We start from the raw sequence: 115,343 nt of genomic DNA, 5'->3' as shown, positions 1-115,343 counted from the left end.
TCCTCTTTATAGAGGTTCAACTGCTTTGTGATATGATGATAAATTGCTTTTGAGCTTCTAAAGCTGCGGATTGCAAAGGCATTTTCTTTACTGCCTGGAATTCCAAATGTTTCTACTTCAAAGCCTAATGCTGTCACTAAATAGTCGTATTCGATGGTATCCCCGCCTTCTAGGTGAACTAGCTGGTTATGGATATCGACAGAGGATACTGCACCTTTAATAAATCGGGTTTTGGTTGAGTCTATTAAATCTGGAATGGAAATGGCAAATTGTCTATCTGCTGCCGTACCAACTCCAATTTTGTGGAGCTGTGTGGTTATGTAATGATAATCGTGTTTATTAATCAGGGTTACGTCTGCTTCCCCGTCTTTTAACAACTTCTCAAGTCGTTTGCTTGTAATAATGCCCCCGTATCCGGCACCGAGAATTAGAATTTTTGGCTTCGTCATATGTCATCAGCTCCAAGTAAAATGTCTATATTGTGAAATATTTCACATATAACTTTTAAAAAATAAGGCAAAACTCATTTATTAATTTCTGTTCACATGTGAAAATATTCACAAACAATTTATGTATATAGATTACGATATTTTGTTAAAGAGTACAAGTTAATAATCACTAAAATTTTGTCAAATTGGTAAATTTTTTTTCGTTAATTGGGCATTATAAATTCGTGCCAAAATACATTTGTTGGTTTCGAAAAAATATAAAAGATTTTGAAAGGAGATTTTTATGAAAAGCAAAATAGCTTGTTTAATATTGGGACTGTTCTTGGCGGTACCTGGCTTTGGGAAGGCGAATATGGTGCCTGACACCACTGGGAAACAGCTTGAAAAGCCATGTGACTGCGAATCGGAAGAGACTAAGCATGAACATGGGATGCATCGTGACTGGCAGGCTAAAATGGCAGAACGGCAGAAGCAGCTTTTATCATGGGTAGAGAAGTATACTCCAGATAAGAAAAAAGAATGGGAGGCTGTGCTAAAGGAGAGAAATGCTCTTCGCACCAAATGGATGGGTCCGGAAAATGCCGGAAAACGGGAGCAATGGAAGAAAGAGAAAATGCAAAAAATGACTGAGCTTAAGAAACAATTTGATGAAGGGAAAATTACCAAAGAAGAATTTATCAAAAAGGCTCATGGTGAAAAAGATATGATGAAATGGAAAACATTTCATGACCTTAGGATTGCGGTAGAGAAGAACGATTCGAAAAAGGCAGCAGAAACCCTTAATCAACTATTATTACAATTTAAGGACCACAATGCGAAGCTAAAAGAAAAACTCGGTGAATAAAAAAATAATCTTAAAGAAAAAAGCCAATTTTTTTAGTTGGCTTTTTCTATTGAGTTTTTATACCAATATAAAAATTACATTATTAAAAGCTTGTCAAAGGGGAATTTTAAAAGGGAGACATGAAAGGGAGGTATGGGTATGGATCGAAAAAAATTAATGATGACAACCGTAGCATTAGGGGCTGCGTATTTAATGCGGAATGACAAGTCCCGTAAAAAACTCATGAATCAACTCCAGGGACTGGCAGAAAAATCAAGAAGATAATGACTAGAAAAAAGGGCTGACTCACCACGGGTCAAGCCCTTGTGTTTTGAGACAGCCTTGTTTTTTGGATTATTTTGTAATGTCGACTTTTTTCGCCTCTTTAATGTCTTCATGTATTTCTGCCTTAATATCATCAGCAATTCCGCTGGTGGCATTTTTAAATTCACGGATGGACTTACCAAAGGCACGGCCAATTTCCGGCAGTTTATTTGGACCAAAAATAACTAACGCAACAATTAAGATCAAAATTAATCCGGGTACTCCAATGTTGGAAAACATTCCTTCATCTCCTAGCGATGATTATTTGTTCAGGTATATTATACAGATTTATCCGCCATTATTCTAGCACTGTCTATTCCAAGGCTACTGAAGTATTTTCATGTCCATCATAGAAATCTTTAATAGCTTTATCAACATAAACCCAGCCTTTCCAGCCAATATGAATAGTATCCTTCATAAAGTAGGGGTCGTATTCATGATTGGAGAAATCGGCAACCCGAAAGTCGTTCGCCTCAATTTGCTTCTTAATACGATCGTAGTAGGCGGTTCGACCTTCTTGAGGGAAATCAGTATAGTCATACCATTTACCATTGACCGGAACAGATATAAATAATGGTTCTGCCCCTGAATCCTTTAAAAGATCAAGAACAAGTTCAAAATCATCGTATTCAGGTGATTTGCCATAAGAAGCACCTGTTTTTGAGTTTTTTAATGAAGGCAATAATTTTCGAATTTTATTATACTGATAGTTACTAATATAGAAGGCATTATTCGTTGCTCTTTTCTCACCATATCGGTCTGCCTGTTCCGCTAATTCAGTCCATGATTTATTTTTAACCGAAGGACTAATGTCCCGTTTGCTTGAAAACCCACCCGCTAACGTATAATAAAGGTCTTTCTTCTCCAATAATTCCCGATATGTGAACGCAATCGGACGCACCAGGTAACTTTCCCGTTTTATCCACGGATCTTTTGTCAATTCCGCCCGGTACATAGTAGAAAGAATCGGATCGTTTTGTACAGGAGAGAACTGTAAAAGACGTTTCATAGCCTTTTTCTTAAGCTCTGGATTGATATTTTTGTTAAAGGCTAAATCATATCCCTGTAAAGAGGAATAGTTTGGAACAAAATGAGTTTCGTCTGTACCTTCAGGCTGAAACCATTGTGGGGACAGAACAAAAACTAACTTCTTGCCTTTTAGCTGATGGGCATGCTCGGAAAAATTTAAAAAATGGATTAATGATTCCATTCCTCCCCGGCCAACAAGAAAAGGGGTAAAATCTGCACCGGTTTCTTGAAAATAATTATTCGGGTGGAAACGGTCAAGCCTTGCAAGCTCAGAAGACCCATAAATAGGTAAATAACGAGGATCTTCAAGCATCTTATCTTGAACATACTTACCTTGAAACATAAATGGGTTTAACTCTGTTGCAGATTGTGCGACCCTGTTTTTGGGAATCATACTGATAATCCAATTATTGGGTATCCCAATGATCATAACCAATCCAAGAAAGGCTATGAGGATGGGAGAAAATAAGGCTTTTTTCATTTTAAATCAGCCAGCTGAATGGCAATTTGATTCGGTGTATTCCATGTTTCACGATCAAATTCTGTAATCGGAACAGTAATACCGAAACGTTCCTCGGCTTGAACAAGCAGTTCGACTGTTCCAAATGAATCTAATAAACCGGCATCAAATAAATCAATATCCGGATTTTCCTTCACAATATCGTCCTGACAAATTTCTGCCAACAAAGAAATCACTTCATTTTTGAATTCCATCTTAATCAAGCTCCTTTATGAAATAATTGTCCAGAGAAAATATAAAAACCAAAGCAAATGAAATGGAAGGTAATCACAATTGAGATGACATTGGTCCATTTATTTTGCGGCCACCATTTATGCTTTTTATTCAACTGCTCAAAAGAATTATAGGCAACCATTAATACAGCGTGGTAAATTCCATAAATGATATATTGCATCTCAAGGCCGTGCCAGACTCCCATTAATAAAAACAGCAGAATGTAACCAAGGTTTGAGAGCAGGTTTCTGTTTTTTGTCCATTTCTTCTTAGTCATCCAAAAGACAAATCTCATATAGACATAGTCCCTAAACCAAAAAGAAAGGCTCATATGCCAGCGGTTCCAGAAATCTTTAATGTTCCTGCTGAGAAAAGGCTTATTAAAGTTTTCCGGTGATTTAATCCCCATAATATAGCTGACACCAACTGCAAACGCACTATAACCGGCAAAATCAAAAAATAGGTAAAGGCTGTAAGCATACATATAATAAAGATGATTCTCAAGATGACTGTGAGCAATAAATCTCAAATTGGCTATAAAATAGTGATTAATAGAGTATCCGATAATGTATTTATATAGGAAACCACGAAAAATTTTATTGATTCCTTCATAGAGCAACAATTTATATTGTTCACCCTGTATTTCAAGGTCCATATCTTTTTCAAAACGGCGATAGCGGTCAATCGGGCCTGATGAAATAGTCGGGAAAAACAAGATAAAATAGAGCAGACGAGAAAGGGGAGGGTTTTTCTTGATCAGTCCGTCCCTTGTTTCCATCACTAATTGTGTGCCCTTAAAAGTTAGATAAGAAATTCCTAGGAAACCGATGAAATTAACCTCCGAAAAATAGGGCAGCAGCTTGGAAAGAACAAGCGGTAAAATCGATAGAATCACGGCCCCATAAAAGACGCCATTACTATTGCTCTTTTTTCGGTAAGAAATATATGACTGTATTATTACTAACTGCCAAACGGTAAATAGACTTAAGGCCGCAGCCTGCTTAAGGGATGAAGCAAAGATTAAGCCTAGGGCAACAACCGTTATAACCATATTGTAGGTGTGAAATCTTTTTCCCATAAGTCCCATAACAGCAGTTGGCGTTAAAAGTACAGCAAGGATGATAAAGAATGTAAAAGAACCATATGGTGTCATTGCAATACCAATTCCTTAAATTTTTTGCGATCCATTTTTCCGTTAGCTGTCATCGGCAGTTCTTCAAAATAAGAGAACTTTCTCGGAATCATATAGACGGGCAATATCTCACTGAGCTCTTTTTTGATAGCATTGGTCAACTGAAATTCCTTTTCAAACTCATGAGAAGTAGGGATGATGGCTGCCAGTAAATACTCTATTTTGTCATTGTTGTATATAGGCACTACCGCTGCGGATTTAACATATTTGGAATTGGCAATATGATGTTCAATCTCCTCCAATTCCATCCGGTAGCCGTGCAGTTTGATTTGAAAATCCATTCTGCCTTTGTAGAAAATAAAACCTTTTTCGTCGATAAAGGCAGCGTCACCTGTTCGATAGGCCTGTTTATCATCGATTTGAAGAAATGCTTTTTCAGTCAGCTCTTTTTCTTCAAGATAGCCTTTACTTACACTTGGACCGATAATAATCATCTCACCTTTTTCTCCCGGTGAGACAAGGGTGCCGTTTTCATCGACAATGAAAATCTTGGTATCTGCTTTAGGTTTTCCGATTGGCAGATTAGGATTTGCTTCAAGCAATTCTGCAGTTACCTCAACTGAAGTGACCGCAACCGTTGCTTCCGTAGGCCCGTAGGTGTTATAAATCCTAGCTTTAGGGAATCGTTCCATTAACTGCTGACAAATCGTTGACGGCAAGATCTCACCGCAAAATAAGAATATCCGCAGTTCCGGTAAAAGCTCTAGGTTAAAGGATGGATCCATTAAGCACATTTGCACGAAAGATGGAGTTGAGGTCCAGACCTCTGTTTTTGATTTTGCTAATGCTTCGAATAGCAGCTTTGGCTTGGCAATCATCTCTTTTGTAATCGCGAAAATAGTCCCTCCGCTTGCAAGCGCTGGATATAGGTCCATTACGGAAAGATCAAAAGAGTAGGGAGCCTGATTTAAAAACCGCTGATTTCTTGTGATTGGAAAGTCATTCAAAATCCAATCGACAAAGCTTTGCAGGTTATTGGCGGAAATCTGCACACCTTTTGGATTGCCCGTACTGCCCGATGTATAAATAATGTAATAGTTTTCATCACCGTCAACCCAATTTTCAACATGAATAGGGGTAGTTGTTACCTGTTCGGCCATGATTTTTTCAAAATTTACAGTCGTGACAGGAAGATTGTCAAAATCAAGGTCCAACCCAGTTGTATTGATAACCAATTCCGCATGGGAACGGCTGATGATCGTCATGATTCTTTCGATTGGAATGGAGGTATCAACAGGGATATAGGCTAATCCCGCTTTTACGCAGCCCAAAAAAGAACTAATCATGGAAGCATCCATATGGCCGTAAACAATTACAGGAGTTTTTCTTTCATTCATTTCGTTAAGAAGATATGCTCCTACTTGTTCAGATTGTCTCCATAACTCACCATAAGTGATTTCTTCAGTGGGAGAGATATATGCCAATGTATTTGGATTTGAAATTGCAAAGCTCTGAATGGTTGATAACATTTTCATCTTGGATGCCTCCCGTTAAAAATCGTTATAAATATAAGCACCTGCGCTTGCGTCGTTGAAGCCATACATAAAGAATAATAAAAGGAGGATAAGCAAGTAATAAAAAAATCTGCCAAACCATTTTATCTTTTGATTGGCAAAGAAAACTTTTAACCTAGCAATCATTGGTGAATCCTCCAATATTGTTGTTTTGATGTAGTTAAAATGAACCATTTTTTTAATCTACTAACTAATCATAAATAGCTTTTAGTCCTGCCTCAATAAATAAAAACTTAATAAATTATTAAATTTTATTAAGAAACTCAAAAGGAATTGGGGGGGACAGGCTGTTGAAAAGTCTGTTGATTTGCGCTCCAGGCGCTTCGCTTTCCGCGGGCGTGCCGGAGAGCCTCCTCGGCGCTAAAGCGCCTGCGGGGTCTCCCCTGCCCCGTACTCCCGCAGGAGTCTTCGCGCCTTTCGCTCCAATCAACAGGTGTATTTAATAAAGACCTTCAACTCACAATGCATGACCCTAATAAAAGATAAAATCGAAGGAATCTAAGAAGGAAATGTCCTTCAAAGACAAATCGACCTTTGAAAATGGTTAAAATGTCTTTAATAAGGACTAAAGACAAAACAGTCCAAGAAAGAAGTGGAAATGTCTTTGGATTGTAAAAAATTGGGTTATTAATGACAAAACAATCTTTGAAAAGGGGTAAAATGTCTTTAGCAAGGTTGGAAAAAGTGTGTGGCGATAATTTAGATTGATTTGCACCCCTGTTGATTGGAGCGGAGGGCACTCGACTCCTGCGGGATAGAGAGGTCACTGGAGACCCCGCAGGCGCTTTAAGCGCCGAGGAGGCTCCAGGACCTCCCCGCGGAAAGCGAGTGCCCGGAGCGGAAATCAACAGGCCCTATAGCAGAGATAATCAATTAATAAAAATTCTGTTCAAAATAAAAAATTGCCGAGAAAAAAATTCTTTCTCGACAATCCGTCCAAATGGTCTTTTTAATTAAGAATGTTTTATAAAATTAGCTCAGATTGAACGTAATGATACAAGAGCTTGGCTGTATTTTCTAGTGACGATTTGTGGGTCCGTTCAAACGCGTGTGATGAATCAATTCCGGGGCCGATTAATCCATGGACAATATCGTGTCCGGAACGGATGGCAGCGGAGGCATCTGACCCATAGTGCGGATAAATATCAAGCTTATATCCAACATTGTTAGCTTCTGCAAGCTGCACCAAATGTTTACGTAAGCCGTAATGATATGGGCCGCTGGAATCCTTCACACATATGGATACCGTGTATTCATCGGTTAACTGTCCGTCTCCCATTGCTCCCATATCCACCGCTAAATATTCCACCGTTTCCGGTGTAATATTGGAATTGCCGCCATAGCCAATTTCCTCATTATTCGAAATTAGGAAATGCGTTGTGTAAGGTAGAAGGATGTTCTCCGTTTTAATTTGTTTAATTAATTGCAGGAGAACAGCCACGCTCGCTTTATCATCCAAGTGGCGAGACTTGATATATCCGCTCGGTGTCACCTCAACGCGCGGGTCAAAGGAAACAAAATCTCCTACTTCAATTCCAAGCGCGCGGACTTCTTCTGCTGTATGTACTTTCTCATCAATTCGAATTTCCATATTCTCCTGATTCCGTTCCGCTTTTCCGGCATCTTTGTAAACGTGGACGGATGTTTGATGCATCAGGATGGTCCCAGTGAATTTCTTGCCGCTCGATGTTTCAATTTGGCAGTATTCACCTTCGATCGAGTTGTACTTAAATCCGCCAATCAGGTCAATTTTCAGTCTGCCATTAGATTTTATTTCCTTTACCATGGCACCGAGTGTATCCACATGCGCGGTCAGCATCCTGTGCTGGCCTTTGTCTTTGCCTTCCAATGTTGCAATAAGGCCGCCTTTACGATTTCTCTTCGTTTCAACCTGCAGTTCAGCAAAGAATTTTTCAACAAAGGTAATCACTTCATTCGTGTTGCCGGATGGGCTTGGAATGGAGACTAACTCTGTTAAAAGCTCCATCGTATTTTCGGTGTTTGGATATGCCACAATTAAGTCCTCCTCTCTAAAATAGCGATCCTTTTTATTATACATCTAAATTTCCATGTTAATAAAAATGCTTCTGGTTTAGATGCAAAAAAAAATCTAATACTAACATCGAGCTAAATAGTATGTTTACTATTGTTAGGAGAGAGATAAATTGGAATTAATCTACCGTACATTTATTGTTTTTCTTGCAGGCTATTTGTATTTGAGGGTGACAGGGAAAAAAGCTGTATCTCAAATGCATACTTTTGATTTACTGTATATCTTTGTCCTAACCAATATTATCAGTACTCCCGTCGAGGTAAATGATTTAGGGAAAGCATTAATTTATGGAGCCATTTTAGTTATTTTATATAAAATTTTAATCCGTTTATCGCTAAATAATAAATTAAGATGGATCATCTATGAAAGTCCTACCGTGTTAATCCGCAATGGTGATATTGATCGGAAAGGGCTGAAGAAGGTTCGGATGCCGATGAATGAATTATTATCGCATTTAAGGGTGCAAGGGTATACGGATACGCAAAATATTGATCTTGCTGTAATGGAGGAAACAGGCAGCATCAGTGTGATACCCAAATCAGATTACCGGCCAATTCAGCCGAATGATTTAAATTTAAAGGTGAAGAAGGAGTATGTCCCAATACCACTAATCATGGACGGCCAAATTATTTATCATAATCTAAAATATCTCCAATTAGAACAAGGCTGGCTGATGAACGAGGTAGAAAAAACAGGTGAAAAAGTGGAGAACATCATATTAGCCACTTATTTAGAAAATGGGAAGTTATTTATTGATAATGATGTAATAAAGGAACATAAGGGGGATCCTTACTATTACAATCCGGGAGAAGATAATTAAATGATATCATATGGAGATTTAAAGAGGGTGTCCCAAAAGATTAAGGACACCCCTTTATTTACTTAAACCATCCTTTTTTCTTAAACCATAAGAACATCCAAAGCCCGACTAGGAACATCAGAAAAAGGACAGCAAAATAACCATATTTCCAATTAAGCTCTGGCATATAATGAAAGTTCATTCCATAGAGGCCGGCAATAAAAGTCAGCGGCATGAAAATGGTTGTGATGACAGTCAAGACCTTCATAACGTGATTTGTCTGGTGGGAGTTGATGGATATATAGCTGTCCCGGATATCCGTCGTTAATTCCCTGTTTGCTTCAATCATTTCCGTTAGTTTCAACAAATGGTCATGAATATCGGAAAAGTAAACCATTTTCCCTTGCATTTCCGTCATCCGCTGCGAATTTAACATTCGATAGATTAGGTCGCGCATCGGTGTAATCGTATGTCGTAACGATAGAAGCTGATGCCGAGTATCAAACAAATCCTCCAGCAAAACCTCCATCGATCTTCCTGTTGAATTCTCATCAATCTCACTTAAGCGGTCTTCAATCTTATAAACGGGCGGGAAATAATTGTCGACCATTTTATCGATAATATTGTAAAGCACATGGGAGGGGTCCCATTTTTGAATGTGTGGAGATTGAATTAGCCGGTTCCAGACCTCGTTTATTTCCATTGAGGGACTTTGATGAAACGTAACAACATAGTTCTCACTAAGAAAGAAATTCACCTCTTCTTTTGAAATAGTCTCCTGATTTAAGGATTGAGTAACAAAAAAGGTATAGTTTTCGTAATAATCGAGTTTCGGCCTTTGTAAATGATGAATACAATCTTCAATTGCTAGTGGATGGAAGGATAGGGGCTCCCTTAGGAATTCAATTTCCTCTTCAGTCGGCTGATTAAAATCAATCCAGTACCACTTATAATTCCCTTTCACCAAGTGAATGATATCCACGTCTTTAACGATTTCCTTATTGTTTTTAATAGCAACGGTTCTAATCATAATGACTCCTTAAAAAACGCACAAATGTTTAAAAAACTACTACGATCATACCACTAAAGATAACGAAAAACCATAAAGTATCCCACCATAAATACCCTCTCTTTTTAGAATAAAATACCAGTCAATGTGGGACAGTAACGTACAAAGCAGTTGTTAAAGAGGGAGACATATGCCGACTACTAAAGTGGAATCCATCAAAAAAAGCATAATGAACAAAATTCAAAAAGCGGAAGATGTAGTATTTAAAGAAAACTTCACGAAAGAAAAATATCTTGAAACCTATTATATAAAATCAATAAGTGATGAACAGGTTTTAGGCAAATATGTTCTTAAACCTTTTTTTGAAATTCAAGGCGCTGAGTTATTTCTGGATTATCTTCAATCTCATCCCAAAATATCAACGTTCAAAACCGAAGCACAAACGGTCGAAAGCCTGCTTAGGGGAGAGGCAGTCCTTTTTTATCAAGACTATATTTTTTTATTTGACTGCAAGGTTGACCGTAATAATGCCGTTCAAGATACCACGGTAGAAACGACGATTCAAGGACCGCAATCAGGGTTTAGCGAAAGCTTGCCGACAAATCTGGGACTGATCCGGCATCGTTATCCAGAAGCAACACTGAAAGTTGAATCCTCACAAGTGGGAGCCATTTCCAAAACCAAGGTGATGCTTCTTTATGACACTAGATTTGCTGATATGGACACATTAGGACGCATCAAAGAATTTTTGGCGAATGTCAAAATTAATATGTTTCAAACAGGAGAACAGCTGCTTGACAGCATCAAAAAAAGTAATCGTTCCCTGTTTCCGGTCATGCTTGTGACAGAAAGACCGGACCGGGTCGCCATAAACTTGTCAACAGGAAAAATAATTTTATTAATCCACGGTTCGCCATTTGCAGTTGTATTGCCGACTTCAATGAAGGATTTTATGGCTTCAATGGCTGATATTTATCAAACCTATTGGGTTGGGAGATTCCTGCAAACATTGCGTTATATCGGCCTGTTTGTCAGCATAGTTTTACCGGGGCTGTATGTGGCGACAACTAGTTATAACCCGGAGATATATCGGGTGCAATTGGCCTTATCGATTGCTGGGAGTCGAAATCTTGTTCCGTATCCTTCATTTGTCGAAGTATTGCTGATGCTGTTTATGATGGAAATGTTGACAGAGGCCAGCATACGGCTGCCAAAGGCAATTGGGCCGACAGCGACAACCGTAGGCGGTTTAATTTTGGGACAGGCAGCAACAGAGGCAGGGCTAGTGAGTAATATTATGATTATTATTGTATCGACTGTAGCCATTTCCAACTTTGTTGTCCCTATTAACGCCTTCAGTTTTTCAGTAAGAATTGTGAAATATATCGTTTTGGGACTCGCCACTGTGTTCGGGCTGGTCGGTGTGGGTATCGGGTTTTTGTTGTTTATTGCGTACATGGTTAAGCTTGACAGTTTTGGCCAGCCATTTCTTACATTAATTCAAACGAAGCCAAATAAAAAATAACTTAGTATAGGGGGGAGGGGATTGAACCGATATTTTTTCTATTTAATATTAACCAATATGTTAATTAACGTAATCATTTTTGTACCGAAAATCTTAATCGAATACCGGTATGAAGGGGCGGTAATGGGAATGTTGATTGCCATTCCGATTGGTTTTACCCTTGCCTGCCTATATAGTAAGGCAATCACGAAATTCCCAGGGCAAGGCCTCCCTGAAATCGCTGATAAATTTTTTAAGCACAGGTGGTTAACAATTCTCCATTTTGGCAGCATTCAGCTCGCCGTATTTTCTGCTGGGCTCATAACACTGGTTGGTTTTATTGATGTCTTAACCCGTTTTATCAACCCGGAAATGCCAAGATTATTACTGCTGTCGATTTATTTAATCGCTATTATATTTATTATTCAGCTTCCTACCGAAAGGGTTATGTATATTTTAGAAATTGTCCTGTTTATGAATACACCGTTAATCGGTTTCATCGTTTTTAAAGCCTTCACCAGTGATTATATTAGCTGGGATTCAATTCTTGAGGTTGGCACTCATCTGTTCGATCGGCCAAGCCTTAAAGCCATTGCTGCAGCTTCTTACGTTTTTAGCGGTTATGCCAATCTTGTTATTTTTAATCGAGTAATTAAAGAAAAACTTAAAGTTTGGAACTTTGTCATTATCTTCTTTATGGGTATTTTCAATTTGTTTACTACCTTTTTTATTCCAATTGGGTTTCATGGATCCGACGGTGCCCAGGAATATCTATACCCTTGGATTTCGACGTCAGATTCCCTGCGCCTCGTTTACAGTCCGATAGAGCGAGTCATTTTTATATTTTTATTGTTTTATATGAGTATCACACTTATGAGTATCTCGATACATTGGCATAGCGCATTTGAATTATTTAAGGGGACGTTCAGGAAAAAGGAAAACAAAAAGATGAAATGGATTGTCCTTTCAGCCTATTCTGGGTGCGCAGTAATTGCGGTCATGTTCCTTGAAACAATCCTTTTAAATCAGATTACGGTCTATTGGATGATTGCCCGATTAGGAGTTGAAGTAGTCATTGTGATTTCTTTTAGCTTATGGGCAAGGAGGCAGTTAGCATGAAAAGCGCTGTAAATTGGTCTGTTGCAGCTATCATTGTCATCGGTTCTTTACTTTTGACCGGGTGCGGTTTCAAGGATATCGATAAGCGCCTGTTTGTCGTCAGCATTGGGGTCGATCTTGCCAAGAACAGTTCAAAAAAATATGATGTCCACCTAAAACTTGCCGTACCTAGCGGGTCAAAACAACAGCCAAACGAATTCACGATTGTATCGGAACAAGCTGACTCGATGTCGGATGCTGTTCGCATTATTAAAACAAAAGTGGATAAGGAAATCGATTTTAGTCACGCCAAGATGATTTTGATTGGTGAGGAGTTGGCAAAACAAAAGGGTAACGCGGGGATATACTATTGGCTGGCAAGAAGAAGAGATATTCAATTGATTGCCTGGGTGGTTGTTGCTAAACCAACTGCGCTTGATGTGCTAAAGGTCAAACCGAAATCAGAACAAATTCCGTCCAATTCCTTATTTCTTGCCATGGGGAAAGACGGCTCGGAAACACCGTATATTCTGCCCGATTTCCTGTTTGATTTTAAAATGAGGCTGATTGAACGGGGGTTGGACCCGATGCTGCCGATTGTGGAAGCTAAAAAGGAATTATTTGAAATTAAAACCACCAGTCTCTTTAATAAAAATCATATGAAACTCACCCTTAATCCTGAGGAAACAAAAGCCCTTAACTTCCTATTGAATAAGGAGCAAAAATCGGCGATATGGGCAAGAAAGGGCAAAACCAGGTTTTTTATAGATACGCAGAAAATAAGGTCGAAGTATAAAATTTATACGCCAAAAGGGAAACCGCCATATATAAAATTTGATATAAAAATAAAAGGGATAGTGGAGGAGACCAGTAGAAAAATTCCCAATACCAGATTAGCCAAATATGAAAAGGAGGTAGAAAAGGAAACAAACAAATTTGTAAAAAACGTTTTAGTAAAAATCCAGAAGTCGGGCATTGACCCGATTGGCTTTGGACTGCGCTACCGATCCCGCCATTTTAATGAAAATGATTGGGAAGAATGGCAGAAGATTTATCCAAAGATAGTCTTTAAGGTAGATACGAAGGTTAAAATTACGGATACAGGATTAATAGAATGAAGAAAAGGCCTTTCCTTCTAAGGAAGGCCCTTTTAAAATTGCTTCAAACAACTGGTGCAGTTTCCTTATTTCGCATCGCTTGCGGGATATAAACACAGAATGGCTCACTTTCTAAATAATTTCCAGTAACGGCATATGTTCTTGAGCGGGAACCGCCGCAGATTTTATTGTATTCGCATATGCCACATTTTCCTTTATAATTGTCAGGCTGGCGCAGCTCTTTAAATACTTTTGCCTCACGATAAATCTTTGCCAATGGCTCTTCGCGAACATTCCCGCCGACAATCGGCAGCAGTCCGCTTGGCATCACATCGCCAATATGAGAAACGAATGCAAACCCATTACCGTCGTTGACGCCTTTTGGCGCCCGCTTCAGCCCGTCATGCATCGAGGCGAAATCGGTTGTAATCGAATCCTCGTAGCGAATTTCCCCTTTGTCAATCAAATGATCACGTGTTTTCTGCTGGAGGACAACGCGGCGATAATGCTGGGCAGCCGTTGTTTTGATATCATATGGCGCTGTTTTGCTCAATTCATAAAGCCAACGGAAAACCTTCTCATGCTCAACAGGTGAAATGCAGGCATCCAGTTGTCCTCTTCCTGTAGGAACAAGCAGGAAGATATACCACATGACAGCACCAAGTTCTCCGACAAGCTCGGCCATTCGCTCTAGATGGTCGTAATTATATCGTGAGATAACCGTGTTAATTTGCAGCGGCATATGTAATTCATTTAAGTATTTTATTTTCTCAATAGTTAATTCAAAGGAACCAGGAGTGCCCCTAAAATGGTCATGAATTTCCGGGGTCGGCCCATCAAGGCTGAAGCCCCAGCGCGAAAGGCCGACTTCTTTGGCGCGCTTCATTTTCTCGATGGTGACATTTGGTGTTGCACTCGGTGTCATCGAAACGCGCATGCCTTTTTTGATAGCATAGTCAGCCAGCTCAAACAAATCTTCTCTCATCATACAATCCCCACCGGTGAACACAAGCATCGGGTTGTCCATTTCATAGATTTGATCAATGAGATTGATTCCTTCTTCGTGAGTCAGCTCCCGCGGGTCTGGTGTTAGCTGTGCATCTGCCCGGCAATGTACACATTTTAGTTGGCAGGCCCTGGTAACCTCCCAAATGACGATAAATGGGTTTTGATCATAATCGATTGTTTTTCCTCCACCATGTGGGTGACCTTGCTCCATCCCTTGAAGATGTCCCTTACTAAATCCTTGCATTTTCATCACCATGTTTCATAGATATTTTTGTAACCTTGAAAATGTTCTATAGGTTCATTATAAAATTGTTGTCTTCTAGTGCATGGGTGTTTTGTTACAATATTTCTACATTACTAGTAATGTCTTTTAACTATTACAATTTTGTTACATTGATGTCACAAGTAATTATATGAGAATAGAAAAAATGTAATAAAATCAAGGATTGAATGTGATTTAGAGTATTTATTATTTGTTATATTAGGCCTGTTTATTTCCAATTGTGTAGAAGAATTCCATGTAAACCATATCTTTGGCATTTTATCCAACTTAACTATTCGATAACATGTAAATAAAATATCTTGAAGGAGTGCAACAGGAATGAAAAAACAGCTACTGACAGCCGTCTCGGCAGCCGGCATCTTCTTATCCTCTTATGCGGGAGCGGCAAGCGCCCACGAAATGACCTACACGGTTCAATCTGGTGATACTCTTTGGAGAATTTCGCACACCAATAATCTATCAGTTACGGATTTAAAAACATGGAATAACCTCACTAGCGATACCATCTACGCAAATCAAAAACTATCATTAATTGCTCCTCATTCTCATGAATACACAGTTCAAAAAGGAGACACTCTTTACCGTATTGGCGTCAACAACAATGTTTCAGTTGCCCAGCTTAAATCTATCAATAATTTAACTTCTGACACTATTTATGTAGGACAAGTCCTAAAGCTTTGGATTCCGGAATCAGCAGCAGCTCCGACACCTACACCAGCTCCGGCACCAGCACCTGCGCCAACAGTTTCAAAAGCACAATTGGTAGTCGATGAGGCGAAAAAATTGATTGGAGCTCCGTATTTATGGGGTGGAAATTCGCCTGCGGGATTTGATTGCAGTGGGTTTACGAAATACGTGTTTGATAAAGTAGGAATATCCATTCCGCGAACGGCTGCGACACAGTGGTCCGGATTAACTTCTATCACAAGTCCTAAACCCGGCGATTTAGTGTTTTATGAAACATATGCCCCAGGTCCAACACATGTAGGCATTTACATTGGGGACAATAAATTCATTAATGCAGGATCAAAAGGGGTCACCATCAGCGATATGAGCCTTACCTACTGGAAATCTCGCTACCTAGGTGCGCGAACAGCATTTTAATAAAGACAGAAAAGACCTTTTCGCAATCGGTAAAGGTCTTTTCTTTTTCCAAAAAATTAGAAAGTATTAGTTTATGAAACTATATTTTGCCATTATACTATACATAAAAAAATACCCGGCCAAGAAAGGCCGGGCAAAAACAAATATCTATTAAAAGGGGGCGGAGGTTGAATGGTTCAATATCGAACCTGTTACTATCATAATGGTTAAATATGAAAAAACTATGAATGAAAAATTAATAGATTAAGAAACCTTCTCAGGAGGAGAAAATTCGATGAAAGATTATCATTGCTGCGCAACCTGCCTGCATTTTAAAGCTGAGAAAAAAGCGGGAGGAATGCTTTATTATTGCAAACGCTTGGGATATGAGACAAAATCCAGCTATAAATTCAATTGCTGGAGTCCAAGGGATGAAATTAAAAAGCTGATGGAAAAGAAATAAAGGAACAAAGCCCAAAGAAGCCTTGTTCCTTTTCTTCACACTTGTTTAAAATTTCCGAATCGTAATGATTGCCTAGAAAACCATACACTCATTAAAAAGCTGATGGTTCCGAGAATAATCATAATACCGCCAACGATTTTCATTTTTTCAGGTGATGCTTCAGCGCCAAATATCATGCCAAGAATGATGGTGGAAAAAATCGAACCTAGATAACGGCAGGTTTGAAACAATCCGGAAGTAGTCCCGATAATCGCTTTTGGACTTTCCTTTAACATCGCCACTTGAAGCACAACATTGCCAATACCATAGCTTAGCCCCATAATCGATAACAGGATCCCAATCACAATAATGGAGGCGCCAACAAAAAAGAATGTAAAGGCGCAGGCCCCGATAATTGATAACAATGCTCCTGCCATAATCGGCTGATACACACCTGATTTATCTGCCCACTTCCCTGCAAACGTTGAAATGATAATGCTGACTCCCGACATAAACAGCATAATCATGCCGCTTTTCTCTACGCCAAGTCCCATTGCCTCCTGAAAATAGGCAGGCAGACCGAAAAATAAACAATAAAAAAAGATATTTAACAAAATGAACTGTACGTAAACCAAAGTTAGTTGAGGATTGGTTTTAAAAATACGAATATCTATAAATGGTTCTTTAACCTTTAATTCTCTCCAAGCAAATAAAGCAAAAAAGAGTAAGCCGCCAATCCCTGCTGAAAAATGGACACTTTTTTCAAAGGAAAGCAAGAACCACAAAAATAATACCATTCCTGCAGCAAAAAATCCCATTCCCCAAAAATCAAGGTGGGAAAATAACCTTTTAACCGTTTCCTTATCCTTTTTCACATCCTTAGGAAACATGTACCAGCCAAGCATGAAACTAAGGAAAACAAAAGGCAGGTTCACCCAAAAAATTGCCGGCCAACCTCCCCAGACAATTAAAAAGCCGCCGATCGTCGGCCCGAGCGCAACCATTGCCGAGGCGAAAATTGACAAAACAGCGAGGGCAGATGCTTGCCGCTCTTTAATATGCTCCCTGATTAACGCCATCCCTGAAGGATAAATCGCACTGCTGCCAATCGATTGAACTAATCTCATTACCACTAGTAATAGGAAGGTCGTAGAGAAAGGAGCGCCAATGGCGGAAAGGGCAACAAGGACTAAGCCAAACAAAAAGGTGTTTTTTCTCCCGAAGATATCTCCAATTTTTCCTGTTACCGGCTGTGCTACAGCACTCGATAAATAGAAGGCGGTAATTAACCAGGAAACGGTTGAAAAGGATAGTTGGAAGTCCTTCTGAATGCTATGTAACGCTAGCGCGATCATCGATGAATTTAGGGGATTCAGCATGGTTCCCGAGGCAACGCCTGTTATAAACAATGCACGTGTTTGTTTCAAGTCGAATCATTCCCATATTTTTGTTTTAGCATTTCCTTAACCCATTGTCTCTAGCCGTTAAATAATGAATTTTCATTCTAGGAATAGCCTACCCGGCCATATAAATAGAGTAGGACTTTACGTGTTGAAGCGGGGGAGAGTCATGGAGGATTTTTTTCAAACGATCAATGCACTTAACCATCCTGGAAAAAAAGCGATGGCAACTATTGTTGATGTAAAGGGATCTGCCTATAAAAGAGAAGGCTCTTCGATGATTTTTATCGACGACGGATCCCAGATCGGGATGGTAAGTGCCGGCTGTGTGGAAGCTGATTTAGCGGAGTGGGCAAAAAAAGTGCTTGAAAGCGAAGAGCCCCAGCTTGTCCGGTACGATTTGACTGCGGAGGATGACATCGGCTGGGGAAAGGGCTGCAACGGAACCATTGATATTTTACTTGAGCCGATTAACAGGAAGTTAGAAGAAGATATGAAATTGGTAAAAAAATTACTCGATAACAATATCAAGGTGGCAGGGTTTAAGAGCTTGGACCCTTTGGGGGAGTATGTTTTTGTACCTGAAAAAGGTGAAGTATTTGGCTGTTGGGGAGGTTCATTTCCAATTATTAATTTTGCCTCCAAGAGTGGGCTGCTGACAGATGGCATCATTTTTCAACACATCTATCAGCCAAAGCCAAGGTTAATCGTTTTTGGAGCGGGGCCGGATGCAAAACCGCTCGTTTCTTTGGCAGCAGAAACCGGTTTTTCAGTTATGGTGTGCGATTGGCGGGAAGCGCTTTGTCAGGAACAAAACTTTCCTGCAGCAAACGAGCTTTTAATAGGGTTCCCCGGGGAGCTTTTACGGAAAATCTCTTTTTCATTCTATGATTTTGTCGTGATTATGACGCATCATTTTCAAAGGGATCAGGAAATTCTCTGGCCGCTGCTAGATGAGAATATTAGATTCTTAGGGGTTCTTGGAACTAGAGAGAGAACTGCAAGACTCCTAAATGGAGAAAAGATTCCGGAATGGGTTCATTCACCGGTCGGATTGTCAATCGGGGCGAAGGGTTCCGCTGAAATTGCCATTAGTATCATTGCGGAAATGATTGAGGCATGGCGAAAACCGGTCAGTGAAAAAGGAGAGCACTTATGGACCATACCTGATTAGCCGGATTTACCGGACACGGAAAAAGAAAGATAGAGAGTTGGGGAGGGACCTGAGTTGGAGGTTGTTGGTAAAAGTGTCATTCGCAAGGAAGCATTCGATAAAGTGACGGGCCGGGCCAGATACACACATGACTATCAAACCAGCGGAATGCTGTCAGCAAAAATGGTCATCAGCCCATATGGCCATGCCAAAATTGTCAGCATTGATACCTCGAAGGCCAGGCAGGTCCCGGGCGTCAGGGCGATTATTGCAGGAAAACGCTATCCGTTAACAGGTGAAGCCATTCGCGACCGGCCGCCAATTGCCGTCGATAAGGTTAGGTATCACGGCGAACCAGTTGCCCTCGTTGTGGCAGATACTCCTGGGCAGGCGAAAACGGCTGCTGATTTGATTCATGTTCAATATGAACCATTGCCTGTCGTTAATTCGCCTACCCAAGCGTTTAGAAGGGATGCGCCCTTGGTCCATGAACGGTTAGGTGAATACAAAAAGGAAGAGGATTCCCATCCAGTGCCTGGGACCAATATTGCCACTCATATCAAAATTCGAAAGGGGAATATGGAGAAGGGGTGGTCGGAAAGCGAGGTTGTGGTGGAGGCGAGTTTCTCATTTGCCCCATCTGATCACGCGGCGATGGAAACGAGGTGTTCGACAGCAGAAATTTTGCCTGATGGACAAATTATTATTATGACCTCTTCACAGGCGCCCTTTATGGCAAAACGGTTAATTGCCGATTACTTTGGGGAGGACATGGGGAAAATTATTGTTCATACCCCGTTTGTTGGTGGTGCCTATGGCGGGAAGGCATCTGTACAGCTTGAGGTGCTTGCCTACATTGCCTCAAAGGAAGTAGGCGGAAAACCAGTTAAGCTTTTAAATACAAGAGAAGAAGATATACTTACATCCCCGTGCCATATCGGCCTAGATGCCACTGTAAAATTGGGCGCTGACCGCAACGGGAAACTTAAGGCTGCCGAGATTCAATACTTATGGGATGGGGGCGCATATTCCGATAAAGCGATTGATGTAACGAGGTCTGGGGCGGTAGATTGTACCGGGCCCTATAAGCTTGAAAATGTCTGGTGCGATTCCTATTGTATGTATACAAACCACCCCTATGCTGCACCATTCAGGGGCTTCAGCCATTCAGAGCTTTCCTTTGCAATCGAGCGGACCATGGATATCCTCGCCGGGAAATTAAACATGGATCCGCTGGAGCTCAGGCATATTAACGCCATACAGCCAGGGGATACAACGCCGACAAGGGTTCTTTTGAATCGAAGCAATATCGGGGACCTGAGAAAATGTATTGAGAAATTAAGAGAACTGTTCAATTGGAATGAAGGACCCGTAAAAGAAATAAATGAGCGGTATGTAAGAGTAAAAGGGATAAGCTGCAGCTGGAAAACATCAACGATAGACCCTGATGCACCTTCGGGGGTAATTTTGACGTTTAACCGCGACGGGAGCATCAATTTGATGTCGGGTGTGATTGAAATTGGCACTGGGACGAAAACAGTTCTCGCGCAGATTCTTGCTGAACGGTTGAAAATGGATGTTGACAAAATTCATGTGCGGATGGAGGTGGATACGCAGACAACACCTGAACATTGGAAAACGGTGGCCAGCCGTGGTACCTATATGGGCGGCCGGGCGGTACTCGAGGCGGCAGAAGATGTTATTCGTCAGTTAACAGAGATCGCAGCCTGCGTGTTAAGGGCGCCGATCCAAGATTTAGAGGTGGGCGGAAGCCGGGTATATTTACGCGATGATCCTGCGATCGGACTGCATTTCAAAGATATTGGCTACGGCTATCAGTATCCAAATGGGAACGCCATTGGCGGGCAAATTATTGGCAAGGGCAATATTGTATTAAGGCATCTTAGCCATTTAGATCCTGAGACCGGCGCCGGAAAACCAGGGCCGGAATGGACGCCTGCGGCTTATGGTGTTGAAATTGAATTTGACCGCCGGGATTATACCTACAGACTGGTTAAGGCCTGTACGGTTGTCGATATAGGGAAAGTAATGAATGAGAAAGCAGCCCTCGGCCAGGTAATGGGAGCGATGAGCATGGGACTCGCTTTTGCCGGCAGAGAAACCTTTTATTTTGATGAGCTTGGCAGAGTTCTAAATCCTCAGTTGCGTACGTATCGACCCCTTCGCTACGGCGAAAACCCTGAGTTTTTAGTTGGCTTTGTAGAAACTCCTGCCCTTGATTCCGCATACGGTGCCCGTGGTGTCGGGGAGCATGGGCTGATGGGGATGCCAGGAGCACTCGGAAATGCATTGTCACTGGCGGCAGGAGTATCCTTTCACCACTTGCCGCTCATTCCAGAATTAGTATGGAAGGCAAAGGAGGCAGCAAGAAATGCTTCCATTTGATTTTGATTATTACAGGCCGCAATCGCTCAGTGAAGCTGTTGAATTATACCAATACGTGGCACAGCAAGGAAAGAAGCCGATGTTTTTTTCCGGTGGAACTGAGCTGATTACACTTGGAAGAATTGATTTGGCTCATGCCGATGCTGTTATTGATATTAAGGGGATAGCAGAAGGTAGAGTTATGGAGATGGATGGGGAATACTTGGTTTTAGGAAGTACCCTGTCTTTAACAAATATCGAAGAGGCAAACCCTTTCCCGCTCTTAACAAAGACCTCAAGTGAAATTGCCGATCACACCGCCCGCGGAAAAATAACAGTGGGAGGCAATATATGCGGACAAATTTTTTATCGGGAGGCTGTACTGCCGTTTTTATTATCAGATAGCCAGGTAGTTCTTGTTGGTCCTAAAGGTGTGAAAACCGCCTTTATTCATGATGTTTTTAACCAGGAACTTCAGTTGGAAAAAGGAGAATTTCTCGTTCAATTAGCCACTGAAAGAAGGTTTGTTGAGGCACCTTCTATCAGCATAAAACGGCGTCAACAGTGGGACACAGGCTATCCGCTAATTACCATTGCGGCTCTCAAAATCGATAGGGAAATCCGCGTCGCCATTAGCGGACTCTGCCCGTTTCCATTCCGTTCGAGGGAAGTGGAGGAAGTATTAAACAGGCAGGGAGTGACGGGAGAAGCAAGAGTTGAAAGAGCACTTACTGTTTTGCCTCGGCCCATTTTAAATGATATTGAAGGGTCCACTGAATACCGCCTATTTGTATTAAAAAATTTGTTTATTGATGTCCTTCGATCTTTGGATGGAATGACAGTGTAAAAGGGGGAAGCATTTAATGAGCCTGCACACTTTTCCATTGAATGTTAATGGAGATAAGCGGATGGTGACCGCCAGATTTGCGGACACCCTTTTATTTGTACTGCGCGGAAGACTTGGACTGACAGGCGCTAAACCAGGCTGTTTAAATGGTGATTGTGGGGCATGTTCGGTAAATGTGGATGGCTGGCCGATGAAATCATGCTTGATGCTGGCTGTTGAGGCCATTGGAAAAGAGGTAACGACAATTGAAGGGTTAAAGGATACACCTATCCAAAAAGCCTTTGTCGAAAATTTTGCCTTTCAATGCGGATATTGTACACCAGGCTTTATCATGAACTGCCATGCGCTAATTAAACAGCATCCAGATGCGGGTGATGATACGATCAAGGAATGGCTTGAATCAAATATTTGTCGGTGCACCGGTTATGCTGAAATTGAGAAGGCAGTAAAAAGTGTATTGGAGAAAAAATAAGAGGGTGCTTAAGGGCACCCTCTACCCTTATCGGTTTTTCAATTGGAAGTAGGCATCCAAAACCCTTCGGCCAATTTTTAAATTAGCCTTGTTATCATCATCTCCTTGAAACGCCCATGGAACTACAACAGCCATCGCCACCTCAGGATTAGTACTTGGAGCGTAGCTGACAAGACTTAGATTCATAACTGATGGAGGAATCTCTCCAAAGCGGCTTCTTAATGGCCCATCATAAAAGGCTTCCGCAGTACCGGTTTTTCCGGCAGGTGCATAAGGAGCACCTTCGAAAAATTTAAAAGCCGTACCACCCGGTTCTTGCATGACTTTGCGAAAGCCCGTCTGTACTCGGTTCAACCACTCCTTTTTGGCATCAATTGTATTTAAAACGACAGGAGAAATTTCCTGTGCCACGGAACCCAGCACCTCCGTTCCCGAAGCAGGCCGGCGAATTTCCTTCACGACATGTGGTTGCATCCGATAGCCGCCATTTGCGATGGTCGAAACATATTGGGCAAGCTGCATAGCTGAGTAGGTATCATACTGCCCGATGACCAGATCGAGCAAATACCCTGGTAGCCTGCTCATTCCTTTAAATCCAGTTTGCTCATTTGGCAAATCAATACCCGTTCTTGTCCCAAGACCAAATGAAGCGAAGGAGTTTCTGATGGTTTCAAACGCTTGCAGATTTTTTAGATTTAATGGTTTATCGTATTCATAATGCGCGTTTCCAATTCTTAACGCTGTATGAAACATATAAACATTCGAGGACTTTTTTAACGCCTCAATTTCATTTAATCTGCCTAAATAGGCATAAGACTTTTTAAGCGGAGTGTCTTTAATTTTAATTCCGGCATCATCAAATACTGTTCCCGGTGAAATCGCTCCCGTTTTATATCCGGTTAAGACAGTTGCCCCTTTCACCGTGGATCCGACATTATATGTAGTTGTAAACGTGCCAAGGGCATCATCCTCCATAACTTTTCTCCCAGAAGAATCCTTGACGATTTTTTTTCCTGACATGGCCAATATTTCGCCTGTAAAGGGGTCCATTAAAACAACATAAGCCCTGTCAGTTAAGGCAGTACCCGGCATTTTTTTGGCAGCCCAGAGTTCTTCTTCGATAATCTGGTCAATCGCTTTTTGCAGGTCCATGTCAATGGTTAAGACAAGGTCTTTCCCTTTTTGGCCGTCTGAAACAGGCTGCGATTCAATGACCCTTCCGGCTTTATCGGTTACATTTTTTACTTTTGTTTTATATCCCCTTAGTACTTCCTCATACTGCAGTTCCAGTTGGCTTTTGCCAACCCGGTCATTGCGGCTGTATCCTCTTGCTAAAAAATAATCCAATTGATCGGCCGGGAGTCCTTCATCTGAATTGGTGACCTTGCCAAGGACAGACCTAAGAGTGTATTCGAAAGGGTAGGACCGCTCCCAATCGGTGGTCGTATCTACACCAGGAAGGGACTCAAGATTTTCGCTGACAACGGCGTATTCCTCATCACTGACATTTTCATTTTTAACAAGCTGTGAAGTGAATTTATACCCGCTCGTAAATTCTCGGAATATGGCGGCTGCCTCTAGTTCCTCTTCGGATAAATTCAAATCAGAGTCACTTGCGCGTTCCAGTTTTAATTTATATAAATCCTGATCCGTTAATTTTTTTGCTGCAAACAATTCCTTTTCTTTTCTGGTGATTTTTGCTTCTGCTTGCATTGGATTTTTTATAATCCAATAATCCTTTTTATTTTTGTCGGTTAGCTTATCTGTTTTTTTATCGATTAGTTTTCCTAATTTCTCAGCTGTTTCAAGCATTTCTGTTAGGGTAAATCCTTCGTTGCTGAAGGTAATGGCGCTTTTAGGGATATTATCCACGATAACTCGGTCATTGCGGTCAAACATTTTTCCTCTTGGGACAGGGTTACTGACTGTAATTCCTTCTTTCCGTTCCAAATCCCTCTTGAAATTTTCTCCATAGACAATCTGAACAAAGCCAAGCCTTAGGATAAGGATGGAAAATAATAAAAACACACTGAAAAAAAGGAAATTTAAACGAAAGGGAAAGTGGGATTTTTTCTTTTTTTCCTTCTCCAATTAGCTTTCACTTCCTTTTTTCTATGAATTGTTAATTAATAAGCTTCGGAAGTATTTAACAATGTTTGTATTTTCCACCCATTTGTAAAATTTATACAGACATAAAAACGAGGAGAAAAGAAATAAAATTCATTTTGAAAGTGCTTTCAAAATTTTTCCCTAATGACCAGTTATCCTTTATAATAAATAGGGATGAACTAGCAGCTTTTTCATCCATTGGAAAATAGATACAGGGAGGGGCTAATATGGAACAGAAGGTATTGGATCCGAAGTTACAAGAGTCATTGGAGAAATTTAAGGCATTAGATGAAAAAATAACGCATTACTCAAGTATTATCGGTTTGGCTGACTGGGACCAGAAGGTGATGGCGCCGAAAAAAGGGAGACACGTTTTTGCAAAGGCAGCCGGCACATTAAGGACAGAGGTCTTTAAATTATCGGTTTCTCCGGAAATGGGTGAACTGCTTACTACTTTAACACTTCCTGCGAATTCTGCAGTCTTAGATGAAGCAACAAAAGCGAAGGTAAGAGAATATAAGACTTTTTATGAAAAATCCAAAAGCATTCCCGCTGACATGTTCCAGGACTATTCCGTGCTGACAGGACAGGCAAATGATGCTTGGGAGGAGGCAAGAGCAAATAACGATTTTGAGCGTTTCCTACCGTATCTGGAAAAGATTGTGGAGTACAAGCGAAAGTTCGCTGAAATCTATGGCTATGAGGACCATCCATATGATGCTTTGCTAGATGAATTTGAACCTGGTTTAACCGTAAAAATACTGGATCCGCTGTTTGCAAAGCTAAGAGAATCCAGTGTACGGTTATTAAATCGGATTCAAAAAAATGGTAAAGGAACAAAGTCGGAAATTTTCAGCCAGGCTTTTGAAGTTGAAAAGCAGAAAAAATTTAATCGCTATATCCTGCCAATCATTGGTTTTGATATGGAGGCCGGAAGATTGGATGAGACTGTACATCCGTTTGCACAAACAGTGAATATCGGGGACGTACGTTTGACAACACGTTATTTGGAGCAAAATGTGCGCTCTGCTTTATTTGGCACGATCCACGAAGCGGGTCATGGCATTTACGAACAGCATATTAATCCGAAATATGAGGAATCTGTACTTCAAAGCGGTGCCTCGTTTGGGATTCATGAATCTCAATCAAGATTTTTAGAAAACATGGTCGGCCGTAGTAAAGAATTTTGGAATTATTTCTATCCAAAGCTTAAGGAAACATTCCCAGGGCAGCTTGCAAATGTGTCTGTTGATGAGTTTTATCGGGCGGTTAACACAGTTGAGCCATCGTTCATCCGTGTTGAGGCAGATGAACTGACCTATAATTTGCATATTATGGTCCGCTATGAAATCGAAAAGGCTCTAATCGCTGGTGAAATCGAAGCAAAGAATCTCCCAGTCATTTGGAATCAAAAGATGCAGGATTACCTGGGAGTAACTCCGAGGACCGATACAGTGGGAGTTCTCCAAGATGTGCACTGGTCTTTTGGGGGCATTGGTTATTTCCCATCTTATTCGTTAGGGAACCTTTATGCTGCGCAAATTCTCAAGAAGATTCAAAACGATTTGCCAGAATTTTATCAACTTATTGAAAATGGCCGGTTCGATTGTCTGCAAGACTGGTTAAAGGCAAATATTCATCAATATGGGAAGCTTTATACACCGAATGAATTAATTGTCAAGGTAACAGGAGAAGAATTAAATGCTGATTACCTGGTGGATTACCTTGAGAAAAAATACTCCGAAGTTTACGAACTGTAAAAACTTTACCAATCATAAAAACTAATGTTGACATCTTTTTAAAAGTTTAATAAAGTATAAGTAATAAAATATTTCCTTTTTAAAGGGGAGTAGCTGCTACAATAAAGTCGTCATTCCGAGAATTTATTCTCCGGCTTTATTGGCAACCTGGACGTTGTTAGCAAGACCTTTACTTTACTGTAAAGTCTTTTTATATGCTTTTTTAGGCCTTTACTGTATTCGGTAAAGGCCTTTTTATTTGGCAAAAGGGTATTTTGTGAACCAAAACCTTTTAAAGGAGGAATTGTATAGTGGATTTATCTCTATTGTTGGAGTACGGCTGGGTTTTAATTATTTTGGTGGCATTAGAAGGTTTACTAGCGGCGGATAATGCTTTGGTATTGGCGATTATGGTAAAACATCTCCCAGAGGAAGAACGAAAAAAGGCATTATTTTACGGGTTGGCTGGTGCATTTATCTTCCGTTTTGCTTCTCTTTTTGCCATTTCCTTCCTAGTGGATGTATGGCAGGTTCAAGCCATTGGTGCCCTTTATTTATTATTTATGGCCGGCAATCACATTTTCCGTAAAGTAGTAAAAAGAAAAGCTGAAGGAAAAGAGAAAAAGGAAATAGGTAAAAAAAGTGGGTTTTGGACCACCGTGTTTAAGGTGGAATTGGCGGATATTGCTTTTGCTGTTGATTCTATTCTTGCAGCTGTTGCCATGGCTGTCGTTCTTCCCAATACGCCGCTTCCGAATATTGGCGGACTAGATGGAGGAAAGTTCTTGGTCATCTTCGCCGGCGGAATTATCGGTCTAGTGATTATGCGTTTTGCAGCTAATATGTTTGTTAAGCTTCTCGAAAGACGCCCAGGCCTTGAAATTGCCGCATTTGCGATTGTTGGCTGGGTGGGTGTAAAACTGGCAGTCTATACACTTTCCCATCCTGAACTAGCAATATTAAATGAAGATTTTGCCCACTCAACCGAGTGGAAGGTAAGTTTTTACCTTGTTTTAGTTGGAATTGCAGGAGCCGGATGGCTCTTCTCAAAGGATAAAGTATTAAAAACGTCAGAAAAAGAAGTATCATAATGAAATCATAAAAAGGGGGGCTGTTTCAATACGGAACAGCCTCTTCTATGTTTTTGAAATTAATTTTGTTAAAATATGTTATGATATAATATTGACATAGTAACGTAACCTAACAGATATTATTAAGAGAGGAATGATTTTGAATAAAAGGGTATTAATTTAATCCTTTTTATTGTTTAAATTGGAGTGATACATATTATTAGAAACAGTATTCCAAATTTGTTTACGCTTTTTAATTTATTTTTTGGCTTTTTGTCGGTCATGTATTCGGCCCAGGGGGATTATAAGAATGCGGCCATTCTGATCTTAATCGGGATGATGCTCGATAGCATGGACGGACGGATTGCCAGAATACTGCGTGTGGAAAGTGAGCTGGGGAAGGAGCTTGATTCACTCGCTGACATCGTTACCTTTGGTGTTGCACCTGCGATGATGGCTTATTACTCCTACTTTTCTACATATGGCATCGTAGGCATGGCGATTTCAGGTTTGTTTCCATTATTCGGAGCTTATCGATTAGCCCGCTTCAACATAAATGCGGTGAAATCTTCATTAAAGTATTTTACGGGTGTACCCATCACGGCTGGGGGCGGGGTGTTAACGCTGTTAACGCTGTTTCACGGCAAAATGCCATCAATTGTTCTCCCTATCGCCTTTTTTGTGATTTGTTTCTTAATGGTAAGCACCGTTAAAATCCCAAGCCTGAAGGACGTTCCCCTGCCCAAATACGGAATTATTGTCACTGCTTTTTTAGGCTGCGCCATTTATTTATTTTTCAAAAAAGAACAATATCGTTTTCCGTACTTTCTCTATGTCGCCATCCCGCTTTACATCGCGTTTATTTGGTTCCAGCTGGTTAGAGAGAAAAGGAAACGAAATACTCGTTAATCATTTTAGAAAGAGGGTTTAGAAGAAATGAAGGTAAAAGTAAATCGTAGTGCCGCAAAGGAATTGAAAAAAATGCTTGGACAAGAGGAAGCGGAGGGTAAAGTGTTTCGTGTTTATGTTTCCAACATCCACGGCGATCATGCCCATTATGACCTGATGCTTGATACACCAACTGACAAGGACGAAGTGGTAAAATCCGATAAGGATATTGATTTTATTCTAGAAAAGGATAATGAATGGCTGGATGGTGTTTGGATTCAATTTTTCCAAGTACCTAATGAAGAGTGGGTAATTACCAACCCAACCAGAGGCGGCCATCACCATCATCATTAATCATCACGAGTAACTATTAGTTTCTTATTTTCATCTCCCTCCCCGCGGAATATCGCAGGGAGTTTTTTATGGTTACCATAAAAATATTATGTAAATTAAAAAGTCTCCTTCTTTGAAAAGACGTATTCAAAAATGGTAATCTAATGTAATGAGCAGAACAGAAGGGAGAGTAAGAGGAATTGAATAATCATATAGATATTAAATTAATTGCCCTTGATATGGATGGGACCTTATTAAATAATCAGCATGAAATTTCTGTGGCAAACCGTGAGGCGATCAAAGAAGCCCAGGATAAGGGCGTATTTGTTGTTCTAAGTACAGGACGTTCTTTTTTAAATAGTCATAATCATGCCGATTCTCTAAATCTTTCTTCCTTTTTGGTGACGGTAAATGGGAGTGAGATTTGGGATGAAAAACGCGAACTTGTGAGAAGATCGCTTGTAAAATCAGAACAAATTGAATGGATGCTGAAGCTTGCGAATGAGCACAAAGCGACATTTTGGGCAATTAGTACGGAACGAAACTGGCACAATGAAATGCCAGAGGATTTGCATTCGGTTGAGTGGATGAAATTTGGCTTCAATATTCATGATGATGCCGTCCGAGAAATTGTGATTAAAGAGCTGGAAGCTAGAGGTGAGTTTGAACTGTCAAATTCCGCTCCATTCAACATAGAGGTTAACGCTTCAGGTATTAACAAAGCGCAAGGATTAAAGCTTGTGTGCGAGCGGCTCGGAATTGAGATGAAAAATGTAATGGCCGTTGGAGATTCCCGTAATGATCTGGCCATGATTAAAGAAGCTGGCATGGGTGTAGCCATGGGAAATGCCCAGGAGATTGTAAAGGAAACGGCTGACTGGGTGACAGCTTCTAATGAAGAAGATGGCGTGGCGAAGGCTATTCACAAATGGGTTTTGGATAAATAAAATTTTTTTACTTGGAATTGGTATATGAGGAATGCATACGGGTAAAAATATATGTGCAAGCATTATTTTGCAAAATTTAGTTATGGGATTATGCTAGGAGGCACCGAAAGAAATGGAACATGGCAAGGTAAAATGGTTTAACAGTGAAAAAGGTTTTGGATTTATCGAAAGAGATGGCGGAGAAGACGTTTTCGTTCATTACTCTGCAATTCAAATCGAGGGTTTCAAAACCTTAGACGAAGGACAAGAAGTTACGTTTGAAATCGAAAACGGCCAGCGTGGGCCGCAAGCGGTAAATGTCCGTAAAGCTTAATAACTGTTAAAAATTAAACAGACTCTTTTATAGGGTCTGTTTTTTTCGTAAAAATAAATTTGGGCCGTTCGTGTATTGATGTCCGAACGGCCTTTTTTGGTTGGTTTTTTTTAAAAGGTAACTAACGGTTGGGAGTGGGCACGGAGTTTTGCTTAAAACTGGGCCAAAATTGCCGCGGAGGTAGCCTGTTCAAAAGCAAAATTACAATTTTTCAGAAAAAATCCCTTGTAGGAATAGGAGAATCATGGAAATACCGTTAATCCAGTAAAATATAGTTACCGTTTTTAAAGTAAGAAAAAGATATCAGCGAATTTTTATGATATATCAGCGGATTTTTGATTTTATCAGCGAATTCTAATGATATATCAGCGGATTTTTAAATATATCAGCGAATTTTCAAATTTATCAGCGAATCATCCAAGTCCTAATTTTTCCTTAAATTTGTTGGCTGAATAAAAGGAATTTCTACAGGAAAATAGACTCTCGCTTTGTTTACACCCACATATTTGAGATTTGCTGAATGAAGTAATCTACGTGCTAAATCTGGCGAAGATATTTGCGCGAACTCCCTAAACTGTTGATTGGTAATAGTCGGCCCATACAATAAAAAATAATCCTGTATAGTGTAAAGATGGGCATCGGGAACAAAGGTATCACAAGTAGGACAATACCAATTTTGGTTTTTCCGTTGTACTGGTAAATGCAAACAATTTGGACAATGGACCCCTGGTAACAAATCACCTTGGACTATATCAAATTTCTTTAGAACGGGCTTTGTTGGAATAGTATTAAGCTTCAACAAAAGCCTGTCTAACTTCCGTAATTCTTTTGGATTAAGTTTCTCTTGTTTATGGAAATTCTCAAATAACTCTATTTTATGAAGAATACTAGGGGATTTGCAGATGTGCTGCATAACCTTTAAGCCATTTCTTCCGACAAAGGAAAGAATGGCATTAGGATTACTGAAAACAACTAAATATTCAAGGGGTAACGTTGGTAAATTGTTTTCTGCAAGCACACTATTAAGGACTCTTTGATGCCTTTCAACTTGAAAGATTGGATAAGGATATGGTATCTCTTCTCCATCTACTTTTTGAATTAATTGTTCTGAATCCGTGTCTATCAAGTTCTTTCCTTTATTATTTTTTACATCTATGATAATTCCGCTTTTTGAGGTTAACAGGAAGGTATCAATTTGGCAGTTGTATTCTCCATCGGGAAGGTTCAAATCGTGGAAAATGTGGTATTCTTTTTCGGGAAGAGAGTGTAGGTAGAAATCAATTGATTGTTCACCCCGGTATCCGGCCCATCGTCCGGCTAATTCATCTGCAATCAGCTGCCATTTTGGATGGGTTTTTCGAAGACGCCTTAGTAGTGCCTCCAAAATGAGAATAATCAGTGGAATAAAGCGTGGTTTTATTATCAATTTCATCACTCCTTTTTAATTTCCCGTTAATTTTTCTAAAAAAGATGAAAATTTCCTGCTGGATTTTGCAGAGATTTGTCAAAATTTTGTTACACTTTTATTTAAGGAGGAGATTAACATGAACGAACCAATTGCCATTGTGACAGGATCCTCAAGCGGATTCGGCCTTTTAACCACTCTGGAACTTGCTCGGTCGGGTTTTCATGTTATAGCGACGATGAGGAATCCCGATAAAAGCGGCGGACTTCTTTCAGAAGCCAAGAAAGAAAACATTGAAGATAAAATATACATCCACCAACTAGACGTTACCTCACAAGATTCAATCAACCAACTCGCCAAACTAACGGAAACTCGAGGCCGTATCGATGTACTCGTCAACAACGCCGGCTACGCTGCTGCCGGGTTTGTCGAGGAGCTCCCGATGGAGGAATACCGCAAACAATTTGAAACAAACGTTTTTGGCGTGATGGCAGTTACAAAAGCCATCTTGCCATATATGCGACAGCAGCGCCATGGAAAAATCATTAACCTTAGCAGCATCAGTGGCGTTGTCGCCTTTCCAGGAATGTCACCATATGTGGCATCAAAGCACGCCCTCGAAGGCTGGAGTGAATGCCTTCGCCTGGAAATGAAGCCATTTGGCGTGGATGTAATCTTGGTAGAGCCTGGTTCGTACAGGACCAGTATTTGGTCTTCAGGAAAACAACTTACCCGCTCCCAACCCGACTCACCGTACTACCGGCTAATGGAAGGTATGGAAAATTACATTCTATCCGGAGAAGAAAAGTTTGGCGACCCACGGGAGGTAGCCCAAAAAATCGCAGTAATAGCCAAAATGCAAAAACCAGCACTACGTTTTCCTATTGGTAAGGGTGTGAAAACGGCTATCCTCATTAAAAATCTTATCCCCTGGAGCCGATGGGAGAGTATTCTATTAAACAAACTACCTAAGAGATAAATTTCAAGAAGTTCTTGTGGAATATTTTTGAAATTAATTCCAACATTTAGAAATAAAGTGTAGCCACCATTTTGGCTGCATTTTTGATTTTTTTAAAATAATAATTTTTGAAAAAGTCGAATTTTTTTGGCAGGAATTTAAGGATATTGTGAGAATATTAGAAATAAGATAGAAAAAAGGGGGGTTAACATGGATATTCAAGTAGTAGAAAAAAATGAAATGAGAGTAGTTGGAATTTCATGGAATGGAAGTTATTCGCAAACTAGCACTATACCCAAGCTATTTACAGAATTTGAACAACGCTTAGAGGAAATTTCCTTTAAGACAGAGGAACCGGTTCTAATTGCCCCGTTTCATAGCCGGGAAACGGAGTTTACCTATTACGTTACAGCACCCGTTGAAAAAATTACAGATATCCCGGAAGGAATGGTTGGCTTTACGATTCCAAGTAAAAATTATGTGGTGACAACCCATAAAGGAAAACCCGAAGAGGTAGAAAATACATATAACCTTTTGTTTACGTGGATGAAAGAATATGGCTATGAGCAAGATCATCAAGCACTAAGTTTAGAGATCTATAAGGAAGAGCACAAAGCGCTAAATGCCAGCGGTGATCTTCATTTTGAAATTTATTTGCCAGTTATGGTGTATAAATAAAGCTCATTTATTTTTTATGAAGCAGTACGGTTTCCTTTACAGATGCACTTCTGTATAATAATATTAAAATAATTTAACAGTAATTCCTTCGGGGCAAGGTGAAAGTCCTTACCGGCGGTGATGAAGCGAATGCTTCTTAGTCCGTGACCCGGTTAACAATTTTGTTAAGCGGTGGATCTGGTGAAATTCCGGAGCCGACAGTTAAAGTCTGGATGGGAGAAGGGAAATAGCAGGATTAAAATTGGAGAAATTTAGCCTTTTTTAAGCCTTAATTTTCTATTGTCTTTAAACAGGCCCTGTAGGTTGTTACCTCAGGGTCTTTTTGCTTTTTAGAAGAATATTTTATCCCTGGAAACCTAATGAAGGGAGAAAGAAGGATGTTTACCGGAATTATTGAAGAGATTGGTACAATTTCGGCTATACAGCGGACTGGTAATTCATTTGTGATGACGATTGAAGCGAAAAAAATCCTTGCCGATGTTCATCTTGGAGACAGTATTGCTGTCAATGGGGTTTGCTTAACTGTCACCTCCTTTACGGGAACCCGCTTTACGGTCGACGTCATGCCGGAAACGGTTAAAGCCTCTAGTTTAAATTCGTTAAAGCGCGGCTCAAAAGTAAATCTTGAGAGAGCAATGGCGGCCGGGGGAAGGTTTGGCGGTCATATTGTTTCGGGGCATATCGATGGCACCGGGGTTATTAAAAGCAAAAATGCGCTTGAAAATGCTGTGTATTATGAAATTGAGGCCGAGCCGGAAATATTGAAATACATCATTTATAAAGGCTCTATAACAGTGGATGGGACAAGCTTAACGGTATTTGGAGTGACCGAAAACTCGTTTACATTATCGTTGATTCCCCATACGATGTCGGAAACCGTGGTCGGTATCAAAGGACAGGGTGAGATTGTAAATTTAGAATGCGATATGATTGGCAAATATGTCGCTCATTTTATGAATAATTTTTCGAACAATCAGAAGCCTAAAGGCCAATCAGGTATTACGGCCCAATTTTTAGAAGCGAATGGATTTTTATAATATTGCATGAAAAAACTGAACAAAGGAGTGATACAGCATGTTTGACAGGATTGAAGAAGCAATCGAAGAATTGAAACAAGGGAAGGTTATCATTGTTTGCGACGATGAGGACAGGGAAAATGAAGGAGATTTCATAGCGCTTGCTGAAAAAACGACTCCTGAGGTTATCAATTTGATGGTAACGCATGGGAGAGGCCTTGTCTGTGTTCCGATTGAGGAAGAATTAGCAAAAAAACTGGATTTAATGCCGATGGTAGCTAACAATACCGACCCGCATGGGACTGCTTTTACAGTCAGCATTGATCATAAAAATGCTACAACGGGTATTTCGGCCTTTGAACGGTCCGCGACAATCATGAATTTAATTAACCCTCAGTCAAAAGCTGCCGATTTTAAACGACCTGGTCATGTTTTTCCGCTTATTGCTAAAAAAGGCGGCGTCCTTAGAAGAACAGGTCACACAGAAGCAGCAGTAGATCTTGCAAAACTATCTGGAGCCAAGCCAGCTGGCGTCATTTGTGAAATCATGAATGAAGACGGGACGATGGCCCGGGTACCGCAGCTTAGAAAAATCGCCGATAAGCTGGGCCTGAAAATGATTACGATCAAAGATCTGATTGAATATCGAAATCAGAAGGATAAATTGGTAAAGCGGGAAGTTGAAATCAAGCTGCCGACTGAATATGGCGATTTTAAAGCAATCGGGTATTCAAATATGGTAGACGACAAAGAGCATGTTGCTCTCATTAAAGGTGAAATTGACCCGGAAAAGCCAATTCTGGTCAGGGTTCATTCGGAATGCTTAACGGGTGATGTTTTTGGATCTTACCGCTGTGACTGCGGTCCGCAGCTCCACGCCGCCCTGATGCAGATTGAACAAGCCGGCAATGGTGTGCTGTTGTATATGCGCCAGGAAGGCAGAGGCATTGGCCTCCTTAACAAAATGAAGGCCTATCAGCTTCAGGAACAAGGCTACGATACGGTAGAAGCAAATGAAAAACTTGGCTTTAAGCCTGATTTAAGGGATTACGGAATTGGTGCACAAATTTTAAGAGATCTTGGCATCAGAAAAATGATGTTATTAACGAATAATCCGCGTAAAATTAAGGGCCTCAAGGGCTATGACCTGGAAGTCGTCGAGCGGGTACCGCTGCAAATGGAAATGAGACCCGAAAACGAAAGCTATTTAAAAACCAAACATGATAAATTAGGTCATCTGCTTCATTATTAAAAATACGGAGGAATAGAAATGGGACATATTTTTGAAGGAAACTTAGTTGGTACAGGACTGAAAGTCGGAATCGTAGTTGGACGTTTTAATGAATTTATTACAAGCAAATTATTGTCTGGCGCACAGGATGCTTTAAAGCGCCATGGAGTGAATGAGGCTGATGTGGATGTCGCGTGGGTTCCAGGCGCATTTGAGATTCCATTAATCGCTAAAAAAATGGCTGACAGCAAAAAATATGATGCAGTTATCACACTTGGTACAGTTATCCGCGGTTCCACACCACATTTTGATTTCGTGTGTAATGAAGTGGCAAAGGGAGTATCCCGCATCACGCTTGACACTGGCATTCCGGTTATTTTTGGGGTATTAACCACAGATTCAATCGAGCAGGCAATCGAGCGGGCTGGTACAAAAGCAGGCAACAAAGGCTGGGAAGCTGCTTCTGGCGCCATCGAAATGGCAAACCTAACAAGAAATTTTGAATAATAGCAAGCATAGGGGGCACCTTTTTTAGGGTTGCTCCCTGCTTGTTTAATTCAGTAAAAAAATGAAAGCAAAAACAAAAACATGTACAAATGAACCAGACTTTTACTATAATAATAACAGCATAAAAAAATAATCTTTAAAAAACAGGTGCTAAAGTCTTAACACAAGACTCTTAGCTTAATAGGGAAGTTGGTTAAAAGCCAACGCGGTCCCGCCACTGTAAATGGGAGCAACCTATACGATGTCACTGTCGCAAAAGATGGGAAGACATAGGAAGCAATGACCATGAGCCAGGAAACCTGCCTGCTTTTAAACACAATTGCCTACGTGGATAGGAGAGTGTTAAGCAGGAAACGTCACTCGTTTGTTACTTAGCATACATAACACCTCCTCCTAGTTGATAGGAGGATTTTTTTATGCCAATTTTGGGGTAAAGATAGAAAGGGAGAGAGAAATAATGAGAAAAGCAACAAAATTGATGGTTATTGCGGGAGCACTGGCGCTGGCGGTACCTTACAATGCTTATGCAGCTGAGGATGTCAGCACAGAGATTGCCTCTACTGCCGAACATGTTCAGGCTGGAGAGCTAAATTCAGATTGGCTGGCTATTTCTCTATCAAAAGCAGGGAAATTGACGGCAGCAAACAAGCAAGACTATCTAATGAAGCTGAAAAGCAGGGTAAATGGAACTGATTTAAAAGGAACGGAGCTTCATAAAACTATCCTGGCTGTTCGTGCTTTAGGGGCAGATCCGGCTAATTTTGAGGGGCAAGACTTAATAAAAAAGGCTTACAGTGATACATCCTTGAACGCATTTACTGCCTATGTATATGCATTAATTGCATTAGATAGTGCAGATTACACTATCCCAGCTGATGCTTTATGGACAAAAGATAAACTTATCGCCAAGATTACAACTATGGATTCAACTGCCGGTGGCTGGAACTGGGCTGGATCAACAAGTGAACAAGCTGATCCGGATACAACTGGAATGGTGCTGACTGCTTTAGGCAAGCATAAGTCAGATGGTGTTGTCAAAGCAGACATCAATAGTGCCGTCTCTTATTTAAAAGCGGTTGAAACGGCTAATGGCGGTTTTGATAATTGGGGAGAAAACTCATCTTCAACGGCCCAGGTGGTAATTGGACTTTCCTCTATTGGGGTAGACCCGACTTCCACTGAATTCACTAAGGATGGAAAAAATCCTGTTAATCATCTATTTACCTATGAAATAGGAAATGGCGGCTATAAATGGATGAAATCCGAAACGGCAGAGAATAGTTTTGCAACAGAGCAGGTTTTTCAAGCTTTAGTAGCTTACGATAAATTTAAATCTGGAGACCAACTTTTTAGTTTTCCATATCAAGTGAATGAGGAGCCTGTACCATCACAGCCGACTATACCTGCTCCAACACCAACGGTCGTAAACAACAATAATTACGTGACTGTCACACCTACTACAGACGTTTCTAAATTACCTGTCTCAGAGTCAACGAAAGAGGTAATTAGGGAAATCATTACGAACAATAATGCCGGCGCAGCAGGAACTACAGGAAATACATCTTCACAGCCGCAAGTGATTGTCGTCCAGCAGCCAGCAGCGATTCAAACAGCAGCAGGCGAACCCAAAGTTGAGGTGAAAGTTGAAAAAGAAAGTGGTACCTTCAATTCCAATAACCTCAAGGTAGGGGGCACTACTGCATTTATTGGGGCACTGGCTTTAGTTCTTAGAAGAAAGTTCTTGGGGGTGTAAGCATGAAAGGCTGGCAGAAAATCATCGGTGATATTGCATCATGGCTCTTGGTAATCGGTGGGATTGGCTATGCTATATATGGCTATACTCCGGGCAAAACGATTACAACAACAACAACCACCCCTCAGGTTAAACAAGTTCAGCAGGATCAGCAAACCGCTGCCGAAACAGTTGAGAATGTGGAAGGGATTGTTTCCAATGCAGAAGCAACGTCATCTGATACCGCTGGAAAAAATTCAACAGTAAAAGTAATAACTACTCAGCCAGTAAAACAAACCTCAACGGTAACGCAACAGGCAGCAAGCAGCACGGCACCAGCATCTGCACAGGTGGAAGAGAAAAAGCAAGACACAGTAACTGTTTCAGTAAAGACACCTGATGGCTATTTAATCGCACCAAGAAAAGTTGAAATAAATGACCAAACGAAAGCTGCCGATGTTTTGAAGCAGGTCTGTCAGGAGGCCGGCATAAAGCTGGATACCACTGGTACGGGTGCCACGCTCTATACAAAAGGCATTGGCGGCTGGCATGAGTTTGATAAAGGACCATACAGCGGATGGAGCTACAGAATAAATGGAGTTAAAGGAGACCGATCATCCGGCGTAAAGGATGTTAATCCGGGCGACACGATTGAGTGGAATTATGTCGTCGATTACAGGGAGGATAAGTGATGACGAGTATTCACTCCGTTTTTAAGCCCAAGATACGGCAACTTTTTACTTTAAGGAATATGACCTTAATGGCGTGTTTAGCAACCTTGAGTATTGTAGGCAGGATTTATATGGGGATGATTCCAAACGTCCAGCCATCAACGGTTATTATTATTTGCTCTGCCTTGATTTATGGGGTGCGGTTTGGGCTGATTATTGCTGTTCTTACTGTATTAGGTTCAAATCTTGTGTTAGGCTTCGGCCCCTTTGTTATCATGCAGCTGATTGCTTGGGGGACAGTTGCCGTTCTATCGGGCATGATCGGAAGATTTTATGAAAAAATCCCGCATCTACTTTTATCGGTATACGCCGGATTTACCGGGCTGTTTTTTGGATTTATGGTATCCTTAAACGTCTTCATCATTGGCGGCCCGGCTGCTTTTTGGGTCTACTACTTAAGAGGGATCCCGTTTGATTTATATCATGCGGCCGGCAACTTTTTGTTTTATTTAACCCTTGGTCCAGTCCTGCTAAAGCTTTTACAAAGGCATAAGGAAAAAACATTTCATCAAGACCCAATTGAGTTAACAGATAATAAATAGCACGCCAAACGGCGTGCTATTTTTGCATACTCTGCAGTTTTTGAATCAACGAATCGACTTTTTCGCCAACATTATAAAGAACTTCCTCAAAACCTTTTTTCCATTCAGGTGCTTGTTCTTTAATCGATTTCCCAATCTTCTTGGCATTTTCATTTAATTCTTTACCAATTTCTTCTGCTTGGTCTTGTATGTTTGATGCGGGGTTTGTTTCCCCGGCTAGCTTAGCATTTATGGACACAACCTCAAAATTTTCTTTAGGAAGAGAGGCTGTTGATGTTCTCATGATTTCTTTAAAAATAGGAACGACATTTGCCGAACTTGAGCTTGGCAGGTAGTGCTGGCGGTCGGTTTGGTCAAAACCAATCCAAATGGCACCTACCAGATTGGGCGTATAGCCGACCATCCACTGATCCTTCGTGCCGTTTATATCAGCAAACGGAAGCTGGGTTGAACCGGTTTTTCCGGCAATTTGTACTCCTGGGATGCGGGCTTTTTGACCTGTTCCAGATTCAACCACATTTAGAAGAATGGAGGTCATTTCATTTGCCACCTTTTTGGAGGTCACTTTGGTTGTTTTAGCTTCCCGTTCAGCAATAATATTGTCTGTTGGGCCGACAATTTTTGTAATCAAATGGCTGTCCTGACGCTTCCCGCCATTTGGAAAAACTGTGTAAGCATTGGCCATCTGCAGAGGGGAAACGCCTTTACTCATCCCACCAAGTGCGACCGCTAGATTTCTATCTTCTTTTTCTATAGGAATACCGAAACGTTTCAAGGAATCAAGTCCCTTGTTTAAACCTACCTGATTCAACAGCCAAACGGTCGGAACATTTAAGGAGTCTTCCAAAGCCTTATACAATGGAACCTTGCCCTGATATGTTTTTGTGAAATTTTCCGGTTTGTAATTGCCAATTGTAAGCGGCTCATCCACCAGTTCTGACGAATAAGTATAACCTTCCTCAAGAGCTGCTGTATAGACAGCCAACGGTTTGATTGAAGAACCTGGCTGCGCCTTTAATTGCGTCGCCCGGTTAAAGCCGCGAAACACTTGTTCACCGCGTCCGCCAACGAGGGCAAGAACACCGCCTGATGCTGGGTCCATCAAGACAGAGCCGCTTTGGACGGTTTCTCCCCCCATCCCTCTAGGAAAAAAGGATTTATTAGCATAAATCTTTTCTAGGCCCGCCTGTAAATTTTGATCCATTTCCGTATAAATTTGGTATCCTCTTGTTAAAATTTCATCCTGTGTCAGACCGTATCGGGAAATGGCTTCGTTTAAAACAGCATCAACATAATAAGGGTATTTCCGCTCTACGAAGCTGCCACCGCCGTCATGCAGGTGGATTTTTTCTTTTTTAGCCTGGCTGTATTGGGCTGTGGTTATCATCCCGAGTTCCTTCATTTTACCCAACACGACATCTCTTCGGTCCATTGCTCCCGTATAATTTCTATAAGGATCAAGATAATTCGGCGCATGCAGAAGACCGGCAATCATTGCAGCCTCACTAATGGTCATGTCCTTGGCATCCTTATTAAAATATTTCTTTGAGGCATTGCCAATTCCCCAGGCACCGCTGCCGAAATAAACTTGGTTTAGATACATTTGCAGAATTTCGTCTTTAGTATAAACTTTTTCAATTTTTACCGCTAAAAATAATTCCTCAGCCTTCCGTTTATAAGTTCGTTCTGGTGACAGCAGCGCGTTTTTGGTGAGCTGCTGCGTAAGGGTGCTTCCGCCCCCAGTAATCCTGCCGGCGAATAAGTTACCGAAGAAGGCACGGGCGATCCCCTGAATATCGAAACCGCCATGCTCATAAAATCGCTCGTCCTCTATAGCAACCACCGCATTCGGAACATATTTGGGCAGCTCTTCAATTTTCACACCTTTTGTTCGGTTTGTTGCCACATTTGAAGCAACATTGCCATTTTTATCATAAATAACCGTCGGCTGGCTTAGGCCTTCCTTTAATGACTGCACATTCGCTCGTGAGGCGAGCCAGCCAAAATATGAAATAGTTGAAAGCACGACTACTAGACAAATCAAAAATAGAATTTGAGTTAAATGTTTCTTTTTCCAGAAACGGACGACTAATTCCCAGATTGGGCGAATCTTGTCCATAATTATCTCCTAACCTTCGTATGATTTTTTGCTTCTTCCTATTATAAATATTCAAGTTAAAAAAGACCAACAAAGACCTTTGAATAGAAATCTTTTAATACCAAGACAATCGTGGACAACCAATTCCAAAGTAAGCATATGTTAGTAGAAAGATAAATCATTATTGTGGAAAGGGATGGTGTCATGATTAACTGGAAAGTCCGGTTCAAGAACCGAAACTGGGTAATTGCATTTATCTCGCAGCTATTTATTGTCGCGCAAATGATTCTAGGCGGATTAAATTCCTTGGGGATAACTAGTTTCCAGCTTTCGGATGCGCTTCAGGATTGGGTAATTACCTTGGCAAATGCTGTATTTGTATTGCTTTCGTTGCTAGGAATTGTTCAAGACCCGACGACAAAAGGGTATGGCGACAGTACCCGAGCCTTAAATTATAAGGATCCAAATTAACCATAAAAGAGGCTGTCAAGCGAGGCAGCCTCTTTTTCGATGTATTATGTAATGGTTTGCACAAATAAACCTTCCCCCTCGAGCCATTCAGCAATAAAAATATTCTTGTAGTCCGTGATGTTATGTGAATGTAGTTGAGTCGTCAGCCATGCTTCGTCATAGCCAAGGTCGTAGATTTCATCCCATAATACCTCGCCATCACGAATAACTGTTACGGGTATGTAAACAGGTTTTGGCGGCATATTAAAATCCTCTTGAGTGGTTTTTTGATACTTTGTCTTTTTTAAAATGCTAAGTGAGCCATTTGCCTCCAGATAGCAATAAGCGACTTCGCGGATCGAAAAGGTTTCACTTTGCCGGAGCAGGCTTTGCAGCTGATTGATATTCATACGGTTTTTCTTCAATTCATGCCGGTCCACCACACCGTTTCTAATTAGTGCCGAGGGCTTTCCTTCGACCATGCCGCGAAAGGTTAGAAACTTCTGTCCAAGATATTCGACAGTTATAAGAAGTACCCCCCATAGTACCATTGAATACATAATATAGTAAAAACTGATTTTATCATCATAGATGGCGTTACCAATTATTTCGCCTAGAACAATGGAGGAAATAAAGGTAAAGGGAGTTGCTCTTTTAATAATTTTTCTTCCAATGATTTTTATCCAAAGAACGAGAAGGATAAAGCCAACAATCAGGTCAGCTGTTATGTAAGCCAGTTTCATAATCCAATGCTCCAATCAAAAATCATACTACATTCTTTTATTGCCAAGTATTCGTATAATGAAACACATTCCAATATCTTCAAGAAAATTCTTTACATTTTTCTAATAAAATAGTTTACTAGTATGTATCTAAAAATTTGCGAGGACATATATATGACTAGAATAAAACAGTATATTGGACAGTTTCATCCTATCGTTTGGGTCTTGTTATTAGGAACCGTTTTAACCAGGGGCTCCGCTTTTATGACTCTGCCATTTTTGTCTATCTATTTATCAAGGAATTTGGAGCTTTCTCCAATTGTAATCGGGATTACAGTTGGGATGAGCCCGTTAATGGGAACGGTGGGGGGATTTATCGGGGGGCATTTGTCGGACCGTTTTGGCCGTAAGCCAATCATGCTGACCGCTTTATTTACGCTGACACTTGTTTACTTCGGCTTTACTATTGCTAACGAGCAAATTTGGTTCATTCTATTAAATGCTATTAATGGACTTTGCACATCCTTTTTTGAGCCAACCTCCCAAGCACTTATGGCGGATTTAACCGAGAAGACGAAGAGGATGAAGGTTTATTCACTGAGGTATACTGCCATTAATATTGGTGCATCTGTTGGCCCGCTCCTTGGAGCCTATTTTGCCAATACATCCGCAAAAGTTTCCTTTGCCATTACAGGCAGTACCTATCTATTGTATGCCATAGTTTTGTTATGGATAATGAATAAACTAGTGATCTCAAATGAAGCTGCTGCGAAGAAAGTAGTTTCTGCGGCAGATGCGTTTAAAATAATAAAGACGGATAAGGCATTAAGATATTTATTAGTTGGGATTATCTTAATTAACATGGGGTATTCCCAAATAGATTCGAACCTGCCTCAGTACCTGGAAAAGTCGGTGGAAGATGGAGTGGTGATTTTCTCTGTGCTTCTTACCATCAATGCTGTCATGGTGGTGTTTTTGCAAATGCCAATCAGCCATATCGCGGAGAAGATAAGCTTGATGCAGGGAATGGTTTTCGGTGCTATCTTTATGACAGCCGGATTAATCGGATTTAGCTTCATTAATGGTTGGGTAACAGCAATTATTGCCATGGTGCTCTTAACGGTTGGTGAAATATTGATTTTCCCGGCCAACAGCATGATGATGGACAAACTTGCCCCAGAACATTTACGCGGCACCTATTTCGGAGCCGGACAATTTCGAAAGATTGGTCATTTCTTCGGTCCAATCCTCGGCGGATACCTACTAAGCCACATCCAAGGACAGTTCATGTTTTTGATAATTTCGTTAGTAACCCTAGCCAGCATTATTTTCTTTACAGCAGGAAACAAAACGTTTATTCAGTCAATAACTGTGAAAGCTGAATCATTTTAACACCATTATGATTGTCGAAAAATCTGTAGTTTGGTAAAATTTGATAAATAATAGGAAAAGAAAAAGCTTTTTTTGAATAGGATTAAATAATCCTTTTAAAAAGGGGTCCTGTAAATGTTCTGGTTGGTGATAGTAATTTTGTCGATTTTCGTGATTGAGGAAACGACTTATTATTTTTGGAATCGATATGTTTATGGACCAAATGTTCCGAGAAAAGAAAAATGGAAGAATCGGTTGACCATTTTAGTCACACTAATTAGACGGAAGCATAAAAATACCGAAACTACAGAACCAAATAATCATGAAAAAAGCTCGCTTTAAGGCGGGCTTTTTTCATTTTCATTTCTTTTCTTAAAAAAAGATACAACGGATTTAATGAAAAAATAGAGGAGAAACAAGAAGATGATTATATTTTCCGCAGGTTCCATAACCCTAAAAGGATTTAGTTCTTTTGTGACAATTCCGGAAAATTTAGTGCCCATTATCATATCTATTGAAATAATTAGCATTGCCAAGGTTAGAGCTATAAAAACGGTTGCGAAGAATATTTTCAAATAAGTCACCTTCATAACATTATTATTTTATTATTATCAGTTAGTTATGCTTAACAAATTAATACTATGTAAATAATGGATAACCCAATTATTTTTGGGCATTCTACCCAATATATCCAATTTGTTCTGCAAAGGAGGCGGACATTGTGTCGATTTGGTCTACCATGTTGAAAAACAAACAAAAAAAACGGAAGAATGATAATGTAAGACAGCACAATGATCCGCAAAAACCTGAAGAACAACCTATTCAGCGGAATTATGAAGATAATGTTTCACGAATTAAAGGAGAATTAGGTAACAGTACGGACTTGCTGTTCCGTGAGTATCAAATTGGTGATCATAAAGGAACTATTGTATACGTAGATGGTCTGGCAAATGGGCAGCTTATCAATGATTTTTTTAATGAGACCCTTTTAAATTCAGGATTCAATGGGAATCAAGATCCGTTCCAGTTTTTAATTGAAAAAGCAGCAGGGTTAGGAAATTTTCAGTTTGCCACTGAATGGAATCAAGTTTTTGATTCTTTTCTTTCTGGAAATACACTCTTTTTTTTAGATGGCTACAATCAAGCAATCAATGTTGAAACAAAGGGATGGGATAAACGTTCCATATCCGAACCGAGTACTCAATTATCCATAGGGGGCCCAAAGGATTCCTTTACGGAAACGATACGAACTAATACCGCATTAATCCGGCGGCGGATAAAAAGCCCGAATTTATGGCTGGAATCGATGAAGCTGGGTACCGTTGCCCAAACCGATATCGCCATTATGTATATCAAGGGAATAGCGAATGAAAAAATTATCGGGGAAGTCAAAGAGCGGCTTAATCAAATTAATATTGATGCTGTGATGGCGGAGGGTTATATTGAGCAATTGTTTGAGGACCAAACTTGGACACCCTTTCCGACGACACATCATTCCGAAAGGCCGGATGTGATAGCGTCACATTTACTCGAGGGGAGAATTGCCATTTTAGTGGATGGAACACCCTTTGTTATTACAGTACCAGCTATTTTCGCTCAATTTTTTCAAGCGCCGGACGATTATTATGCCCGCTTTGATATTTCGACAAGTCTTCGCATACTACGAATTTTGGCTTTTTTAATCGCTCTGATGGGTCCAGCATTATATATTGCAGCGACAACCTTTCATCAGGAAATGATTCCTACCACTTTGGCCATTGCCATTGCTTCTCAAAGAGAGAATGTTCCTTTTCCGGCCTTTATAGAGGCTCTAATCATGGAAGTGACGTTTGAAATCTTACGGGAAGCAGGCTTGAGACTGCCAAGGGCAGTGGGTCAAGCGGTTTCCATTGTAGGTGCGTTAGTTATTGGGCAGGCAGCTGTTCAAGCGGGAATTGTATCGCCAATTATGGTTATTGTTGTATCAATTACAGCGATTGCCAATTTTTCAACGCCAACCTTTATGATGGCTATTGCAGCACGACTAATTCGGTTTGCTATGATGGCATTGGCTACCTTCCTTGGTTTATACGGAATTGTATTGGGACTTATGTTTATGTCCATTCATTTATGTGCACTGCGTTCTTTTGGGATTCCCTATATGATGCCGATTGCGCCTTTCAATGCTCAAAATCAGCAGGATATATTCATCCGATATCCTATTTGGGCTATGAAATACCGCCCTAAATTTATAAGTAAGGGAAATTTGGTAAGGGCTGGTGATAATCAGAAACCAATGCCTCCTAAACAAGAGGATAGTCAAGATTCGAAAGGTGAATCATGATGAGAAAAACCATGATGATTTTTTTACTAATCGGTTTGTTCATGCCGATTCTCAGCGCCTGCTGGAATCAAAAGGAGCTGACAGATTTAGCATTTGTAATGGCTATGGGTATTGATAAAGGAGAAAATCGGCGGTTTCAAGTTTCATTTCAAATTGTTATTCCGGGAAATGTAGCATCCGGACAAGGAGGCGGTGGCGGGGGTCATGGTCTTCCAATTGCGGTCTATACTAGTTCAGGGGATACAATTACTGAAGCTGCTAGAAGAGCGACCCAAAAAATTTCGCGCCGTCTTTATTACGCCCATACCAATTTAATTGCCGTAAGCGAGGAAGTGGCGAAGGATGGACTTCTTGATATTCTTGATGCCTTGGATCGTGATCCGGAATTTAGAACGACCACTGAGATAGTCGTAGCAAGAAAAACTAGTGCAGAAAAATTGGTCTCAGCACTGGCAAATCTTGATAAACTGCCTGTCAATAAGGTGACAAAAGAAATTGAATCGACCGAAGCGCTGTTAGGTGAAAATATGAGAGTAAATATTGATGAGTTCATAAACGGTCTTATAAGTCATGGGAGGGAGCCGATCACAAATGGTTATAAAATTTCCGGCAACCAAAATATGTCTGGAAAATCAGATGATTTAAAGAACACAAGATCAGAGGCCGTTCTTTCTTCTTCAGGATTAGCGATTTTTAGGAATGGCAAGCTTGAAGGATGGATTGATCGAGAAAAGGCACGCGGTGTTGTCTGGATAATGGATAAGGTGAAGAGCACATCCATTAATATCGATTGGAATGGGAAAAAAAATGCCATCACGATGGCTCCGATACGCTCTAAAACAAAAGTTGCCGTAAATATTAAACAGGGGAAGCCTGTTGTAAATGTAGCGATCGAATTTGAAGGGTGGATAAGTGAAGCAAATACCACAGTGGATTTAACGGACCCGAAGGTAATCGAAAAAATTGATAAGTCCGTAGCAAATGAAATCGAAAAACAAATTCAGTCGACTATAACCGAAGTTCAAAAGAAGAAAAGTGATATTTTTGGATTCGGGGAAAGAATTCACCGAAAAAATCCTAAGCTTTGGAAAAAAATAAAAGGGAACTGGAATGAACGATTTGCGGAACTTGAAGTGAATGTAAAGGTAGATTCCTTTACACGTCGTGAAGGAATCCGGACGAAGCCATTTTGGTATGATATCAATCAATAAACCCTTAGTGAGGGGATAAGGATGGAAAACGCAAAAATTAAAGCATCCCAGATGTTTGTCCTCGTAGTCCTATTTGAAATGGGAAGTTCAATACTCGTTGGGCTTGGAGGAAGTGCAAGGCAAGATGCTTGGATTAGTATTTTATTAGGGCTGGCGGGAGGAATTTTAGTCTTTTTTATTTATTACCGGCTTTTTAAATATTACCCGGAACTTCCTCTGACAAGCTATCTACAAAAAATAACAGGAAAATGGATTGGCAGAATACTTGCCTTGTTCTATGTTGTCTATTTTATGTATGTTGCCACAAGAGTATTACGGGACTTCGGTGAGCTATTAACAACGACTATTTACACAGCCACTCCTCTAGTTGTCATTAACTCTTTAATGATTTTGACCATCATTTATGGGATTCATAAAGGATTTGAGGTAATTGCCAGAATTGGTGAGTTGTACTTCGCAATAATTTATTTTATGGCGATTTCCGGAATGATTCTTGTTACCGGTTCAGGGCTTATCCACTTTGAAAATATCCGTCCAATGCTCGAGAATGGAATGAAACCTGTACTTCGTACTTTTCTAAAAGAAACCCTTGTCTTTCCATTTGGGGAAATGATCGTTTTTACCATGCTTCTGCCATATTTGAACAATCCAAAAAAGGTCAAAATCGCCTGTATTGGGGGAATGGGTTTAGCGGGCATAAACATTGCCATTACCGCAATAGTCAACGTGGCAGTGTTGGGACCAGATCTTTTTGTTCGTTCTAATTTTCCATTATTAACAACAATTGGAAAAATACAATTGGCAAATTTTATTGAACGGCTGGATGTATTTTTTATGCTTTATTTGGTGATTGGCGGCTTTTTTAAAATAACCATTTTTTATTATGCCGCAGTGATTGGAGCGGCCGATTTATTCAAATTAAAAAGCCACCAAAAGCTGAATTTTCCAATCGGTTTTGTAATATTATTAGCATCTCTTATGATTGCCTCGAATTTTGCAGAACATATCGAGGAGGGGCTGAACGTTGTTACAATCTATTTATCTTGGCCCTTTCAAATCATCATCCCATTATTTTTACTAGTGATCGCCTTTTTTAGAAATAGAAAGAAGCAACCGAAACAGCAATCAAACCAACAGCATAATCAACAATCCAGTCAATCATAATTGCTTGGATCCTATATAGCAAAAAACAGCCTTACTTAACTCAGTGAAGGCTGTTTTTTGCTATCCTGATGGGATTGGACATAGCTTGCCTGTTGTATAGGGAGGACAATATGAACAGATGTGCCTTGATTTTCCTTGCTCTCAAAATGAATGGTGCCATGATGTGATTGAACAATTTTAAAGCTAACTGTTAATCCTAAACCAGTGCCTTTTTCTTTGGATGAATAAAAAGGTTCGCCAATTTTGGCAAGCCTTTTCTCAGAAATACCACAGCCATTGTCTTCGATAACAATCGAAATCGTTTCAGGCTCCATTTGTTTAAAAGAAATGGTAACCATGCCGCCATTCCCTGATGCTTCAATCGCATTTTTTATGATATTTATAAACAACTGTTTTAATTGGTTCGGCTCACATTCAATCGTCATATGGTCATTTGCAAAACGAGATTCAATCTGGACATTATGGTAACTGGCTTCAGAACTTAGTAATGAAATGACATCTTTTAAGAGTTTTTTAACATCCGCCTTTGTGAATTTTACGGCTTGAGGCTTCGCCAGTAATAGAAGTTCACCGACAATGTGATTAATTCGGTCTAGCTCATCGAGCATGATTTGATAATAAAACTGGTGTCTTTCATCCTCGACTTTAAGAAGCTGTACAAAGCCTTTAAGGGAGGTAAGCGGATTACGTATTTCATGGGCTACGCTCGCTGACAGTTCACCTACAACTGACAGCTTTTCGGTCCTTCTCAGGCGTTCTTCCCTTTCTTCAAGTTTTTTTACCATGTCCCTTTTTTCTGTTATATCGCGACCTATAACAACTAGTCCTTGTCTAGAGCCATCAGGATTAAATAGAGGGACCTTTATCGTGTCAAAAAATTTTGTTGACCCATTTGGAAGGGGGAGGGCCTCTTCAACACGGGTAATTTTTTTATTTTTCCAAGTTTCTTCATCTGAAATCTCACAATTTCTAAGAGCATCGGCATAAAAATCTGTATGCTCGGCTAACTCGGAATCTTTTTTACCTCGGTAATCAACATTTTCAAGCTGGAACAATTGTAACCCAAAATCATTGGCCTCAATCCATCGGCCTTGCCCATCTTTAAAGTTGACAAAATCCACCATCGAATTAATCAGGGTAGAAAGGCGCTGCTGGTCTTCCTTGGACTCATTCAATTCATTTGCTTTATTCATAAAGAAATAAATGAATGCCCCTGTGACCATTAAATAAAAAATTTCTTTGATTCTTGCTAATATTTCCATATAAGAATCTGGCACAAAATGTGCAACCAAATAGTTGGAACCATAAATCCATATTAAACTAGTAAAAAAGTAGATGATAATCAGCTTTTTTTTCTGCATGAAAATCTCCAATTCCCTATATAGGGTAATATATTTTTCTTTTATTAATATTACTAGATAATGGGTGATTTAGGAACATCATATTCATGGAAAAAATCAGTTGAGCAAAAATCTAGTAAATTCTTTTGCCGAGAATCAGCAAGTCTCTTTCAATTCCGTCTAATTCGGCTACATTTGGAAGATGGGCCCATTTTTCAAAACCAAAGCTGTTAAAGAGTTTGACGCTTGGCTCATTATGGGCAAATATAAAACCTAGCAAGGTTTTAATGCGAATTTTCGGACAGACGTCAATCGCTTTTTGGATCAAATATTTACCTAACTTCTTTCCGCGAAAATCGGGATGAATGTAAATGCTGATTTCAGCAGTAGCATTGTAAGCGGGTCTCCCATAAAAGGATTGGAAGCTTACCCAAGCACAAATTCTTTCATCATGTTCTACTGCCCATAAAGGCCGAAATTCAGGTGAATGATCGTGAAACCATCGCGTCCGGTTTTCAACACTGATAGGCTCTATATCTGCAGTCACCATTCTGCCTGGAATGGTTGTATTATAAATGTGAACAATAGCTTCTAAATCGTTTATTTCTGCATCCCTGATTCTGAATTCTTCAAACATGACCTAACACCCCAATAAGTTGAATAAATAACTAAATTTTATGGTAAACCTTCTACCATTCAAAATCAATAACCGCAGGATTATTAAAAAGAAAAAACCCTTTCCCGGAATGGTTTCCCGGAAAAAGGTTTTCCCCTGATTCGTTTCATTGCCAAATCCCTACCAGCGGTGAGCCTTGGCATTACTCCTTAAGATGATGTTGTTTTGCGACATTTGCGTTTCGCCATTCACCTGAGATTTCTGACGCTTATGCCTTGTCGAATTTTTTACAAACATATCCGAGTGTGCATCAATACGCTCCCTGTAGCTCATCAAATCACCTCAAATTAGGATTTCGAAACGATGATATTCGAATGGAATATCATCTTTATCATTTGTAAACATAATGAAAAATAGTCTATCTGAAAAAATTTTAAATATAAATTTAAATTTAAACTTGTTTTTTCTGAAATTTCGAAATAAAATAATCTTAAACATACCAACCGGTAGGTATGTAATAAACTAAACCGGCATAATATTAATGGCAGTAAAAAATACTAGAATCCTAGATTGGAGTGAAGGTCATGCATTTACGTTTAACAGACGAACAAAAAATGGTTCAGCAGACGATTCGAAAGTTTGTTGAAAAAGAACTAATGCCTTTAGAAAATGAAGTTCTAAGAAGAGAGCGGGAAGGCAAGCCAAGCCTGCCGGAGGGCAAATTACAAGAATTGCGGTTAAAAGCTAAGGAAGCTGGTTTCTGGGGAATTAACACACCAGAAGAATATGGCGGTGCCGATCTTGGACAAATGATGATGGCGCTTGTTTACATGGAGGTTTCCAAAACATTCGTACCATTCACATTTGGTGGCTCTGCTGACAACATCCTTTACTATGGTAATGAGGAACAAAAGAAAAAATACCTACTTCCAACTATTAACGGTGAAAAGAAATCCTGTTTTGCCATGACAGAGCCAGGTGCTGGATCTGATACGACAAACATTAAAATGACCGCTGTTAAAGATGGCAATGAATGGGTCCTAAATGGCGAAAAAACATTCATTACTGGCGGAAATGAAGCAGATTTCGTTATGGCAATAGCAATTACTGATAAAGAATTGCATCAAAAAACAAGAGGCCGTGAAGGTGTAACTTGCTTCATCGTTGACCGTGATATGGGCTGGAAATCGGAATTTATACATACCATGGGGGAATGGGGTCCGGCCGGATTGGTATTTGATAATGTACGCGTTCCGGAAGAAAATATTCTTGGCGAACTTCATAAAGGTTACAATCTTGGACTTGAGTGGATTGGCTTTGCAAGATGGGTTGTTGGCGCTAGAGCTGTTGGTACAGCAGAACGCTTATTGCAAATGGCGATTGATTATGCAAAAGAACGCGAGACTTTCGGCAAACCGATTGCTGAAAGACAAGCAATTCAATGGATGATTGCCGATAGTGCAGTTGATATTGAAGCAGCAAGATGGCTTGTGTTAAACGCAGCATGGACACTTGACCAAGGCGAAGATAATCGTCATTATGCATCCATGGCAAAACTTTATGGTGCCAATATGGGCAACCGTGTAGTTGACAAAGTTATGCAGATTCATGGCGGTATGGGTTACACAAGAGAATTGCCAATTGAGCGCTGGTACCGTGAAGCAAGACTTTGGAGAATTTACGACGGAACTGATGAAATTCAGCGCCTGATTATTTCTCGTAACCTGCTTAAGGGCCATGTGAAACTTGGTATTTAATAAGCTTATTGTAAGCGTTGTCTAAAAAAATAAACATACAGATGCAAGGAGGAACAAAAATGGCAGGAAGATTTGAAGGAAGAGTTGCGTTTGTCACTGGCGGAAGCCGTGGAATCGGCAAAGGGATTGTCGAGTATTTTGCAGAAGAAGGAGCTCGTGTTGCTCTTATCGACTTAAATGAAGAGGCATTAAGCGAAACAGCAAGCGAACTAAAAGAAAAAGGCTATGAAGTCTACGCTAAGGTTGCGAATGTCGTTGACCCTGAGCAGGTTGAGACTGCAGTAAAAGAGGTTCATGATGCTTTTGGCCGCATTGATATTCTTGTCAACAATGCTGGAGTAATCCGCGATAACCTATTATTCAAAATGACAGATGCCGATTGGCAAACGGTCATGGATGTGCACTTAAAAGGTTCTTTTAATGCCGCACGTGCTGCCCAAAAATACATGGTTGAGCAAAAATATGGCCGGATTATCAATATCTCTTCAACTTCTGCACTAGGCAACCGCGGTCAGGCAAACTATGCAGCAGCAAAAGCAGGCCTTCAGGGCTTTACGAAAACTCTTGCACTTGAACTAGGGCGTTATGGAATCACAGCAAACTCGGTTGCTCCTGGATTTATCGAAACGGATATGACAAAAGCAACGGCTGAAAGAATTGGAATTTCCTTTGAACAGATGATTCAAGGAAGTGTAGCGAATATTCCTGTCGGCAGAAGCGGTAAACCAGCGGATATTGCAAACGCAGTAGCGTTCTTTGCAGATGAGAAATCAGGTTTTGTTAACGGCCAGGTTATTTATGTTGCCGGCGGACCAAAATGTTAATTTAGGGGTGAGCTAAATTGTTCAAAGATCAAATTGGCAAGCGATCTAATAAAGTGAAAAATGCCGTAGAAAGAGGGGCCGTTAAGAAATTTGCTGAAGCCATTGGCGATTTGCATCCTATCTATTTTGATGAGGATGCAGGCAGACTCTCACGTTATCAAAAGAACATTGCCCCGCCAACCTTCCCAAGGGTATTTGAATATGGGGTGATTGAAGGCTTACACCTGCCTAATATAGGCTTGATTCATGGAGAGCAGTCTTTCCATTATGAGCGCCCATTATTTGTAGGTGAGGAAATTTATTGTTATTCTCAGGTGAAAAATTACTTTGAGAAAAAAGGGAACTTTGGAGAAATGGGCTTCCTGGTAATGGAAAACTGTGGTGAGGATTCAGAAGGAAATGTAATTTTCACTTCTAGTTCCACTGTAGTCATATCTGAAGCTGTAAGGAAGGTGTTGGCGAAATGAGTTCACTTACTCAATTGCAAACCGGTGATTCCTTAAAGGAAATCCAGTTATCACCCGTTTCCAGGATAGCCTTGATTAAATATGCAGGTGCTTCTGGAGATTTTAATCCAATCCATACTATTGACGAAGAAGCAACAAAAGCAAGCCTGCCGGGAATCATTGCCCACGGCATGTGGACGATGGGAAATCTGGCCAAACTGTTTACAGAGTATTATGAAGAAGGCTTCGTCAAGGATTACTCAATCCGTTTTAAAGGCATGGTTTTCTTAAATGACGTGATTACATTAAAGGCTTCTTTAAAGGATAAGGAAGATAATCAGCTTCGCTTCGATGTCCAGGCTGTGAACCAGCAAGGGAAGGATGTAATAAAAGGCGAAGTAGTATACCAGCTTTACTAACATGAGAGACAGAATTGCAGATTGAAGGACTAGACCCGGCACGAAAGATGGACTCCCCTCTGAATGCTGGGTTTATTGTTATCGGTTGTTGGTTGGGGCTCCAATCAGCATCAAAGTTTAATTTAAAAAGGGATGATTAATATGACGGTCAAATTAAAATTAAGTTATAAGCCGCCGGTATTTTCCTCAGTCGAAGAGGAACGCCAGCACTTAAAACAGAAATTGGCTGCTGCCTTCCGCTTATTTTCAAAATTTGGATTTGACGAAGGTGTTGCAGGACATATTACCGCACGCGATCCTGAACTGAAGGATCACTTCTGGGTAAACCCGTTCGGCATGCATTTCAGCCAAATCAGCGCTTCTGACTTAATTCTCTGCAATCATAAAGGGGAAGTTGTCGAAGGAAATTATCCGGTAAACCGGGCCGCATTCGCTATTCATTCGCAGGTCCATGCTGCAAGGCCGGATATTATTGCAGCTGCCCATGCCCATTCAGTCTATGGGAAGTCATGGTCTTCGCTGGGACGCCTTCTTGATCCAATCACACAGGATGCATGTGCATTTTATCAGGATCATTCCTTGTTTGATGATTTCACTGGAGTTGTTCATGAAATTGAAGAAGGCAGACGGATTGGCCAAGCGCTTGGTGATAAGAAAGCCTGTATCCTAAGAAACCATGGTCTTTTAACGGTCGGAAGATCCGTTGACGAGGCTGCCTGGTGGTTTATTACGATGGAGCGCTCCTGTCAGGCACAGCTTCTTGCTGAGGCAGTTGGTAAACCAGTAATTATTGATAATGAAAGTGCTAGCAATACCTATAATACTGTCGGTACTTCCAGTGCGGGATGGTTCCAGTTCCAGCCATTATGGAATCGGATTGTCAAGGAACAACCGGATTTATTAGATTAATCATGTTCTCTGAAGGGGGAAGTAAATTCCTTTCAGAGCCATACATATGGAATATGCAGGGGGAAGCAGCATGAAAATTGGCGTGGCCGGTACAGGTGCGGTCGGTGGTTATTTTGGCGGCCTTTTAAAAAAGGCGGGTAATGAGGTCATTTTTTTAGCGCGGGGAAACAATCTCGAAAGAATGAGGGAAAATGGGCTGACCATTGAAAGCGATTCCGAATCCTTCACAGTGGATGCAACGTTTACCGATTGTTATGAGGACTTTATGGATGTAGACCTGCTGTTGTTTTGTGTTAAGTCAACAAGCACAATGGATATGGCTGAGAGGTTTACCCATGTATTAAAGGAATCATGCATGATTATGACTCTCCAAAATGGGGTAGATAATGAAGAATTTCTCGCTTCCATATTTGGCAGCGATCGGATCTTATCTGCTGCTGCTTATATTCAGGCAGGTGTGACGGAATCAGGAACCGTTAAACAAATCGGTGTCCCGCCAAAGCTGGTATTTGGAGCTTTAGAGGAAGATTTACAGGAAAGACTCAGTGTAATTCAAGAGCTATTTAACATTGCTAATATTGAAGCCTATCCAACTCGTGACATTTTAAAAATCAAGTGGAAAAAATTGCTTTGGAATGTCACCTTTAACCCATTGACAGCCTTAATAGAAGCGAAGGTTGGGGCTATTTATGAGGACAAGGGATTAAAAGAAACGGCGATAAAAATCTGTCAGGAAGCTATTGCTGTTGCAAGAGCAGCAGGGGTTGAAATCGAGGAAGACCAGTATGAAACAGTGATGATGCAAGGGCAGTTTGCCCAAGGTCACCAAACCTCGATGCTGCAGGATAAGCATAAAGGGAAACCGCTGGAACTGGACTCTATTGCCGGTTATATCGTGAAAAAAGGAAAAGAATTAGGGGTAGAAACCCCAGTCCTCAATACTATTTATCATCTTTTAAACTTTCAAACGAGGAACGATTGAGTAATAAATGTGCTAAGAGAGGTGTTCGGAATTGCAAATACAACACAAACGTCCTTGGCTTGGCCACTATCCTGAAACTGCGGTATCTTCCATTGAATTTCCGGAAATGAGCCTTTACACATTTTTGGATCATACAGCTGAGAAATACCCTGAGAATACGGCCATTATTTATGAAAATGAAAAGCTGACCTACCATGACTTGAAGGATAAGGTTGACCGGCTGGCAGGTGCTTGGAAAGAGCTTGGCGCAGCAAAAGGAGATCGGCTGGGGTTGATGGTCGGAAATCACCCTATATATGTTGTATCCTATTATGCAGCCCTGAAGCTTGGGATGATTGTCGTGCAAATCAATCCGCACTATACATCAAGGGAACTGCTTGAAATATTCAATGATTCTGAAACCGCTTATTTGGTAGCTGAGCCGGATGGTCTCGAGAAAATTGCGAAGATTTCCGAAATTTATTCATTTAAGCAGATATTTTCTACAGGTGATTCGCAAACCAATGACATTCCAACTATTTCGGAATTGATTGAAAAAGCCGTTCCTCTACAGGAAACATGTTCAATTTCAGCTAAGAAGGACATTGCAGTAATTCAATATACCGGAGGAACAACCGGTAAAAAGAAAGGCGCCATGCTGACGCATTTTAACTTGAGCGCGAATGTGTTGCAGAGCAAGGTTCTTTATGGAAGTACAATGGTATACGGACAGGAAATCATTTTGACCGCAACCCCGCTTTACCATGTTTACGGAATGACGAGCGGCATCAACCTGCCGATTTACCTTGGGGCAGCCATTCTATTAGTAAACCGTTTTGAGCTTGAGAAGGTTCTAAGGCTCATTCAAACTTACAGGCCTACTTTCTTCCCGGGTGTTCCAAAAATGTATAATGCTTTTGCCAATTACCCGGAAATTGATCAATATGATTTAACCTGCTTTAAGGTCTGTACAAGCGGGTCGGCTCCATTGCCGATTGAAATTATGAAAAAATTGAAAGACTTGACGGGAGTGCCGATTGGGGAAGGTTATGGACTATCAGAAACTTCTCCTACGACCCATCGGAATCCGCCTGATGGCGTTAGCAAAATAGGCAGCATCGGGATTCCATTGCCAGCAACGGACTGCCGGATTGTTGACGAAAATGGTGTGGATGTACCGGAAAAGACAATCGGCGAGCTCTTAATTAAGGGGCCGCAGGTCATGCTTGGATACTGGAATAAACCAGAAGAAACAGCACAAGCACTAAAGGATGGCTGGCTCTATACAGGTGACTTGGCAACGATGGATGATGAGGGATACTTTTATATCGTCGGACGAAAAAAAGAAATGGTGATTGTCGGGGGATTTAATGTATATCCCCAGGAGGTTGAAGGGGTTTTATATGAACATCCCGCTGTACTAGAAGCAGCTGTAGTCGGAATTCCGGATAAGGTAGCCGGCGAAATCGTCAAGGCCTATATTGTTCCAAAAGCCGGTAGAGAAATTGATATTCAAGAATTAAAGGAACATTGCTACCAAAACCTGACCCGCTACAAAGTACCGAAACAATTTGAAATAAGAGAATCCCTGCCTCGAAACACAGTAGGAAAGCTCTTAAAAAGAATCCTTGTAGAAGAAGAAACAAAAAAGGCTTAAAGCATAACGGAGGGATTTAGTCATGAACTTTGAACTGGATGAAGATATTCTTTTTTTAAAAAAGAATGTAAGAGAATTTATTCAAACCGAAGTCGAAGCGGTTGCGATGCAAATTGAAGAGGAGAACCAAATTCCGGAAAGAATTATCAATATGTCAAAAGAGATGGGGCTTTTCGGTTTAAGTATTCCTGAGGAATACGGCGGGCTTGGAATTGGCATGGTCGGCAAATGTGCCCTATACGAGGAAATCGGCCAGACGCACAATGGCTATACCACGTTAATTGGCGCCCATACAGGTATCGGTTCGGTCGGGATTGTTGAAATGGGAAATGAGCAGCAAAAGCGTAAGTACTTGCCGGAAATGGCAAGCGGTGAAAAAATTGGCGCATTTGCCTTAACCGAACCTGAAGCGGGGTCCAATGCTGCTAACTTGAAAACAACGGCTGTTCGTAAGGGCGATAAATATATTCTAAACGGCTTGAAGCATTATATTACCAATGCTACTGAGGCCAGCGTGTTCACTGTGATGGCTGTGACCGACCCATCTAAAGGGGCCAAGGGCATCACCTCGTTCATTGTTGAAAAGGATTCCCCCGGCTTCAGGGTGGGGGCCGTTGAGAAAAAAATGGGCTTAAGAGGGTCTCATTCAGCAGAATTGATTTTTGAAGATTGCGAGGTTCCAGTGGAAAATGTGCTTGGTGAAGAAGGGCAGGGCTATATGAATGCCTTGAAAATTCTTGCCAACGGACGTGCTGGTTTGGCTTCCCGGAATTTGGGCTCCTGCCAAAAGCTTCTCGATATGTCAACGCGATATGCGCTTGAGAGAATTCAATTTGGCAAACCAATCATCAGGAATCAGGCAGTCAGTCATATGCTTTCCGAGATGGCCGTAGATATCGAAGCATTGCGGTCGTTTACGTATCGCGTTGCCTGGATGGTTGATCAGGGAATGAAGGTCATCAAGGAAGCAGCGATGCTGAAGCTATACGGTTCCGAGGTATACAATCGTGTTGCTGATAAGGCCGTTCAGATCCATGGAGGAATTGGGTATATTGCAGACTATCCGATTGAACGCTTTTATCGTGATGCGCGGATCACAAGAATCTATGAAGGAACTTCAGAGATTCAGAAAAACATTATTGCTGCGCAGTTAGAGAAGGAATACAGCTAAACTATTAATCTAGGGAAAGGGTGATTTAGAATGCAAAATGATATTGTCATTTTAAGTGCAGTAAGAACACCAGTTGGGAGATATGGCGGCACATTAAAAAGCCTTAATTCCGGGCAGTTGGCAGCGGTTGCGATTAAAGAGGCTATTGATCGCGCCGGTATTAAGCCTGAGCAAGTAGATGAAGTGATTTTAGGAGAGGTTAGACAAACGACAGAATCCTCCAATGTAGCCAGAGTCGCTGCGCTTCGGGCTGGGGTTCCGGAAACAGCGCCGGCATTTACGATTAACCGTTTGTGTGCATCAGGAATGCAGGCAGTTGCTTCAGGGGCGCAGCAAATCGCATTTGGGCATGCAGACATTGTAGTTGCTGGGGGAACTGAAAGCCTCAGCAATGCTCCTATTTACCTAAGAAACTCCCGTTTTGGCGGTGACAATCCAAAGCTGGTTGATTCCAATGCCGAGGCCGGCCAACAGCCTCAGGAGACATACGGCAGCGGGCTTGGAATGGGGATAACGGCGGAAAATGTCGCTGAAAGATTTTCGATTTCCCGCGAGGACCAAGATGCCTTTGCGCTAGAAAGCCAGCGCAGGGCAGCTGCCGCCATCAGTGAGAAACGCTTTGCGGACGAGATTGTCCCTGTAGAAGTTAAAGGGAAAAAAGGATCCGTTTGGTTTACAGAGGACGAACATCCAAGACCTGATACAACCATCGAGGCATTAAGCCGCCTAAAGCCGGCGTTTAAACAAAATGGCACGGTTACGGCTGGTAATGCCTGCGGGCGGAATGACGGGGCAGCTGCGCTTGTATTAACATCATGCAGCCATGCCGAGAAATTAGGCTTAAAACCGATGGCGCGAATTGTCGATTGGACTGCTGTTGGAGTATCACCTGAAGTTATGGGTATCGGCCCGGTTCCTGCAGTGAAAAAACTCCTTGAACGTACAGGCTTAACGCTTGACGAGATAAGTTTAATCGAACTGAATGAAGCGTTCGCTTCGCAATCACTTGCTGTTATTCGTGAGTTAAACTTAGATCCGTCCCGAGTGAATGTCAATGGTGGTGCGATTGCTTTGGGCCATCCGCTTGGTGCCACGGGTGCGAAGATTATGACGACTCTGATTTATGAATTGAAACGCCGTGGTGAAAAATACGGAATTGCCACCCTTTGCGTTGGCGGTGGCCAAGGAATGGCAATCCTAGTTGAAGCAGTTAATCAATAGGAAAGGGCAGTAAATGTGAAATTACCAGTGACGAGATCGACATTTTTTGAATACTTGGGTTTTAACAGTACTAAAACCGACACGTTTCACCTTGATTTGCCGCTTCAGGCTATTTTGCTGCAGGATGACGGCACTGTCCATCCTGGCGTTTTTTCCACAATGCTGGATATTTCTATGGGGGCGACTGCCTCCCTGGAAACAAATTCGTTTGCAACGACAATTCACCTTAACGTGTCCTTTTTTGACCTTAGCCCGAAAGAAAACTATCATGCAAAAACAAATATAGTGAATATCGAGGGAAAAGTCATAACAGCTGAGGGAATCGTTTACGGGCAGGATGGTGCTGTTGCTGCCAAGGCAATAGGCATGTTTAAGGCAAGTCCAATTAAACAATGAAGAAATTGAAAGGTGGTGATAGGGTGCCCCGACTGGATTGGGAGATATATGAAATGATAGAAAGAAATCCATTTTTCAAGCATATCGGATTTGAACTCGTAAATTCCTCAGAGGAAGAGATTTTGCTGAAGCTTTCAATAAAAACCGACCTGCTAAATACGAATAAAACCCTGCATGGAGGAGTTCACGCCTCGATGCTTGATACGGTGCAATCAATCGCTCTCCGTTCCCTATATCAATGCCCGGTTACAGCTATGAATCTGGATGTTCACTATTTTGCTCCAGCAAATACCGGTCATCTTTTTGCAAGGGCTAAACTTCTCCAAAAGGGCTATAAAATGGCTGTGCTGGAAGCGGAAATTATTGACGAGAATACAACATTAATTGCCAAAGGAACCGGTACCTATAAGATAGTTAGAAATGCATAGAGAAGAAATTTCTAAATATTATTTTTTAAAAAAATTTCGACTAAAAATAGTAGATTAATATAGGAATTTCTTTCGTTGCATGTCCTTGCTAATCTAATAAAAGTCAATTAAATTACGGTAATTTATAGTAATCAGAAAGCGCAATGGAAAAAATACATCGAAAAATATGTTTCTACTATATTAATGAGAAAATTGTCGAAAATATCGAATTGAATATTCGAAAAATTTTTAATAATATTAGGTTATTCGACATACCAACTAGTTAGTATGTAGAAAAAAGAGGAGTGGTAAGGATGAATTTTAGTTATTCCGATAAGGTAGTAGAATTGCAAAAAAAGCTTACTGAATTTATGGAAGAGTATATTTATCCAAATGAACAGCTCTATCATGATCAAATTGATAAAAACGATCCATTTTCAAATATTCCGCCGATCATGGAAGAATTAAAAGAAAAGGCAAAGCAGGCTGGTTTATGGAACTTATTTTTACCAGAGAGTGAATATGGTGCCGGTTTAACGAACCTCGAATATGCACCGCTTTGCGAAATCATGGGACGTGTCCATTTTGCGCCAGAAGTGTTTAACTGTGCTGCGCCTGATACCGGAAATATGGAAGTATTGGTCCGTTACGGGACTGAAGAAGATAAAGAAAAATGGCTGAAGCCGTTATTAAATGGCGAAATTCGCTCCTGTTTCTCAATGACAGAGCCGGACGTTGCATCATCAGATGCTACCAATATTCAAGCAAGTATTGTCCGTGATGGCGATGAATACGTCATCAATGGAACAAAATGGTGGTCATCGGGTGCTGGAGACCCTCGCTGTAAGATTGCAATTGTAATGGGTAAAAATGATCCTACTGCACCAAAGCATGAGCAGCAATCGATGATTCTAGTACCGCTCGATTCTCCTGGAGTCACAATCAAACGAGTTACAACTGTATTTGGTTATGACCATGCACCGCATGGACATGCCGAAATTGAATACAACAATGTTCGTGTACCGGCTTCAAATATGCTTTGGGGCGAAGGTAAAGGCTTCGCAATCGCGCAGGGACGTCTTGGACCTGGAAGAATTCATCACTGCATGAGAACCATCGGTGCAGCTGAACGTGCACTTGAGCTTCTATGCAAACGCGTTCAGGAACGGACAGCATTCGGTAAAAAAATTGCCGAGCAAGGCGTAGTTCAAGAATGGATTGCCGAAGCGAGAATCGATATCGAGCAGGCCCGTTTACTTACATTGAAAGCTGCCTACATGATGGATACGGTTGGAAATAAAGAAGCAAAAGGCGAAATCGCCATGATTAAAGTGGTTGCCCCTAACATGGCATTAAAGGTAATTGACCGTGCCATTCAGGCATTTGGTGCTGCCGGTGTAAGCCAGGACACTCCTCTTGCTGCAAGCTGGGCCAATATCCGTACACTAAGATTAGCTGATGGTCCGGATGAAGTGCATAAGCGCGCGATTGCCCGCTACGAATTGAAAAAATACCGTTAATCGTATTAGGAGGAAAAAATAGATGCATGTTAAAGAGCTTTTTGATTTAACAGGTAAAGTTGCCATTGTAACAGGCGGCGGCCGAGGACTTGGCCAGCAAATTGCCGAAGGCTTTGCGGAGGCAGGCGCCAATGTAGTAGTCTGTTCCCGTAAACTTGAGGCCTGTGAGGAAGTAAGTGAAGGCTTAAAAAAGATTGGAGTCGAGAGTCTAGCACTAAAATGTGATGTCTCCAATCCTGAAGATGTTAGAAACGTTGTCGAACGAACAATGGAAAAATTCGGACGCATTGACATTCTCGTCAACAACAGCGGTGCATCTTGGGGAGCACCTGTCGAGGAAATGCCGCTTGAGGCTTGGAATAAGGTAATGAATACGAATGTTACCGGAACCTTCTTAATGTCCCAGGCAGTCGGAAGAGTGATGATTGAACAAAAGGGCGGCAAAATCATTAATATTGCTTCTGTCGCTGGGCTGCAGGGATCGAACCCAAAATACATGAATGCGATTGGCTATAATGCCAGCAAAGGGGCAGTTATTACCTTCACAAAGGATTTAGCTGTGAAATGGGGCCATCATGGTATTTATGTTAATGCAATTGCACCGGGATTCTTCCCAACAAAAATGTCAAAAGGGCTGCTTGATGCTGGCGGTGAGGCCATCTTAGAAGGCACTCCATTACGTAAGTTTGGGACTGACACAGATATGAAAGGTGTAGCATTGTTCCTGGCATCACGAGCTTCGGACTTTGTAACCGGGGAAATCGTTGTTGTAGACGGCGGCTCACATGTAATGTAAGAAATTAAAAGATCGTAATTATAAAAAAGCAGGAGGGGATTTGCTTAATGAAAAGAGATGCTGTCATTGTTTCGGCAGTTAGAACTGCCATTGGCAGACAGGGAGGGGCACTAGCGAGCGTTCCAGCACATGTTTTTGGAGCTGAAGTAATTAAAGAAGCAGTTAAAAGGGCAAATATCACGCCTGATATGATAGACGACGTTTTTTTGGGAAATGTTTTATCAGGCGGTGGAAATATTGCGAGATTAACTGCATTGCAGACGGGACTATCCATCGAAATTCCTGGCGTGACAGTCGATAGGCAGTGTGGATCTGGAATTAATGCTATTAATCTAGCGGCCCAGGCAATTAAAGCTGGGGATGGAGATATCTATATTGCCGGCGGGACAGAAAGCATGAGCCGTGCTCCTTACTTGATGGACCGGCCGGAAAAACCGTATGGTGCGAATCCTCCAAGTTTCCGGAAATCGCAGCTCTCTCCTAAAGAAATAGGCGATCCGCCAATGGGGATTACGGCCGAAAATCTCGTGAAAAAATACAATATTACGCGGGAAGAGCAGGACGCATTTGCACTCCAAAGCCAGCAGCGGATGAAAGTTGCCATGGAAGAAGGACGCTTTGATGAGCAAATCGTTCCTATCGCCATACCTGTTAAAAAAGGTGAGCCGATTGTTTTTATTAGTGATGAGCATCCAAGGCCGGAAACGACCATTGAGGGTTTGGCAAAGCTTCCGCCAGCATTCCTCCAGGATGGAACAGTCACAGCAGGCAGCAGCTCAGGCCTAAACGATGCTGCATCGGCCCTAGTTATCATGTCACGGGAAAAAGCAGAGGAATTAAATTTAACTCCACTAGCAGTTATCCGTCACTATGCAGTCGCTGGTGTTGACCCGAATATCATGGGAATCGGCCCAGTTCCGGCTGTTAGAAAGGTTCTCGAAAAATCAGGATTATCCATAGAAGACATGGACTTAATCGAAATCAATGAAGCTTTTGCCGCTCAAGTAATCGCTTGCAACCGCGAGCTTGAAATGAATATGGAAAAAGTCAATGTTAACGGAGGGGCCATCGCCCATGGTCACCCGCTGGGAGCAACAGGTGCCATCCTCGTCACCAAAGCCTGCTACGAACTAAAACGCACCGGCGGAAGATATGCCCTTATCACCGCCTGCATTGGCGGCGGCCAAGGAATCGCAACAATCATCGAGAGCGAATAAAAACAAGGTACTGACTGTCGTGGTACTCATCGGTGTCAGGCACCCAACTTGACCAAACACCTTATTTAAAGGGAAAAAGTCAATCTTGGTGTCAGACGCCACCTACCACTACAGCGGCACTTTAGTTTTAATGCTGAAAGGATAAACCGATGAAGCGAAAGATAATGGAGACGGGGATTTTACTATTCGATAAAAATGGGTTTAAGTCAACCTCAGTACAGGATATTGTCCAGGAACTGGGTGTAACGAAGGGTACGTTTTATTATTATTTCAGTAGTAAAGAGGAATTGTTAAAGGAAATTCACCTGTTGTATATTGAGTCAATAATCAAACAGCAGGAAGAAATCATGAATAATCCTTTCTATGATTTTGCCAAAAAGCTGCATGAGATTATCCTAATGCAGATTAGCACCATTAGAATCGAACTGAGAAGTGCTCGAATATTTACCAGAGAAATGCGGCATTTAAGCAGAGATAATTTCCTGGAAATCAAGGAAAAACGAAGCGCATTTCGTCATAATGTCCAAAAATTAATTGAAGAAGGTATTACACAAGGAATCCTCCAAAAGGGCCGTGCCGATATAATAACAATGGCTATCCTTGGCATGACCAACTGGAGCTATTATTGGTTCAGCCCGGAGGGAGAAGTCCCTGAAGAAAAGGTTGCGGATATCTTTCTTGACCTTATTTTAAACGGAATTAGCAATGATAGCGTTTACACACCTAACATCTAGCATTCTTGCAAAAAGGAGAGATCGAGATTGTTAACTCTTCATTATCAACATTGGCCAAATATCCCAAAATCATTGAATGTCCCTGCCACTTCACTCTATGACAATCTAAGAGTCAGTGCAAGCCGTTATCCTGACCAGGATGCTATCTTCTACTATGGGAATAAATTGACTTACCAGCAATTAGATGAAGAAGTAAATGCCCTGGCCGGATACTTAGAGCATGAGTTAGGCGTAAAAAAAGGGGACAAAGTCCTGCTCTTTATGCAAAATTCCCCGCAATTTGTGATTGGTTTCTACGCCATTCTAAGGGCCAATGCTGTTGTAGTTCCAATTAACCCAATGCTAGTTGCGGATGAATTGGAATTTTACATTCGCGACTGCGGAATTAAAACAGCAATTGCCGGACAAGAACTCTTAGACCGAGTGCAGCCTCTGTTAGGAAAAACCTCCTTGGAGCACCTGCTCCTTGCAGCCTATTCAGATTATATAGGTGAAGGATTTGAAAAAATGCTTCCAAAAGAGGTGGAGGCACAAAGATTAGTGGTGAACAATCCTAATCATTACAACTGGGTTGATGCGATTCAGGCAAATCTCACTCCATCGGAACATACGGCAAAAGGTGATGATTTGGCTGTTATGCCCTACACATCAGGGACAACAGGTCTTCCAAAAGGTTGTATGCATACTAACCGGTCAGTCAATGCGAATACTGTAGGCTGCTACCACTGGTCCTCTACAACACCAAATGCTATCCATCTAATGACCTTGCCGCTTTTCCATGTGACGGGTATGGTGCACAGCATGCACATGCCAATTTTCAGCGGCAGTATGATGGTTATTATGACGAGGTGGAATCGGGATGCGGCAGTGGAACTAATAAAGAGCCTGGGCTGCACACATTGGGTCACGATCGCCACTATGATTGTCGATTTTCTTGCTAATCCAAATCTGAAGGTGGAGGACATAGCTTCCTTAACCTATCTTGCTGGTGGAGGAGCAGCTCTTCCAGAAGCGGTCGGTGAAAAATTATTTAACCTGACGGGATTGCGATTTGTCGAAGGTTATGGACTATCAGAAACGATTGCTCAGACCCATTTCAATCCGCCGAATCGACCAAAAATGCAGTGTCTTGGAATCCCTTCCTATGATGTCGATGCTAGAATTATTGAGCCGTCAACTGGAAAGGAACTTGGTGTCGGTGAAGTCGGTGAAATTATTGTCAATGGACCGCAGGTAATGGTTGGCTACTATAACCGCGATGACGAAAACCGGGAAGCATATCTTGAGATTGAGGGGAAAAGGTTTTTCCGTACTGGGGATATTGGCCGTTTTGATGAAGATGGATACTTCTTTATGGTCGATCGTGTTAAACGCATGATTAATGCCTCCGGATTCAAGGTATGGCCAACTGAAGTCGAGTCATACCTTTACAAACACCCTGCTATTCAGCAAGCCTGTGTCGTGGGCGTACCTGACCCTAGAAGAGGGGAAACCGTTAAAGCTTTTGTCATCTTAAATGAAGGGTATGAAGGCAAAGTCAGCGAGGATGAAATTATCGAGTGGTCTAAGCATCATATGGCTGCCTATAAATATCCAAGATTGATTGAGTTCAGAGAGGTGTTTCCTATGACCTCCAGCGGCAAAATTCTCTGGCGCACCCTTCAGGAGGAAGAAAATGAAAAGGTTCAGAATCAGGTTATTTAAACGTTTATGATCAAGAGGGCCAACCATAGTGATGGCCCCTCTTGAAAAAATTATACTAACTAACACAAAGGAGGAGAGCAATGGATATTCTAATTCAGCAGTTGTTTAACGGTTTAACCATAGGGAGTGTTTACGCCCTGGTAGCGTTGGGCTTAACCCTAGTTTATGGAATTTTGCACATTCCAAACTTTGCTCATGGTGCACTATACATGATGGGCGGATACATAACGCTAACCATGATGACCAAATTTGGACTTCATTATTGGATTGCGATCTTTGTTTCAATTATTGTTGTAGGTTTTATTGGTGTCTTAATGGAAAGGCTTGTCTTTCACCCTCTTCGGGAATCGCCTCCAATCCAAGATAAAATTGCTGCCATTGGTATTCTCTTATTCCTGGAAGCATTCGCACAATATACCTGGGGAGCAGAATACCAGAGCATGCCTTCACCATATGGCCAAGTTGTAGAAGTATTTGGATTAACGCTGACAATGCAGAGAATTCTTATTGTAGTCGCTGCAGTTATCGTTATGATTCTATTAAATCTTTTCTTAAGAAAAACTTATACCGGTTCCACCATCATTGCGATGTCCCAGAATCGTGAAGGTGCAAACCTCGTGGGGATCAATACTACCCGGGTAGCCATGCTGACCTTTATGATTTCAGGCGGACTTGCAGCTATCGCTGCATCCATATCGGCACCAATTAACCTTGTGTTCCCAGGGATGGGGCAGCTAGTTATATTAAAAGCGTTTGTCATTATTATTCTTGGTGGAATGGGCAGTATCCCAGGGGCGATTGTCGGCGGCTATATTATCGGCTTCAGCGAAAGCTTGGGAGCGACCTACATTTCAAATGACTATAAGGACATTATTGCCTTTTTTATCCTCGTTATCATTCTTACGGTTAAACCAACCGGATTGTTTTCAAAGGGGGGACATTAATGTCAGCGGTATTGAACAAAAGAAATATAATTATTCTGTTTGTATTGGTTTCTCTTGTTTTTCCATTAATAACAACAAATACCTATTTGATTCACGTAATGACTCTGGCGTTTATTTGGATGATTGGGGTTTATGGACTTAACTTGCTCGCAGGCTATACTGGTTATCTTTCTTTGGCACACGCAGGATTCTTTGCGATTGGCGCTTACGGTTTGGGGATTTTAACAGTAAAAGCCCATATGAGTTTCTGGCTTGCCTTTGTCTTATCGCTGTTGATTACTGGTTTGCTAGGATTGATAGTAGGTTTGATTGCATTAAGATCGAAAGAACATTTTTTCGCTATCTACACATTGTGCTTAGGTTATATAATTTATCTCGTGATTGACAAATGGGAAAGTTTAACAGAAGGTGTTCGTGGTCTGATCGGGATTCCTGCACCTCAAGGCTTTGGCCCGATTAAATTTGAGACGGAAAAATCGCATTATTATCTTGTTTTATTTTTCCTTCTCCTTGTCATTTTGGTCATGTACCGAATTGTTCATTCGCTGTCTGGAAGATCGTTCATTGCGATTCGAAATAGCGAAGACTTAGCGCTGACGATTGGAATTTCAACGGCAAGAAATAAATTAACAGTCTTTGTATTATCTACTTTATTTGCTGGCCTTTCCGGCGCTTTGTATGCGTCCTTTGTACGCTTCATCGGCCCAGATATCGGAAACACTGCGGTTATCTTTGATATGTTAACTTACCTGATTGTTGGTGGTATTGGTACACTTACCGGTCCTCTGATCGGTACTCTGCTTGTCATTTGGCTTTCTCAGCTGCTTCAAGATTTTCAGCAGTACCGCATGCTCATTTTCGGACCACTTTTAACGCTTCTCGTTATTTTTTATCCGCGCGGAATCGTTGGCGGCGTCACAGACATCTACCGGAAGCGGATGGCCAAGAAGGAAAAACAGTTGGCTGGCAAGAAAGATTCGTATATTCAGAGTGACCTTGGTGCTAAAAATCAGGTTAAGGAGGGATAGGCATGATTTTTTTAGAGACAAAAAACCTGACAAAGAAATTTGGCGGCAACGTGGCAGTCAACAATGTCGATTTCACGGTTGAAAAAGGGAAAATCAATGCCATCATTGGTCCCAATGGGGCAGGGAAATCTACTTTTTTCAACTTAATTAGCGGCTTCCATAGTCCAAGCTCAGGTCAAGTTATTTTCAAAGGCCAGGATATTACTAAACTGCCTTCTAATAAAATTGCCGAGCTTGGGGTAGCACGGACGTTCCAAACAACCAACCTTTTTGATCAGGCGACCGTATTGGACAATGTTATTGTCGGGCATCGCCTGCGTACAAAATCCAATCTCTTTGATGCTATATTGAGAACTTCAAGGCTCAAGAGGGAAGAAGAACAATGTCGTGAAAAAGCGATGGAAGTCCTTGAATTCGTTGGTTTAGAGCATTTAGCAGGAAAACTGGCCGGGGGGTTAACACAGGAAGAGAAGAAACGAACAGCGTTCGCGTTAGCACTCGCCACTGACCCGGAAATTGTCTTTCTTGACGAACCGGCCGGCGGGGTGAATCCCAGCGAAACAGATGGCCTGGCTGAATTAATGCAGAAGATGGTCGATAAAGGGATTACGGTCTGTTTGATTGAACATAAAATGCAAATGATCATGAGAATAGCCCATAAAATCATGGTGCTTAACTACGGTGAAAAAATCGCAGAAGGAAGACCGGATGAAATTCGTAATAACGAGACGGTCATTAAGGCTTATTTGGGAGGGAGTGCCAGTGCTTAAACTTGATAATGTCTCTGTCAAATACGGAAGCTTTACTGCCGTTCACGACATTAATATTGAGGTAAATGCGGGTGAGATCGTCGTATTGTTGGGCTCAAATGGTGCTGGAAAGAGTACAACTTTCCGGGCCATCAGCGGCCTTAACAAACCATCAACAGGTGAGATTATTTTTGAAGGCAAGAATTTAAATAAGTCGTCTGCCGACCAAACAGTTGCATGGGGAATTGGCCAGTGCCCGGAAGGAAGAAAGCTGTTTCATGCCATGTCTGTGGAGGAAAATCTAAGAATGGGTGCATATGTCCATCGCCGGAAGAAAGATCAAATCAAGCACTCACTAGAGCACGTGTACGAATTATTCCCGATTTTAAAGGATAAGCGTCACGATCCAGCTGGTTCTTTAAGTGGAGGACAGCAGCAAATGGTGGCCATCGGCAGAGCACTCATGTCAAAGCCGAAGCTAATGTTATTGGACGAGCCTTCGATTGGACTAGCTCCATTAGTCGTTGAACAAATGTTTGAGGTTATCCAAAAAATTAACAAAGAGGGAACAACCATTCTATTAGCCGAACAAAATGCCAATGCAGCGTTAAAAATCGCGGATAAAGGCTACGTGTTTGAAAACGGAACAATTGTCCTTAAAGGTACGTCTGCAGAATTGTTTGCTAACGATGAGGTAAGAAAAGCCTACATCGGTGCGTAAGAACGCGGGTCAAGCGGTCTTGAACTGAAACGTTCAAACGCTCGACCCACTAGCAATAACAGCATTCCTTTTTGGAGGGGGTGGTTGTCGGCAATACGAAATATTTTCTTACCAAACATTTTAAAAAAATTTAGGGGGAAAACCAATGAAAAAAATGAAATCGGTATTTATGATTATTTTTACCTTAGTAATGGTATTCAGCCTTGCTGCTTGTAATAGCACAAGCGAGAAGACTGCTGGAAATAAGTCTGCTTCAGGCGGCGGAGACAGCAAATCCGGAGATGCTGGAACGGTTAACATTGGTTACTCTGGGCCATTAAGCGGACCTGCTGCATTCTACGGCGAGCGTACATTAAACGGAGTCAAAATGGCTGTAGAAGAAATTAATGGCGCTGGCGGGATCGAAGTTAGCGGCAAAAAGTACAAGTTTAATATTGTCTCTCTTGACGATAAATACCTGCCAAACGAAACTGGAGCAAACGCAAAAAGATTGCTTCAGGAAAACAAGACGCCAATCATCTTCACTCCACACAGCGGCGGCGTATTTGCAATGCAGGTGTTCAACCAGCAGGATAAATTCATCATTGGTGCTTACACAAGTGAACCGAAAGTATCTGATGTTGGCAATAAGCTGACTGTCCGTATTCCTCCACGTTACGATGGGTATTTAAAGCCGTTTACAGATTATGAAATGGACAAATTTGGTAAGAAAATCGCCTTCCTTCCAACTGCTTCTCAATACGGCAAGGATTGGTCTGAAAAGCTGAAGCCTTATTGGGAAAAACAAGGCGGCAAGGTTGTATACGAATCTGCGATTGACTTTGCAAAAGAAACAGACTTCTTTACAGTTGTAACGAATGCATTGAAAGAAAAGCCAGATGTCCTATTCGTCGGTGGTCCTTCTGAGCCAACAGCAAAAGTAATTAAGCAGGCTCGTGAACTTGGCTTTAAGGGTGGGTTCATCGTTATGGACCAAGCCAAAATGGACGAAATGAAGAAAGTAACAGGTTCATATGAAATGCTAAATGGGGCAATCGGCGTTATGCCATTAGCTGAGTCCAAAATCAGCCCGGTTATTCCTGATTTTGTTAAGAAATATCAAGACAAGTATAAGGAAGTCCCAGGTTCTGAAGCAGGACTTAACTATATTGGAATGTATATCTTTGCGGAAGCAATGAAGGCTGCCGGCTCTGTAGATGATGCAGAGAAAATCCAAGCAGCAATGCAAAAAGGTGTAGAGAATGTACCTGAAAATGCAAAAGTTTATATCTTTAACAAATTTGATGGCGGCGGCTTCGATGGTGATTTAGAAGTTGCAGCGGTTGAAAATGGTAAGATTGTACCTATTAAAGTTAAATAATAACAGTTAAAAAACTAGTTCTAAAAATAAATTCCCCCTTGAAGGAAGGTTTTCAAGGGGGAGTTTTCATTTATATTAGTGTTTTTACATTTGTCACCTTTAATCGGTTAATAGCATCTATATAGGCATTGGCACTGGCAACAATAATATCCACGTTAATCGCTCTTCCCGAAACCATTTTATCATTGTTCCGGACTTTAACAAAGACCTCTCCTATTGAGTCTTTTCCCTTTGATATAGAATTGATTTTATAGTCAATTAACTCAAGCTCAAGGCCAAGCGCTGAATCGATTCCTTTGTAGATAGCATCAATCGGCCCATTTCCATCTCCAATTCCTTCGATATCGGTATTTTCAGCTCCGATGATGTTGACAAAAGCACGATATTGGTTATGATTTAGGATCTGTAAGCTAAAGTCATTAAACGTAAAGGAAGAAGGAGCTGCATTTTTCGGCTGGGTTTCCAACAGGGCAATAATATCTTCATCAAAAATATCCTTTTTCCGATCTGCCAATTCCTTGTATTTTTTGAAAATCTCTTTTAGTTGAGCTTCGTTTACCGAATACCCGAGTTCTTCATATCTCTTTTTAAGCGCATTTCTTCCTGATAGCTTACCTAGAACTAATTTTGTTTCATTAAAACCAATACTTTCTGGCGTCATGATTTCGTAGGTTGCTTTATCTTTAATCACGCCATCCTGATGTATCCCGGAAGAATGGGAGAAAGCATTTCCGCCAATTACAGCTTTATTCGGAGGAATGGCAATCCCGGTCAGCCTGCTGATAAGCTTGCTCGTTTTAGCGATTTCTTTAAGCTTGATACCTGTCTGGATGTTGAAGTAGTCCTTCCGTGTTTCCAAAAGTGCTGCCACTTCTTCAAGGGCCACGTTTCCAGCCCTCTCACCGATTCCATTAATACAGCCTTCCACCTGGACTGCCCCTGCCTGGATGGCTGCAATGCTATTACTAAGTGCCATCCCTAGATCATCATGGCAATGACAGCTCAGCCGGACCTTTTCAATACCCTTTGTGTTTTCGAGGACGTATTGAAAAAGTTTCGTATATTCCTCTGGAGTTGTATAGCCGACAGTATCAGGGAAATTTAAGACAGTTGCTCCCGCCTCTACGACCTTTTCAGCTACCTCAGAAAGGAATTCAAGCTCGGTACGTGTTGCGTCTTCACAGGAAAATTCGATATGTTTAAAATATTTTGCGGCATAGGATACGCTTTCGACTGCTTTTTCCAAAACTTGTTCTTTCGTCATACCTAATTTACGCTCGCGGTGGATAGGGGAGGTAGCGATAAAGATGTGTATGCCCGTATTGTCAATATCCCCCAAGGTGTTAATAACAGCATCAATATCATCCTTATTGGTGCGTGCAAGGCTGACCACTATTGGCCCCGAAACTGCTTTGGCAACCGCCCTGATTGCCTCGGCATCACCGGGTGAGGCATTAGCAAATCCTGCTTCAATAATATCAATCCCTAAATTTTCTAACCTTAGGGCAATCTCCACTTTTTCATCCAAATTAAAGCTGACTCCAGGTGTTTGTTCTCCGTCTCTTAATGTGGTATCAAAAAAATAAATCCTCTTTGCCATGATTAATCCCTCCTTATAAAAATAAAAATACCTTCACTTAACCTGAGGGGCGCAATCCGCGCGGTTCCACCCTCATTCGCTGATCCCTTGCGGAAAACAGCCTCGGTAAGTAAAGGTATTACTTAAACAAATGCATAACGGTTTGCAGCCCGTTCTTCCTACTGTTAATTCAGAAGAAAGTCTCCAAGGCGAGACAGATTATTTCTCCTGCCTGTTTGCACCAACCACAGGCTCTCTATAAGGAAAGAATAATCAAACTCCTTTTCATAGACAATTACTAATATTCAGATTTTTAATTTAAACATATGTTACTACATTAAATATTTTTAATCAACACTTTTTTAAAAATATATTTAATTATTAGAATTGTATGACTTTTTGTTGACGAAATATTTTTTTGTATATAAAATTATATGCAGGGGTGTTTAATAATGGAGAGTCAAAAAATGAAAGAAAAACGGAAATACTCTGTACCAGCAATCGAAAACGCTATGGAAATTCTTAAATTATTAAGCCGTAATCGCTTCCGGGAAAGTACTGTTACCGAGATTGCAAACGCTTTATCCTTAAATCCAGCTACATGTTATCGCATTTTGCAAAGCCTTGAAGAATTTTCTATGGTCCGTTACTTAGAAAACAAAAAGAGATATACCTTAGGACCATATTTAGTCGTTCTCGGGGAAAGAGCTAAAGAGCACTTGGACTACTTATCTATTATTATGCCATATCTTGAAAAACTAACAAGAGAAACTGGTATGACTTCTATTCTTGTCAATAAAATCGGGGAAGATAAGGTGGCAATCGTGGCAAAAGTGGAAGCAAGCGATTTTGGTGTCAGCGTATCAGTCGGCCGGCATTTTTCCATAACGGATGGTTCATTCGGCATGTGTTTTCTAGCCCCGCTGGATCAACAGCAAAGAGAGCACTTCTTAAAACAGCAAAAGGGTTTAAAAACATTTTCCGAAGAAGAGGTTAAAACAATCGAAAGGGATATGGAGTTTATAAGAGAAAATGGTTATTCCATCACATACGGAGAGTATATTAAGGGATTAGGCGGAATTGCTGCTCCTATATTCAGCGGGGAAGATACTGTTGAAATGTCCATTGAATTAATCTGCTTTACTTCCCAGTTCGATAAAGAGGACCTTCATTTAAAAGGAATCTTAGTAAAAAGAGCTGCAGAAGACATTAGTAATAGAATTCGAAATCTAAGCTAGATAAAGAAAAAGTTAAGGAGAAATGTGAGTTGAGCTTATTGGTGGTGAACAAAGGGTGGAACCCCAGTCATGGCAAGACCTATTTAGAAATCGTCAAACGAATGTAGAACAGGCGATTTTAAACATAAAATCATCTCAAAAGGTTTTTCTAGCACCATTTTGTAATGAGCCACAAAAGCTTATTCAGGAGTTGGTGCGACAAAAAGAGAGATTACAAGATGTGATTCTTTATAATGCAGTTATCGGCAGTCCATGTATTTATGCTGATTCATCATGTTATCCCTACTTTCAAATAAGAACTTTTTTAAGTTCACCTCTATTAAAAGGCGCATTTTTACATAATACATGTGACTACTTGCCTGTCAATCTTTCAGAAATTCCAAAGTGGCTTACCTCGCAAAAAATCGATGTGGCCCTTATACAAGTTACACCTCCGAATGAAGAAGGCTACTGTAATCTTGGGTTATCGGTCGATACGGTACAAACATTAATAAAGAGTGCTGGATTCGTTGTAGCACAAGTAAATCGAAATCTTCCTTTTACAAATGGAGATACACTTGTACATGTTTCTGAAATCGATCAATTTGTTTTATCTGACACACCATTGTTAACATTATCTGGTGGAAATCTTTCTGAAGAAGAAATAACGATTGGTGGAAATGTTGCAGAACTAATCCCCGATTACGCAACCATCCAAGTGGGGCTTGGGAAAATTGCAGAAAGTATTCTATTATCTCTAAAAAATAAAAAGGGACTAGGGATCCATTCTGGGTCGATTTCAGACCCGATAATCGAATTGATCAATTTAGGAGTTGTAACAAATGAACAAAAAGAGATTAACCGGTATAAAACGGTATGTACAACACTGACAGGAACAGAAGATTTATACCGCTATTGTCACAATAATCCAACTATTGAATTATACCCCTCAGATTATACTCATAATGCAGCAGAAATCTCCAAAATTAGCAATTTTTATTCGATCAATTCTGCGTTGGAAGTAGATCTATTTGGCCAAATCAATGCGGAGCAAATCGGTAAGGTTCCAGTAGCCGGTGTTGGCGGACAAATGGATTTTATTCAAGGTGCAAGACTTTCAAAGGGAGGCAAGTCGATTATCGCCCTTCCGTCCACAGCAAAGAGAGGAACAGAGTCACGAATTAAGGTTAGAACATCTTATGTTACTTCTGTAAAGTCAGAAATCGACTATGTGGTAACAGAGTTTGGATTTGCCTCATTATTTGGAAAATCACTTCAAGAACGTGCAAAAGAATTAATTTCTATAGCACATCCGCAATTTCGGGAAAAATTATTAGCAGAATTTGAAAGGGAATTCATGAAGAAAGATATTAATTAAAATATAAAAATGGAAGGGTTGAGCTGAAGATGAAAAAATTAGAGAATAAAGTCGCGATTGTTACAGGTGCAGGACGAGGAATTGGCCGGGAGATTGCATTGTTATTAGCAAGAGAAGGAGCAAAAGTAGTTGTCAATGACTTGGGTGGTGGTGCAGACGGGAAGGGCAATAACGCAAAAGTAGCGGACGAAGTGGTCCAGGAGATAAGAGAGACAGGCGGAACAGCTGCAGCAAACTATGATTCAGTGGCTGAATTTGAAAATGCCAGCAACATTGTTCAAACGGCATTAAATGAATTTGGACGGTTAGACATTGTGGTGAATAATGCGGGGATTTTAAGGGACCGCATGGTTTTCAAAATGAGTGAAGAAGAATGGGATTCCGTTATCGCTGTCCATTTAAAAGGCTCCTTCAACATGACAAGAGTAGCTGCACCGATTTTTAAAGAACAAAAAGGCGGAAGATTTATTAACTTTACCTCTACCTCCGGTTTAATCGGTAATGTCGGGCAGGCAAACTATGCTGCTGCAAAATTAGGGATTGCGGGCCTAACAAAAATTACTGCATTAGATATGGCGCGCTATAATGTAACAGCAAATGCGGTTGCCCCTTTTGCTTGGAGCCGATTAATCGGTACAATTCCGACCGAAACTGACACTGAAAAGGAAAGGGTGGAAAAATTAAAGCAGATGTCACCTGCTCATATTGCGCCGCTTGTAGCTTTCTTAAGCTCAGATGAATCGGCGGATGTATCAGGACAAATTTTCGGAGTTCGAGGTAAAGAAATCATGGTCTTCTCGCAGCCTCGGCCAGTTCGTTCCGTATACAACTCAGAAGGCTGGTCAATTGATAGCATTAGCGCTATTAAAGGTTCTTTACAATCTGCCTTTACTCCGCTTGAAGTGAGTAAAGATGTTTTCCCATATGAGCCGTTAGTTTAATAGAGTTAGTGAAAATATTTAAATTGAGGTGGAAATTTTGGTAGTGGATTCAAATGAACTTAGAAAAATCTATGAAAATAGTCCATTTAATAATTTATTGGGGATAAAATTAGCAGAATTCGAGGAAGGCAAGGTGGTCTATTCGCTTGAAACAAGACCGTCTCATTTAAATGTGAATCAGGCCATCCATGGCGGGGTGTATTTTACTTTGCTTGATTCTGTAATGGGTGCAACTATCCGTTCGGTGGTTAAGCTCCCAATAGTTACGATAAACACGAGTATCAATTACTTTGCACCAGTTGCTAATGGAGAAACGATGCTGGCAAAGGCAAAGATTATCCAGGAAGGTGGAAGCATTGTAACGGCAGAGGGTACTATTGAAGACGAAAATGGCCATGTTTTTGCAAAGGCGACAGGAACATTTAAAAAAATACGTAACATTTAATTGAAAAGATGGAGGGTAAAGGATGACCATAACCAAAGCGTTTAATCCGCTGAAACAAGACCGTCCTTATTTTACCGAGGAGCATATCATGTTCCGGGATTCATTACGGAAATTCCTCGAGAAGGAAGCTATACCATATTATGAACAATGGGAAGAGGATCGACTAGTCCCACGGTCATTTTGGACGAAACTAGGTGAAAATGGCTTCTTATGTCCTGCTGTAAGTGAAGAGTACGGCGGTGCAGGCGGCGATTTTGCCCTTTCAATTATTCTTGCTGAAGAACTCGCACGAGTTGGGGGGGGGCTTTCAGGTCCAAGTACACATAGTAATATCATCGTTCCTTATTTAGAATCATTTGGAACAGAAGAGCAAAAACAGAAATATCTTCCGGGCTGCGTAAGCGGGGAAATTATTACGGCAATCGCCATGACAGAACCGGGAACGGGTTCCGATTTGGCCAATATCACTACAACTGCGGTAAAAGATGGCGATTCCTATATTATTAACGGTCAAAAAACATTTATCACGAACGGAATACATTCTGATTTAATTGTTGTGGCATGTAAAACAGACCCGCATGCAAATCCGCCTCACAAAGGAGTTAGTTTAATTTTAGTAGACAGAGGAACTCCTGGTTTTTCCAGAGGAAGAAAGTTGAAAAAGGTTGGTATGCATGCACAGGACACAGCCGAACTCATTTTTGAAGATGTAAAAGTGCCGGTATCTAATTTACTTGGCGAAGAAGGGAAAGGCTTTAGATATTTGATGACAAAGCTCCAGCAGGAACGAATACTGGCTACCATTGGCGGACAGGTAGCCGCTGAACGGATGCTGGAATTGACACTTAAATATGTAAAAGAAAGAGAGGCTTTCGGAAAGCCGATTGGGAAGTTTCAGAATACCCAATTTAAACTTGCAGAAATTGCGACACAGGTTCAGCTAGGCCGTACCTTTGTCGATCAATTGATTGTCAGACATCAAAATGGTGAGGATATTGTAACTGAGGTTTCGATGGGCAAATGGTGGATTACGGATATGGCAAGAAGAATTTCGAGCGAATGCATGCAGCTCCATGGCGGATACGGATACATGGAAGAATATGAAATTGCCCGCAGATACAGAGACATTGCCGTATCGCCTATCTTCGCTGGCACAAATGAAATTATGAAAGTAATTATCGCAAAACAACTAGGATTATAAAATGAAGTCTCATTAAAGAAAAGGATTCTTACTTTGAATTCTTTTCTTTACTCTTGTTAACTTACTTTTAAATAATAATGGGGGAGATATATGGATCAGTTGATGGTCTCTGCAAGTCAGCAATTATTAATAGGTGAAGCATTAAAATACGCTGCTCACAATGCGCCAAACCAGGAAGCTTTTGTCTATGAAAATCAAAGACTAACATACCGGGAAATTCTGAAGAATGCGGAGCATTTAGCTGGCTGGCTGCAGGCGCAAGGAATTGGTAAAAACGACAAAGTTGGCTGTTTATTTAAAAATGGAATGTCATTTGTTGAATTATATTTTGCTGTGAGTTTAGTAGGGGGAGTTTTTGTTCCTGTCAACTTTCGATTGGTCTCCAAGGAAATCGAATATATCGTAAATAATGCTGATATTAAAATTTTATTTGTCGAAGAAGAGTTTAACAATACTATTTCTCCAATCCTAGATTTACTTCAACACGTCCAAGTGATTGTCGTAGATGGATCGATAAATGAAAATCACAAAAAAGAATTGGTTACCTACACATCAATATTTATTGCTACTTCAGTTTACACACCTCCAACAGACCTACAAGACGCTGATGCCCACGCTATTATTTATACGTCTGGAACAACCGGAAAACCAAAAGGGGCCGTATTAACTCATAAAAATTTTTATCTTAATGCGATGAACAGAACCTTTCATAGCCAAACACCAAGAGGTATTAATGAACTTGTTGTTCCTCCGCTTTTCCATGTTGCTGCTCTATCACGATTAGTGAGCAACTGTTTGATGGAGGGGACCATTTATATTCAACGCGAATTCCAGCCAGAGCAAATCCTCAAAACCATTGAAACGGAAAAAATTAATGCGATGTTTTTAGTCCCTTCCATGTGGAATTTTCTATTTCAAGTACCAAATCTACAAGACTATGATGTGAGCACGATGATTAGCTGCGGTTTAGGAGGCGCAATATGCCCCGTTGATATAAAGAAAAGAATTATGGAAGTATTTAAAAATGGGAAAATAATCGAAGCCTTTGGCCAGACCGAAATGAGCCCGTCGACGACTTACCTGACAGGAGAGGATACGATTAGAAAAACGGCATCTGTGGGAAAACCAGCGATTAATGTCCGGGTCAGGATTGTTGATGACGAAATGAATGACGTTCCTACGGGTGAGGTTGGGGAAATTGTTTACCAAGGTCCAACATTAATGAAAGAGTACTATAAAAATCCCGAAGCAACCAAAGAGGCATTTAAAGGCGGATGGTTCCACAGCGGTGACTTGGTCCGGATGGACGAAGAGGGGTACATTTATGTAGTCGATCGCAAGAAGGATATGGTGATCAGCGGCGGGGAAAATATATATCCAAAAGAGATTGAGGAGGTTCTTTATTCTCATCCTGATATTTTGGAAGCTGCCGTGGTCGGTGTTCCGGACGCGGAATGGGGTGAGAGCATCAAAGCATTTATTGTGATGAAACCAGGTCGGCATTTAACGGCAGAAGAGGTGATTGAGTACTGTAAACAGAACCTTGCATCCTATAAAAAGCCGAAATTGGTAGAATTTATTGATGCACTGCCACGGAATGCATCTGGAAAAGTATTAAAAATTGAATTGCGAGAAGAAAATTCAAAATCTAGTATTCATTAAAAAATAACCCTCCCTAATCAGCAAAGGGAGGGGGTTCATCACTATTTAACTTTTCTTCACGACCATTTTAAGAAGATTAGAAGCATAAGATTCTGCAATTTCTTCGCCCGTTTGGGGACCATCCTGGTTATACCATTGCTGGATATAGTTGATGGCACTTAGAATTATCATCCGAACCATTTTTGTATCATCAATTTCAAAGACTTGCTTTTCAATGCCCTCATTTAAAATTTTGTCAAAGTAATGGGCGTAATTTCTTCTAGCATCAAGAACTTCATTCAACTGATCATCAGTAAATTTTTGATATGGCTTATCCATGATCATAAACATGGATTTTTCTTTTGTTGAAAGCAGAATATGCGCTTTAATGGCACTTTCCAGCTTTTCAATTGGGTTTAAATCACTGTTTACAACTTCTTCGATTTTTTCAAGACTCAATTCCATGATCATCTGATGGCAGTGATATAGAATATCATCCTTATTTTTAAAATAATAATACATGGAGCCTTTGGTCATCAATAGCTGTGCTGCTATTTCTTCCATAGTAGTTCCATGATACCCTTTTTCAGCAAGAACGGCTGCAGCAGAACGTAGGATTTCCCTTTTTTTCTTTGCTATTTTTTGTTCCCTAAATGAAGACATATGACTCACTCCCATCCCTTTTTATGATGTTTAATGAAGCTATTTATTTAAATTGTAGTTTATTTTTTTACTATTAGTTTAAATAGTATATTAATTATTCTAAAAAATCAACCTATTTTAGTATTATACTAAAACTTCAAAGTGAAAGATATATATATAGAAAACAAGATTCAATCATAAAAACTGAACTTGAATTTAAAAAATAAATAAATTGTAAAATAGTCTAAAAATTGCTATTATTGTAATAAATGGAAACGTTGTCAAATCTTAAATTAAAAAAAGATATGGAGGTTTTTGTTTGGCAGAATTAGTGCATATTGAAAAGTTAGCAGGGATTGCCGTCGTCACCATTGATAATCCACCGATGAATGTATTAAGCAAGCAGGTAACAAGAGAGTTGGCTGAGGTTTTCACCGCCATTGCTGAGGATTCCGAAGTAATTGCGGCTATTTTAACAGGTGCGGGAAGCAGGGCATTTATGGCAGGTGCCGATATCAAGGAATTCCCTCAATCACTTGGGTTAGAAAAAGAGCAATTAAAGAAAAACAATCTAGAATCGCATGCCGTATTGAACTTTATTGAGCGAATCCCGAAACCCACGATTGCGCTGCTAAATGGACTGGCTTTTGGCGGCGGCTGTGAACTGGCATTAACCTGTGATATTCGGATCGCTGAGGAGCATGTAAAAATCGGACTGCCTGAGGTCAAATTAGGACTTTTCCCGGGAGGCGGCGGAACACAGCGTTTACCTAGATTAATAGGACCTTCCAAAGCAAAAGAATTAATGTTTTTGGGAGAACCATTATCAGCGGAGGAAGCACTTAAAATTGGTTTGGTCAATCAAGTTGTTGATAGCGGGAAAGGGATGGAGACAGCCATCTCCATGGCGAAAAAGATGGCCAGCTATTCCTTGCAGGCCTTAAGCAGAATAAAGAAAGCTGTAAATGACGGAATCGATACTTCCCTTGATGGAGGATTAGAATTGGAGGCTGAACTTTTTGCTGAAGTATTCGGCACCGAGGATGTTCGCGAAGGAGTCCGGGCATTTATTGAAAAACGGTCGCCATCCTTCAAACATCAATAAATATATAAAAAGATTTTTATCATTATATCCTGATAATTAACCAATTGAAATGGAGGTTGAATGGAATGGATTTCGCGTACACAGAATCAGAATTGGCGTTTCAAAAAGAACTAAGAGCTTGGCTGGAGGAAAATCTGCCTGAAGGATGGCTTGAAGGAAAACGAGTCATTCCGGAGGACGATAATCAAAAAGCGGCGTTTTTGAGAGATTGGTATCGAAAACTGGCAGAAGGTGGCTGGTCCGGAATTTCCTGGCCAAAGGAATACGGCGGCAGAGGTGCATCATTGATGCAGGAAGTCATCTACGAGCAGGAGATGGCAAGGGTGAAAGCGCCGCCTGCGTTAAATATTATAGGGACAGCCATGGTCGGCCCAACTCTATTACAAATTGGAACCGATTACCAGAAGGAGCGGTATATCGAGAAAATATTAAATGGGGAAGAAATTTGGTGTCAAGGCTACTCGGAGCCAAATGCAGGCTCCGACCTCGCTGCCATTCAAACAAAGGCAGTTAAAAAAGGCGATAAATGGATTATCAACGGCCAAAAGATTTGGACCAGTTATGCTCATTTGGCTGACCGCTGTTTTTTGCTGGCCCGAACTGAAAATACCGGAAAAAAACATGAAGGAATTACAGCTTTTCTAGTTGACATGCATCAGGAGGGCGTGGAAACACGGACAATCCGTTCGATTAATGATCGCCGTGATTTTAACGAAATGTTCTTCAATGATGCCATCGCCTATGATGCGGATATTGTTGGCGAGGTTAATCAAGGCTGGAAGGTCTCTTTGATTTTACTAAGTCATGAACGTGTTGGTGTAGCGAGACAAACATTCAGGCTGCAAAAACAATTTGAGGAATTGGTCGAATTGGCAAAATCAATGAAAAAGAATGGCCGCCCCCTCGCCGCTGACCCGCTGGTTCGGCAAAATCTTGCCATTTTCCGGACAAAAACAAAAGCCCTATTGTTCAATTACTACCGCCACTTAACCAACACCATTCGTGCAGGACGTCCAGGCCCGGAAGGTTCGATGGATAAACTTGCTTCCAGTGAATTAGGGCAGGAAATGCTGGCGTATGCGATATCTCTCCAAGGTGCATCTGGTACATTATGGAAGGGGGATGCATCCGTCGACCAAAATTGGCAGCAGGAATACCTCCGGTCATTTGCTTATACCATTGAGGGCGGAACATCTGAAATCCAAAAAAATATCGTGGGTGAACGAATTCTAGGTCTGCCAAAGGATATCAAATATTAAAAGTTTACAAGGATAATCTAAAAAATAAAAATTGAGGTGGTTATATGGATTTCGCATTAAATGAAGAACAATTAATGTTTCAAGAAACAACCCGCCAATTTTTAGAATCGAAGGGGGATTTGGCGATACCCCGAGATTATATGAATGGAAAAAAACAGGTACTTGAAGATTTATGGAACGGTTTAGGCAGCCTCGGTTTTATGGGTATTAATATCTCAGAAACCTATGGAGGATTAGGTCTTGGAGCTCTGTCTCTAGTTCCAATTTTAGAAGAAATGGGCCGTTCAGTTGTGCCGGGTCCCTATCCTGAAACAGTGGCTTTTGCCGTACCGCTATTGGAAGCTTACGGTTCTGCGGAACAGAAGGAAAAGTATTTGCCTGAAATTGCCGCTGGAAAGCGTAAGTTTTCGCTGGCACTTTTGGAAGAAAGCGGAGAGCTATCGCCTTCTGCCATCCAGCTAAAGGCCGAGCAACGAGGCAATGAGTATGTATTGCAAGGTAAGAAAATACTCGTTCCTTATGCAGACATTGTTGATACACTTATTGTTCCTGTCCGGACAGGCGGTACTTCCCAAGCAGAATACGGAATTTCCTTGATTTTAGTAGATTGTAATCAGGCTAACCTAACCATGCAGGAACTGCAAAGCATTGATGAAACTAGAAAACTGGTCAATGTTTCGTTTCAGGATGTAAAGGTACCGAATACACAGCTGTTAGGCATGGAAAACGAAGGATGGGCCATTTTAGAAACCGGTCTTAACCATTTAAATGCTGCGTTTGCATCCACCATGGTAGGAGGAATAGAGCGTGTTGTGGAGATGTCAACCGAGTATGCGAAGACCCGCCAACAATTTGGGCAGCCAATCGGACGTTTCCAAGCAGTTAAACATCGCATTGTGGATATGAAACTGGCTCTTGAAAGCTCCCGTTCCTTGTCCTATTACGCATCGTGGGCAGCGGAAAACAATGCTGAAGAATTATCGGAAGCCGTGTCAATGGCCCGTTCCTTTATCTCTGAAGCCTATATTAAAGCTGCTGGGGCAAATATTCAAAATCATGGGGGAATGGGTTTTACCTGGGAGTTTGATTGCCACTTATTCCTTAAGCGGGCTCGTTCCTTAGAAAATCATCTTGGATCGCCTGAATATCATCGCGAAAAAATCGCTGTTGAATTGGGCTGGTCGGAAAATGTCATTCCCGAAATTTTGATGTCATAACAAAATTAGAAAATGGTGAATTGCAAAAGGTAAGTTTACCAGAATGGTTACTTGCCTTTTGTAGTTAAATTTTAAATTATTTGAATAGTAAGATTTTTAATTGACAAAATTTTTTTTCGTATATAAAATAAATTTATGCTACATAGTTATACACCCATTTATTCTTCAGCGTTGTAAGCGTATTCCTGCCAACCTTCCTTATATTTTTTTGCCCAAAAATTCTTCCATGTCTCGACTCCATTCTCACAAGGTCTGCTTCAGTTTTTTTGTACTCTTGAAATATCTCTATCTTGAAAGGATGAATGCTATGGATTTTAACGAAATTCTAGTGACGATTGATAAAGGAATTTGCACGATTAAGCTCAATCGGCCTGATGTGAGAAATGCATTGGGTCTCACTCTACGAAAGGAATTAAAAGAATTCTTCTCTAGTGTAAAAGAAAACGATGAAATAAAAGTCATTGTTTTGACTGGTGAGGGAAAAGCATTTTCCGCCGGTGGTGACTTAAGTTCCTTAAAAGAAATAGATGCAGTTAAAGGCCGAATGAGATTGCAATCAGGACATGAAATGATTCAAGCTATTATCGACCTGGAAAAGCCTGTTATTGCTGCTGTTAATGGGGCAGCAGCGGGAGCAGGCTTCAGCCTTGCATTGGCTTGCGACCTCATAATTGCAAAACGCTCCTCATTTTTTGTCCAAAGCTTTGCGAATGTAGGCTTGGTTCCTGATCTTGGTTCGATTTACTTTCTGCCTAGGTTAATTGGAAGGCAGCGCGCCCTGGAACTTATGCTTTTGGGTGAAAGAGTGACAGCAGAACAGGCGCTGAGTCTTGGAATTATCAACCGTGTGGTGGAGGATGAATCTTTCGAAGATGAAGTCTATCAGCTATCTTCGAGGCTTGCCGAAGGACCTGGCTTCGCAGCAGGGTTAACAAAGAAATTGGTGAATAGAAGTGTTCTTGAAAATATTAGTGAAACATTTGAATTGGAAGGTTTCGCACAAGGATTTTGTTTCGAATCTGAAGATTTCAAGGAAGGCGTACAGGCCTTTTTCGAAAAACGGAAACCGAGGTTCAACTAATAATAAGGAGGAGAACAGAAGTTTGCTTAATTTAAATGAAATTTCACAGCTATCAATATATGAAATGCTGGAGCAATCTGTTCAGAAATATCCTCATAGATTAGCAGTCATAGATGGAATGATTGAACTGGATTACGTACGGTTTAAGGAAACCGTGGATGCATTCGCCTCTGTATTATATCGAAAGGGCTTTCAAAAAGGGGACCGGGTTGGCTTAATGCTGCCTAATAGTGTTCATTATATGGTTTCTTATTATGCGGCAATGCGTTTAGGCGGCATTGTTGTTCAAGTCAATCCTTTATATCAAACATCAGAACTAGAATATATGCTTGATGATGCTGATCCAAAATGGTTTATATGCGGCAGGAATCAGGCAGAAAAATTGGAAAGGGTTAAAATGTTTGAAAATGTTCATGTCATTTTTACTGAGGATGAAAATGGCAGTAATCAAGTTGTCCTGAAGGAAAAAGTCAATGAACTTCCGCCCTTGAATATTAGTCCTAAAGAGGACATTGCCGTATTGCAGTATACGGGTGGTACTACGGGTAAATCAAAAGGCGTTATGCTGACCCATTTTAATATTGTCTGTAATATTCATCAATCCGGGGAAGTTGTGGCACCGGTAATGGTTGAGGGGGAAGAAAGGTTCTTGGGAATTTCCCCTCTTACCCATGCTATGGCAATGACGAATATGAATAATGCGATTAGAACGGCAGCTACTTATATCATTCTTGAAAAATTTAATGCTACTAGTGTATTAGAACTAATTCGTCAATATCGTCCGACTTTCATGGTAGGTTCTCCGACAATGTTTATTGCGCTATTGAATCATCCTGATCTGAAAAAATATGATTTATCATGCTTTAAGATTTGTGTTTCTGGCTCTGCCCCTCTTCCAATCGAAGTCTTAAAGGAATTAGAGCAGAAAACGGGTGCGCAAATCTTTGAAGGGTATGGTTTGTCGGAAGGGACTACATCCACACACCGCACTCCGTTAGGAGGTAAACGTAAAATTGGCAGTGTTGGGGTTCCGATTCCTGGAACAGTTTCAAAAATTGTTGATATGGAAACTGGTTTGGAAGAGGTTCCTGTTGGCGAAAACGGAGAACTAATCATAAAAGGTCCGCAAGTCATGAAGGGGTATTGGAAGAAACCGGAAGAAACAATGTTAACTGTCCGTAATGGCTGGCTTTACACAGGGGATATTGCCTATCGGGATGAAGATGGATTCTATTATATATCGGGCAGAAAAAAGGATATGGTTATTGCCGGGGGATTAAATATCTATCCTGCAGAAGTAGAAGAGGTTCTTTACCAGCACCCGAAGGTAGAAGAAGCCTGTGCCTTTGGTGTACCCGATACCTATTTGGGTGAAAAATTATTGGCTGTCATCGTCTTGAAAAAAGGGGAAAGCTTAACTGAAAAAGAGTTCCTTAGCTGGTGCGAAGGCAGGATCGCCAGATATAAAATCCCAAGAGCGGTCGAATTCCGGGACGTCCTGCCAAAGACGATCGTCGGAAAGATATTGCGCCGCCATCTAGTCGAAGAGTATAAAACTAAATTGCAAATTTAATAGCAAGCAATCAAGTTGTAGACCTTAAATGCAATCGAAAAACATCCCAGCCGTTTCCGTTTAATTAATATTGAGAAAGAAAAGGGAGTGGAAAAGAACAATGAATGGAATCATTTCATACGGAGCATATATTCCATATAATCGCCTAAAGCGGAAGAGAATAGGTGAGTTTTTTGGGAAGCCCGCCATGGGTGGTGAAAAAGCAATTGCCGGTTATGATGAAGACAGTGTCTCTATGGGTGTGGAGGCAGCCATGGATTGCCTGCAAGAAATGAATCCTGATCAAATTGACACTGTTTATTTTGCAACCACCAGTTCTCCATACAGGGAAAAGGGCTCTATTCCTACCCTTGCCGCAGCATTAAATTTAAGGGATAGTGTCCGGGGAATGGAAACGGCCGCCTCATTAAGAAGCGGGACGGCTGCCATCATGGCGGCAAAACCGGGTGAACATACGCTCGTTATTGCTGGGGATTGCCGTACGGGCGCCCCAACCGGCCAGAATGAACAGTGGTTTGGTGATGGTGCTGCTGCTTTCTTAATCGGCAGCGGCCCGGATGTCATTGCAAACATGATCGATTATACAAGCGTTCAAGGTGAAGTCATTAGTCATTGGCGGAGCCAATCTGATTTATTTACGCAAAGCTGGGAAGAACGTCTTAGTTCATCCGCCTTTATGAAGCAAGTTAAGGAGTCAGTCAGCCCATTTTTGGAAAAAAATGACCGCTCCATTGGAACAATTTCTAAAGTGATTATTTCTGGACCAACAACCCGGGCCCATTTACAGGCAGCGCAAGCCCTCGGTTTTTCAAATCAACAAGTACAAAATCCATTATTTGATAACGTTGGTTTAACCGGGAACGCCCATGCGCCTATGATGCTTGTTTCGGCATTGGAAGAAGCCAATCCGGGCGATCAACTTCTTGTGGTTTCATTTGCGGAAGGACTTGATTTGCTTTTATTGGAAGTGACCGATGCGATTTCCCGTCTTGGTAAACGTAAAGGGGTTCAAGGATATTTAAGCATTAAAAATGATGAGGTTTTATATAGTGATTATCTTAAGTGGAGAGAGATTATTAACACGGAGCCGCCGCGCAGACCGTCAACCGACCGCCCATCAGCACCAGCTTTGCACCGGGGCTACCAGCAAAATCTCGGATTTATTGGTTCTAAGTGCATAAAATGCGGTACTGCACAATTTCCAAAACAACGCGTGTGCGTTCAATGCCAGTCAAAGGATGAGATGGAGGATTATCGATTTGTTGGACAATCAGCAAAAGTAACAACTTTTACACTGGATTATTTGGCGGCATCGCCTGCGCCACCGATGATTGTCGCAGTCATTGATTTTGACCAAGGCGGGCGGATTATTTGCGAAGTAACAGATTGCCACCCTAAAGAAATTGAAATTGGCATGGAAGTCGAAATGACCTTCAGGCGTCTCTTTGAAGCGGGCGGCATCAGCAACTATTTTTGGAAAGCGCGGCCAATCAGGAGAAAGGAAGGTGTTTAAAATGAGCAGAAAGGGAATTAGCGATAAAGTAGCTGTGATTGGAATGGGCTGTACCCGCTTTGCCGAGCATTGGGATAAAAGTGTCGAGGATTTACTAGTAGAGGCAGCCTATGAAGCTTTTTCCGATGCTGGGATTGAACCAACAGATGTCGAAGCAGCATGGCTAGGGACCATGATTTCCGGTTATGCAGGGATTACATTATCTGGCCCGTTAAAAACCCAGTATATTCCGGTTACAAGGGTTGAGAATATGTGTGCCACAGGCTCAGAAGCCTTTCGTAATGCCTGTTATGCGGTTGCGTCCGGTGCATATGATATTGTTCTTGCCATCGGTGTCGAAAAATTAAAGGACTCCGGATACAGCGGCCTTACCAGGCCAAACCCGCCAAGTGATGGAACCGCACCGAACATCTCAGCCCCTGCATCATTTTCTTTCCTGGCTCCGGCTTATTTTAAAAAGTATGGTCTAACCCCTGAGCAAGGGAGAGAGGTTTTATCACGAATCGCTTGGAAAAATCACTACAATGGGTCATTAAATCCAAAGGCTCAGTATCGCAGTGAAGTTTCGATGGAAAAAATTTCGAAGTCACCGCTTGTAGCTGCCCCTCTTGGTGTATTTGATTGTTCTGGAGTCGCTGACGGTGCGGCTGCTGCCATTATCGTGAGGACGGAGGATGCCCATAAATACCGAAAAGACCCGATGTATGTAAAAGCGTTGACCATCGCTGCAGGACCAGGAGATGGACGCTTACGTCAGGATTTTGACTTTACGTCCATTAAGGAAAATGTAGCAGCGGCCCAGGCTGCGTACAGGGAGGCAGGAATTAAAAATCCTCGTCAGGAAATCAGTATGGCTGAAGTACACGACTGTTTCACCCCTACGGAATTAGTAATCTATGAAGATTTAGGGTTTAGTGAACGCGGCCAGGGCTGGAAAGATGTTTTGAATGGTGTTTTTGAATTGGGCGGCGAATTGCCTGTAAATCCCGATGGCGGCTTAAAATCCTTCGGACACCCTATCGGTGCGAGCGGATTGCGTATGCTTTATGAAATGTATTTGCAATTCCAGGGACGTGCAGGAAAGCGGCAGATTGAGAATCCAAAAATCGGTCTTACCCACAATTTAGGCGGAACCCCTATGCAGTGTGTGTCATTTATTTCTATTGTTGGCAAGGAATTATCGTAGGAGGGATATTATGGCGACCCAATTAGAGGAAAAAATCGGAATGAAACTGGAGTCCTATACCTTCAGGGTAGAAAAAGGAAAAATAAGAGAACTGGCTTTGGCAATTGGCGACTTGAAGGATGAGTACTTAAAAGGAGAAAGTTTACCCCCGACTTTTCCAACTGTTATTGAATTTTGGGGAGGGAAAGGGTCATCTGCAAATTTATTGGGGTTAAATGTAAAAAAGGTCCTGCATGGTGAACAAACGTATGAATATTTAAAAGAAATTAAACCTGAAGACGAGATAACCGTGCATTCGGTCGTCGAGGATGCCTATACAAAAGCAAAAATGAATTTCGTCATTATCAAAAAAGAATTTTTTAATCAGCAAGGGGAACTTGTTTTACTTTGTCGGCAAACGGTTATTGAAAGACATTAGGAGGGGAAGAAGATGCAAGTTGGCTATCAATTTGAACCAGTGCAAAAAGAAGAAGTGACCCATTCGCAATTAGTCAGATATGCAGGGGCATCGGGCGATTTTAATCCGATTCACACGGTCGTCCCTTTTGCCGAAGAGGCAGGACTCGGCGGTGTTATCGCTCACGGGATGCTGGTTAAGGGTTTTGTTGGTCAGGCGATTGGGAAATGGTTTTCTGTAAAGGATCTGCTCAAATTTTCTTCTCGATTTAAAGCTATGACTAGACCTGGTGAAAGAATCACTGTTAAAGGCAGGGTAATCGGAGAACAAGATGATCGCTGGCTATGCGAAGCGGCAGCTGTTAATGAAGCTGGGGAAGTAAAAGTTCAATCATTTTTTGAAATTCGAAAATAAACTCGGATTGATGTGACAGAACCGATATTTGTTGTCGGTTTTGTTGTTTTTACCAATATTTTTAAAAAATGATTGGGGGAGAAAGGAATGAATGGGCAAACGGTTATTATTACAGGCGGCGGCAGCGGCATTGGAAAAGCGATGGCACAGAAGTTCGCCAGCAAAGGGGCCAATGTCGTCATCACTGGACGGAATGCAGAACGTTTAAAAAACGCCAAAAAGGAAATAGAAACTTTTGAAGGTCAAGTCTTAGATTTTCAAATGGATGTAAGAATTCCAGAGAACGTCCAAGCAATGGTGGAAGCTGTAAAAGAAAGATTTGGCAGTATTGATGCGCTAATTAATAATGCTGCAGGTAATTTTATCTGTGCTGCCGAAGACCTCACACTAAATGGATGGAATGCCGTCATAAATATAGACTTAAATGGGACTTGGTATTGCACGCAAGCAGTCGGAAAAGAATGGATTGCGAACAACCAAAAAGGAAGCATTCTTAATATAGTAGCTACTTTTGCCTGGGGGGCTGCTCCAGGAAATGTTCACGCTGCAAGTGCAAAAGCAGGAATTTTAGCGATGACAAGGACCTTGGCGGTAGAATGGGGGAGCAAATATGGGATTCGAGCAAACTGTATCGCACCCGGACCAATCGAAAACACAGAGGGTGTTGCCAGATTAATTGACACAGGAGATGGCTATCAAAAAGCCATCAATCAGGTACCACTCAAACGGTTTGGCAAGGTGGAAGAAATTGCGAATCTAGCATACTTTTTGTTATCATCTGAGGCAGAGTACATTAACGGGGAATGCATTACAGTGGATGGTGCGAGATGGTTAAACAACTCTGGCTTAAAAGAAGTTTAGTAGTATTTAATAATAATTCAATTTTTGACTTTCGAGTAGACAAAGGTAAAAAAAGGATATATAATATTGTTGAATTATTTTAATTTTTTGATAACTCAGCAACGTTTATTGATCGATAAAATAATGTCATCTATGACTATTCCCGCTGCATATACTTGCAGCGGGAAACCCTTTCAGGAAAATGAAACCTACTGTTCATTCTACAATCTCTCCTAGCTTTAAATTTACCTACATATATTAAGTACTAGTTTTTCTGTACCACACCTCATGTATATCAAATCAAGTATCAAAAATAATACAGCTTCTGAGATAGACTCCCATAAAAATTGGAACATCAAATGAAAAGGCTTTCAGAACGGGTGTTATTAATTTTTACTATAGAGGAGTGAAGGACATTGACAACAACAAGTTTACAAATGTCGCGGCAGTTATTAGTAGGGGAATTAATCAGAAGGGCCGCCCATAAAACACCTAATCAAGAGGCATTCATTTACGGTGATGCAAGACTTACCTATCTTGAACTGGAAAAGAAGACTTTACATTTGGCTGGCTGGATCCAGCAGCAAGGTCTAGAAATCGGTGATAAGGTAGGGATCATATTTAAAAATAATCTTGCTTTTGTTGAAGTCATGTTTGCGACGGCGTCTGCCGGGTGTGTCAGTGTTCCGATCAATTTTAGGCTGGCGCCCGAGGAGTTTGTTTATATTATTAATCATTCTGATACTAAGGTTTTATTTATCGAAGAAGAATACCAAGATATGATTCTATCAATCAGACAGGAACTTCCAAACGTAGAAAAGATTGTTGTAGTCGGGAAAGTGAATTCGATGGAATTGATTCCATACGAAACTATTTATCACTCGGAAATACAATACCAAAGTATTGATGGGCAAGTCGAGGAAAATGACGCCTGCATGATTTGTTATACTTCTGGAACTACTGGTAAGCCAAAAGGAGCAGTGCTGACGCACAAAAACTTGTTGTTAAGTGCGTTGAACAGCGTTGTGGATTCCAAAATTGAAAGGGGTTCCAAACAACTTGTTATTACACCTTTATTTCATATCGCGGGAGTTGGAAATGTTCTGATTAGCTGTACAGTCGGCGGATTGACTGTGATTCATCGAGAGTTTAATCCGGTGGGAGTCTTGCAAACCATTCACCACGAAAAAATAAACGGTCTTTTTATGGTGCCCGCTATGTGGAATTTAGTCCTGCATGTTCCCAATATTGAAGATTACGATTTAACGTCAGTGCAAAGGTGCTCAACAGGGGCAGCCATTTGCCCGTTGGAAGTAAAGCATAAAATGATGAAGCATTTTCCGAATTCCGGAATCTTTGATGCGTTTGGCCAGACCGAAATGAGCCCAACAACCACCTGCTTGTTGCCGCAGGATTCACTTAGGAAAACAAATTCAGTGGGAAAACCTGTTATGAATGTAGAAGTGCGGATTGTCGACGAAAACATGAATGATGTTCCAGTCGGGGAAATTGGTGAAATTATTTATCGCGGGCCGACTGTGATGAAGGGATATTATAAAAATCCAGCAGCAACAGAAGAGGCTTTCCGCGGCGGCTGGTTCCACAGCGGAGATTTAGTCCGCCGAGATGATGAAGGATTTATATATGTGGTCGACCGCAGTAAAGACATGATCATCAGTGGCGGGGAAAATATCTATCCCGCAGAAATTGAGGCAGCACTTCACAAACACGATGCAATCTTCGAAGCTGCTGTTGTGGGTGTCCCGGATCCGAAGTGGGGTGAAAGTGTCAAGGCATACATCGTTCTAAAAAGCGGTAAAAGCTTAACGGAGCAAGAGGTGATTCAACATTGTCTCGCCCACCTAGCCTCTTATAAAAAACCGAAATTTGTAGAGTTTCTAAATGAACTGCCAAGGAATCCATCTGGAAAAATACTAAAACGGGTATTGAGGGAAAAAGAAGTGAAAATGAACTAAGGAGCAATTGTCCATGAATATACAAGATACAATTCCTGTTCGCGAAGGCGAAGAATTAAATCTTTCCAAGCTTGAAGAGCTAATTAGAAAAAAGATCCCAAACTTAAGCAGTGACCCAATGACAGTGAAACAATTTAGTGCTGGAAAATCCAATTTAACGTATTTGATCAATATCGGAGACTGGGAGGGTGTCCTAAGAAGGGCTCCTCTTGGTCCGGTTAATACAAAAGCACATGATATGAAACGTGAATTTAAAGTGTTGGATGCAATTAGCCCAATATTTTCCCTTGCACCTATGCCTTATTTTTTTATTGATGATGAATCTATTATCGGGGCACCGTTCTATTGTATGAAGCGTCTTCATGGTGTATTGCTGGATCAGGCACTTCCAAATCATGAAGATGGAAATCCAGCCCTTTTTAATGAGGTTTCTTATTCTATGGTAAATACCTTGGCTGCCATTCATGAAATAGACTATAAGAACACTAATCTCGTTAACTTAACACGTCCGCAAGGATTTTTAGAACGACAGGTACATGGCTGGATTGGCCGTTATCAAAACGTAAAAACTGAAGAAATTCCCGGAATGGAACGACTAATAAAATGGATTATCGAAAACAGGCCCGTTTCTCAGCCAGCAACGTTCATACACTATGATTTTCACTTAAAAAATGTTTTGTTTTCTAAGAATCAACTAGGTCAATTGGCAGGCATTCTTGATTGGGAGATGAGTACAGTCGGCGATCCGCTTAATGACCTTGCATCCGCATTGGTTTTATGGTTCGACCATGATGATCCTGAATTTTTCAAAAACCAGCAACTGTCAAACCCAATTACTCTTAGGCCGGGTTTCATGACAAGAAATGAATTTATTGAAGCCTACTCTAAGAAAAGTGGGCGCGATGTTTCGAAAATGTATTATTACATGGTTTTTGGCTACTTCAAGCATGTCGTCATTGCCCAACAAATGTATTACCGGTGGAAGAGAGGGCAAACCCAGGATGAAAGATTTGCGCAGCTTGATATCTTCGTCAAGAATTTAACGGATTGGGCATTGGAAAATACTCTTAAGAAATGAATGTAGAAATTTTGTGGTAAATGGTGAAAGGGTGGGTGCTGTTGGCAGAAAAAATAAAACTCTCATTGAAAGCTTATTTTGAATCGAAAATAAAAGGGGCAGAAAAGGTAGAAATTCGGGAGTATTCCCAGCCTTCCGCAGGATGGTCTGATGAAGCCTTTATTTTCGATGTCCACTGGGAAACCGCGAACGGCAAACAGATAAAAGGATTTGCGATTCGCAAGCAAAATAAAGGCGGGTTAATGAGGGAGAACAGAAATTTTTTTCTACAGTTCAAGTATTTGGATCGTTTAAGTAAAAATTGCGACCTGCCTATCCCGGGAGTTTACTGGTATGAAACAGATGAATCGATTCTCGGCGGACCGTTTTTTGTAATGGATAAACTGCCCGGAAACAGTTACGTACCTTGGTCAAAGGAGGGGCAATTATTTTTTAAAAGAGCCAATGAAGAAGGGGAAATTCCTTTTCACTTTGTCCAGTATTTGGCGAAATTGCACCTTCTTGATTATAGTGGAGCCGGCTTTACGGAGGACTTTGACGAGCCCAAAGGAGAGTACGGATTTATTGATGATAAATTAATAGGTTTAGAGGAAATGTATTACCGCTACCAAATCAGCCCTGACCCGGTAATAGTTGATGCTTTGGAATGGTTAAAGGCGCATAAGCCGGCTGCCCAAAGGTATTCCCTCATACATAATGATTACCGAACTGGTAATTTGCTATATAGCCACAATGAAATCACGGGGATACTGGATTGGGAAGCAGCCGAAATCGGAGATCCCATGGCAGACGTTGCCTATGTTTGTGCCAAATCGAACCGGATGGATTCTCCGCTGATGTGTTACTTAGTAGATAGACAGCTGTTTTTGGATACGTATAGTGAGCTAACCGGATTAAGAGTAGAGGAAAAGGTGCTTCATTATTATGAGGTATACCATCAAGTCAGGTTTGTTCTTATCTCCCAATCGGCAGGGACGTCGTTTGCAAAAGGAGAAACAAAGGATCTTCGGATGGCCCGCCAAGGTTATCGCTGGCCATTGATGAGGAATATGGTTGCCGAATTATTAGGCTACTAGGGGGGAAATGATGTTCGATAAATCGTTTACGTTAAAAACCGCCAACGATGTGATAAAAGATGTAATCATTCCTAATCTCACCAGCGGCATGGCAAAGGAACAAGCCATTGCCTTGCTTTCTGTTTTAAAAAATGTGGATACCAATACTATTGAGAATACGAAACCGAAAGAACAGTTAATTACGCTAATCAATCAAACTGTTGAAGAATTTTTACAAGCAATACGGTCAGATTCAAGGGAGACTTCCGCCTTTAATTGGGTGGAAGAGTTGGATTCCGCCTTGGAAGAAGCGGTGTTTATCGAGGATGCTACTGATAAATGGAAACAATTGAATGAAATTCAATGCCGCCTTCTACGCTTTTTATATAAGGAAAATGCAGCTAACAGAGCGATAGAATCCAGGTACATTTTTCCATTAAGAAAGAGGATAAGGGAGCAGTTAACCATTGAAATGTCGCTGGTTAGATAACTAAGTGTAAGGTTGGCAAAATGGGAGGGAAGGATATTGAACGAAATTGAACAAAAATACGCTATTAGTCCGTATGTAATGGAAATTCGAGACAAAGTGAGAAGGTTTATCGATGAAAAAGTCATTCCGGTAGAAACCGTTATTGAAAAAGGCGAGCAAGACGGAAGGCAGGTCCTTAAGGAATTACAGGCAAAGGCGAAGGAAGAGGGGATATGGGCTTTAGGCCTTCCGAAAGAGATTGGCGGCGGCGGTATGAAATTTATGGACTACGTCTATATAAATGAAGTAATTGGCCGTTCCGAAGCTGCCATGTTCGCTTTGGGTACCCATACTGCCCAGGATGGGACGATGTTAAACCTGTTCGGAACAGAAGAGCAGAAGAAAAGATGGCTTTACCCAATGGTGAATGGAGAAATCAATCCATCTGTAGGATTGACGGAGCCTAATGTGGCCGGGTCCGATCCGACATTAATACAATCTACAGCATACTTGGATGGGGACGAATGGGTCATTAATGCCCATAAATGGTTTACCACCGGAGCGAACCGTGCTGCGTTTACCACCCTTTTTTGTGTGACAGAACCTGACGAACCAAACCGTCATAAGCGAGCATCGATGATAATTGTTCCGACAAATACACCTGGTTATGAGATTGTTAGAGTCGTGCCGACTATGGGACATACCTCAGGCGGGCACTGCGAAATTCGTTTAACAAATGTCAGGGTTCCAAAGGAAAACTTATTAGGTGCGAGGGGAGAAGGTTTTGTCATTGCCCAAAAAAGACTGGGTCCCGGCCGAATCTACCATTGCATGAGGTGGCTGGGTCAATCCCAAAGAGCCTTTGATTTGATGTGTCATCGGGCCTTAAACCGATATGCTCATGGCTCTCTTTTATCAGAAAAGCAGATGATTCAAAAATTTATTGCTGATTCCGCAACGGAAATCCAATCGGCACGACTGATGACCCTTGAAGCGGCAAGAAAAATTGACAGGGGAGAAGATGCCCGGATTGATATCGCCATGATAAAGGTATATGGAGCAAAGGTCCTTCATGATGTGATTGACCGCGCGATTCAAGTACACGGTGCATTAGGGGTCACCGCCGATACACCATTAGAGAAAATGTACCGGGAAGCCAGGTACGCTAGAATCTATGATGGACCTGATGAGGCACATACTGCTACCATCGCCCGCCGAATCTTACGAAAGTACCAACAGGAGGAAAGCTGGGACCCGGCAAATTTTTAAAAAGACATCGAAGTGAAATGATTGTTTTTATATAAAAATTATTGAGGTGATTTGAATGCAAACAGTTCAATTTGAAACGTTAAAAACAACAGTAGAAGATAAAATCATGACGATTACCCTATGCAGGGAGAATTTAAATGCTTTTAATCATCAAATGCTAAACGAACTAATCCAAGTGTTTGATGAAGCGGATGCCAATGATGATGTAAGAGCCATCATTATCACCGGAGACGGAAAGGCATTTTGTGCAGGTGCCGATTTAGGAAGCGGCACTAGCACATTTGAAAATAAGGAGGCTTCCATCGAGGAATACCGGGACGGCGGAGGAATGTTAAGTTTACGAATCTATGAATTGAAAAAGCCAATCATCGCTGCCATCAATGGTCCTGCTGTCGGGGTGGGGGCGACCATGACTCTTCCTATGGATATCCGGATTGCCTCCTCGAACGCAAGAATGGGATTTGTTTTTAGCAGACGCGGCATTACTCCGGAAGCATGCAGCGGCTGGTTTTTACCTAGAGCAGTAGGCATCAGTAAAGCAGCTGAGCTCGTTTATACTGGGAAGATTATTCCAGCAGAGGAAGCATTAAAAATTGGTTTAGTTAGTCAGGTGGTTTCCCCTGAAGAGCTTTTGCCTGCTGCCGAAGCGATTGCGAAGGAAATTGCCGAAAATACATCTGCCATTTCTGTCACGTTGTCACGGCAATTAATGTGGAAAATGCTTGGTGCAAGCCATCCCTACGAATCACACAAAGTTGAATCCAAAATGATTCATTGGACCGGGCAGCAAGCCGATGTAAAAGAAGGAATCACTGCATTTTTTGAAAAAAGAAAACCAAATTTCCCAATGAAGGTCAGCACTGATCTTCCAAGCTTTTATCCGTGGTGGAAAACGAATAATGAAGGAGAATCATAATGGACTATCAAGCTATTATAGTAGAAAAAATTGGCCGAATTGCTGTGATTACCTTTAACCGGCCGGAAGCCATGAATGCTGTTAACAGCCGTCTTTGGCTGGAAACAGGAACTGCGTTAAAGGAGTTTAATGAGGACCCTGATCTTTGGGTGGCTATATTAACCGGGGCCGGCGACCGCGCCTTTTCAGCAGGTGCTGACTTAAAGGAAATAGGAGCTGGGGGATTTTCGACAACAGACGAAATGAAGGAATGGGGATTTGCCGGGATTGTGAGACATCATATCTCAAAGCCTGTTATTGCTGCGGTGAACGGATTTGCCCTGGGCGGCGGTACAGAGATTGCCTTAGCCTGCGATTTAATTGTCGCCTCTGAAAAGGCATCATTCGGGCTGCCGGAAGTAAAAAGGGGTCTTATTGCCGGAGGAGGAGGACTATTGCGCCTGCCGAGGCAAATTCCTCTGAAGGTGGCAATGCGCGTTATTCTTACAGGAAATCCTATTTCTGCGGAAGAAGCAAAACAGTGGGGGCTGGTGAACGAAGTAGTCCCGCATGATCAAGTCCTCAATGCCGCGATTCAGCTGGCAGAGGAAATTATTTGCAATGCTCCGCTCGCTGTGAAAGCGAGTAAAGAAATTGTCTACCGTGGATTAGACACTTCCATGACATTTCCTCCGGAAGGCTGGTCCATCAATAATGAATATACAAGTCAAGTTTTTGCAAGTAATGATGCGAAAGAAGGTCCGCGGGCTTTTGCCGAAAAACGGAAGCCAAATTGGTCGGGACAATAAATTGATTTTTTAAAAAAAGGGAGGTTTTGTAAATGGCAAAATCGTATTTATCCGAAGAGCATGAAATTTTTAGAAGATCCTTTAGAAAATTTTTGGAGAAGGAAGCATACCCTTTTTTCGAAGAATGGGAGGAAGCCAAGCAGGTCCCTAAATCATTTTGGAAAAAAGCCGGAGAACAAAGTTTCCTCTGTCCATGGGTGGATGAAAAGTATGGAGGGTCGGGTGCTGACTTTGGCTATTCCGTTGTCATTACCGAAGAACTAGATAAGGTTGGAGCGGGGGCAGGCGGAATCGGCCTTCATAATGACATCGTTATTCCTTATATTGCCGAATTTGCTTCTGAGGAACAAAAGCAAAGATGGCTGCCAAAAGCGGTCAGCGGGGATATGATTTCGGCCATTGCCATGACCGAACCGGGGACTGGCTCTGATTTGGCTGGGGTAAAAACAACGGCGATTAAAAGTGGGGACAACTATATTATCAATGGAGAAAAAACTTTTATTACCAATGGGTATTCAGCTAACTTCGTTATCGTTGTATGTGTAACAGACCCAAATGCAGTACCGAAGCATAAAGGAATTAGCTTAATTGTGGTGGAAGAAGGAACACCTGGATTTCGAAAAGGCAAAAAGCTTCGTAAATTGGGGCAGCATTCCAATGATACGTCTGAACTCATTTTTGAGGATGCGGTTGTGCCTAAGGAAAATTTAATTGGTGAGGAAGGAAAAGGTTTTTATTATCTGATGCAAAAGCTGCAGCAGGAACGGTTGATGCTGGCAATCGGCAGTATCACCGCCAGTAAACATATGCTGGAGATGACCATTGAGTATGTCAAGCAGAGGACGGCATTTGGAAAACCAATCAGTAAATTCCAAAATACCCAGTTTAAGATTGCCGAAATGGCCACAAAAATCAAAATCGGCGAAACTTTTGTCGATCAATTGATCGCCGACCATATGGAGAAAAAGAATGTGGTCAATGAAGTATCGATGGCAAAATGGTGGCTGACGGACCTTGCCAAGAGTGTTGCCAACGATTGTATGCAGCTGCACGGCGGCTACGGATATATGGAAGAATACGAGATTGCAAGAAGATACCGAGATGTGGCAGTCGGTTCGATTTACGCTGGCACCAATGAGATTATGAAAACAATTATTGCTAAAAACTTGGGGTTATAAGCTGATATTGCAGGGGTGAGTGTGAACTAAAGTCACCACCCCTTTTTCTTCTATTTTTATATGTCTATGTATTCGAATGTGGGAGGAATATGAAGTGAATCTTTTTGAAGCACTTGAGCGAAATGCCAGATATCAGCCAGACAAAACAGCAATCATTTTTAATGAAAGCAAATATACGTATAAGGAATACAATGCACAGGTGAATCGTATTGCCAACGCTCTCATTAGCTATGGGGTGAAAAGAGGCGATAAGATTGCCTTAATGATGAAAAACTCAGATTTATTCTGTTTTATTTATTATGGAATTTTAAAAGCCGGCGGGGTCGCTGTTCCTGTAAATTTTCGCTTAACTGCCAAAGAAGCCAGCTATATTTTGGACGATTCTGATTCGATAATGGTCTTTGCCGATGAGGATTTGGCAGAAGTCGTCCATAAAGCTTCTGAAGGAAACGACAAGATCCAGCTTCAGGTTATAGCGGGTTCGAATAAAAGAGAGAACCAAATCCTTTTATCCGCGTTCCAAAGCTCGGTTGCAGATAATCCTGAACGGGAAGTTTTGGAATCAGATGATGCAGAGATTCTGTATACCTCCGGAACAACCGGACTGCCCAAAGGAGTGGTTTTGGATCATCACCGCGTTATCCATGTAGCACTAGGAATCATCATTACATTTAAAATGGGGCCGGAGGATCAACTACTTCATCTTGCCCCGTTATTCCATTGTGCACAATTGAATTTATTCCTTGTCCCAGGTTCAATCCTTGGCTGTACACAAATTGTCCGCCAGGAATTTAATCCTGTACAGACCTTAAAAGATATTGATCAATACAAAATCAGCCTATTCTTTGGCGTTCCGACTATGTATAATTTTTTGTTGCAGGTACCGAACAGGGAGCAATTTGATTTATCCAGTGTGAAACGGTGCGGATACGGGGCAGCTCCTATGCCAACAGCCCTGTTGAAACAGGCAATGGAGATGTTTCAGACGGATCAATTTTATAATATGTGCGGTCAAACGGAGGGTGGACCCGGAGGAGTATATTTATTGCCAGAAGAACACAAAACAAAGTTTGGCGCTTCCGGTAGAGCTTCTTATGGTACTGATGCAAAAGTAGTGGATGAAAACGGTGAGGATGTAAAGCCGGGTGAGGTTGGGGAGTTTATTATTAAATGTGAAAACGTCATGAAGGGCTATTATAAAAAACCTGAAGAAACAGCAAAGGCTCTTAGGAATGGCTGGCTATATACAGGTGACCTCGCAAAAATAGACGAAGATGGCTACATTACCCTAGTCGACAGGAAAAAAGATATGATTATTTCCGGCGGCGAAAATGTCTACTCTACTGAGGTTGAACATGTCCTTTACAAACATCCTGATATTTTAGAAGCAGCCGTAATTGGCGTTCCGCATGAAGTATGGGGTGAAACGGTAGCAGCAGTTATCGTTCCGAAAGAAGGAAAACAAATTAATCAAGAAGAATTACAGCAATTCTGCCGGGAAGAACTCGCAGGTTATAAAATTCCAAGAATCATCTATCAAATCAACCAACTTCCACGAAACACCTCAGGGAAAGTCTTGAAATATCAATTAAGAGAGAATTATAAAACGGTTGCATCACAACATTGAATTAATGTTTAAAAAATAAATTAATTGTAAAATTATTAGAAAATTGGTATTATTAAAAATAGGTAATCTACTTTATGCTGTATCTTTTTGGGAGGGAGTGGGTGCGATTGACTATGCCTTTGGAGGGTATTCGTGTCCTTGATTTGACGCGACTTTTGCCGGGGCCGTATTGTTCGTTAATGCTGGCCGACTTTGGGGCAGATGTGATTAAAATTGAAGACCCGAAGTTAGGTGATTATACGCGATGGGGAGATCCAAAAATTGGTGAAGCAAGCGCGATGTTTCATTCTTTGAATCGGAATAAGCGGAGCGTGAGCCTTGATTTAAAAAAAGAAGAAAATAAACAGATATTTATTGAATTGGTGAAAACAGCCGATGTTCTGGTAGAATCCTTTCGACCGGGTGTCATGGATCGACTCGGACTGGGGTATGAAGAACTGAAAAAACATAATCCCAAGTTGATTTATTGCGCGATTACAAGCTACGGCCAAACCGGGCCATATAAGGATATTCCAGGTCATGATATTAACTTTTTGAGTTATTCCGGATTATTGGAGCTGCAAGGAGAACAAGGTAGAAAACCGGTAAGCTCCTCCGTTCAAATAGGGGATATTGGCGGCGGTTCCTTAATGGCAGTTATCGGGATTCTCGTTTCTATCATTGACGCGAAAAAGTCTGGGAAAGGTCAATTCATTGATATTTCCATGCTGGATGGAGCGGTTTCCTGGATGCAAACGTTTTTGCCGGCATTTTTAGCCACTGGGGAACTTCCAAAACGCGGAGAGCTCGTCTTAAACGGCCGCCTCGCCTGTTACGAGACATATGAAACGAAAGATAACCGCTTCATATCTGTTGGAGCTCTAGAATTTAAGTTTTGGAAAAACTTTTGTCAGGTAATTGGTAAGGAAGATTTAATAAGCCAGTTAAATGCCCCAGCCGATCAGCAAACCTCGATTAAAAATGATATTCAAGCCGTAATCGGAACGAAAACATTAAATGAATGGGTCAATCTCTTCGAGGGTGTCGATGCCTGTGTTGCCCCAGTCTTAACGATGGAGGAAATGGTTCATGACCCGCAAATCAGGCATCGGGGAATGATAGAAGAGGTAAGCCACCCTCAACATGGCACAATGAGACAAGTAGCAAATCCTATTAAACTATCAAGAACGCAGGCTAAAACAGTTCGCCAAGCACCGGGTCATGGAGAACACAACGATGAGATTTTACAAGAATTAGGGGTACTATTTAAACCATTTAAGGAATAATAATTAACTTTGTGAGGGGAAATACGGTGAAAACAAGAATTACTGAATTGTTAGGAATCGAATACCCTATTATTTGCGGCGGCATGTTTCAAGTTGGCAGAGCAGAATTGGCAGCCGCAGTTTCAGAAGCTGGAGGTTTAGGAATAATTACCTCAAAAACACAAGGTACACCTGAAGCACTTCGTCAAGAGATTCACAAAATTAAAGCGCTAACAAACAAACCATTTGCCGTAAACCTCAACTTATTTCCGAGCCAGACCGCCACCCCAAATGAAGATTTTATTGATGTTTTGATTGAAGAAGGGGTTAAAATAGTCGAAACTAGCGGCAGAAGTCCCAAAGATTTAATGCCAAAGCTGAAAGAAAACGGCTTCATTGTCCTCCATAAAGTGGCCGGCGTAAAATATGCCGTCTCTGCAGAAAAACTTGGGGTCGATGCTGTTATTATTGTCGGCAATGAAACTGGCGGCCACCCGGGTATGAGTGATGTGGGCACTTTAGTCATGCTTCCAAGAATAGTAGATTCAGTCAATATTCCCGTTATTGCTGGCGGGGGTTATGCGGATGGAAGAGGACTGGTAAGTGCATTAGCTTTTGGGGCAGAAGGGGTAGTGATGGGTACCCGTTTTATGGCTACAGAGGAAGCGCCCATTCACGAGAATGTAAAACGATGGATGGTGGAATCTGATGAAACGAATACCATTATCATTCAACGTAATATTGGCAGTCCATCCCGCGTTGCCTTAAATGCTGTCAGTAAGGAAGTAGACCACCTTGAAAGAAAAGGAGCAACAATTGAACAATTATTGCCGCTAATTACCGGTCAAAGAGCCAAACATGTGTATTTTGAAGGGGATTTAGATGGTGGTATTTGGTCCTGCGGCCAATCTGTCGGTCTTATTAAAGAAATATTATCGATCAAGGAATTGTTTGCTCAAATGACAGAAGAGGCAAAGAAGTCTATCGATTTTATTCAAAAAAGTTTATCAATCCATTCTAATGTTTAGTTTACTATTAAAATTTAGGAGGAATAGAGAATGAGAGAAGTTGTAATCGTTGAAGCAGTACGTACCCCTGTAGGGAAAAGAAAGGGAGTATTCAGTTCAGTCCGTCCTGATGATTTGGCCGCAAAGGTTTTGAAAGAATTGGTCAACCGTGCGGGGATCTCTCCAGGACTTGTGGAAGATGTCATTTTGGGGTGTGTTGCCCAAGTGGAAGAGCAAGGACTAAATATCGCGCGCAGCGCTGCATTAATGGCTGATTTCCCAATACACGTGCCGGGAACTACCATCGACCGTCAGTGCGGTTCCAGCCAGCAGGCTATTCACTTTGCTGCTCAGGCGATTTTGAGCGGGGACATGGATGTTGTTATTGCCGGCGGAGTGGAAAGCATGACAAGGATCCCAATGGGAGCCTCCCGCAAGGAGTCAACCTGGAGTGAAGAGTTAACCTCAAAATATGAGATGATCCATCAAGGTTTATCGGCAGAGCGGATTGCTGAAAAATGGGGCTATACTCGCAGTCAGCTCGATGAATTCTCGCTTGAAAGTCATCGAAGAGCCATTATAGCTCAAGAAGAAGGCCGTTTCGATCGTGAAATTATGCCGATTGAAGTAAAACGGGAAGATGGGTCAACAATTGTTGTCACACAGGATGAAGGTCCAAGAAAGGATACATCATTGGAAAAATTGGCATCTCTTAAGCCTGCATTTACACAGGACGGAAGAATTCATGCAGGAAATTCCAGCCAAATGAGTGATGGTGCTGCAGCTGTTCTATTAATGTCGAGGGAAAAAGCAGAGGAATTAGGTCTAAAGCCGAGATTCCGCATCGTTGCTCGTTCTGTTGTGGGTTCTGACCCGACTTTAATGTTGACAGGTCCTTCCATTGCTTCGAAAAAAGTACTTGAAAAAGCTGGGCTTTCAATTGAAGATATGGATACCTATGAAGTAAATGAGGCATTTGCCCCTGTTCCTATGCTCTGGATGGATGAATTAAAAGCAGATCCAGCAAAGCTAAATCCAAATGGCGGGGCAATCGCTTTGGGCCATCCGCTTGGAGGATCTGGTGCCCGCCTGATGATCACCTTGCTGCATGAACTGGAAAGAAGCGGCGGCCGCTATGGCTTACAGGCTATTTGTGAGGGCGGCGGAATGGCGAATGCCACGATTATTGAAAGAATTAGCTAGTCGTTATCAATAAAATTCCCTGATGGATGCTCATTTCACACAGATTGGAATGAGCATCCCCAGGGTATTAAACATATTTTTTAAGATTTCGATTTTATTAGAGGAGGAACATGATAAATGAAAATTAACGGCAGTGTAGCAGTCGTAACAGGAGGCGCTTCCGGTCTCGGAGAAGCCACCGTCGAAACGATTATTGAAAATGGGGGATATGCAGCCATCTTTGATTTGCAAGAAGAAAGAGGCGCTGCTTTAGTAGAAAGATTAGGTTCAGACCGTGTTCTTTACGTTAAAACAAATGTTACCAGTGAGGACGATGTGGTCAATGCTATTAACCAAACTATTGAAAAGTTTGGGGCTATTCATGTTGCTGTAAACTGTGCAGGGATTGGTGCGGCCGAAAAAACGGTAGGCAAAGAAAAGCCACATGATCTTGGCGTTTTTACTAGAGTTATACAAGTCAATTTAATAGGAACATTTAACGTGCTTCGTTTAGCTGCGGAAAAAATGACGCAAAATGCTCCAAACGAAGAAGGGGAAAGAGGAGTAATCATTAATACCGCTTCTGTTGCTGCATTTGATGGCCAAATGGGCCAAGCAGCCTATAGCGCCTCAAAAGGAGGCATCGTCGGTATGACCTTGCCTATTGCCAGAGACCTTTCCAGACATGGTATCAGAGTCTTGACGATTGCTCCAGGACTTATGGATACGCCATTGTTTGCCGGAGCTCCGGAAAAAGTCCGAATGGCATTAGGTGCAATGGTTCCGTACCCGCAGCGTTTAGGGTACTCATCCGAATATGCCCATTTAGCAAAATGCATCATTGAAAATCCATATTTAAATGGCGAAACGATCCGCCTTGACGGCGCGATTCGGATGCAGCCGAAGTAATAAGCAAAAGAACCTCCAGTTGTCTAAAATGGAGGTTCTTTTCATGAATTAGGTGATGAAAAATAGAAAGCGGTCTCCTTAAACTGGAGTCCGCTTATATTCTAGTAGTTTTAAATATTACTTTTCATACTCAATTTTATCTTTTTCCGGATCATAGTGGATATTCCCTGTGACTGGCACTAGGTCACCTGCTTTTGCTTGAACTAGGAATAAGGATGTATTTCCGTAGCGGTGTTCCGCTGTATAGGTGACAGAAGGGTAGAAAGAGCCATCCCATTTATCAAAGGTTTCCATTTTTTTAATAAAGTTCTCCCAACTCAATTCATCTCCTGCTCGCTTTAACCCTTCGACGTATACTTGAGCAGTGGACCATGCGCCTTCAGAGAGAGCTCCCAGCGATTCTTTCCCAAAGTCTTTGGTTACATACTCAACATACTTTTTGACTTCTGGGTTATCCATTTGTTCCTCATAATTAGGATATTGTAGAGAAGATATTATACCTTCCCAAGCATCTTTCCCCGCTAAATTAAATTGGTTTTTATCTGCACCGCCAGTCTGTGAAACAATAAATGGAGTGTCCGATGCCCCAATTTTATGCATTTCTTTACGCAATGCTGCAGCTGGTGCAGGAGTTGTATTCATAATGATTACATCTGCTTTTGCTTCCTTCAGCTGTTGGGCCTGAGAGCTAAATTCTTTATCTGTTGCCAAGAAAGGGACTTCTTTTACAATTGAAACTCCAGGATATTTTCCAATGTTTTTCTTGATCGCTTCAAGTCCCTGTTTTCCAAAATCATCATTCTGATAGGCAATGGCTATTTTTTTGGCATTCAGCTTATTGACAGAATAATCTAAAAAGACCTTTGCTTCGACTACATAATTAAATGTTCCGCCAAAAACATTCTTAATTGGAGGATTCACAAATTTGTCTGCCCCAGTCCCCAGACCCGTTACCGGAATACCGGTTTTTTCTAAAAGCTGTAAGGATGCGGCAATATTAGCCGTTCCGATTGGATATATAATAGAGAATACTTTATCCTGTTCTATTAATCTTTGAATACTTTGGAGTGTTTTTGCGGGCTGATATTGATCATCATAGGCGATTAACTTAAGTTTTCTTCCATTTACACCGCCATTATCATTGACATAATTAAAGTATGCTTGAACGCCTCTTCTGACTTTATCATATTCCGCGACTGGTCCTGTTTGTGGACCGGTGAGCCCAACAATTATTTCTTTATCCGTTACTCCTTGAGCCTGTTTCTTGCCTTCTTTTGGGTCGCCCTTAGTTGATTGGTTTTTACTGGTTTGTGCGCTGCATGAAACTAACAAAATAACAGTTAGAATCAAAGCAAGTGCTGATGTCAACTTTTTTCTCACAAAATTTACCCCCAATCAAAGATTCACTTTAAGAGTAAAGAACAAAACACTATTAAAAGAGCGCTTACATTCTTAAAAACTCTCAAGAATAAGTGTAAAGAGATTTGATTTAAATTGCAAGTTAATTATTTAAAAATTAAAATAATTCAAACTAGTATTCAAAAAAAGTAATCAAATCGTGAAAATATCATATGTCTTATTATTAAATATAGGTGGAGTAAACCAAGTCTTTACCAAAACATTATGGCGTAATAATTTTTGTAAAATTAATAATATTTAGAAAAATATGTACAAATATTGCTCTGTATTATATAATCAATACTAAATTGGAAAAAATAGCAATCATGAATTACATACTGTACAGCTGAAAGTTATATTATTGTAAGCGGTTTCTGATTAAGTAAAAAATTTAAACGAGGTGACAAAAATTGAATTATGCAGAATTAAGGGATGATTTCTCGTGGGAAAAAGTAGTGAAAACCTATGATTGGAATGTTCATGAAAAGCTTAATATAGCACATGAATGTTGTGATAGGTGGGCTGATGACCCGAATCGTATCGCTATCTATTGGGAGGATGAAAAAGGAAATAAGGATGTCTGGACCTATTTCCGTTTAAAAGAACAATCAAACCGGATGGCGAATGCACTTCGGTCGCTGGGAGTAAAAAGGGGCGATCGTGTGGCAGGTCTCCTGGGGAAGGACATGGAATTAATTTTGACAGTCCTTGCAACATGGAAAATAGGTGCTATTTATGTTCCAATGTTTACGGCTTTCGGCCCAGAGGCCATTACGTATCGATTAAAAGATGCTGATTGCAAAATTTTAGTAACGAACCAGGAACAGGCCAAAAAAATTGAAGGTCAACAAGTATCCTGTGAGCTTCTATTAACTGATGGTTTATCAGGTAATGGATTAACTTTCTGGGAGTTTATTCAACAGTTCCCTGCTGAACATGAAACAGAGTCAACCACCATGATGGATCCTAGTGTAATCCAATACACATCTGGTTCAACAGGCATGCCAAAAGGTGCCGTTTGGGCTCATAAAATTTTTATCAGCACTTACCCTTACCTTAGATATGCGATGGGTATGGAAAATAATGATCGGTTCATGGGTGGTGCGGATATGGGCTGGGCTTATGGTTTGATGAACTGTACTATATGCCCATTAAGTCTCGGTATATCCATCGTCGTATATAAAGGTCCTTTCCAGGTTGAAAAATACTATCAATTACTAGAACAATATAAAGTTACAAACTTTGCATATGCCCCAACGGCATACAGAATGATGATGGCAGCCGGTTCTGATTTAGTAAAGAAATATTCATTAAAAGTAAAACAGTTCTCCAGTGCTGGTGAACCATTAAATGCAGAAGTTGTCCGCTTCTTTAAAGATAATTTTGGCCGGGAAATCTATGATCACTATGGTTCTACCGAAACTGGGATGATTGTAAATAACTATAATGTCACAGACATGATGGTAAAACCCGGATCAATGGGTCTGCCGGCTCCTGGCTATAATATCGCTTTATTAGATGAGCAAGGGTATCCGGTCGAAGTCGGTGAAGCGGGTCAAATCGCCGTAGATATACATGCATTTCCGTACTTCTTTCTAGGTTATTGGAATGATCCAAAGAAAACGGCAGAAAAAATAACGGGAAATTGGTTTTGGACCGGGGATCTTGCAAGTAAAGATAATGACGGGTATTTTTGGTTCCAAGGCAGAGCTGATGATATCATTTCCAGCGCTGGCTACCGAATTGGTCCTTTTGAAGTGGAGAGTACCCTATTAGAACATCCTGCCGTAGCTGAAGCTGCTGTAATCGGGAAACCGGATCCTGTTAAAGGAGAAATTGTAAAAGCATATGTAGTTCTTAAATCATCTCATAAATCTTCCTCAGAGTTAGCTGACGAATTAAGTGTTTTCGTAAAAGCAAAGCTATCAAAACATCAATACCCACGAGAAGTTGAATTTGTTGAAACCCTCCCTAAGACACCGAGCGGAAAAATCCAGCGTTATATTTTAAAACAAAGTCTCGAAACAGCAAATAAATAAGCGGAAGGTGATAAACGTATGCAAATCATTGCCAGCGGCTTAATTTTTGGTTGTATCTATGCATTAGCAGCTTTAGGACTTGTATTAATTTTTAAAACAACCGAAGTTGCAAATTTTGCGCATGGCGAAATGGCCATGATCACAACCTTTATCAGTTATGTCTTTTTATCGAAATATGGATTCCCTTATTTAGCAGCACTTGGCTTAGCGCTTTTATTTGCCTTAGTTTTCGGAATAGTGGTTTATGTGTTGGTTATGAAAAGGGTTCAATCCGCCCCGCATTTAAATCAAGTGGTGCTTACATTAGGACTGTTTATGATATTTAATGGGCTGGCCGGACTTAAATGGGGGTATCAGCCCACTTCGTTCCCGGAGGCCTTCCATGGTGACCCTTTTAAACTTGGCAGTATTTTTATATCGACCAACGAAATCTTTACGGTTGGGTTAACGTTGGTTCTGATGCTGCTGTTCTTCCTATTATTCCGATTCACAAAAGCTGGCTTAGGGATGCGTGCTGCCTCACAGGATATTATGGCTTCAGAGCTAATGGGAATTAAGGTTTCCGGCGTTTTTATGGGAGCTTGGGCGATTGGTACTGCACTCGGCGGTATAGCTGGGATGATGACAGCCCCAGTAACTTTTTTAAGTCCAAATATGATGGGAGAGGTTTTGATTATCGCTTTCGCCGGTGCTGTTCTAGGTGGGTTTAATAGCTTGCCGGGTGCGGTTATTGGTGGATTAATTGTTGGCGTTTTTGAAAATTTAGTCAGTTATTATGTTGCCCCGGAGCTGAAAATTGTTTTTACTTTTCTATTGATAGTTGTGGTGTTGTACATTCGTCCTCAAGGAATATTTGGGGGAGCAAAAATTGTAAAAAAGGTGTGATGTGAATTGAAACAGCTATTTACAAATCGTAAACCTTGGTTATTTTTACTCGTTCTTTTATTCCTTGCTTATCCTTTTATCGTTGGACAATCGGTTTATCTTATTTCTATTTTCGTTATGGTTTGCGTATATGCCATTACCGCAATGGCATTGGATTTATTAATTGGCTTTGGCGGCCAGGTTTCCATCGGCCACGCAGGCTTCTTGTCGGTGGGTGGTTATACAGTTGCTATCCTGACGACCAAATTAGGTCTTCCTTTCTTGCTTGTTCTTCCGTTATCAGGAGTGATTACTGGCATCATCGGTTTACTTATTGGACTCCCCGCAGTGCGGCTTAGCGGTAACTTTCTTGCCGTCGTATCGTTAGGGTTTGGGCTGTCCATTCCACAGATTGCGCTTAACTGGGACTCACTTACTGGCGGGTATTCTGGTCTTCCTCTTGCCCGGCCGGAATGGTTGTCCAATGATAGTCAATTTATTTACGTCATTATTTTAATGACTGTTGTAATCATATGGATTCTCCATAATATTGTGAAAAGCAGATTGGGCAGGGCTTTTGTCGCCATTCGAGAAAGTGAGGTTGCTGCTCAGGCTACCGGGATTAACGTTCCATTATACAAAACACTGATGTTTGTGATTAGCGCTTTTTTTACAGGAATTGCCGGCGGACTTTATGGTTATTGGATCGGATTCGTCAGCCCGAACGATTTTTCCGTGTTTACGTCATTTTTGTTACTTGGGATGATAGTCATTGGCGGCCTGGCTTCTATTCCAGGTGCCATTATTGGTGCCATTATCTTTACAGTACTGCCTGAATTAACGAAATCATTAATCGGGTTGACCAATATTATAATTGGTATTGCCATTGTCGGAATCATTCTTTTCCGTCCAAATGGTTTAATATCATTGCTGGAAATGTTCAGGATAAAAAAACCAAGCAAAAAAGTAATGGATGAACAGGAAGTTTATCTTTCTGACCTTGAACAAGGAGGTGCTGCCAGGGATGCTAACGTTTAAAGATGTGACCGTAAAATTTGCCGGCGTAACCGCCGTTAAAGACCTTTCGTTTGAAGTGCCTCAGGGAAATATTTATTCAATCATCGGTCCGAACGGCGCGGGTAAAACGACGGTTTTTAATTGCATTAGCCGTTTCTATACTCCAGCTGCCGGCACAATCGATTTTAATGGAAAAAATATTTTAAAACTTAAACCCCATCAAGTCATTCATGAGGGGATTGCGAGAAGCTTTCAAAATGTGGAATTGTTTGCAAAAATGACTGTCCTTGACAATTTGCTGGTAGGGCTGCACCCAACCTTGAAAAAGAATATTTTTTCGATTTCGTTAAATTTGCCTTCTGTTAAAAAGACAGAAAAAGAATCAATAAAAAAAGCTTATGAAGTGATGGATTTACTTTCGATAACCGATTTAGCGAATGAAAAAGTTAGAAATCTCCCATTTGGTTATCAAAAAATGGTAGATATCGGAAGAGCCATCATATCTTCACCAAAGCTAATCTTACTCGATGAGCCGGTAGCTGGGATGAATCCAGTGGAGACGAAAAAAATCAGCGAGCTCATCCTCCGCTTAAAGAAAGAAATGAATTATACAGTCCTTGTGATTGAACATGATATGTCGCTTGTAATGGAAGTGTCAGATTTTGTAACGGTCATGAATTTTGGTCAAAAAATTGCAGAAGGCACCCCCCAAGAAATTCAAAAAAATCCAGTGGTTATTGAAGCTTATTTAGGGGAGGTCGAAGAGAATGCTCAAATTGTCTGATGTGCATGTCTATTATGGCCATGTCCATGCATTAAGAGGACTGAACATGACGGTGGAGGATGGAAAGATTGTATCTTTGTTAGGCGGAAATGGCGCTGGTAAATCAACAACTCTAAAGATGATTTCAAGACTCATTCAGCCGAAAAAAGGTTCATATGAAATGGACGGTCAATCCATGTTGAAAGACAGCCCGAGCAGGGTTGTCAAAAAAGGAATTATTCACTGTCCTGAAAACAGAAGGGTTTTTCCATTATTAACAGTGGAGGAAAATTTAAAAATTGGCGCCTATAGCCGCAAAGATAAAAATGTTAAAGAGGATTTAGAAAAGGTATTTTTATATTTTCCAAGGTTAAAAGAAAGGGTCAAACAAAAAGCGGGAACACTGAGCGGCGGTGAACAGCAAATGCTTGCCATCGGAAGATCGTTAATGGGGAAGCCGAAGATACTTTTATTGGATGAACCGTCCTTGGGAATTGCCCCTATTCTTGTGAAAGAAATTTTTGAAATCATCAAAAAAATCAACAAAGATGGCACTTCTATTTTGCTGGTGGAACAAAATGCCAACATGGCACTTGGGATTTCTGATTATGCGTATGTATTGGAAAACGGACATATTGCTTTGGAAGGACATTCCCAAGATTTAAGAAATAATGATGAAGTCCGCCGACTTTATCTTGGCGGGTAAAAAAATTGGGAGCATCCATAAATGCGGAATGTGATGAAGAGAGGGAAACAAAATGCAGACTACCACAAAAATTGTTGTCACACCAGATGACATCGACCAGCTTGGCCATGTCAATTACCTGAAATATATTCTTTTTTTAGAAAAAGGGGTCGGTGAATGGTACAAACAGGCTGGAGTAAATTTTAAGGAGTTAAGGAAACAAGATCTCGGTACGGTTGTCCTCAAATTCGATGTCTCCTACCATAAGGAAGCCAGATTGGGAGATACTCTGAATGTTACGACCACTTTAATGAATGTGGGCAACAAAAGTTTTACCGTAAAACAAGAGATTTATAATCAAGACGATATTCTTATTACCGAATCAACGAAAACATTTGTGATGTTTAATACGGCGACAAGAAAAGGTGTACCGGTAATCCAAGAGATTGCCCGTCACTTAAAGTGTGCCAGATAATAATGAAAAGTTGGTTTGAACAACTCATTCTAAAGCAAGTGCAGGTTAATAACGTAAGGCTTCTTGACATGCATAATAGTTTTGTTATGTGCGATTTCCGAAATAAGGAGGGATTTCAATGGTCAAAAAAGGCTTTACTTTATTCATCGCTTTTATGATGGTGTTTCTATTAGCAGCTTGCAACGGGGAGAAAACAAGTTCCAACAATACAACTGGAGGAAAGGATAGCAATGAACTAGCTCAAGGGGTTACAAAGAACGAAATCATGATTGGACATTCGGCACCGCAAACGGGACCTGTAGCTGTCTATGATACTTTCCGAAAAGGTATGGATACCTATTTTCAGTATATCAATGAAAACGGCGGAGTAAATGGCCGGAAAATAAAGTTAATTGCTTACGATGATCAATATCAGCCAACAAAAGCTTCGCAGAATGCCAAGAAACTTGTTGAGGAAGATAAAGTATTTGCCGTCATTGGAAATCAGGGCTCTGCCGCTAATCTTGCTGCAAAAGACTACTATATAAACAAAGGCATCCCGGTTATATTACCAGGGACTGGGTTAAAGGGATTTGTCGATCCACCGGTAAAAAATTGGATGGGGGCAACCATGATGAACTATGAAGTGGAAGCCCAAATTATGTTGAATTATGCTGTCAACGAGCTGGGTGCTAAGAAAATAGCCATTGCTTATCAAAATGATGACTTTGGAAAAGCCCCATATAACAAGATTAAAGAAATAATTAAAACGTATCCAGGCGTCGAACTTGTTGCCGAAGTGACCTATCTTCCCGCCGACACGGAATTCAGTGCCCAGGCCCAAAAACTTCAGCAAGCCAAGCCAGATACAATCTTTAATTTTGGTGTGATGAGTCCTGTCGTTAATTTGAAAAAGGCAATGTATAAAATCGGACTAGATAAAACTAAATACATTGTTTCCTCCATTGCTGGCGGGGACACCCATGCATTCCAATTGGCTGGAGGCGATGTTTGGGAACGAACCTATAGCGGTGGAATCCTGATTAGTTTGGATGATGAAAATAATGAAAAAATTAAACTTTTCAAAGAAAGATTTAAAAAATCGTATCCAAATGAGCAGGCAACTAATTTTGTAGAAAGCGGCTGGTCGGCTGCACAAGTATTCGTTGAAGCATTAAAAAGAAGCGGCGATAATCTTACCTGGGATAATTTTCTAAAATCCTTCAATACATTCGATAACTGGGATGGCTCTATGTATGCTGGGGTATCGTTCTCTGAAAATAACCATTATGGAATTACGAAAATGTACATGACCAAAGCCGAGAATGGAAAAATAGTACAAATTTCTGATTCCATCGAGTTTGAACCTGAAACAGGAAAAATTTCCTTACCCAAAAAATAACAGATTAATTAAAGTTCTTAAATAAAAGTTTGATAGGTGGTACGAATGAAGAATAACATAATGCCGGAGTGTCTCCTGCCACTGAGTGGAGCCGTTAATTTCCGCGATATGGGCGGACTGGCAACAAAGGATGGCAGAAAAGTAAAAAAAGGGCTCCTCTTTCGAGCAGCAGAATTAACCGGATTAACTGACGAAGATGTAAGTTTATTAGAAACCCTGCAATTAAAACGAGTGTTTGATTATCGCAGACAAAAGGAGGCGGAACGGAAGCCCGATCCGCCTTTAGGGTCTGCCATTCTTGAGCGGGTTTCTGCGATTAGCGAAGAAAATATTGCCACAAATATGTTTGTGAAAGACGACGGATTTAATGCGGACTATTACCGTCAATTCACGGTTGAAAGATTTTTAAAGATTTATACTGAGATGCCAATACAGAATCCTTCTTACAAAAGATTAATGATGCTATTAAAAAGCCCTGAAGAAAACTTGCCGCTTGTCCACCACTGTACGGGCGGCCGTGACCGAACGGGTGTAGGTGCCATGTTAATATTGATGACCATGGGTGTACCTTATGAAACTGTATTAGGAGATTACTTACTTTCAAATCTAACATTAGCTGAACGTCATCAAACTATTTTTGAAAAAGCATCGCAATATTTTACTCCAGAAGAGTATAAACAATTAATAAATGCTTTTCCACTAAGAGAAGACTATCTTCATGCTGCCTATAACGCGATATTAAGGAATTATGGTGATTTTGACACGTATATTGCAGAAGAATTCGGGATATCCGAAGAGGTTAGGGAAAACATTAAAAATTATTGTTTAGAATAGGAGTGAATTTTTTGAATAAACCTTGGCTTTTCTCTTATCCAGAACAAGTTCCTTACGAAATTACCCCTCCCGCTGTTTCCATCGATGATTTGCTCAAGGATTCATCCAACCTCCATCCAGAAAAAACTGCCGTAATTGATAATCAAAAGGTGAAGACCTACTATCAACTTAACTCAGATGTAGACCGTTTAGCTTCTGCCTTATATGATAGTGGATTTAAAAAAGGAGATAAGTTAGCGATCATGCTGCCAAATTGTCTGGAGTACATAATCTCCTTTTTTGCGGTGCAACGCTTGTGCGGCACCGTTGTTCAAGTCAATCCTTTGTATACACCCAGAGAACTGGAATATATTTTAGAAGATTCCGAGGCAGTTTGGTTTATCACGAATCGCATCCAAGTTCCAAAACTCGAGCAAATCGGCTATAAA

At 41.1% G+C, this 115,343-nt stretch carries 113 protein-coding genes, 2 riboswitches and 1 other annotated feature (2 of these 116 cut by a window edge); of the genes, 91 read left to right on the top strand and 22 right to left on the bottom strand.

Annotated features, from left to right (window positions below; translation table 11 throughout):
- Positions 1-449, bottom strand: partial view of an NAD(P)/FAD-dependent oxidoreductase gene (locus tag KHA99_RS03310; protein WP_213115996.1) — the 5' end (the start) only. 775 nt of this gene lie to the left of the window's left edge; only the first 449 of its 1,224 coding nucleotides appear in the window; the start codon lies at positions 447-449; its stop codon lies off the left edge, out of view.
- Between the two features lie 283 nt (positions 450-732).
- On the opposite strand from KHA99_RS03310, the gene KHA99_RS03305 reads away from it, so the two are divergent.
- Entirely contained in the window at positions 733-1,293 is a 561-nt protein-coding gene (locus tag KHA99_RS03305) for a hypothetical protein (RefSeq protein WP_213115995.1), read from the top strand.
- 138 nt (positions 1,294-1,431) lie between these two features.
- Positions 1,432-1,557 carry a hypothetical protein gene (locus KHA99_RS31140; protein WP_261363765.1) on the top strand — a complete coding sequence of 42 codons (126 nt, stop codon included), beginning with the start codon at positions 1,432-1,434 and terminating at the stop codon, positions 1,555-1,557.
- Between the two features lie 69 nt (positions 1,558-1,626).
- Here KHA99_RS31140 and KHA99_RS03300 read toward each other — a convergent pair whose 3' ends face one another.
- The 7 genes from KHA99_RS03300 to KHA99_RS03270 all read right to left on the bottom strand — a co-directional run bounded on the left by KHA99_RS03300 (position 1,627) and on the right by KHA99_RS03270 (position 8,078).
- Complete coding sequence (locus KHA99_RS03300; protein ID WP_213115994.1) at positions 1,627-1,836, bottom strand: twin-arginine translocase TatA/TatE family subunit; 210 nt, start codon at positions 1,834-1,836, stop codon at positions 1,627-1,629.
- 73 nt (positions 1,837-1,909) lie between these two features.
- Positions 1,910-3,106 carry a D-alanyl-lipoteichoic acid biosynthesis protein DltD gene (gene dltD / locus KHA99_RS03295; RefSeq protein WP_213115993.1) on the bottom strand — a complete coding sequence of 399 codons (1,197 nt, stop codon included), beginning with the start codon at positions 3,104-3,106 and terminating at the stop codon, positions 1,910-1,912.
- Positions 3,103-3,339, bottom strand: a complete 237-nt coding sequence (gene dltC / locus KHA99_RS03290) for a D-alanine--poly(phosphoribitol) ligase subunit DltC (RefSeq protein WP_213115992.1) — start codon at positions 3,337-3,339, stop codon at positions 3,103-3,105. Before dltC ends, dltD begins: the two co-directional genes overlap by 4 nt.
- Positions 3,340-3,344: 5 nt before the next feature.
- Complete coding sequence (gene dltB / locus KHA99_RS03285) at positions 3,345-4,511, bottom strand: D-alanyl-lipoteichoic acid biosynthesis protein DltB (protein ID WP_213115991.1); 1,167 nt, start codon at positions 4,509-4,511, stop codon at positions 3,345-3,347.
- A complete protein-coding gene (gene dltA, locus KHA99_RS03280) occupies positions 4,508-6,025 on the bottom strand; it encodes a D-alanine--poly(phosphoribitol) ligase subunit DltA (RefSeq protein WP_213115990.1) in 1,518 nt (505 codons plus the stop codon). The genes dltB and dltA overlap by 4 nt, the downstream gene beginning before the upstream one ends.
- Positions 6,026-6,040: 15 nt before the next feature.
- Complete coding sequence (dltX, locus tag KHA99_RS03275; protein WP_213115989.1) at positions 6,041-6,190, bottom strand: teichoic acid D-Ala incorporation-associated protein DltX; 150 nt, start codon at positions 6,188-6,190, stop codon at positions 6,041-6,043.
- Positions 6,191-7,028: 838 nt separating this feature from the next.
- A complete protein-coding gene (locus KHA99_RS03270) occupies positions 7,029-8,078 on the bottom strand; it encodes a M42 family metallopeptidase (RefSeq protein ID WP_307851971.1) in 1,050 nt (349 codons plus the stop codon).
- Positions 8,079-8,229: 151 nt separating this feature from the next.
- Between KHA99_RS03270 and KHA99_RS03265 the strand changes: the two genes are divergently transcribed.
- Entirely contained in the window at positions 8,230-8,937 is a 708-nt protein-coding gene (locus tag KHA99_RS03265; protein WP_249366411.1) for a DUF421 domain-containing protein, read from the top strand.
- A gap of 58 nt (positions 8,938-8,995) precedes the next feature.
- On the opposite strand, the gene corA is transcribed toward KHA99_RS03265, so the two are convergent.
- Positions 8,996-9,946: a magnesium/cobalt transporter CorA gene (corA, locus tag KHA99_RS03260; RefSeq protein WP_213115987.1), complete on the bottom strand. Its 951-nt coding sequence runs from the start codon at positions 9,944-9,946 to the stop codon at positions 8,996-8,998.
- Between the two features lie 169 nt (positions 9,947-10,115).
- On the opposite strand from corA, the gene KHA99_RS03255 reads away from it, so the two are divergent.
- From KHA99_RS03255 to KHA99_RS03245, 3 genes are read left to right on the top strand one after another with little or no spacing between them, the layout of a single operon-like run.
- Positions 10,116-11,450: a spore germination protein gene (locus tag KHA99_RS03255; RefSeq protein WP_213115986.1), complete on the top strand. Its 1,335-nt coding sequence runs from the start codon at positions 10,116-10,118 to the stop codon at positions 11,448-11,450.
- A gap of 21 nt (positions 11,451-11,471) precedes the next feature.
- Positions 11,472-12,548 (top strand): SLC5/6 family protein, encoded by a 1,077-nt coding sequence (locus KHA99_RS03250; RefSeq protein WP_213115985.1) that lies wholly within the window; start codon positions 11,472-11,474, stop codon positions 12,546-12,548.
- A complete protein-coding gene (locus KHA99_RS03245; RefSeq protein WP_213115984.1) occupies positions 12,545-13,645 on the top strand; it encodes a Ger(x)C family spore germination protein in 1,101 nt (366 codons plus the stop codon). Before KHA99_RS03250 ends, KHA99_RS03245 begins: the two co-directional genes overlap by 4 nt.
- A gap of 43 nt (positions 13,646-13,688) precedes the next feature.
- Here KHA99_RS03245 and KHA99_RS03240 read toward each other — a convergent pair whose 3' ends face one another.
- Positions 13,689-14,876 (bottom strand): TIGR04053 family radical SAM/SPASM domain-containing protein, encoded by a 1,188-nt coding sequence (locus tag KHA99_RS03240; protein ID WP_249366410.1) that lies wholly within the window; start codon positions 14,874-14,876, stop codon positions 13,689-13,691.
- A 357-nt stretch (positions 14,877-15,233) separates the two neighbouring features.
- Here KHA99_RS03240 and KHA99_RS03235 point away from each other — a divergent pair, with 357 nt between their 5' ends.
- Positions 15,234-16,019 carry a C40 family peptidase gene (locus KHA99_RS03235; protein ID WP_213115983.1) on the top strand — a complete coding sequence of 262 codons (786 nt, stop codon included), beginning with the start codon at positions 15,234-15,236 and terminating at the stop codon, positions 16,017-16,019.
- A gap of 274 nt (positions 16,020-16,293) precedes the next feature.
- Entirely contained in the window at positions 16,294-16,461 is a 168-nt protein-coding gene (locus KHA99_RS03230; RefSeq protein WP_213115982.1) for a hypothetical protein, read from the top strand.
- A gap of 35 nt (positions 16,462-16,496) precedes the next feature.
- Here the strand turns inward: KHA99_RS03230 and KHA99_RS03225 are convergent, their stop codons facing one another.
- The gene (locus KHA99_RS03225) at positions 16,497-17,819 is read right to left on the bottom strand and encodes an MFS transporter (protein ID WP_213116884.1); all 1,323 of its coding nucleotides are present in this window, start codon (positions 17,817-17,819) and stop codon (positions 16,497-16,499) included.
- A gap of 190 nt (positions 17,820-18,009) precedes the next feature.
- On the opposite strand from KHA99_RS03225, the gene KHA99_RS03220 reads away from it, so the two are divergent.
- The 4 genes from KHA99_RS03220 to KHA99_RS03205 are packed head-to-tail and all read left to right on the top strand — an operon-like array spanning position 18,010 to position 22,697.
- Positions 18,010-19,014, top strand: a complete 1,005-nt coding sequence (locus tag KHA99_RS03220) for an XdhC family protein (RefSeq protein WP_249366409.1) — start codon at positions 18,010-18,012, stop codon at positions 19,012-19,014.
- A gap of 54 nt (positions 19,015-19,068) precedes the next feature.
- Entirely contained in the window at positions 19,069-21,399 is a 2,331-nt protein-coding gene (locus KHA99_RS03215) for a xanthine dehydrogenase family protein molybdopterin-binding subunit (RefSeq protein ID WP_213115981.1), read from the top strand.
- On the top strand, positions 21,386-22,225 hold the full coding sequence (locus KHA99_RS03210) for an FAD binding domain-containing protein (RefSeq protein WP_213115980.1): 840 nt from the start codon (positions 21,386-21,388) through the stop codon (positions 22,223-22,225). Before KHA99_RS03215 ends, KHA99_RS03210 begins: the two co-directional genes overlap by 14 nt.
- A gap of 16 nt (positions 22,226-22,241) precedes the next feature.
- Positions 22,242-22,697, top strand: coding sequence for a (2Fe-2S)-binding protein (locus KHA99_RS03205; RefSeq protein WP_213115979.1), 456 nt, complete (start codon positions 22,242-22,244; stop codon positions 22,695-22,697).
- Between the two features lie 27 nt (positions 22,698-22,724).
- Here the strand turns inward: KHA99_RS03205 and KHA99_RS03200 are convergent, their stop codons facing one another.
- Positions 22,725-24,788: a peptidoglycan D,D-transpeptidase FtsI family protein gene (locus KHA99_RS03200; protein ID WP_213115978.1), complete on the bottom strand. Its 2,064-nt coding sequence runs from the start codon at positions 24,786-24,788 to the stop codon at positions 22,725-22,727.
- Between the two features lie 245 nt (positions 24,789-25,033).
- On the opposite strand from KHA99_RS03200, the gene KHA99_RS03195 reads away from it, so the two are divergent.
- The 6 genes from KHA99_RS03195 to KHA99_RS03170 all read left to right on the top strand — a co-directional run bounded on the left by KHA99_RS03195 (position 25,034) and on the right by KHA99_RS03170 (position 30,096).
- Positions 25,034-26,566, top strand: a complete 1,533-nt coding sequence (locus KHA99_RS03195; RefSeq protein WP_213115977.1) for a carboxypeptidase M32 — start codon at positions 25,034-25,036, stop codon at positions 26,564-26,566.
- Positions 26,567-26,856: 290 nt separating this feature from the next.
- A complete protein-coding gene (locus KHA99_RS03190; protein ID WP_213115976.1) occupies positions 26,857-27,636 on the top strand; it encodes a TerC family protein in 780 nt (259 codons plus the stop codon).
- Positions 27,637-27,855: 219 nt separating this feature from the next.
- Positions 27,856-28,524, top strand: coding sequence for a CDP-diacylglycerol--serine O-phosphatidyltransferase (gene pssA / locus KHA99_RS03185; protein ID WP_249366408.1), 669 nt, complete (start codon positions 27,856-27,858; stop codon positions 28,522-28,524).
- Between the two features lie 27 nt (positions 28,525-28,551).
- Entirely contained in the window at positions 28,552-28,857 is a 306-nt protein-coding gene (locus KHA99_RS03180; RefSeq protein ID WP_213115974.1) for an iron-sulfur cluster assembly accessory protein, read from the top strand.
- A 179-nt stretch (positions 28,858-29,036) separates the two neighbouring features.
- Positions 29,037-29,783, top strand: a complete 747-nt coding sequence (locus tag KHA99_RS03175) for a Cof-type HAD-IIB family hydrolase (RefSeq protein WP_261363764.1) — start codon at positions 29,037-29,039, stop codon at positions 29,781-29,783.
- A gap of 112 nt (positions 29,784-29,895) precedes the next feature.
- On the top strand, positions 29,896-30,096 hold the full coding sequence (locus KHA99_RS03170; protein WP_213115973.1) for a cold-shock protein: 201 nt from the start codon (positions 29,896-29,898) through the stop codon (positions 30,094-30,096).
- Positions 30,097-30,520: 424 nt separating this feature from the next.
- Here the strand turns inward: KHA99_RS03170 and KHA99_RS03165 are convergent, their stop codons facing one another.
- Positions 30,521-31,522: a nuclease-related domain-containing protein gene (locus KHA99_RS03165; RefSeq protein ID WP_213115972.1), complete on the bottom strand. Its 1,002-nt coding sequence runs from the start codon at positions 31,520-31,522 to the stop codon at positions 30,521-30,523.
- Positions 31,523-31,640: 118 nt separating this feature from the next.
- On the opposite strand from KHA99_RS03165, the gene KHA99_RS03160 reads away from it, so the two are divergent.
- The 8 genes from KHA99_RS03160 (at position 31,641) to KHA99_RS03125 (ending at position 38,896) form a co-directional block, all read left to right on the top strand.
- A complete protein-coding gene (locus tag KHA99_RS03160) occupies positions 31,641-32,480 on the top strand; it encodes an oxidoreductase (RefSeq protein ID WP_213115971.1) in 840 nt (279 codons plus the stop codon).
- A 189-nt stretch (positions 32,481-32,669) separates the two neighbouring features.
- On the top strand, positions 32,670-33,137 hold the full coding sequence (locus KHA99_RS03155; RefSeq protein WP_213115970.1) for a GyrI-like domain-containing protein: 468 nt from the start codon (positions 32,670-32,672) through the stop codon (positions 33,135-33,137).
- Positions 33,138-33,217: 80 nt separating this feature from the next.
- A riboswitch (FMN riboswitch) is annotated at positions 33,218-33,365 on the top strand.
- A 149-nt stretch (positions 33,366-33,514) separates the two neighbouring features.
- The gene (gene ribE, locus KHA99_RS03150) at positions 33,515-34,174 is read left to right on the top strand and encodes a riboflavin synthase (RefSeq protein WP_213115969.1); all 660 of its coding nucleotides are present in this window, start codon (positions 33,515-33,517) and stop codon (positions 34,172-34,174) included.
- A 37-nt stretch (positions 34,175-34,211) separates the two neighbouring features.
- Positions 34,212-35,405, top strand: coding sequence for a bifunctional 3,4-dihydroxy-2-butanone-4-phosphate synthase/GTP cyclohydrolase II (locus KHA99_RS03145; RefSeq protein WP_213115968.1), 1,194 nt, complete (start codon positions 34,212-34,214; stop codon positions 35,403-35,405).
- 18 nt (positions 35,406-35,423) lie between these two features.
- Positions 35,424-35,891 (top strand): 6,7-dimethyl-8-ribityllumazine synthase, encoded by a 468-nt coding sequence (gene ribH, locus KHA99_RS03140; protein ID WP_213115967.1) that lies wholly within the window; start codon positions 35,424-35,426, stop codon positions 35,889-35,891.
- Positions 35,892-36,019: 128 nt separating this feature from the next.
- Positions 36,020-36,212: riboswitch (cobalamin riboswitch) on the top strand.
- A gap of 136 nt (positions 36,213-36,348) precedes the next feature.
- Positions 36,349-37,644, top strand: a complete 1,296-nt coding sequence (locus KHA99_RS03135; protein ID WP_213115966.1) for a prenyltransferase/squalene oxidase repeat-containing protein — start codon at positions 36,349-36,351, stop codon at positions 37,642-37,644.
- A 2-nt stretch (positions 37,645-37,646) separates the two neighbouring features.
- A complete protein-coding gene (locus KHA99_RS03130; protein WP_213115965.1) occupies positions 37,647-38,315 on the top strand; it encodes a DUF4430 domain-containing protein in 669 nt (222 codons plus the stop codon).
- Positions 38,315-38,896 carry an ECF transporter S component gene (locus tag KHA99_RS03125; RefSeq protein WP_213115964.1) on the top strand — a complete coding sequence of 194 codons (582 nt, stop codon included), beginning with the start codon at positions 38,315-38,317 and terminating at the stop codon, positions 38,894-38,896. Before KHA99_RS03130 ends, KHA99_RS03125 begins: the two co-directional genes overlap by 1 nt.
- Positions 38,897-38,912: 16 nt before the next feature.
- Here KHA99_RS03125 and KHA99_RS03120 read toward each other — a convergent pair whose 3' ends face one another.
- Positions 38,913-41,015: a transglycosylase domain-containing protein gene (locus tag KHA99_RS03120; protein WP_213115963.1), complete on the bottom strand. Its 2,103-nt coding sequence runs from the start codon at positions 41,013-41,015 to the stop codon at positions 38,913-38,915.
- 183 nt (positions 41,016-41,198) lie between these two features.
- Between KHA99_RS03120 and KHA99_RS03115 the strand changes: the two genes are divergently transcribed.
- Positions 41,199-41,465 carry a phage holin gene (locus tag KHA99_RS03115; RefSeq protein WP_213115962.1) on the top strand — a complete coding sequence of 89 codons (267 nt, stop codon included), beginning with the start codon at positions 41,199-41,201 and terminating at the stop codon, positions 41,463-41,465.
- 44 nt (positions 41,466-41,509) lie between these two features.
- Here the strand turns inward: KHA99_RS03115 and KHA99_RS03110 are convergent, their stop codons facing one another.
- Entirely contained in the window at positions 41,510-42,187 is a 678-nt protein-coding gene (locus tag KHA99_RS03110) for a DUF421 domain-containing protein (protein WP_213115961.1), read from the bottom strand.
- A 153-nt stretch (positions 42,188-42,340) separates the two neighbouring features.
- Between KHA99_RS03110 and KHA99_RS03105 the strand changes: the two genes are divergently transcribed.
- A complete protein-coding gene (locus KHA99_RS03105) occupies positions 42,341-43,558 on the top strand; it encodes an MDR family MFS transporter (protein ID WP_213115960.1) in 1,218 nt (405 codons plus the stop codon).
- Between the two features lie 114 nt (positions 43,559-43,672).
- Positions 43,673-43,879, top strand: coding sequence for a hypothetical protein (locus KHA99_RS03100; RefSeq protein ID WP_213115959.1), 207 nt, complete (start codon positions 43,673-43,675; stop codon positions 43,877-43,879).
- Here KHA99_RS03100 and KHA99_RS31675 read toward each other — a convergent pair.
- Entirely contained in the window at positions 43,876-44,127 is a 252-nt protein-coding gene (locus KHA99_RS31675; protein ID WP_481819247.1) for a YczF family membrane protein, read from the bottom strand. The genes KHA99_RS03100 and KHA99_RS31675 overlap by 4 nt on opposite strands.
- A gap of 149 nt (positions 44,128-44,276) precedes the next feature.
- Between KHA99_RS31675 and KHA99_RS03095 the strand changes: the two genes are divergently transcribed.
- The 3 genes from KHA99_RS03095 to KHA99_RS03085 are packed head-to-tail and all read left to right on the top strand — an operon-like array spanning position 44,277 to position 48,235.
- Positions 44,277-45,860: a spore germination protein gene (locus KHA99_RS03095; RefSeq protein WP_249366501.1), complete on the top strand. Its 1,584-nt coding sequence runs from the start codon at positions 44,277-44,279 to the stop codon at positions 45,858-45,860.
- On the top strand, positions 45,860-47,071 hold the full coding sequence (locus KHA99_RS03090; protein ID WP_213115957.1) for a Ger(x)C family spore germination protein: 1,212 nt from the start codon (positions 45,860-45,862) through the stop codon (positions 47,069-47,071). The genes KHA99_RS03095 and KHA99_RS03090 overlap by 1 nt, the downstream gene beginning before the upstream one ends.
- A 21-nt stretch (positions 47,072-47,092) precedes the next feature.
- The gene (locus tag KHA99_RS03085; RefSeq protein ID WP_213115956.1) at positions 47,093-48,235 is read left to right on the top strand and encodes a GerAB/ArcD/ProY family transporter; all 1,143 of its coding nucleotides are present in this window, start codon (positions 47,093-47,095) and stop codon (positions 48,233-48,235) included.
- A 35-nt stretch (positions 48,236-48,270) separates the two neighbouring features.
- Here the strand turns inward: KHA99_RS03085 and KHA99_RS03080 are convergent, their stop codons facing one another.
- The 3 genes from KHA99_RS03080 to KHA99_RS03070 all read right to left on the bottom strand — a co-directional run bounded on the left by KHA99_RS03080 (position 48,271) and on the right by KHA99_RS03070 (position 50,524).
- On the bottom strand, positions 48,271-49,596 hold the full coding sequence (locus KHA99_RS03080; RefSeq protein ID WP_213115955.1) for an ATP-binding protein: 1,326 nt from the start codon (positions 49,594-49,596) through the stop codon (positions 48,271-48,273).
- A 112-nt stretch (positions 49,597-49,708) separates the two neighbouring features.
- The gene (locus KHA99_RS03075) at positions 49,709-50,212 is read right to left on the bottom strand and encodes a GNAT family N-acetyltransferase (RefSeq protein WP_213115954.1); all 504 of its coding nucleotides are present in this window, start codon (positions 50,210-50,212) and stop codon (positions 49,709-49,711) included.
- 159 nt (positions 50,213-50,371) lie between these two features.
- Positions 50,372-50,524, bottom strand: coding sequence for a YpzG family protein (locus tag KHA99_RS03070; RefSeq protein ID WP_213115953.1), 153 nt, complete (start codon positions 50,522-50,524; stop codon positions 50,372-50,374).
- Between the two features lie 251 nt (positions 50,525-50,775).
- Between KHA99_RS03070 and KHA99_RS03065 the strand changes: the two genes are divergently transcribed.
- From KHA99_RS03065 to KHA99_RS02965, 21 genes are all read left to right on the top strand, one after another.
- Positions 50,776-51,948: an acyl-CoA dehydrogenase family protein gene (locus KHA99_RS03065; RefSeq protein WP_213115952.1), complete on the top strand. Its 1,173-nt coding sequence runs from the start codon at positions 50,776-50,778 to the stop codon at positions 51,946-51,948.
- 59 nt (positions 51,949-52,007) lie between these two features.
- Positions 52,008-52,772: a beta-ketoacyl-ACP reductase gene (locus KHA99_RS03060; protein ID WP_213115951.1), complete on the top strand. Its 765-nt coding sequence runs from the start codon at positions 52,008-52,010 to the stop codon at positions 52,770-52,772.
- A 17-nt stretch (positions 52,773-52,789) separates the two neighbouring features.
- Positions 52,790-53,239, top strand: coding sequence for a MaoC family dehydratase N-terminal domain-containing protein (locus KHA99_RS03055; RefSeq protein WP_213115950.1), 450 nt, complete (start codon positions 52,790-52,792; stop codon positions 53,237-53,239).
- The gene (locus tag KHA99_RS03050; RefSeq protein ID WP_213115949.1) at positions 53,236-53,637 is read left to right on the top strand and encodes a MaoC/PaaZ C-terminal domain-containing protein; all 402 of its coding nucleotides are present in this window, start codon (positions 53,236-53,238) and stop codon (positions 53,635-53,637) included. The genes KHA99_RS03055 and KHA99_RS03050 overlap by 4 nt, the downstream gene beginning before the upstream one ends.
- A 141-nt stretch (positions 53,638-53,778) precedes the next feature.
- On the top strand, positions 53,779-54,546 hold the full coding sequence (locus KHA99_RS03045; protein WP_213115948.1) for a class II aldolase/adducin family protein: 768 nt from the start codon (positions 53,779-53,781) through the stop codon (positions 54,544-54,546).
- Between the two features lie 70 nt (positions 54,547-54,616).
- Positions 54,617-55,528, top strand: coding sequence for a ketopantoate reductase family protein (locus tag KHA99_RS03040; protein WP_213115947.1), 912 nt, complete (start codon positions 54,617-54,619; stop codon positions 55,526-55,528).
- A gap of 31 nt (positions 55,529-55,559) precedes the next feature.
- Positions 55,560-57,164, top strand: a complete 1,605-nt coding sequence (locus tag KHA99_RS03035; RefSeq protein ID WP_249366407.1) for a long-chain-fatty-acid--CoA ligase — start codon at positions 55,560-55,562, stop codon at positions 57,162-57,164.
- A gap of 22 nt (positions 57,165-57,186) precedes the next feature.
- Positions 57,187-58,335, top strand: coding sequence for an acyl-CoA dehydrogenase family protein (locus KHA99_RS03030; RefSeq protein WP_213115946.1), 1,149 nt, complete (start codon positions 57,187-57,189; stop codon positions 58,333-58,335).
- A 30-nt stretch (positions 58,336-58,365) separates the two neighbouring features.
- On the top strand, positions 58,366-59,556 hold the full coding sequence (locus tag KHA99_RS03025) for a thiolase family protein (RefSeq protein WP_213115945.1): 1,191 nt from the start codon (positions 58,366-58,368) through the stop codon (positions 59,554-59,556).
- Positions 59,557-59,571: 15 nt separating this feature from the next.
- Complete coding sequence (locus KHA99_RS30635) at positions 59,572-59,952, top strand: PaaI family thioesterase (RefSeq protein WP_213115944.1); 381 nt, start codon at positions 59,572-59,574, stop codon at positions 59,950-59,952.
- Between the two features lie 53 nt (positions 59,953-60,005).
- A complete protein-coding gene (locus tag KHA99_RS03015) occupies positions 60,006-60,380 on the top strand; it encodes a PaaI family thioesterase (RefSeq protein ID WP_213115943.1) in 375 nt (124 codons plus the stop codon).
- Positions 60,381-60,673: 293 nt separating this feature from the next.
- Positions 60,674-61,879, top strand: a complete 1,206-nt coding sequence (locus KHA99_RS03010; protein WP_213115942.1) for an acyl-CoA dehydrogenase — start codon at positions 60,674-60,676, stop codon at positions 61,877-61,879.
- 22 nt (positions 61,880-61,901) lie between these two features.
- Positions 61,902-62,675 carry an SDR family oxidoreductase gene (locus tag KHA99_RS03005; protein ID WP_213115941.1) on the top strand — a complete coding sequence of 258 codons (774 nt, stop codon included), beginning with the start codon at positions 61,902-61,904 and terminating at the stop codon, positions 62,673-62,675.
- 47 nt (positions 62,676-62,722) lie between these two features.
- Complete coding sequence (locus tag KHA99_RS03000; protein WP_213115940.1) at positions 62,723-63,892, top strand: thiolase family protein; 1,170 nt, start codon at positions 62,723-62,725, stop codon at positions 63,890-63,892.
- A 149-nt stretch (positions 63,893-64,041) separates the two neighbouring features.
- Entirely contained in the window at positions 64,042-64,626 is a 585-nt protein-coding gene (locus KHA99_RS02995) for a TetR/AcrR family transcriptional regulator (protein ID WP_213115939.1), read from the top strand.
- A 27-nt stretch (positions 64,627-64,653) separates the two neighbouring features.
- Positions 64,654-66,330 (top strand): long-chain fatty acid--CoA ligase, encoded by a 1,677-nt coding sequence (locus KHA99_RS02990; RefSeq protein WP_213115938.1) that lies wholly within the window; start codon positions 64,654-64,656, stop codon positions 66,328-66,330.
- An 80-nt stretch (positions 66,331-66,410) separates the two neighbouring features.
- Positions 66,411-67,274: a branched-chain amino acid ABC transporter permease gene (locus KHA99_RS02985; RefSeq protein ID WP_213115937.1), complete on the top strand. Its 864-nt coding sequence runs from the start codon at positions 66,411-66,413 to the stop codon at positions 67,272-67,274.
- Positions 67,274-68,302 carry a branched-chain amino acid ABC transporter permease gene (locus tag KHA99_RS02980; protein WP_213115936.1) on the top strand — a complete coding sequence of 343 codons (1,029 nt, stop codon included), beginning with the start codon at positions 67,274-67,276 and terminating at the stop codon, positions 68,300-68,302. Before KHA99_RS02985 ends, KHA99_RS02980 begins: the two co-directional genes overlap by 1 nt.
- Before the next feature lie 2 nt (positions 68,303-68,304).
- Positions 68,305-69,072, top strand: coding sequence for an ABC transporter ATP-binding protein (locus KHA99_RS02975; protein ID WP_213115935.1), 768 nt, complete (start codon positions 68,305-68,307; stop codon positions 69,070-69,072).
- Complete coding sequence (locus KHA99_RS02970) at positions 69,065-69,772, top strand: ABC transporter ATP-binding protein (protein WP_213115934.1); 708 nt, start codon at positions 69,065-69,067, stop codon at positions 69,770-69,772. Before KHA99_RS02975 ends, KHA99_RS02970 begins: the two co-directional genes overlap by 8 nt.
- Positions 69,773-69,917: 145 nt before the next feature.
- Positions 69,918-71,132, top strand: a complete 1,215-nt coding sequence (locus KHA99_RS02965; protein WP_213115933.1) for an ABC transporter substrate-binding protein — start codon at positions 69,918-69,920, stop codon at positions 71,130-71,132.
- A gap of 70 nt (positions 71,133-71,202) precedes the next feature.
- Here the strand turns inward: KHA99_RS02965 and KHA99_RS02960 are convergent, their stop codons facing one another.
- Complete coding sequence (locus KHA99_RS02960; RefSeq protein ID WP_213115932.1) at positions 71,203-72,732, bottom strand: 2-isopropylmalate synthase; 1,530 nt, start codon at positions 72,730-72,732, stop codon at positions 71,203-71,205.
- A 42-nt stretch (positions 72,733-72,774) separates the two neighbouring features.
- Positions 72,775-73,009, bottom strand: a binding site (T-box leader).
- Positions 73,010-73,163: 154 nt separating this feature from the next.
- Here KHA99_RS02960 and KHA99_RS02955 point away from each other — a divergent pair.
- The 6 genes from KHA99_RS02955 (at position 73,164) to KHA99_RS02930 (ending at position 79,555) form a co-directional block, all read left to right on the top strand.
- The gene (locus KHA99_RS02955) at positions 73,164-73,949 is read left to right on the top strand and encodes an IclR family transcriptional regulator (RefSeq protein WP_213115931.1); all 786 of its coding nucleotides are present in this window, start codon (positions 73,164-73,166) and stop codon (positions 73,947-73,949) included.
- 55 nt (positions 73,950-74,004) lie between these two features.
- Positions 74,005-75,306: an acetyl-CoA hydrolase/transferase family protein gene (locus KHA99_RS31310; protein WP_213115930.1), complete on the top strand. Its 1,302-nt coding sequence runs from the start codon at positions 74,005-74,007 to the stop codon at positions 75,304-75,306.
- Positions 75,307-75,335: 29 nt separating this feature from the next.
- Positions 75,336-76,247 carry an SDR family NAD(P)-dependent oxidoreductase gene (locus KHA99_RS02945; RefSeq protein WP_213115929.1) on the top strand — a complete coding sequence of 304 codons (912 nt, stop codon included), beginning with the start codon at positions 75,336-75,338 and terminating at the stop codon, positions 76,245-76,247.
- A gap of 43 nt (positions 76,248-76,290) precedes the next feature.
- Positions 76,291-76,692 (top strand): PaaI family thioesterase, encoded by a 402-nt coding sequence (locus KHA99_RS02940; protein WP_307851970.1) that lies wholly within the window; start codon positions 76,291-76,293, stop codon positions 76,690-76,692.
- 22 nt (positions 76,693-76,714) lie between these two features.
- Positions 76,715-77,893 (top strand): acyl-CoA dehydrogenase family protein, encoded by a 1,179-nt coding sequence (locus tag KHA99_RS02935; RefSeq protein ID WP_213115927.1) that lies wholly within the window; start codon positions 76,715-76,717, stop codon positions 77,891-77,893.
- 90 nt (positions 77,894-77,983) lie between these two features.
- Positions 77,984-79,555, top strand: coding sequence for a class I adenylate-forming enzyme family protein (locus KHA99_RS02930; RefSeq protein ID WP_213115926.1), 1,572 nt, complete (start codon positions 77,984-77,986; stop codon positions 79,553-79,555).
- A 45-nt stretch (positions 79,556-79,600) separates the two neighbouring features.
- Here the strand turns inward: KHA99_RS02930 and KHA99_RS02925 are convergent, their stop codons facing one another.
- Positions 79,601-80,197: a TetR/AcrR family transcriptional regulator gene (locus KHA99_RS02925; protein WP_213115925.1), complete on the bottom strand. Its 597-nt coding sequence runs from the start codon at positions 80,195-80,197 to the stop codon at positions 79,601-79,603.
- Between the two features lie 298 nt (positions 80,198-80,495).
- Between KHA99_RS02925 and KHA99_RS02920 the strand changes: the two genes are divergently transcribed.
- The 23 genes from KHA99_RS02920 (at position 80,496) to KHA99_RS02810 (ending at position 105,459) form a co-directional block, all read left to right on the top strand.
- A complete protein-coding gene (locus tag KHA99_RS02920; RefSeq protein ID WP_213115924.1) occupies positions 80,496-81,281 on the top strand; it encodes an enoyl-CoA hydratase in 786 nt (261 codons plus the stop codon).
- A gap of 65 nt (positions 81,282-81,346) precedes the next feature.
- Positions 81,347-82,540: an acyl-CoA dehydrogenase family protein gene (locus tag KHA99_RS02915; RefSeq protein WP_213115923.1), complete on the top strand. Its 1,194-nt coding sequence runs from the start codon at positions 81,347-81,349 to the stop codon at positions 82,538-82,540.
- A 44-nt stretch (positions 82,541-82,584) separates the two neighbouring features.
- Positions 82,585-83,757 carry an acyl-CoA dehydrogenase family protein gene (locus KHA99_RS02910; RefSeq protein WP_213115922.1) on the top strand — a complete coding sequence of 391 codons (1,173 nt, stop codon included), beginning with the start codon at positions 82,585-82,587 and terminating at the stop codon, positions 83,755-83,757.
- A gap of 307 nt (positions 83,758-84,064) precedes the next feature.
- Entirely contained in the window at positions 84,065-84,838 is a 774-nt protein-coding gene (locus KHA99_RS02905) for an enoyl-CoA hydratase/isomerase family protein (RefSeq protein ID WP_213115921.1), read from the top strand.
- Between the two features lie 22 nt (positions 84,839-84,860).
- Positions 84,861-86,411, top strand: a complete 1,551-nt coding sequence (locus KHA99_RS02900; RefSeq protein WP_249366405.1) for a long-chain-fatty-acid--CoA ligase — start codon at positions 84,861-84,863, stop codon at positions 86,409-86,411.
- 100 nt (positions 86,412-86,511) lie between these two features.
- The gene (locus KHA99_RS02895) at positions 86,512-87,924 is read left to right on the top strand and encodes an OB-fold domain-containing protein (protein ID WP_213115920.1); all 1,413 of its coding nucleotides are present in this window, start codon (positions 86,512-86,514) and stop codon (positions 87,922-87,924) included.
- 1 nt (position 87,925) lies between these two features.
- Positions 87,926-89,110 (top strand): acetyl-CoA acetyltransferase, encoded by a 1,185-nt coding sequence (locus KHA99_RS02890; protein WP_213115919.1) that lies wholly within the window; start codon positions 87,926-87,928, stop codon positions 89,108-89,110.
- Between the two features lie 10 nt (positions 89,111-89,120).
- Positions 89,121-89,528, top strand: coding sequence for an FAS1-like dehydratase domain-containing protein (locus tag KHA99_RS02885; RefSeq protein WP_213115918.1), 408 nt, complete (start codon positions 89,121-89,123; stop codon positions 89,526-89,528).
- 12 nt (positions 89,529-89,540) lie between these two features.
- Positions 89,541-89,921, top strand: a complete 381-nt coding sequence (locus tag KHA99_RS02880) for a MaoC/PaaZ C-terminal domain-containing protein (protein ID WP_213115917.1) — start codon at positions 89,541-89,543, stop codon at positions 89,919-89,921.
- 87 nt (positions 89,922-90,008) lie between these two features.
- Positions 90,009-90,782: a 2,4-dienoyl-CoA reductase gene (gene fadH / locus KHA99_RS02875; protein ID WP_213115916.1), complete on the top strand. Its 774-nt coding sequence runs from the start codon at positions 90,009-90,011 to the stop codon at positions 90,780-90,782.
- 395 nt (positions 90,783-91,177) lie between these two features.
- A complete protein-coding gene (locus KHA99_RS02870) occupies positions 91,178-92,737 on the top strand; it encodes an acyl-CoA synthetase (RefSeq protein ID WP_249366404.1) in 1,560 nt (519 codons plus the stop codon).
- Positions 92,738-92,750: 13 nt separating this feature from the next.
- A complete protein-coding gene (locus KHA99_RS02865) occupies positions 92,751-93,815 on the top strand; it encodes a phosphotransferase family protein (RefSeq protein ID WP_213115915.1) in 1,065 nt (354 codons plus the stop codon).
- Positions 93,816-93,856: 41 nt separating this feature from the next.
- Positions 93,857-94,891, top strand: coding sequence for a phosphotransferase family protein (locus KHA99_RS02860; RefSeq protein ID WP_213115914.1), 1,035 nt, complete (start codon positions 93,857-93,859; stop codon positions 94,889-94,891).
- A 10-nt stretch (positions 94,892-94,901) separates the two neighbouring features.
- A complete protein-coding gene (locus KHA99_RS02855; RefSeq protein ID WP_213115913.1) occupies positions 94,902-95,360 on the top strand; it encodes a hypothetical protein in 459 nt (152 codons plus the stop codon).
- Positions 95,361-95,396: 36 nt separating this feature from the next.
- On the top strand, positions 95,397-96,608 hold the full coding sequence (locus KHA99_RS02850) for an acyl-CoA dehydrogenase family protein (protein ID WP_213115912.1): 1,212 nt from the start codon (positions 95,397-95,399) through the stop codon (positions 96,606-96,608).
- Between the two features lie 55 nt (positions 96,609-96,663).
- On the top strand, positions 96,664-97,524 hold the full coding sequence (locus tag KHA99_RS02845) for a crotonase/enoyl-CoA hydratase family protein (RefSeq protein ID WP_213115911.1): 861 nt from the start codon (positions 96,664-96,666) through the stop codon (positions 97,522-97,524).
- The gene (locus tag KHA99_RS02840) at positions 97,524-98,312 is read left to right on the top strand and encodes a crotonase/enoyl-CoA hydratase family protein (RefSeq protein ID WP_213115910.1); all 789 of its coding nucleotides are present in this window, start codon (positions 97,524-97,526) and stop codon (positions 98,310-98,312) included. The genes KHA99_RS02845 and KHA99_RS02840 overlap by 1 nt, the downstream gene beginning before the upstream one ends.
- Before the next feature lie 32 nt (positions 98,313-98,344).
- Entirely contained in the window at positions 98,345-99,490 is a 1,146-nt protein-coding gene (locus KHA99_RS02835; protein ID WP_213115909.1) for an acyl-CoA dehydrogenase family protein, read from the top strand.
- A gap of 94 nt (positions 99,491-99,584) precedes the next feature.
- Complete coding sequence (locus tag KHA99_RS02830) at positions 99,585-101,117, top strand: class I adenylate-forming enzyme family protein (RefSeq protein WP_213115908.1); 1,533 nt, start codon at positions 99,585-99,587, stop codon at positions 101,115-101,117.
- A 113-nt stretch (positions 101,118-101,230) separates the two neighbouring features.
- A complete protein-coding gene (locus KHA99_RS02825; RefSeq protein ID WP_213116878.1) occupies positions 101,231-102,382 on the top strand; it encodes a CaiB/BaiF CoA transferase family protein in 1,152 nt (383 codons plus the stop codon).
- 26 nt (positions 102,383-102,408) lie between these two features.
- Positions 102,409-103,389: an NAD(P)H-dependent flavin oxidoreductase gene (locus KHA99_RS02820; RefSeq protein WP_213115907.1), complete on the top strand. Its 981-nt coding sequence runs from the start codon at positions 102,409-102,411 to the stop codon at positions 103,387-103,389.
- A gap of 30 nt (positions 103,390-103,419) precedes the next feature.
- Positions 103,420-104,571: a thiolase family protein gene (locus KHA99_RS02815; protein WP_213115906.1), complete on the top strand. Its 1,152-nt coding sequence runs from the start codon at positions 103,420-103,422 to the stop codon at positions 104,569-104,571.
- A 117-nt stretch (positions 104,572-104,688) separates the two neighbouring features.
- Positions 104,689-105,459, top strand: a complete 771-nt coding sequence (locus KHA99_RS02810; RefSeq protein ID WP_213115905.1) for a 3-hydroxyacyl-CoA dehydrogenase — start codon at positions 104,689-104,691, stop codon at positions 105,457-105,459.
- Between the two features lie 117 nt (positions 105,460-105,576).
- On the opposite strand, the gene KHA99_RS02805 is transcribed toward KHA99_RS02810, so the two are convergent.
- Entirely contained in the window at positions 105,577-106,839 is a 1,263-nt protein-coding gene (locus KHA99_RS02805; RefSeq protein ID WP_213115904.1) for an ABC transporter substrate-binding protein, read from the bottom strand.
- Positions 106,840-107,267: 428 nt separating this feature from the next.
- On the opposite strand from KHA99_RS02805, the gene KHA99_RS02800 reads away from it, so the two are divergent.
- From KHA99_RS02800 to KHA99_RS02760, 9 genes are all read left to right on the top strand, one after another.
- On the top strand, positions 107,268-108,896 hold the full coding sequence (locus KHA99_RS02800; protein ID WP_213115903.1) for an acetate--CoA ligase: 1,629 nt from the start codon (positions 107,268-107,270) through the stop codon (positions 108,894-108,896).
- Between the two features lie 18 nt (positions 108,897-108,914).
- Entirely contained in the window at positions 108,915-109,781 is an 867-nt protein-coding gene (locus KHA99_RS02795; RefSeq protein ID WP_213115902.1) for a branched-chain amino acid ABC transporter permease, read from the top strand.
- Between the two features lie 6 nt (positions 109,782-109,787).
- Positions 109,788-110,798: a branched-chain amino acid ABC transporter permease gene (locus KHA99_RS02790; RefSeq protein ID WP_213115901.1), complete on the top strand. Its 1,011-nt coding sequence runs from the start codon at positions 109,788-109,790 to the stop codon at positions 110,796-110,798.
- On the top strand, positions 110,785-111,561 hold the full coding sequence (locus KHA99_RS02785; RefSeq protein WP_213115900.1) for an ABC transporter ATP-binding protein: 777 nt from the start codon (positions 110,785-110,787) through the stop codon (positions 111,559-111,561). The genes KHA99_RS02790 and KHA99_RS02785 overlap by 14 nt, the downstream gene beginning before the upstream one ends.
- Positions 111,545-112,246: an ABC transporter ATP-binding protein gene (locus KHA99_RS02780; protein ID WP_213115899.1), complete on the top strand. Its 702-nt coding sequence runs from the start codon at positions 111,545-111,547 to the stop codon at positions 112,244-112,246. The genes KHA99_RS02785 and KHA99_RS02780 overlap by 17 nt, the downstream gene beginning before the upstream one ends.
- 52 nt (positions 112,247-112,298) lie before the next feature.
- Complete coding sequence (locus tag KHA99_RS02775) at positions 112,299-112,700, top strand: acyl-CoA thioesterase (protein ID WP_213115898.1); 402 nt, start codon at positions 112,299-112,301, stop codon at positions 112,698-112,700.
- A gap of 118 nt (positions 112,701-112,818) precedes the next feature.
- On the top strand, positions 112,819-114,081 hold the full coding sequence (locus KHA99_RS02770) for an ABC transporter substrate-binding protein (RefSeq protein ID WP_213115897.1): 1,263 nt from the start codon (positions 112,819-112,821) through the stop codon (positions 114,079-114,081).
- Between the two features lie 45 nt (positions 114,082-114,126).
- Positions 114,127-114,915, top strand: a complete 789-nt coding sequence (locus tag KHA99_RS02765) for a tyrosine-protein phosphatase (protein WP_213115896.1) — start codon at positions 114,127-114,129, stop codon at positions 114,913-114,915.
- Positions 114,916-114,917: 2 nt separating this feature from the next.
- A protein-coding gene (locus KHA99_RS02760) for a long-chain-fatty-acid--CoA ligase (RefSeq protein ID WP_213116877.1) crosses the window boundary here: on the top strand, positions 114,918-115,343 show its 5' portion. The gene runs 1,197 nt beyond the window's last position; only the first 426 of its 1,623 coding nucleotides appear in the window; the start codon lies at positions 114,918-114,920; its stop codon lies off the right edge, out of view.

Origin of the sequence: Neobacillus rhizophilus (assembly GCF_018343535.1) — a bacterium.
Taxonomy (GTDB): Bacteria; Bacillota; Bacilli; order Bacillales; family Cytobacillaceae; genus Neobacillus; species Neobacillus rhizophilus.
The sequence above is the reverse complement of the archived record's forward strand: the minus strand, read 5'-3'. Positions and strand labels throughout refer to the sequence as shown.

Excerpts from the sequence above, each read along its gene's own strand:
- KHA99_RS03305 (WP_213115995.1), top strand. The coding sequence starts at position 733 with ATGAAAAGCAAAATAGCTTGTTTAATATTGGGACTGTTCTTGGCGGTA.
- KHA99_RS31140 (WP_261363765.1), top strand. The coding sequence starts at position 1,432 with ATGGATCGAAAAAAATTAATGATGACAACCGTAGCATTAGGGGCTGCG.
- KHA99_RS03300 (WP_213115994.1), bottom strand. The coding sequence starts at position 1,836 with ATGTTTTCCAACATTGGAGTACCCGGATTAATTTTGATCTTAATTGTT.
- dltD (WP_213115993.1), bottom strand. The coding sequence starts at position 3,106 with ATGAAAAAAGCCTTATTTTCTCCCATCCTCATAGCCTTTCTTGGATTG.
- dltC (WP_213115992.1), bottom strand. The coding sequence starts at position 3,339 with ATGGAATTCAAAAATGAAGTGATTTCTTTGTTGGCAGAAATTTGTCAG.
- dltB (WP_213115991.1), bottom strand. The coding sequence starts at position 4,511 with ATGACACCATATGGTTCTTTTACATTCTTTATCATCCTTGCTGTACTT.
- dltA (WP_213115990.1), bottom strand. The coding sequence starts at position 6,025 with ATGAAAATGTTATCAACCATTCAGAGCTTTGCAATTTCAAATCCAAAT.
- dltX (WP_213115989.1), bottom strand. The coding sequence starts at position 6,190 with ATGATTGCTAGGTTAAAAGTTTTCTTTGCCAATCAAAAGATAAAATGG.
- corA (WP_213115987.1), bottom strand. The coding sequence starts at position 9,946 with ATGATTAGAACCGTTGCTATTAAAAACAATAAGGAAATCGTTAAAGAC.
- KHA99_RS03255 (WP_213115986.1), top strand. The coding sequence starts at position 10,116 with ATGCCGACTACTAAAGTGGAATCCATCAAAAAAAGCATAATGAACAAA.
- KHA99_RS03245 (WP_213115984.1), top strand. The coding sequence starts at position 12,545 with ATGAAAAGCGCTGTAAATTGGTCTGTTGCAGCTATCATTGTCATCGGT.
- KHA99_RS03240 (WP_249366410.1), bottom strand. The coding sequence starts at position 14,876 with ATGCAAGGATTTAGTAAGGGACATCTTCAAGGGATGGAGCAAGGTCAC.
- KHA99_RS03235 (WP_213115983.1), top strand. The coding sequence starts at position 15,234 with ATGAAAAAACAGCTACTGACAGCCGTCTCGGCAGCCGGCATCTTCTTA.
- KHA99_RS03230 (WP_213115982.1), top strand. The coding sequence starts at position 16,294 with ATGAAAGATTATCATTGCTGCGCAACCTGCCTGCATTTTAAAGCTGAG.
- KHA99_RS03225 (WP_213116884.1), bottom strand. The coding sequence starts at position 17,819 with ATGCTGAATCCCCTAAATTCATCGATGATCGCGCTAGCGTTACATAGC.
- KHA99_RS03220 (WP_249366409.1), top strand. The coding sequence starts at position 18,010 with ATGGAGGATTTTTTTCAAACGATCAATGCACTTAACCATCCTGGAAAA.
- KHA99_RS03210 (WP_213115980.1), top strand. The coding sequence starts at position 21,386 with ATGCTTCCATTTGATTTTGATTATTACAGGCCGCAATCGCTCAGTGAA.
- KHA99_RS03205 (WP_213115979.1), top strand. The coding sequence starts at position 22,242 with ATGAGCCTGCACACTTTTCCATTGAATGTTAATGGAGATAAGCGGATG.
- KHA99_RS03195 (WP_213115977.1), top strand. The coding sequence starts at position 25,034 with ATGGAACAGAAGGTATTGGATCCGAAGTTACAAGAGTCATTGGAGAAA.
- KHA99_RS03180 (WP_213115974.1), top strand. The coding sequence starts at position 28,552 with ATGAAGGTAAAAGTAAATCGTAGTGCCGCAAAGGAATTGAAAAAAATG.
- KHA99_RS03170 (WP_213115973.1), top strand. The coding sequence starts at position 29,896 with ATGGAACATGGCAAGGTAAAATGGTTTAACAGTGAAAAAGGTTTTGGA.
- KHA99_RS03160 (WP_213115971.1), top strand. The coding sequence starts at position 31,641 with ATGAACGAACCAATTGCCATTGTGACAGGATCCTCAAGCGGATTCGGC.
- KHA99_RS03155 (WP_213115970.1), top strand. The coding sequence starts at position 32,670 with ATGGATATTCAAGTAGTAGAAAAAAATGAAATGAGAGTAGTTGGAATT.
- ribE (WP_213115969.1), top strand. The coding sequence starts at position 33,515 with ATGTTTACCGGAATTATTGAAGAGATTGGTACAATTTCGGCTATACAG.
- KHA99_RS03145 (WP_213115968.1), top strand. The coding sequence starts at position 34,212 with ATGTTTGACAGGATTGAAGAAGCAATCGAAGAATTGAAACAAGGGAAG.
- ribH (WP_213115967.1), top strand. The coding sequence starts at position 35,424 with ATGGGACATATTTTTGAAGGAAACTTAGTTGGTACAGGACTGAAAGTC.
- KHA99_RS03135 (WP_213115966.1), top strand. The coding sequence starts at position 36,349 with ATGAGAAAAGCAACAAAATTGATGGTTATTGCGGGAGCACTGGCGCTG.
- KHA99_RS03130 (WP_213115965.1), top strand. The coding sequence starts at position 37,647 with ATGAAAGGCTGGCAGAAAATCATCGGTGATATTGCATCATGGCTCTTG.
- KHA99_RS03125 (WP_213115964.1), top strand. The coding sequence starts at position 38,315 with ATGACGAGTATTCACTCCGTTTTTAAGCCCAAGATACGGCAACTTTTT.
- KHA99_RS03120 (WP_213115963.1), bottom strand. The coding sequence starts at position 41,015 with ATGGACAAGATTCGCCCAATCTGGGAATTAGTCGTCCGTTTCTGGAAA.
- KHA99_RS03115 (WP_213115962.1), top strand. The coding sequence starts at position 41,199 with ATGATTAACTGGAAAGTCCGGTTCAAGAACCGAAACTGGGTAATTGCA.
- KHA99_RS03110 (WP_213115961.1), bottom strand. The coding sequence starts at position 42,187 with ATGAAACTGGCTTACATAACAGCTGACCTGATTGTTGGCTTTATCCTT.
- KHA99_RS03105 (WP_213115960.1), top strand. The coding sequence starts at position 42,341 with ATGACTAGAATAAAACAGTATATTGGACAGTTTCATCCTATCGTTTGG.
- KHA99_RS03100 (WP_213115959.1), top strand. The coding sequence starts at position 43,673 with ATGTTCTGGTTGGTGATAGTAATTTTGTCGATTTTCGTGATTGAGGAA.
- KHA99_RS31675 (WP_481819247.1), bottom strand. The coding sequence starts at position 44,127 with ATGAAGGTGACTTATTTGAAAATATTCTTCGCAACCGTTTTTATAGCT.
- KHA99_RS03095 (WP_249366501.1), top strand. The coding sequence starts at position 44,277 with ATGTTGAAAAACAAACAAAAAAAACGGAAGAATGATAATGTAAGACAG.
- KHA99_RS03090 (WP_213115957.1), top strand. The coding sequence starts at position 45,860 with ATGAGAAAAACCATGATGATTTTTTTACTAATCGGTTTGTTCATGCCG.
- KHA99_RS03085 (WP_213115956.1), top strand. The coding sequence starts at position 47,093 with ATGGAAAACGCAAAAATTAAAGCATCCCAGATGTTTGTCCTCGTAGTC.
- KHA99_RS03080 (WP_213115955.1), bottom strand. The coding sequence starts at position 49,596 with ATGCAGAAAAAAAAGCTGATTATCATCTACTTTTTTACTAGTTTAATA.
- KHA99_RS03075 (WP_213115954.1), bottom strand. The coding sequence starts at position 50,212 with ATGTTTGAAGAATTCAGAATCAGGGATGCAGAAATAAACGATTTAGAA.
- KHA99_RS03070 (WP_213115953.1), bottom strand. The coding sequence starts at position 50,524 with ATGAGCTACAGGGAGCGTATTGATGCACACTCGGATATGTTTGTAAAA.
- KHA99_RS03065 (WP_213115952.1), top strand. The coding sequence starts at position 50,776 with ATGCATTTACGTTTAACAGACGAACAAAAAATGGTTCAGCAGACGATT.
- KHA99_RS03060 (WP_213115951.1), top strand. The coding sequence starts at position 52,008 with ATGGCAGGAAGATTTGAAGGAAGAGTTGCGTTTGTCACTGGCGGAAGC.
- KHA99_RS03050 (WP_213115949.1), top strand. The coding sequence starts at position 53,236 with ATGAGTTCACTTACTCAATTGCAAACCGGTGATTCCTTAAAGGAAATC.
- KHA99_RS03045 (WP_213115948.1), top strand. The coding sequence starts at position 53,779 with ATGACGGTCAAATTAAAATTAAGTTATAAGCCGCCGGTATTTTCCTCA.
- KHA99_RS03040 (WP_213115947.1), top strand. The coding sequence starts at position 54,617 with ATGAAAATTGGCGTGGCCGGTACAGGTGCGGTCGGTGGTTATTTTGGC.
- KHA99_RS03030 (WP_213115946.1), top strand. The coding sequence starts at position 57,187 with ATGAACTTTGAACTGGATGAAGATATTCTTTTTTTAAAAAAGAATGTA.
- KHA99_RS03025 (WP_213115945.1), top strand. The coding sequence starts at position 58,366 with ATGCAAAATGATATTGTCATTTTAAGTGCAGTAAGAACACCAGTTGGG.
- KHA99_RS03015 (WP_213115943.1), top strand. The coding sequence starts at position 60,006 with ATGATAGAAAGAAATCCATTTTTCAAGCATATCGGATTTGAACTCGTA.
- KHA99_RS03010 (WP_213115942.1), top strand. The coding sequence starts at position 60,674 with ATGAATTTTAGTTATTCCGATAAGGTAGTAGAATTGCAAAAAAAGCTT.
- KHA99_RS03005 (WP_213115941.1), top strand. The coding sequence starts at position 61,902 with ATGCATGTTAAAGAGCTTTTTGATTTAACAGGTAAAGTTGCCATTGTA.
- KHA99_RS03000 (WP_213115940.1), top strand. The coding sequence starts at position 62,723 with ATGAAAAGAGATGCTGTCATTGTTTCGGCAGTTAGAACTGCCATTGGC.
- KHA99_RS02995 (WP_213115939.1), top strand. The coding sequence starts at position 64,042 with ATGAAGCGAAAGATAATGGAGACGGGGATTTTACTATTCGATAAAAAT.
- KHA99_RS02985 (WP_213115937.1), top strand. The coding sequence starts at position 66,411 with ATGGATATTCTAATTCAGCAGTTGTTTAACGGTTTAACCATAGGGAGT.
- KHA99_RS02980 (WP_213115936.1), top strand. The coding sequence starts at position 67,274 with ATGTCAGCGGTATTGAACAAAAGAAATATAATTATTCTGTTTGTATTG.
- KHA99_RS02975 (WP_213115935.1), top strand. The coding sequence starts at position 68,305 with ATGATTTTTTTAGAGACAAAAAACCTGACAAAGAAATTTGGCGGCAAC.
- KHA99_RS02965 (WP_213115933.1), top strand. The coding sequence starts at position 69,918 with ATGAAAAAAATGAAATCGGTATTTATGATTATTTTTACCTTAGTAATG.
- KHA99_RS02960 (WP_213115932.1), bottom strand. The coding sequence starts at position 72,732 with ATGGCAAAGAGGATTTATTTTTTTGATACCACATTAAGAGACGGAGAA.
- KHA99_RS02955 (WP_213115931.1), top strand. The coding sequence starts at position 73,164 with ATGGAGAGTCAAAAAATGAAAGAAAAACGGAAATACTCTGTACCAGCA.
- KHA99_RS02945 (WP_213115929.1), top strand. The coding sequence starts at position 75,336 with ATGAAAAAATTAGAGAATAAAGTCGCGATTGTTACAGGTGCAGGACGA.
- KHA99_RS02935 (WP_213115927.1), top strand. The coding sequence starts at position 76,715 with ATGACCATAACCAAAGCGTTTAATCCGCTGAAACAAGACCGTCCTTAT.
- KHA99_RS02930 (WP_213115926.1), top strand. The coding sequence starts at position 77,984 with ATGGATCAGTTGATGGTCTCTGCAAGTCAGCAATTATTAATAGGTGAA.
- KHA99_RS02925 (WP_213115925.1), bottom strand. The coding sequence starts at position 80,197 with ATGTCTTCATTTAGGGAACAAAAAATAGCAAAGAAAAAAAGGGAAATC.
- KHA99_RS02915 (WP_213115923.1), top strand. The coding sequence starts at position 81,347 with ATGGATTTCGCGTACACAGAATCAGAATTGGCGTTTCAAAAAGAACTA.
- KHA99_RS02910 (WP_213115922.1), top strand. The coding sequence starts at position 82,585 with ATGGATTTCGCATTAAATGAAGAACAATTAATGTTTCAAGAAACAACC.
- KHA99_RS02905 (WP_213115921.1), top strand. The coding sequence starts at position 84,065 with ATGGATTTTAACGAAATTCTAGTGACGATTGATAAAGGAATTTGCACG.
- KHA99_RS02895 (WP_213115920.1), top strand. The coding sequence starts at position 86,512 with ATGAATGGAATCATTTCATACGGAGCATATATTCCATATAATCGCCTA.
- KHA99_RS02890 (WP_213115919.1), top strand. The coding sequence starts at position 87,926 with ATGAGCAGAAAGGGAATTAGCGATAAAGTAGCTGTGATTGGAATGGGC.
- KHA99_RS02885 (WP_213115918.1), top strand. The coding sequence starts at position 89,121 with ATGGCGACCCAATTAGAGGAAAAAATCGGAATGAAACTGGAGTCCTAT.
- KHA99_RS02880 (WP_213115917.1), top strand. The coding sequence starts at position 89,541 with ATGCAAGTTGGCTATCAATTTGAACCAGTGCAAAAAGAAGAAGTGACC.
- fadH (WP_213115916.1), top strand. The coding sequence starts at position 90,009 with ATGAATGGGCAAACGGTTATTATTACAGGCGGCGGCAGCGGCATTGGA.
- KHA99_RS02865 (WP_213115915.1), top strand. The coding sequence starts at position 92,751 with ATGAATATACAAGATACAATTCCTGTTCGCGAAGGCGAAGAATTAAAT.
- KHA99_RS02855 (WP_213115913.1), top strand. The coding sequence starts at position 94,902 with ATGTTCGATAAATCGTTTACGTTAAAAACCGCCAACGATGTGATAAAA.
- KHA99_RS02845 (WP_213115911.1), top strand. The coding sequence starts at position 96,664 with ATGCAAACAGTTCAATTTGAAACGTTAAAAACAACAGTAGAAGATAAA.
- KHA99_RS02840 (WP_213115910.1), top strand. The coding sequence starts at position 97,524 with ATGGACTATCAAGCTATTATAGTAGAAAAAATTGGCCGAATTGCTGTG.
- KHA99_RS02835 (WP_213115909.1), top strand. The coding sequence starts at position 98,345 with ATGGCAAAATCGTATTTATCCGAAGAGCATGAAATTTTTAGAAGATCC.
- KHA99_RS02825 (WP_213116878.1), top strand. The coding sequence starts at position 101,231 with ATGCCTTTGGAGGGTATTCGTGTCCTTGATTTGACGCGACTTTTGCCG.
- KHA99_RS02815 (WP_213115906.1), top strand. The coding sequence starts at position 103,420 with ATGAGAGAAGTTGTAATCGTTGAAGCAGTACGTACCCCTGTAGGGAAA.
- KHA99_RS02810 (WP_213115905.1), top strand. The coding sequence starts at position 104,689 with ATGAAAATTAACGGCAGTGTAGCAGTCGTAACAGGAGGCGCTTCCGGT.
- KHA99_RS02795 (WP_213115902.1), top strand. The coding sequence starts at position 108,915 with ATGCAAATCATTGCCAGCGGCTTAATTTTTGGTTGTATCTATGCATTA.
- KHA99_RS02785 (WP_213115900.1), top strand. The coding sequence starts at position 110,785 with ATGCTAACGTTTAAAGATGTGACCGTAAAATTTGCCGGCGTAACCGCC.
- KHA99_RS02780 (WP_213115899.1), top strand. The coding sequence starts at position 111,545 with ATGCTCAAATTGTCTGATGTGCATGTCTATTATGGCCATGTCCATGCA.
- KHA99_RS02775 (WP_213115898.1), top strand. The coding sequence starts at position 112,299 with ATGCAGACTACCACAAAAATTGTTGTCACACCAGATGACATCGACCAG.
- KHA99_RS02770 (WP_213115897.1), top strand. The coding sequence starts at position 112,819 with ATGGTCAAAAAAGGCTTTACTTTATTCATCGCTTTTATGATGGTGTTT.
- KHA99_RS02765 (WP_213115896.1), top strand. The coding sequence starts at position 114,127 with ATGAAGAATAACATAATGCCGGAGTGTCTCCTGCCACTGAGTGGAGCC.